Source organism: Neobacillus bataviensis LMG 21833 (genome assembly GCF_000307875.1).
GTDB lineage: Bacteria > Bacillota > Bacilli > Bacillales > Cytobacillaceae > Neobacillus > Neobacillus bataviensis.
Window position 1 is genome coordinate 1 of sequence record NZ_AJLS01000043.1, and the last position, 98,166, is coordinate 98,166.

A 98,166-nucleotide genomic window follows, 5' to 3' on the forward strand; every position below is an offset into this window, starting at 1 on the left:
TCTATTGGACATTTTCATCGGGAATCCTGGAATTTTGTCCTTTAGAGCCCTTCTATTGGACATTTCCATCGGGATTCCTGGAATTTTGTCCTTTAGAACGCTTGTTTTTACGTTTCCTTGATAATTTTTAAATAGCTGGCAGTGGTTAACCAGTAATAAACCGCATAAATAAGCAAGTAGATTGCTAAACAGATGATAAACGGGACTTGCATGTTCATGTTTAGAAAATCAGCGAGGACATATAAAATGACTGATGTGTTAATTACCGCTAGCAGTAAGGGAAGGACAAAGACAAAGCCCACTTGCTGTGCAGTCGATTTTGTTATCTCTCTGTCCGGAATACCAATCTTCTTAAGAATCTTATAGCGATCCTTATCAACGGTTGCGTCAATCAGCTGTTTAAAATAAATCATACTGCCTGTTGCAAGCAAAAATACAAGTCCGAGAAATCCCCCAATAAAGATGAGCAGCCCATAGGTTTCCAGTCCATAATGATAATTTTCATAGAAACTGGCATAAATTGGCTCTTTCTCTTGATATATTAATGGTTTAACCATCTCGTTCATCTTATGATCTAACCCTTTTGCTATTTTTTCATTTGCCGTTTTATAGATATAGAGAGTTTCCTCAGGTACCCCCTCTTGGTTTAGCTCATTATACAATTCATTACTAATCACAAGCGGAAATAACATTTCTCCTTGGTTTACTAAGGAAAAACGCTTATACTCTGTTATCGTTATTTTTTCCTTAGAAGAAAGTGCCAGCTGCTTCCCTGTAAACGGGTCAGATTTACTATCAAGGTTCCCATCGTAAAAGGCTGTTGCTTCATATTTTTCTAAGGTAACCGATTCATTCATCCCTCTTAATTTCATCAATTCCTGATAGGTTTTTTCAGAGATGAACAAGGTTTGGAAAAAATCAGCCACTCGATTCAATTTTGATACATCAGGTTTTACAGCTAGATAGTCTATCTTTTTCTGATAGAGAAGATCTCCCTTGGAATTTTCCTCTATTAATGTCTGAATTTCTTGATTTACCTTGTCATCCTTCATATTGAACATGTAGCTATAAGGATTATCCCGCTTGGAAAAATGATCGATTTGATAATAAAAACTATAGGTTGTGATACAAGCCACTAGAGTTACACTGCTTAACAGGGAAATCACAGTCAAAATGAGTACATTCCCTTTTAATCGATATAAAAGATTCGTAATAGTTAGTAGGTTTTTCCCTATTAAATAAACCGAGGTATATTTTTGAGAAATTCTTAAAAAATAAGTGACCAAGGAGTTCATAAAGAAATAGGAACCTGCCACAAGGAAGCAAGTGGCCACTAGAAATCGCATGCTATTTTTCCCAAAGAAGTCGTCTGGGTTCACTAAAAGAATGTAGGCGAATCCTAAGAAAACAACGGCCAAAGTGCTTAGTACAGGCGACCCCTTTGCCACTCTGTCCCCTTTTCGTTCCGATTTAAATAGTTCTGATAGTGAAAAGCGATAGATTAACCGATAACTATGAACCGATGTAATCAAAATAATGAGCATAAAGACTACTGCCGTTTGGATCAAAGCATGCTTCGAAACGGTGAAGGACACTTGTAATGAAAATCCCATAATTTTAAATATGATCATCATAAAAAGCTTTGAGAATAACAAGCCAACGGTTATGCCAATCAGTAAGGCGATCAGTCCAATAATGATATTTTCATAAAAGAGTAATTGGCCGACTTTTTTTCGGCTCATACCAAAAAGGGCATACAGGCCAACTTCCTTTTTCCGTTTTCTTGTGAAAAAGGAGTTGGAATACCAGATAAAAATCGCTGCAAAGATCATCAATATGATTGAAGCAGCTATAAATGCTGACTCCAGCTTGCCAAGCGTTACTGTAGATGAAAGTAATTGTTCATTATATTGTAATGAAACAAATGTAAAATAGATGGCAATGCTAAAAATCATTGAATTTAAATAAATCATGTATTGCCGGAGGTTTTTCCAGATGTTTTTTCTAGCAATGCTAGACAACGTCATATTGGCCACCTCCTATGGTCGATAGGATCTTTAATATTTGTTGGAAAAGCTGTTTCCTTGTTTGCTCCCCCCTATGAATTTCTGTATATAAAGAGCCATCCTTAATGAACACCACTCGCGAACAAAAACTTGCCGCATAAGGGTCGTGCGTCACCATTAAAATCGTAACCTGCATCTCTTCATTTAGCTTATTTAGCGTTTGCAGCAAATGGTGGGCTGATTTTGAATCAAGTGCACCGGTCGGTTCGTCTGCAAACAGTATACTGGGTCTGCCAATGATTGCGCGGCAAACTGCTGTCCGTTGTTGCTGTCCGCCTGAAATTTCATACGGATATTTTTCTAATATAGCTTGGATTCCGAACCTATCCGTCAGTTCTGCTACTTTCTCTTGAATCTCATCCTTTGGTGTTTTCGTAAAGGTCAGCGGCAGCATGATATTTTCTGCTACTGTTAATGTATCAAGTAAATTATAGTCTTGAAAAATAAACCCCATCTGATCTCTACGGAATTCTCGCAATTGATCTTCCTTCATTTTTGTCAGTTCTGTACCTCCGATTCGGATTGTTCCGGATGTTATAGGTTCAATTGATGATAAAACATTCAGTAAGGAGGACTTCCCTGCACCCGATGGCCCCATAACACCGACAAATTCGCCTTTTGAAATATGGAGATCAATATCATTCAGTGCTTTGAATGTATTCCTTTTCGAGCCAAACACCTTGTTTACTCCCTTTGCTTCTAGTATCCATTCCATTATCTTTTGCCTCCGTTTCTGTTATTTCCATAGTTATACTATAAGGAATGAACAGGAACCTTTCCATAATGAATCCTTACACTTTTCGCTTCTTACCTTACAATTTCGTAAGGATGACAGATAGAAATTGGCTGCATACTATTTCCATGCTAGGAAAAAATTGATTAGAACGTCAATTTACATTATCCTATAATAAGAATGAACTATTTATTCGAATCATCTAGGGAGGTGAGAATCGGTTGCAAACAAAGTCTGCTTTACCGATTTTATTTGTCGTTATGTTTTTGGTTATGGTTGGTTTCGGGATCATTATTCCAGTTTTACCATTTTACGCTGAGGAAATTGGGGCAAATCCTACAGAACTCGGATTATTAATGGCTGTTTATTCGCTTATGCAGCTTATTTTTGCGCCCATGTGGGGCCAGGTGTCCGACCGTATCGGTCGGAAGCCGGTGATGATGATTGGAATTGCCGGTCTTGGTCTTTCCTTCTTGATCCAGGCCATGTCAACAGAGCTTTGGATGCTGTTTGCTGCAAGAATAATTGGGGGCATTCTTTCATCCGCCAATATGCCGACAGCAATGGCCTATGTCGCTGATATCACAACAGAAGAAAATCGCGGCAAAGGGATGGGAATCATTGGAGCCGCCACAGGACTAGGCTTTGTGTTTGGCCCGGCGATCGGCGGTATTTTTTCAAAAATCAGCTTAAGTACGCCTTTTTATCTTGCAAGTGGATCATCCTTTATCACATTGATTCTGGTGTTTATTCTGTTAAAGGAATCAAAACAGAAAAAAAGCCATTCATCAAAGGAAAAAACATCTATCTGGAAGGCATTTAACGGTGCTGTGTCCGTGCTATTTTTCGTCCAATTACTAATTTCGTTATCTCTTTCCGGTTTAGAGGCGACGTTTGCGTATTTTGCCGCTAAAAAGGCTGGGCTGGACGCTATACAGCTTGGTTACATTTTTATGATCATGGGCTTTGGCAGTGCGATGGTGCAAGGTGGTTTGGTCGGCAGATTAACCAAAAAGTACGGGGAAAGCTCCGTCATTCAAGGCGGGATGATTGTATCTGCGATAGGCTTCGGTTTGATACTGCTCGTACATAATTTTACGACGGCAGCTATATATTTAACAATATTCGGGCTTGGGAACGGGGTTATCCGTCCAAGTGTCTCTTCCCTGCTGACCAAGAGGTCTACCGCCGGTCATGGAAGTTCAACCGGTCTTTTATCATCCTTTGATTCATTAGGCCGTATCATCGGGCCGCCATTAGGCGGCTGGCTGTTTTCAATGGCGATAGGTCTCCCTTATATTACAGGCGTTATCATAACCATTATTGCTTTTCTCCTATTTCTTGTGTTCCGTCCACAACTGAATGCGATAAAAGCACATAATAGCTAAAAATAATTGAGGCATATGGCAGTGCAGGACATGCATAAAATGGGTACAAGATAGAATTTACTAAAGGAGCCCATGTTGCATGAGAATAAAAACGGTCACAAGTATTTCTTGCCTTTTGGTTACCTTAGGGGTTGCAGCTTATCTGGAATCCCCTTACTCCTTTTGGAATAAAAACTATGCCTATTCTGCCGACCAGCCGGTCATGGCACAACCCGTAGAGGTTGAGCAATCAAGTGATGTTCCGGAATTGGAAGAAAAGTTAGAGAAAACGGAAAGAGTCGATGGCTATATCGTAGAAACGTACGAGGAGTACGAAGTTTACAAGGACAAAGATGGGAATGTTATAAAAAGTGAGCCGACAGGTAAGACAGACAGTATCAGGTATTGGGATTACAAGAAGAAAGACCGCTAGTGGGTAGCGGTCTTTCTTCCTTTGGGATATAGATAAATTACCCTTTATTTATTTGATTTGCTCTGCCAGCTCTAAAATAATTCCCTCTGGCCCACGAACGTAGCATAGCTTATAACTATCTTCATATTGTAGTATCTCACTGGAGATTTCCGGACTTTTCTTTTTTAATTTGGCAACCACAGCTTCAATATCTTCAACAGCAAATGCAATATGCCGTATCCCTGGGGTATTTGCAAAAGGTTGCTGAATTACTCTTTCATCTGTTGGCCTATAAAATTTGATTAGCTCTATCCATGCCTGACCGTCTGGCGTCCCCAATCCCACACACGCCACCCTAACGTCATTAAGCCCAAATACCTGATCCATCAACTCTCCTTCCATTTCCCATTCTCCTTGCACCTCAAGGCCAAAATTGAGGAAAAACTCCTTAGCAGCGGAGAGATCATTTACGTTTATACCTACATGATCTATTCTTTGGATCTTCAAATCCCAACCCCCCTATGTTCCTGTTAATGTTTTGATCCATTTAATATCCATATGATTGATGAAGTGCGCCCTTTAATGGAATATATCTAGGCTGCTATTAGCTTGTATAGACGACACATAGCATCACTCCACGTTCATCCGCAAGTCTTTTCGTTTTTTGAAGTCTAGACTCCGCGAAATACTTAATCGATACTATTAATCAGCTCGTTCATCATTTCTTTATCCATTGGACCCACTATTTTCTTATGAATGATCCCATTGGCATCAATAATATAACTGGTTGGAATTGTAAAGGCTTGGTAGGTATCCCCAATTTGTCCAGAACTATCAAGTAATACAGGAAAGGTTAACCCATAATCCTTCACAAACTTTTCAACACCACTTGGATCCTTCTCGGCGGTTGTTAAGTTTACAGCAACAATTTCAACATTTTTTCTTTCTTGCTCCTGATAAAATTCCTGCATATGAGGCATCTCAGCTTTACAAGGCGGACACCAGGTAGCCCAAAGATTAAGGATGACTTTCTTCCCTTTCAGATCTGACAGTTTCATTTCTTTCCCTGATACGGTCTGCAATTGGAAATTAGGCGCTTTTTTCCCTTCTTCCACACCAATTTTCACCGTTTTATGATCAACACCTTGATTTTCTTGAACTGTTTTTTTGGCTTCGGTTGGTGACGAGGTAAAATCAAATGATAGGAAAATACTTAAAAAAGAAAATAGAATGATGGTAGAGAAGATTTTCTTTTGTGAGCCAATGCGCTGTTTAGATAATGAAAGGAATACGATTATAACAGCAAACAAGGCTAAAATGATGTGCGTCATTTTGTTATCATCATTCAGAAAAAGGAGCGCTAAAATATGATAGCAGCTTATTACAGCAAAACTAAATAGAAATCCTGATTGTAAAATGAATAAATGGGGAATAGTTAATTTTCGCGCTCGATAAAAAATGAAAATGATAGAACCAAGAATTGCCCAAAATAGTCCTATCCTTCCTCCAGTAAAATACAACAATGAGAGTGGGCTTTTCACTACTAATGTGGGTTCAAGGATGAGTAAACTTCCCTTCCAAATGAAAAATCCAATAAATAGACCGTTCGTTAATAAATCAAATATCTTTTTATGTATCCCATTTTCTTGTGTTTTCCGAAGCCATAGCTTGATTAAGATTAGCCCAAACAATATGGATAGACCAAGTAACAACCACTTTAACAAAATGGCAAAAGAACCAATTTGGATCACTTGCATATGGACCCCCTTTAAAGTGTAATAAAGTATCTTTTCGTTTATTATACCAGAAGGGGTATAATAAACGAAGGTTAATACTCCTCAATGTTTTCCCTCAAGGCTTATAATATTTCCATCCATGTTTTCACTGCGGTAGCCAAGATTAAAAGGCCCATGATCATTTGTAATACCTTTGTATTCACTAGTTTTCCGGTATTTGCTCCGATAGGGGAAGCAATTAAACTAGCTCCAACCATGATAAGTGAAGGCAGCAAGGACACCTGTCCTGTTGAGAGTTTACCTGAAACAGCTCCAATGGATGAAATAAGTGTGATCGCTAAAGAAGAGGCGATTGTCATTCTTGTCGGTATTTTTAACACGGTAAGCATGATTGGTACTAACAGGAATGCTCCTCCTGCACCGACAATCCCCGCACCTATTCCAACCATAAAGGCAAAAAACGCTGCCAGGAACTTGTTTAATTTTACTTGTTCTAGAGGAATATCATCGATTCCTTTTCTTGGGACAAACATCATGATGACAGCAAGTAAGGCCAAAACTCCATATACTATATTGATTCCGGTTTCCGGCATGTGTGTGGAGCCGAGTCCTCCAATAAAACTTCCAATCAAAATACTAATTCCCATGTAGGCAATGAGTGTTTTATTTAAAAATCCACTTTTCCGGTAAACCCAAACACCACCAATTGTCGAAAAGAACACTTGGATAGCTGTGATTCCGGAAACTTCATTTGCTGTAAAATGGGCTACACCAAGTAACGCTGGAATGTACAATAACATTGGAAAGTTGATAATTGCACCGCCAATTCCTAACATACCTGAAATAAAGGAGCCTACAAAACCGATTAGGAAGATCGTGATGATAAAACTAATATCCATAGTAACCCTCCTCCTTATTCAGAAATATTTCATTACATTTAGAACCATGCGCTCATGCCGCCTCTGACATTCGTTACGTTTGTAAAACCTAAATTTTTCAGCATCTTACTTGCCTTTTGACTTCTCATTCCACTTTGACAAATAACGACTACTTCTTTACCCTTTGATAGTTCTTTTTCTGCTTTCTGCGAAAGTTGCTGGAGAGGAATATTTTTGAAACCCCTAATATGGTTACCTTTAAACTCTACAGGTGTTCGAACATCTATAAATTGCTTATTCTTGTCATTTAAAGCCGTTTTTAAATCTGTTGTAGAAATATTCGTAACACCTTTTGTTGGAACGAAGCGCTTGATGATCAAGAGAAAAAATAGTGTAATGATTAGATAGTTTAAATATTGCATGGGTATAAACCCTCCTAATTATATCCTTTTAGGTATTACCAAAAAGATGAAAATAACTATATAAGAATCAGCTAAAAGCTTTGTAAATGAGGTAAATGGCTCCTACCAGAAACCAAACTAACGTTCCCGGTCATATGGGAATCGGTTGTTTAACCCGATTCCCATTTTCGGAAACCTTAGACTGACTAATTCCTCAGGAATTAGATGTGTGACAATCATTGGTTTGTTTTGTTTTTTTAAACATATAAAGTCCCCCTTATCGAACGGCACAACGGTTTGGTCCAATTTCCATTTCACGTTGTTGGTCGATGTCTGGATTATTTTTCCCCATATTCGTTTCACGAATTTCTTGATAGGCGTTTGGCTGCGGTGGTAAGTTTTCAGTTACCAATTTTCTAAATTCTTTTTCATCCTCAATATTAAGCCCATGGTTTTGAACAAACAACGTACCTAATTTTTCTGACACACTGCCATCATCATTTAGTTCGTCAATGATCATAAAATGAGCAGGAAGCACTATTAGCTCTTCTGACAATTCTTTGTAACGGGTATACAGAGTTTCTCTTAAATCCCCTACCCAATCTTCAGCCATCCCTGCAAGGTCTGGTCTACCAATTGAATCAATAAATATGATATCGCCTGAAAGAAGGTACATTTTATCGACTACAAATGAAGTGGATCCAATCGTATGCCCAGGTGAATATAGGGCTTCGATATTGATCGTAGTATTGCCGATTGTTACCTCATTCCCATCTTCTAATGGCTGATAAGCAAAGGTTACTTCTGTTGCATCTTTAGGAGGCAGCCAGTAGATGGCACTCGTTATTTCTGCGATTGTGCGTCCCCCGGAAATATGATCCGCATGTAGGTGTGTATCAAAGACATGGGTAATTTTCACATCAAGGCTTTTGGCAAAATCAAGATAGACGTCCGTCATCCGTGTAGCATCAATTAACGCTGCTTCCCCATTGGAAACAACCATGTAAGATAAACAGCCTTTTCCAATTCGGACAAACTGATAAATCACGCCGTCATCTTGTAAATCCCCAATTTTAACCGGTTCTAAATGTTCGCTCCATGCTTTCATTCCACCCTTTAGGTAGGAAACAGATAAACCTTCTTCAGAAAGCATCTCTGCCACCATAATAGATGAACCTTCTTTTGCACAAACCACTAATACCTCTTTTTCAGCAGGGATTTTACCGATGATTTCTTCCACACCATCTAGTAAATCAAAATAAGGAACATTTAAATAATCAAAGTTTTCGCCTTCGATTTTCCAATCTTGAAAATCTTTTTTATTACGGACATCTAGAATAAATAACTCTTCTTTATTAAAAACCTTTTTCGTTACCTCTTTTGAAGTCATTTCCTGAATAGTCATTTTTTCAATTACCCCCAATGGTATTATTTTGTATAAAAAAATATAGTTAGATTCCTGTTTTTTTACCAGTCCATTGGCTCATACCAGGTACAACGTTAATAACATGTGTGAAACCATTTTCCACTAATTTTTGAGCCGCTAGATCACTGCGATTTCCTGTACGGCAAACGACAAAAATTTCATCTTCTTTCTTTAATTCAGATAAGCGTTCTTCCAATTCACCTAATGGAATGGAAATTGCGTTAGGAATATGGTGAAAGGCATATTCCGCCGCTTCTCTCACATCAAGAACCACGATGTTTTCCTTTGCTTTAAGTTTACTTTCAAGACCTTCGTTATTGGTGACATGTGGGTACTTTTTTTCATTGATTTCATCATTAGAGGATTTTCTAAGATAATGCTTTAATACGTCCCCTTCTTCAACTGTTCCTAAAAATTGATGCCCTGTACTTTCAGCCCATGCTTTCAAATCTGCCTTGGATCCTCTATCTGTCGCTACCACCTCTAACACTTGCCCAGCCTCAAGAGTATTCATCACTTTTTTTGTTTTCACAATCGGCATGGGACAAGCTAATCCTTTCGCATCTAAAACTTCATTTACTTTTAAGTTGTTCATCGTTGACCTCCTGAATTTATACCTAGATGGGTATTATTTGGCTTAAAAAAATTTATTCCACTTTTCCTTTCCAGTCAAGCATTCCACCATCCATGTTGATTACCTTAAATCCATAGCTTTCAAGAAATTGTGCTGCACGGCCGCTTCTTCCGCCAGAACGGCAAACCATAAGATACTCTTTTGATTTATCTAATTCATGCATCCGAAACTCAACTAATCCTAAAGGGATATTGATCGCACCTGGGATTTTTCCAGCCCTTACTTCATCCACTTCACGAACATCAATAATATTTAATTTCTTTCCGTCAACTACCAATTTCTGAACCTCTTTTGCAGTTATTCGTTTCATCGTCTTATCCTCCTTTTATTGAACTAAATAAATAGGTTAACATTCCCATCCTGGGCATCTGCTAAATAGGCTGCGACTCCAGCATATTCAATATCATCTAAAAGTTCTTCTTGTTGGAGTCCTAATAAATCCATTGTCATCGTACAGGCTACTAGCTTTATATTCTGTTCCTGAGCCATTTCAATCAATTGCGGTAATGGCATAGCATTATGTTTTTTCATAATGTCTTTGATCATTTTGGGGCCGAATCCAGCAAAATTCATTTTGGAAAGTCCCATTTTATCTGCGCCTCTAGGCATCATTTTTCCAAATATCTTTTCCATAAATCCTTTTTTGACTGAAATCATCTCTTCTTTACGAAGGGCATTTAATCCCCAAAAGGTGTGAAAAATAGTTACTTCATGATCATAAGCAGCAGCACCATTTGCTATGATATAAGCTGCCATCGCTTTATCGTAATCCCCGCTAAATAATACAATTGTTGTCTTTTTAGTTTCTGTCATGATGTTTCCTCCCTGAAAATAGTACATATACCAGTATTGGTATTGTTTCCTTGTGAAATTATCCCTTTTTAATCCAAAATTTTAAAACTTCATTTTCGTCTTCGTGTTTTACTAACTCATGGCCGCCTGATTTTGCCCATGCTGCCATATCATTTTTTGCACCTTTATCCGTTGTATGAATTTCTAAAATTTGACCGGATTCAAGTTCATTCATTACCTTTTTTGTTTTGACAATTGGCATTGGACAAGCTAAACCTTTTGCATCTAATACTTTTGTTATATTCATCATTTCATTCCTCCGTTTTTTTACTGTTACCCCTATGGGTATTATAGTATTTAAAATAAAAGAGGGTGTCAACCCTTTTTTACCGACTTTTAACTAGAAGATTAACTGCTTCCTTTACCAATTCTTCCATGCTTTTTTCACCTTGGTCATTCGCTTTTTGAACACATTCCACTAAATTGGAGCTCACGATAACCCCAATGGTTCGATCAATGGCCGTTCTTGCTGCAGACAACTGGGTAATCACTTCTTTGCAGTCCTTATCTTCTTCCATCATTTTCAAAATCCCTCTTAATTGTCCTTCAATCCGTTTTACTCTATTTTTCATTTGATCATTATAGTCCATGTTTTAACCCCCTCTAACTATTTGTTTCTATTAATTAGAAATGTCATTTAACAAATCTGATGATATAAGCAAGGAAATACATTGACAAGTTATATAATATACCCGCATAGGTATAATGTCAACGTTATAAATTTATGTTTATCTTCTTCACAATTAACAAACAAAAATTAAAGTTCGTGGCCAATAACTCCGCCAATCCAGGCTAATAAAACCCCAACTACAACCGACGAGGTTATATACAATAGTGCTTTTTTAGTTTCCTTTTGTTGCAACAATTGTATTGTTTCATATCCAAAGGTGGAAAAGGTAGTAAATGCCCCGAGAAACCCGGTACCCACTAATAACCAAACCCATTCCGGAATACTCTTTTCTATATGTAATATGGCTAGTAGACCAAGTGAAAATGAACCTATAACATTGATGAACCATGTTCCAATTGGGAATGAACTAGATGTATTTCTTGATATCATTGAGCCAAGGAAATATCGTGAAATGGCACCAAATATTCCGCCAACCCCTACAAACACCATCATTTTAATCCTCCATTCGTTTTCTTTCCTTGCCCATCTGTTTATGAAGCCAATTTTACACCTAATAGGGCTAGTACTATTCCTATTATTACGCTGACCAACACATAGAATAAAGCAACAAAATATTGATGAGTTTGAATCAAATTCACTGTTTCTACTGAAAAGGTTGAAAATGTGGTAAATGCTCCGGTAAACCCTGTTCCTATGGCTAATATCAGATTGGGGTTGATCCTCCATTTTTTAGCGGTTATTGTGAAGAACCAGGCAAGAAAAAAACAGCCAATAAGGTTAATGGTCAGGGTTCCTATAGGAAAACCATTGTGTGGGGGAATTACATTGCCAATCAGGAAACGTACTATTGCACCAAAAAAACCACCTATTCCTACTGCGTAAACATTCATTTTAAGGAATCTCCTTCAACTTTCAATAAAAACAGACTCCTACCACTGGTAGGAGTCATTAATCACTAGGACGGTTATGGCGAACTCCATCGTCAATTTTTTATTTCCCTTTAAGGGAAAAACTATTGTGTTAAAATGATTGGTCCGTTTTTAGTGACAATCAGGGTGTGTTCGTATTGTGCTACAAAGCTTTTTTCAGTGACAAAAGTCCATTCATCGCCTTCAGGCTGAAAAACTTCCTCTTCCATGGTTGAGATAAATGGTTCGAAGGCGATAACCATCCCTTCCTTTAACAATCCGTTGTCCGAGGTTTCGTTATAATTATAGATATACGAAGGTGCTTCATGAATCGTCCGTCCAATACCATGTCCTGTCAGATTCATAATAACCGTTAACCCATGCTTTTTCGCAGTTTGGTGGACAACTTTACCCATACCGCTGATTCTTGAACCTGGATTTGCTTTTTTAAGCCCTGTTTCAAAAGCTTCTTTCGCAACTTCACAAATTTTCGTTAAAATCTCGTCTCCCTTGCCCACTACAATTGATATACCTGTATCAGCGAAATAACCGTTTTTGGAGCCGGAAACATCAATATTAACGAGATCCCCTTCCTGAATAACACGGTCACTAGGAATACCGTGGGCTACTTCTTCATTCACACTAATGCAAGAATACCCTGGGAAATTGTATTCCCCTTTTGGGGCTGAAGCGGCACCTGCTTTTTCAAAAAGTTCTCCAGCTAGATCATCTAGTTCTTTCGTTGTGATCCCGGGTTTCGTTCTTCGAACCAATTCATCACGAATCGATGCGCAAATTTTTCCAATTTCCTTTAAACCGTTAAAATCCTCTTCTGTTTTTGCAATCATTGCACTTTCCCCAATCTAAATAATTTGGCAAAATAATTATATCCATGTCTTAGATTGTACCTAATTCTGTCGCAAAAATCCAAGTATAGGAGAGATTTTAAAGGATAGATCATTATTTCAGCATCAACATAACATTGTGTAAAAATTATTTCACGGTACAAAAACGAGTAATAGCCATAGGTATAAGCTGATTAAAGTAAAAATCAATGTTGGCGGAATGACAAGAATCGTAACTTTCATGTATTCCACCCAGGTTATTTTTATTTTATTTTTCTTTAGTATATGCATCCAGATCAGTGTTGCCAGCGTTCCGATTGGAAGGATAAGGGAACCAATATCACTGCCGATGATATTCGCTAAATAAACGGTTTTCATAATGAGCGGGTCTAGCCCCATATCCGTCAAGGCCAGGGTCGAAATCATTAAGGCAGGGTGGTTATTAAAGATGTTTGACAAAAATGCGGTAATGATTCCCATGGTTAAGCTGGCATGTAGTAAGCTGTCATGGACTAAAGGTTTTAGATTATCTATTAAAATAGACGTTAAACCGATATTGTGTAAACCGAAAATGATCACATACATGCTGAAGGCAAAAATCAAAATATGCCATGGAATTTTCCCTATTACGTCTTTAGGATTGACCTTTAAGTAGACCCATCTCCAAAACAATAAAATCACCGATCCGCACACGGCTACAAGTGAAACCGATATTCCAATAAATGATGCGACGAATAGGCTGATTCTTACTAGGAAAACAAAGATTAGCATGTTGATCATTAGTTTCTTTTGTTGATGAAATAGGTTTTCGGAGTTTTTCTGCAATGGATGGAATGGACGGTTTTTCTGCAGTGGGATTGAGTAGGAATGGAAGCCAACTTTTGTTGGGATGTCTTTTTTAAACACTAGGTATAATAAAAAGGAAAGGAATAGTAACCCGAGTACCCCTGGTACAAACATCATTTCTGTTTGCACATAGAGATCCATTCCAATAATTTTCAAGGCTATAAGATTAACGATGTTACTTACCCCAATCGGTGCACTTGAAGCAGTAGCGATTAAGGCACCACTTAAAAGAAAAGGTATTTTTTGACAGTCCTTAAGCTTAAGATTATTTAAAATTAAAATGAGAATAGGAGTTGTAATTAATATACTGCCATCGTTATTAAAAAATAACGTCATTAAGAAGCAAAGTAGCAACGTATACCAAAATAAGCTATAACCTGACCCTTTTGACAATTTTAGCATAAGAGCTGCGGTCCAGCTGAAAAAGCCGAAACTTTCAAGTACAATGGTCATTACAATTGTAGCAATAATGGTTATGGCAGCCCCTGTAACCTTTGAACTAATATCTAATAAATCCCCCGTTGAAACACTCCCGCTTAAGAAAACGAGGACGCTCCAGCCGTGGCTGGTATGGCTTCATTCATGTTTTTTGGCCGGATAAAGATCAATGCCATCGTTATGGCAAAAGCAAAAATGGTGATGATCATCGTCGATTGATGATACATAAAAATGAATTTTCTCCCTTCAATTAGTTTCCTTCTTTTTTTCCCATCTCTTGTCCTTTGCAATATAGTACGTCCAAATTTAATGCTTGTTCTAAACGAATATCTCGTACGGTAACAAATTCAGCATTAATCAAGAAATTTTCTTATTAGATTTTTTCCTATAAAATCCAATATAGGCAAATGTCAACCATTCTATTTAGTAGGTATATGTACTACCTTTCGTGCTTTACTGGGACGAAAATGAATGATATTTCTCTACAAGATAGTAAAGCCGATACTGGTTAGGTATCGGCATTCATATTTTATAGGCATTACTATTTTTTCTTTTGAGATCATGTTCAGTTCAGTTATTTGTCACCCTTTGACCCATGACTTCCTTTAGAGCCGTGACTACCCTTGCTGCCCTTCGAACCTTTAGAACCCTTAGAGCCTTTTGAACCGTGACTACCCTTGCTGCCCTTTGAACCTTTAGAACCTTCAGAACCCTTAGATCCTTTCGACCCTTTAGAACCTGTTGAACCCTTAGACCCTTTGCTACCCTTGCTGCCTTTACTGCCTTTTGAACCATGAGAGCCCTTAGGACCATGTTTTTTCTTTTTAGCGAGTGGCCCATGAAGAGGTCCTTTTGATCCTTTGCTGCCCTTGCTGCCCTTGGATCCTTCTGACCCTTTTGATCCATGGCTGCCTTTGCTGCCCTTAGACCCTTCTGACCCTTTTGATCCATGGCTGCCTTTGCTGCCCTTAGACCCTTTACTACCGCCTTTAGAGCCTTTGCTACCTTTCGAACCTTTACTTCCCTTTTTTCCCTTTTTGCCTAGTTTGAACTCGACGGGATTATTGACCAAAAATTCCATTACCCCGTTTTCCTGTGCTTGTAATAACAGTTCTTCCATAACCATACCCATTTTCCTATTCCACCACTTTCCAAAAGTTTTATGCTCATTGTTAATTTATGGAGGAGAAGTGGAATTGGTTATAGACAAACATTTATTTTTTTATAATTAACCTAATGCCCATATACTGCACCATTCCTACGTATAGAGCATAGTATTCTAAAAAATATTATGTTTAGGGGTATTTACCGTGCAAAAATATGAAATTTTTATTAATCCGAAGCTATTAAACAAGCTGGACAAGGATATTTGGACGAATGAGCATGTCCCTGCGGTACTTAAAATAGGCTCTAACCAATATTCAATCGGCCTGGTTTACAGAGGAAATGTGATAAGAAAAAAGAGAAAGAAATCGTATCATATCATTTTTGAAAAACCTTATACCGTAAATGGTGCGCATGAAATTCATTTGAATGCCGAATTCAATGATTGTTCCCTTAGCCGGAATAAGCTCTCCCTTGATTTCTTTGACAGAATTGGCGTCATCTCACCACACTCTAACCATGTCCTTCTATATATAAATGGCTTTTGTAAAGGAATTTACTTAGAGCTTGAATCCTTTGATCAATTTCTTTTACAAAAAAGAAACCTGCCCTTGGGTTCAATTATCTACGCCACGAATTATCACGCCAATTTTTCATTACTTAACCCGGAAAAACAATTAAAAACAAAGCTGGTCGAAGGATATACCATCAAATATGGTGATAAAAAAGACCTTTCCCATCTGGAAAACTTTATTATCATAACAAACACGCTAAGCAATGAGGAATTCGAACAGCAAATTCCACAAGTGCTTGATATTCAAAAATATTTGACGTGGCTGGCTGGGGTTGTGTGCACCCAAAATTTCGACGGATTTATCCATAATTACGCTCTATACCAAAATAGTGAAACGGGAACGTATGAAATCACACCATGGGATTATGATGGAACCTGGGGAAGAGACTTGCATGGAAAACCACTCGACTATGACTATATACCTATAACTGGCTATAATACGTTGACTGGAAGATTGCTTCATTCCCCAGATTTTAAAGAAAAATACCGTGACATTCTTTCGACCATATTGGATAAAGATTTTACGGTTGAAACACAATTAGGAGCCATTGATGATCTTTTTCAAGGAGTAAAGCCCTATCTTCACCTGGATCCCTATATAAAAATAAATGCGAAAAACTTAGGTCGCGAAAAGGAATTTATCTTGAATTTTATTCAAAAAAGGAACACCTTTCTAAAACAAGAATTAATAAAGCTTTCATGAAGGAAAATGTATATGGTTATATATCATATACTTTTTTTTGCCTATTTTTCACCTTATCTATGAAAAAAAGGCTACTTTATTAGTACAACATCACCCCATGATACATATAGATGCAGTGTAAATGTTTATTTAAATTAAAGGAGGAAAATTCTTTTATGGATAGAGAAATGATGAACCAACATGTGGGTAAAACAATTAGGGTTGACCGGGGAGGTCCAGAATCTAGAATCGGAAAGTTACTCGCTGTATTTGAGGATTATTTTGTCCTTTTAACAGAAACTGATGGGGTTGTTTACTACAAAACCAACCATATCAGAAGTGTAACAGAAAGTTCAAAGGACATATTGAATTTCGGTTTAAAGGTTCCGGAAAAATTAGACTATAAGACAGCTGAAAACTTTCATAAACTGCTTGAAAGCATCAGATTTCAATGGGTAAAGATAAACCGCGGCGGATCAGAGTCATTGGAAGGCGTACTCAGTGATTCGAATAAACACTACGCTTCACTGATTGTAAAAGATGAAGTGGTACGATTCTCTATGAAGCATATTCGAAATATTAGTTACGGCTTGATGGTCGAAAAGTCAAAGAAGGATGACTCCGGGAATTCCAATGAAGATGAGTCCAACGATAATAACCAAAATAATGATGATAACGAAGATAACGAATAACCATAACGTCGCTTCTCCAAACAGAGGAGCGACCCATTATCTCTTAAGGAGGATGAAACATGGGGTTAGATAAATTTTCAGCTGCATTAGATTTTTTAAAGGGATTTAACGTTAATCTCTATGTAGGTGAAGACATATTTAAAGGAAAACTGATTGGTGTCGAAGCAGACCATGTCGTCTTGGAAACTGAAAATAAATACATTTTTTATTATAACATTGATAAAATTCATGCAATCACAAAAAATACGAAGCAATTCCAGCCAGAGACTTCAACAGCTGATTTCCAAAAAACACAAAGCTTATCAGATCTTTTACACTCCTTCCACCATTCCTGGGTAACCATCTTAAGTATAAATAAACAGCAATTTTGTGGTGTATTAAGTGAAATCGATACTGATTTTGCCACTTTAATCAATGGTGAAGAGCGCATTTTAATTAAATTAATTCATATATCCAATATCTTAAAAGGATTTATTAAAGAAGAAACAAAAAAGGAATCCGCCAAAGAAAAAGCAGAAAACCAAACCGAGGCTAAAAATAATGAAAACGAAGCAAAAGAAGAAGTAAGCGTATCTTGCCAAGCAACAGAAAATAAAACGGAAAATAAAAAAGAAAACAAAGAAAGGCAAACTACCAAAGCGACAGGTGTCACAGCAGAGAAGAAAGAAAAAGCTCAAAAAAATCGTGAAGAGTCCGAAATGACTGAAAAGCCTCAAGAGGTGGTGGCAGTAGCTGAAGTCATTGAACCAAATAATACGATGGGTTGGTCACTTCCTATAAAAGTAGAAGCACCAGTAATCCAAGCGGTGGATGAAACCCCTATCACCACAAATAAAAAACAACAGACTACAAGTGAAACAACACACAAAGTCAAAACTGAGGCGAAAAAGACAACCAATGAAATGAAAAAACCAAATAATGAAATAAATCTAAAAGAGAAGCAGAACGAAGAACCAAGTATGAGTAAACCAAAACCAGTTGAACCAGTAAAGGAAATGAAACCTGTTAAAGAGGCAACCATTAAAATCGAAACGAAACCTGCAGCCAAATTACCAGCACCAGCACCTAAAAAAGAAGAAAAACCTGTAAAATCACAAGAGACGACAACTGCTTCCAAACCAGTAAAATCACAACAGAAAACAACTGCTTCCAAACCAGTAAAATCTCAGGAGACAACAACTACTTCCAAACCAGTTCTATCCCAAAATGCTGCTCCAAATAAAACGGAAAATACAATAAGCGAAAAATTTGTAAATGATACTAAGAATGTGTGGAAACAAAAAGACCAAGAGAAAAAGGCATTTCGATTTGCTGGTGAACCAGTTTCCCGCGATACCGAAAGAGCTTTCCCGTTTGCTGGATGGCCTAGCAAAAACAAAAGAACCTTTAGATTTTAACCATAGTTTTGCTACCTAGAATGAAGATAATATTCTTGGATCCATTTAATTCTAAGCTTTTTGGCATCACCATACAAATATGAGCTGGGCAAGCTTTATCATTTGATATCTTAATAGAAAATATTCACTTAAGCCCTCCTCTATTTGTAAATGGATAACCTCAATGGAAAGGATGTGAGTAAATGAAGGTAAAGGAAAATATCGGTAAATATATTAAACTTGAAATATCGGGTAAAAAGTTCATTAGCGGGTTGTTAGTTGATATTGGAAGTGATATATGGGTCGTCTTCAATGGAACCGACTATCTTTATATTCCAACGGTTCATTGCCAAAACTGGCAACTTTTGAAAAAGGATGAAATCGCCGAGATTATTTTTAACGATGAACCAACACCGATTTATAATCATAATGAAGAAACATCATTACGGAAAACCCTAACATCGGCAAAGGGCATTTTTACAGAAATTTATGTCACAAGTAACCAAGCATTGCACGGATATATTATCAGTATCATGAATAACTACTTTGTCTTTTACTCCCCTATTTACAAAACAATGTTTATCTCCCTTAATCATTTAAAATGGTTAATCCCGTACACAAATAATCAGCGCCCTTACGGTCTAAGTAACGCAAATCTTCCGGTGAACCCAAGCAATATTACATTTGCCCGTTCGTATGAAGTCCAAATTGAAAAGTTATTGGGAGAATTAATTGTCTTTAATATCGGCGAAAATGAGAATGTCATCGGTAAAATCCAAGGAATTAAGAATAATTTTGTAGAATTAATCGGCGCAAAAGAAGACCCCATTTATATTAACCTGCAACATATCAAAACTGTTCATATGACCTAATTTTATGACTGATTTTTAAACAAGCTTTTTTATTCAAAAGAGTGTCTCACGGGCGACACTCTTTTTAAGTTAGTTGATTCTTGAAATCTCTAAAGCTATTTGTCTTTCACATAAACCGTTTCTGATTTTTCCTTCATACGGAAGGTAAGTAGTTCAAATGCGATTCCATAAAGAAACGTAACGAGGAACATGGATCCAATCATGTCAAAGATCACATGCTGTTTGACAAAAAGTGTTGAGATAATGATGCAGGAACCCAAAAAGTGGATACAAAGTGTGTGTAAGAGATGTTTATTCTTGATGTGTAGTGACGCTAACATGATCGCAAAGGTGGTTAGCACGTGTATACTTGGAAAACAATTCAACGGTCGATCATTTGTGTATATCCACTGAACAAGATTGTTTAAAAAATGATCACCGACAAGCGCCGGCCTCGGGACTGTTGTCTGGAAAAAGAAGTAAATAACAAAGCAAATAAGCTCAGCGATCACAATTAACAGCAATGTTTTTAGATATACCTTTGTATCCTTAAAACAAAAGTAGATTAAATAACAAAACATATACGCATACCAAAGAATATACGGAATAATAAAAATCGGTAAAAAAGGAATAGCCTGATCGATTGACGTAGAAATATCAACCGCCTTATGTGAACGGGTATTTAAATATTGATAAACAACAGCTAAAAGAGGAATCACCAACAAAAATAACAAATAGGGAGTCTTTTTTAATACCTTTTCCACTTTAACCCTCCCTTTTATAGTACATTAACAAAATATAAATTTACGAAACGAAAAAATGGACAAATCCACTTTAAAATAACATAAATACAATGAAAATACATAATTTGGTGTCAGGCACCATTTGTGTCCGCTGTTTAAAGTTTTGAATGTAATGTTTCTGCTTCTAGAATAATCTTATTCATTAGTTGGCGAACGGTTAATTTTTTTGCTAATCTTGGGCTCTGCCCTGACCAAAGGGACATATACTCAGTGCTTCCCTTTGCTGCAGCGTTTTTTCTAATTGCTTTTGTCAGTTCGTTTTGCAGCGGATAGTCTGGAAGTTCTTCTTCCTTTTGACTCATTATTTCTATAAAGCCGTTATTCAGGCCCCGTGCCATTTTTCCAGAAAACGCCCTTGTTAATACTACCTGGTCTTCTGTTGCCTCCATGATGGCCTCTTTATGAAGGGCATTTGCTCCACTTTCCTTACAAACAAGGAAGGCAGTTCCCATTTGTACCCCTATAGCGCCGAGGCATTTGGCGGCCATGATTCCCCTGCCATCCATGATCCCTCCTGCTGCAATAAGCGGAATATCAAGCACATCAAAAACCTGAGGAATGAGTGACATTAATCCAATCAAGCCACGATCTTCATGACCGTAAAATGTCCCCCGATGACCTCCCGCTTCTGCCCCTTGAACAACAACGGCATCCATCCCTGCCTTTTCATTCAATATAGCTTCTTCTACCGTTGTCGCGGTCCCAATCACAACAATCGAATTTTCCTTAAGTTTTGTTACAACTTGTGGTGAAGGAATTCCGAAGGTAAAGGAACAAATTGAAATTTGTTCTTCTATTATGATCTTTAATTGTTCCTCGAAGGTTTTGACATCTTGTTCGAAGGTTGGCAGCACAAGGAGGTCTTCCCCGACCTGTAATTCTTCCCTAATTGGTTTTAATAAATCACCAGCCAACCGCAGTGTCTTACCATCTGCAGTATATGGTTTAGGAACAAATAAATTGATCCCGAATGGCTTATCCGTTAACTTATGTATTTCCTGTATTTGACTTCGTAATTGGTCAGGACTTAAATATCCAGCTCCTATCATCCCAAGCCCACCCTCAGTTGAAACGGCAGCCACTAACTCTGTTGTTGTTGGTCCTCCTGCCATTGGTGCCTGAATGATGGGGTAATTGATCTTTAACAACCTTGATAAACTATTTTCCCACATGCGATTTACCGCCTTTCACATTTTATTGAATTATTTCCACTATGGTATGCTTAATCCAAACATATCATAATAGTGTTTAAATAATAAGTAGGTGATACAGTGGAAAGGATTATTTTATTTGATGGTGAATGTAATCTTTGCGACAGTAGTGTGCAATTTATTATCAAAAGAGATCCGGTAGGAAAATTTAAATTTGCCTCCCTCCAAAGCGCAATTGGTCAAGAGCTATTAAAAAAACATGGTCATAAGACTACTATTAGTAGCTTTGTTTTGATTGAGAATGGAAAGGCATATGTAAAATCAGGCGCAGCTATACGTATATCTAAACAATTATACGGATTGTGGAAAGTGCCAACAGTTTTCTTGGTCATTCCCCCATTCATTCGCGACAACCTATATGATGTCATAGCTAAAAACCGCTATAAATGGTTTGGGAAAAAGGATAGCTGCCTGCTCCCAACTCCAGAATGGAAAGACAGATTCCTTGAATAAGAACAGCGCCTATATGAATCAGAACAAATATTTTATTCCATTTTGCATACATTTTAATAACACTATTTTATTCATCAGGAGGAGCAAAATGGATATATTCGTTAGGAAAGGGGATTCATTGTGGCATTACAGCCAGTTGTTTAAAATCAATTTACAGTTAATAAATGATTCAAATCGGGATATACAACCTAACAGTCTTTCAATTGGTCAGCGGATTAGGATCCCTGGTTTTGTTGCTCAAGAGCAACAAATTCGTCAGGGTGACACTATGTGGAAACTTGCTCAAAATCGCAACCTTTCGATAGAAGCACTCCTTTTAGTTAACCCAACTATAGATCCAAATCAACTAAAGATTGGCCAAACAATCAAAATCCCTTTGCGGATTACCTGGAGATTAGTGAATGGCGGTCAAAACTACGATTACAAGATGATGATGAATGATATCAAACGGTTGCAAGGTGTATACCCATTTTTACAAGTCCCTACAATTGGCAACACGGTTCTAGGAAAAACCATTCCTGAAATCCTCATCGGAAATGGTAGAAAAAAAGTTCATTACAACGGTTCATTTCATGCCAATGAATGGATTACCACACCCGTGATCATGACCTTTTTAAATGACTATTTACTATCTCTGACAAATCAAAACCCTATCCGCGGTCTTACCACCTCCCCCTTTTACCAACAAAGCACTTTATCCATCGTACCAATGGTAAATCCAGATGGAGTCGATCTCGTATTGCATGGATCACCTGCCAATGAGCCATGGAAGAAGAAAGTGGTGGAATACAATAAAGGTAGCATGGATTTTTCTGGATGGAAAGCAAATATAAGAGGCGTGGATCTCAATGACCAATTTCCCGCACGATGGGAATTAGAGAAAGCAAGGAACCCTGACAAGCCCGGTCCTAGGGATTACGGAGGAGAAAAACCTTTATCAGAGCCTGAAGCTGTCGCCATGGCTGAATTGACAAAAAAGCGAGACTTTTTGAGAGTCTTGGCTTTCCATACACAGGGTGAGGTGATTTACTGGGGTTTTGAAAATGCCGAACCTCCAGAGTCTGAGGTGATTGTAAAAGAATTTAGCAGAGTTAGCGGCTACGAACCAGTCAAAACGATCGAAAGCTATGCAGGCTATAAAGACTGGTTTATCCAGGATTGGCATCGACCCGGATTCACGGTTGAGATTGGCAGAGGAGTCAATCCCCTTCCAATATCACAATTTGATGAAATCTATCAAAAAACTCTAGGAATATTCCTGGCTGGTCTATACATGTAAATGATTTGAACAGAAGGCCACCAAAAACGGCCTCCTTTCCTTATGTATAAAAAAGAACCTTTGAATAATTTTCAAAGGTTCAACGAGAACTTAGAGGTCTAGGCTAAATTCTCAAAATTAGGAGGTCTAAACTCAGAAGAATTTAAACAAGTTTATTTTACCATTTTCTAAAAATTCATTCAACAGTTTAATGCTGTAAAGGATAAAAGTCGTTCAAAAGACATAGAACTTTTAGGATATTAAGCCTTGACTACTTTTTAGTGTAATTCAATTCTTTAATATCTGTTTGTTGTTGGATGGAACGTGCCGAAAGGGTTTCAATCACTAGCTGCTGTCTTTCTTGAATGCGTGTTAACCGTTTAATGTCTTCATCAATAGAATTTTTAAGTTGTTCAAATTGCGATGGAATGCTGCCAATTTTCCGTTCAATTCGCTCTTGGCCAAAGTGCAGTTCTGCAACATGGGTCTTAACCTCTGTTAACTCCTCCTTGAATATTTTCATGCTAGTGCATAGTCCAGTAACTTCTTTTTGTAAGTTTCCTACATTTGACCCCATTTCAGTTACTTCTTTTTTTAATCCACCAACCTCAAGTTGCACATTTACAACATCCGAACGAATCCCTGTCAATTCTTCTTTTAGTACTTCTCTTAGCATTTCTTTAAGATTTTCTGTCATTTCAAAGCCTCCAATTCCATTACTTTTGACCACTTTAGGAAATGATCTAGGCTGAAAGAACAACGATTACCGAACACTAGTTCTATGTTTATTGTATCTCTTTCTTTCCATCTATTTTGTCCAGAAAATTAGGGCTAAAATCAACAATATTCATACCATATCCCTCAATATCATTTAAACCGTTAATAAATAAATCCTATATGGACCAACCTAAATATGGAATGAAAAAAATAACTCTTTCCTAGTTGACATACATGTATATACAAGTTAAACTGAAACCGTAAACAAAACTTGTATATACAAGCAACAACGATGATGAAAACGCGCACATTGCCTGTATATAAAAATGTAGATAAAAAACGGGAGCAATCCCATTTTACAGGGGGAAAGAAAGATGACCAAATACACAGATCCTTCAAAGGAACTGCTAGATCACATTGGCGGAAAAGAAAATATAGCAGCTGTTACCCATTGTGTAACAAGGATGCGATTTGTTTTAAATGATCCATCCAAAGCTGATATTAAAGAAATAGAATCCATTAAACTTGTTAAAGGTACCTTTACACAAGCCGGACAATTTCAAGTTATTATCGGAAATGAAGTCTCTAGTTTTTACAATGAATTCGTTAAAATTGCTGGTGTAGATGGCACATCAAAAGAAGAAGCAAAGATAGCTGCCAAACAAAATCAGAACTGGCTACAGCGATTGATGGGCCACTTGGCTGAAATTTTCACCCCATTAATTCCGGCTCTAGTAGTCGGTGGTTTAATCCTAGGTTTCCGAAATGTAATCGGCGACATCAAATTATTAGATGACGGTACCAAGACCATCATTGAAGTATCTCAGTTCTGGGCTGGCGTTCACTCATTCCTTTGGCTGATTGGGGAAGCGATCTTCCACTTCCTTCCTGTCGGTATTACCTGGTCAGTCGCAAAGAAAATGGGCGCATCTCAAATTCTAGGTATTGTTCTTGGTATTACCCTAGTTTCACCGCAATTATTAAATGCTTACGGTGTTGCAAATGCAAAAGAAATTCCAATGTGGGATTTTGGATTTGCCCACATTAAAATGATTGGCTATCAAGCACAAGTAATCCCTGCCATATTAGCTGGAATCGTTTTAGGTTTCTTGGAAACAAGATTACGTAAAATCGTGCCAAATTCTATCTCGATGATAGTTGTACCGTTTTTTGCATTAGTTCCAACGGTATTAATTGCCCATACTATTTTAGGCCCAATCGGCTGGTCTATTGGTTCAGGAATTTCACATGTGGTTTATTCAAGCTTAACTTCTGCATTTGGCTGGTTATTCGCTGCCATCTTTGGATTCGCTTATGCTCCACTAGTTATTACCGGTTTACACCATATGACAAATGCCATTGACCTTCAATTGATGAATGAATTTAAGGGCACAAACCTATGGCCGATGATTGCTCTATCTAATATTGCACAAGGTTCTGCCGTTCTTGCGATGATTTTTATCAACCGTAAAAACGAAGAAGAAAAGCAAGTATCAATCCCAGCAGCCATCTCTTGTTACCTAGGCGTAACTGAGCCTGCGATGTTCGGTATCAACTTAAAATATGGCTTCCCTTTCCTAGCTGCGATGATTGGTTCCATGATTGCAGGCGTCGTATCAGTTGCAAGCGGCGTTATGGCTAACTCGATTGGTGTTGGCGGCATTCCGGGGATTCTTTCGATTCAGCCTAAACATATGGCAATGTTTGCACTCTGTATGGTGATTGCGATTGTAGTTCCGTTTATTTTAACGAATATTTTTGCAAAAACAGGTGTAAAAAAATTAAACCTTAAAAAATAAATGTACACTCCATGAAGGAGGGAGACCAACTCCCTCCTTTTCAACATGAAAAAAACTCATTAAATATAGGCAGGTGCTTGAAATGTCAACAACTTGGTGGAAAAAAGCAGTCGTTTATCAAATCTATCCAAAAAGCTTCAATGATACAACCGGAAACGGAACTGGCGACCTTCAAGGTATAATTGAAAAACTAGACTATTTAAAAAAGCTGGGAATCGATGTCCTCTGGCTCACCCCAATCTATCAATCTCCACAACGAGATAACGGCTATGATATAAGCGATTATTATACAATTTATGAAGACTATGGAACGATGGAAGACTTTGACCGTCTCTTAGCCGAAGCGCATAAACGTGGTATAAAAATTATTATGGATATCGTGATTAACCATACCTCTACAGAACATGAATGGTTCAAACAAGCGATTTCCTCCAAGGATAACCCCTACCGTGACTTCTATATATGGAAGGATGGCGTAAACGGCGAACCGCCGACTAACTGGGAATCAAAATTCGGCGGATCTGCATGGGAGTACGATAAAACAACTGAACAATATTATCTGCATTTGTTCGATGTGACGCAAGCTGATTTAAATTGGGAAAATGAACAGGTACGCGAAGCTTTATATGAAATGATGCATTTTTGGCTAAAAAAAGGTGTCGATGGTTTCCGGTTGGATGTCATTAATTTAATTTCAAAAGACCAACAGTTCCCTCAGGATGACAGCGATGGTCGCAAATTTTATACAGACGGGCCGCGAATTCATGAATTTTTACATGAAATGAACGAAAAGGTCTTCTCGCAATATGACATCATGACGGTTGGCGAAATGTCTTCTACTTCTATTGATAATTGCATTCGTTATACCAACCCTGAACAGGAAGAATTAAATATGACGTTCAGTTTTCACCACTTGAAGGTCGATTATCCAAATGGCGATAAATGGACGAAGGCCGATTTTGATTTTCAGGCATTGAAAGATATTTTATCAAAATGGCAAGTAGAAATGAATCAAGGTGGCGGCTGGAATGCCCTCTTCTGGTGTAACCATGACCAGCCCCGTGCTGTATCCCGTTTTGGCGATGATGGAAAGTACCATAAGGAATCGGCTAAAATGCTTGCTACAGCCCTCCACATGATGCAGGGTACCCCTTATATTTATCAAGGGGAAGAATTCGGTATGACAAATCCGAAATTCAATTCAATTGATGAATATCGCGATGTTGAGTCATTAAATATTTTTAAAATCAAACAACAGGAAGGTCTTGACGAACAAGCTATTATTGAAATTCTTAATCAAAAATCTCGGGACAATTCAAGAACGCCTGTCCAGTGGAATGCTGGTGAAAACGCGGGCTTCACGTCTGGAACCCCTTGGATTCAAACGGCAGCAAATTATAAAGAAGTGAATGCGGAAAAATCCATAGAGGATCCAGATTCTATTTTCTATCACTATCAAAAGTTAAATCAATTAAGAAAAAGTGTTGCTGTCATGACTGATGGTGATTTCGAGCTTATTCTAGATAATGATGAAAATATTTTTGCCTTTATAAGAACAACCGAATCGGAAAAATTACTAATCATCAATAATTTTTATGGCAAGGAGAAGTCATTTATCCTCCCTGCTCATTTAAACCTTGATGGCTATACTAGCGAAATGTTACTCTCTAACTATAAGGATTCTGCCCCCCTAGGTAGTGAAATTATTCTGCGGCCGTATGAGTCCATAGTGTACCACTTGAAAAAATGAACGGAGATGTCTGTATGACAAACAAGTACCTAACAATATATAACAGTATTGTCGAGCAAATTAAAAGCGGAGAAATCCCGCCCCAAACGCTACTCCCCTCTGAAAATGAGTTAAAGGATCAATATGACACATCGCGGGAAACCATTCGAAAAGCGTTAAATTTGCTCTCACAAAATGGCTATATTCAAAAAGTTAGAGGAAAAGGTTCGATTGTCATCGACATTAGTAAATTTGATTTTCCTGTTTCCGGATTAGTCAGTTTTAAAGAACTGGCGAGTAAAATGGGCATGAAGCCAAAAACGGTCGTCAACGAATTATCGTTAATCAAGCCTGATGGATTTATCCGGCAGCAGCTTCAGCTTGGGAGTAAGGATCTCGTCTGGAAGGTTGTCCGAACGCGGGAAATGGGCGGCGAAAAGATTATATTAGATAAAGATTTTGTGTGTCACAAATTCGTCCCTTCCCTAACAGAAGAAATTTGCGCAGATTCGATTTATCAATATCTTGAAAATGATTTAAACCTAACGATTAGTTTTGCTAAAAAAGAAATTGTCGTGGAAGAGCCTACAACCGAAGACCGCATCCTAATGGATCTCGAAGGCTTCCATAATGTGGTCGTCATTAAAAACTATGTATATTTAGATGACGCCACCCTTTTCCAATACACAGAATCACGGCACCGTCCGGATAAGTTTCGATTTGTCGACTTTGCACGGAGAGCACATTAAAAACTGAGGTGAAGTGTATGTGTGGGCGATTCACACTAACAGCAACAATCGAAGAAATTATTGATCGATTCGATATTCAAGCCTTTATGGAAGAAGAACTGTATGCTCCAAGCTTTAATATTGCCCCCTCACAGGCTGTTTTAGCAGTTATTAATGACGGTACGCGGAACCGGATGGGATTTTTGAAATGGGGTCTAATACCCCCGTGGGCAAAGGATATGTCAATGGGAAACAAAATGATAAATGCCAGGGCCGAAACCATTTCAGAAAAGCCGAGCTTTCGACATGCCTTTAAAAAGAAACGGTGCCTAGTGATTGCAGATAGCTTCTATGAATGGAAACGCCATGAGGATCAAAGGAAAACCCCGATGCGGATAAAACTCAAATCGGACGAATTATTTGCCATGGCTGGTATCTGGGAGGGCTGGAAATCCCCTGATGGAAAAACTCTTTATACCTGTTCTGTTATCACAACTGGTCCAAATGAATTAATGAAAACGATCCACGACCGCATGCCCGTAATATTGAAACCGGAAGATGAAAGCACTTGGCTTGATCCAGGCCTATCAGAAAACCATAAATTAGAATCTTTGCTTATCCCCTATGACGATAATTTAATGGAGACATACGAAGTGTCTCCACTTGTTAACTCACCAAAAAATAATACGATTGAGCTTATACAAAAAATTTGTTAGCGCCCTTTTATTAAAAATTTTTGCAAAATGGACATGTTCACTACATGCCCGTACAAGCTAAAACATATGCTGTACTAACCCATAAAAGTTTTCCTTCTTTCGAAAGTGGCTTCCACCACTTTCTTTTTTTTGTAGAAAAGCACACAATGCTCCACTACAACAATATGGTCTTATTATCATTTTTAAAGAATATAGTATAAAAATACACAGTGGTTATACGAAACGGGACGAAGAAAGGAGAAAAAGATGTTTTTTATTCCCACAGTCGTCAATATTGGCAATCTAAAAATTAACAGCTGTGAACATAAAAGTACTGTTTCCATTGGATCAAATTTACAAAGTAGAAAAAATGTCCACGCCAAAAAGAATCAAGGTTTTGGACAACAAATTGCTGATTTTTCTGCATTGGTTTCTCCAATTGGGATTACATTCGATGATGATCAAATCGATTCACTATCAATAAAAAATACCCTTTAAAAATACACCTATTTTTCCAAAAAAAAATTAAAAAGTGCATAGGAGTGATTTTGTTGAATATCGCACCGATGGCCATCAATTTCTTGGGATTTAAAGTTAATTCGGTGGATAACTCTGCCTTTATTAATTTAGGTCCTAATCAATTTATTGATCAGTTTGTATCCTATAAGAGGAACCAGGGAGTTGGGGAACAAAATGGTGATTTATCACCCGTTAATATCCCCATTTCATGGGTAGTTGACCCTGACATAACTGACAGCAATACTGCGAAAAACAGTATTGTTTAAAGAATAGGGATTCATTATAAGGGGGAATCCAATTGATTTTTTCACCGATGATTGTCAATCTTGGCGGGCTAAAAGTGAATGCCTTTGACCACGGTTCCATATTGAATATGGGGCCGAACCAGTTAATGGATCATTTTGTTTCTTATAAGCGAAATCAAGGATATGGGGAACAAAACGGTGATTTTGTTCCCATTATGATCCCTATTTCAGCCATTTATGATTCTGACGTCAGTGACAGCTGGATCACGAAAAATAGCATACTTTGATTCCCAGGGGACTTCATTCATTAGAGTCCCCTGCTTTGTTTTTTTAAAAATTCACTCTATAATGACAAAAAGAACCTTGAAAGGAGAATATACATATATGGATCCGCTTGTGAAGGAATTTAGTGTAGTACCTACAACATGTATTTCAGATGCAATGGATGGATTAAATAACCTGTCGCCATCTATTAAACCATTAAAAGAAGAATACACTCTTGCGGGGAGAGCATTTACGGTCAAAATACCAGTAGGCGACAATCTCGCCGTCTTAAAAGCCATTCGTGTGGCGAATCCAGGTGATATTTTAGTAGTCGATGCAAAAGGTGATCAATACCGGGCCATCGCCGGCGATTTTGTCGTCGGAATGGCGCAAACACTCGGAATCGGCGGTTTAGTTGTCGATGGGGTCATTCGAGATATTGTCGGTATCAAGGCATTGAACTTCCCGGTCTTCTGCAAAGGAACGGCGGTTGCAGCAAGTGGCAAAGCCGGAGTTGGAGAAATCAATATCCCGATTTCTTGCGGTGGAATGGCAGTTCAACCAGGTGATATCATTGTCGGTGACGCTGACGGCGTTGTGGTCATTCCACAAGCAATGGAACAGGTAGTATTGGCTAAATCTTTGGAAAAATTGACAAAGGATAAAATTAGAGAAGATCGAATCTCAGGGAATCGTAAAGAAATCATCGAACATTTGGATGAACTTTTATCAAAATAATGAAACTAAACCCCATTTCTAAACGGAAACGGGGTTTTCCTTTGTTTTGAAACAATTCATTCATTTTTTGGTACCATTTGGGAACTATAAGGTTATTCAAAACACTGAAAGGCAGGAACAATCATCCGTGGGAATGCTTTTGAAAAAATGGCTCTATTTCCTAGTGAAACTCCGGAATCAAATCTTTTTTCCTTTTTTCATTTTATACATCATTCTAGCTGCTTTTACGATTTATTGGATTGAGCCTGGAACGTTTGAGTCCTTTATAACTTCTTTATACTGGGTACTTACCGCCCTCGCAACCGTGGGTTTTGGAGACTATGCTCCTGTGACCGATACCGGAAAAGTATTTACCATCATACTTTACATCACAGGTATTGCTCTTGTAAGTGTCTTTATCGGAAAAATCATTGATTCTGTCTATTTTATGGATAAATTGAAAATCGGAGGAAAAATGAAATACACAGGAAAAAATCATATCATTTTAATAGGCTGGAATGCCAAATCAAGATTAGCGATTGATGAAATTTTAAAATCTGATAAAAAAGTAGATGTTGTCCTCATTGATGTAATGGAAAAAGCTCCGTTAATCAACGAGCGGCTCCAATTTGTTCATGGAGATGCAACAAATGAAGATATCCTCTTAAATGCCAATTTGCCTAAAGCAAAAGGCGTGATTATTTTTGCCGATCAAATAACACAGGACAATTATGCCACAAAGGATCCACTCCTTGTCGACGGTAAAACCTTATTAATCGCTACCGCCATCACGACTTTAGAAGAAAAATATAATAAAGATATTCATGTTACAGCAGAGGTGATTAATCAATGCCATATTCCTTTATTCAAACACGTAAAGGTGGATGAATTTATTCCAACTCAGAAAATGATCTCCCATGCAGCTGTCAGGTCTCTGTTCTCACCAGGTGTCACCCATATGTATTCCGAGCTAATGAGCACACAGTATGGGGAAACCATGTTTGAAATTCCAAAACAACCGGAATGGCAAACCTACCGCGATGCCTTTGTGGATCTGTTGAACAAAGGAGCAACACTTGTTGCTGATCGCGCCGACCTTCACATCAACCAAAAACTAGACGACAACATCCCTGATAATGCACAGCTATTCGTTATTTGTGACCAAGACACCCTTTCCCAGTTAAAATCGTAATAAAAGGATGCTATAGAAAGTTAACGGGTTCCGTTTTGGGGTGCTTTTAACATAAATGACATAAGATATGACCTATAAATTGGCGTAGGTCATTTTCTTGTAATATCAAGTTTTTTTATAAATTTACTATTTAAGTAGCAGACCAATTGACACAATAACTGTTTTGGACAACAGTTATTATCCACACTAAAAAGTTCGCCAAAGTTAGTGTCGATTTCACTGCCAATTTAAAAGTCAAAAATCCCAAACCTTTTAATTTGGTAGTCTGAATTATGGTAAAATAAGGATAGTTAATGGAACTGATCGTTCCGTTAAAGGGCAGGATTCTGGAATAAGGTAGTAATTATATACTGTGGAAATTTATTATATAAAAGGGGAATAGATAAGGGGGCTTTTTATGTCGAAATTTTCAGTGAGCGTGCACCAAATAAGAGATAACTCTTTTAATATTGGGGTTAAGATGGGACAATTTATCAAAAATAAACCAATTTTAAAAATGTTAGAATCAATAACAAAACCAGAAATAGATTATAAGGATATGGAATCTATTTATTCAGATTTTGCTCCTCATTTACTTTGTGAGCTAGATGGTTTAGCCCAAGGATTAGAGATTTCACCTAACAAGGCAGCATCTTTGTTTAGTGGGTATGATGTACCAAAGACAGAAGCTATGGGGTGTTCGGCAGTAATTACAAAAGATTACTACGTTAGAAATTACGATTTTTCCCCTGTTTTATATGATAAGGTTTTTAGTTTAATTCAACCTGAAACATCTTTTGCGTCAGCAGGATATAATCTTCAAATATTGGGAAGGCACGATGGTGTCAATGAAGAAGGGTTAGTATTAGGATTGCACTTTGTAAGTAATAGTGATTATGCAATAGGTATATCTCCGTGGACTGCGATACGGATGGTTTTGGATAAGTGTTCATCTATTGATGATGCAATTTATATGCTAAAAAAAATACCACATTCCGCTTGTTATAATTTCTCGCTTGGGGATAAAACAGGAAATATTGCTGAAGTAGAAGCTAGCCCCGAAAAAGTCATTGTAAGGAATGGCCAATCGTTTATGTCTTGTGTAAATCACTTTCAGGACGATATGATCAAAAACAAAAACAGAATATCTATCGAAGGTTCAATCCTCCGTAATGACTATCTATTAAGTCTCAAAGATAAAAATTATACTCATAGACAAATGTTTGATAATTTTAAAAGCATACATTCTCCAGTTTTTTTTACGGACTATAACAATTTGTTTGGAACTCTTCATACATTTTCGTACTCCTACAATGATTCGAGGATTCTAACTACTATTGCTCAGAGTAGTCAAGTCTTAGATATAAATTTCCAAAATTGGGTAGATGGGGAAAATATAAACGACTATATTTTACAAGGTGTAATAGAAGAAAGTTTATAATTTTGATGCAATGTACAATCGAAGGCAAGCTGGAAAGGTTAACCTTAGACAAGAATATTATAGAAAATATTTTTAACGTAACAAAGCAACGCTTCTAAGCGTTGCTTGTTAAATTTTCTCACCCTATAGTTGAACAAACACATTAAATCCACTTAGCAAACCAAGCTACATAATATGCCGCAGGAATCAGTAGAAGTTGAGCCACGATTGTACCCAAAAATTTTGAACTAATCATTGTCAAAGAGTAGCTTTTTAAGTAAATATAATCAGTTTGTTTTTTCATAACTCTATCCGCTAATACGGAAGCTTTAGGGTCAATAAACAAGGTCAATAAAATAGTCGCTATACCATTTATAATTCCTGATGACATTAAGGCAGCCTGAGCGAAATCTTTAGGAACTATCATAGATGCATAAATGGAAGATAGTACCCCGATGGTAAATACAGCAGAAATGATAACATTAATCACAAAGAGTCGCTTAGGAATGGTTTTTAACGTAATCCCCTTTAGATAAGAAAATCTAGGAAGCCTAAAACACATTACTATTTTTCTGATGCCATTTCGATTGAATTGATTAACAAACAGTGCAATTATTGATCCACGTTGATTAGAAAGTTGAATAATGGCTCTTGAAAAGATATTTATGAACGTCGGAAAAAGCAGTATCCCCAACAACACTCCTATTGAGGTTACTCCGATTAAAATCCTATATTGTTCCTCGATGTAATGAAGTTTGTTTAAATCAGGGGCTTCTGCGATAAGTTTTGCTGTAAGCGGTTGTTGTATCATTGTAGAAAACCTTGAAACAATTACCAGTGTACTAAACAATGATAAGGCAGTGGCAATTAATTTTACCCTTGCTCCTGAGATCCTAGTTGAATAAGCTAATGTTTCAATCATTGTGACGATCAATAAAAATAGAGATATTATTATTACCTTACCTGTAATTAGCCCCATAAAATTCCCCTTAATAAAGTTTATAATAGCTGTATTATAAACCATAATAATTTGATTTAGAATTATTTAGAAGAAGCCATTCTTAATTATTTTTATCAGTTCTTATTCAACTAAAGCCCGTTTAAGTAGAACGATTCACAATCTCATCTACCCTTTCCAATCACTTACCGAATATAGAAATTAATAAACTAATTGCAAAGAAGAGATATGCTATCTGAATGGTTGTATACATTGTAAATTCAAAGGCTGAAAGTTTCCTTTGTTTTTTGGTTTTTACCAAATGCCGGAGATAGAAGGAAGAACTAAAAATAAGTATCACTATGGAAATTGTACGTAGGGCTTCTGCATAAATTATCAAGGCTTATCAACCCCTTATTTTATTATTTTTTCATTAAACTGTCCCGTTACTTCAATAGTTCAACAGAAAGAAGCGCTAATCCTTCTTGGATTAATGCTACCTGTTACTTCAATAAGAAACTTTTGAATGATACAAATAAAATAAATATAAATACAACTATACTTAGCCAGCCATAATCTTTTTGTCCCTTTTGAAACTCTCTTAATCCCATTACCAACATCGTTAAACCTAAAAACAACATCATATATGGTTGAAACTCAAAATCCTCATTAACCAATGTATTAAAAATTTCAGGAAACGCAAGGATTAGCAATAATCCTATAATTGCAGTCACAAAAAAACAAATCCAGCCAATTACTTTTACTTTTTTATCAATTCCAGCTTTTTTCTAATTTACTAATGTAATTAATTACTAACACGAAACAAACAAAAGGGATAACTCCTAGATATCTGACTCCTAAAATAGATTTATCTACCAAAAATAAAACTACAACTAATAGAATCATTGCAATTGATACTTACAACGACTCCTCAACTAATCTACTCCGTTACTTGAATATCCCCCAAAACCAGCACCTGTTAAAGTAAAGCCTCCGATGGTAGAGCATGGCAATCTACGTACCTTCACAAAATATCTATTCCATATACTTCTTATAATTTCGTTTTAACAAACTTTTAAAATCTAGTTCAGCAATTAGAACACTTATTAATAAGAGTATTGCGCCTAAATAACCTCTAGATGTAAGAGTTTCGCCCGTGAAAATGAAAGCAAACATAGAGGAGAAAACAGGTTCTAATGTAAAAATGAGACCTGCATGAGTTGGACTGGTATGTTGCTGGGCAATGATTTGAACAATGAAAGCAATTCCCGTACAAAATATACTTAATGCCAAGATTGCAAACCATGACTCATAATTGTCGGGAAGTTTTGGTTTTTCCATAAAAATAGAGAAAATAATACTAAACAGTCCAACAAAACCAAGTTGTAAAACTCCAAGAGAAATGGCATTTACTTGCTTAGCCACTGCTCCTGTAATCATGATATGAACTGCATAGAATAAAGCACATAGAATACAAAAAAGATCACCAAAACCTATCTTAAATTGGTCATGTAAGGTTAATAGACCTACTCCTACTATTGATAAAACAATTCCGAAAACAACTTTTTTTTCAGGTGTTTGTTTTAAGAATACAGAAGATAATAATGGTATAAATATGACCGTGAGACTAAATAAAAAACCAGCATTCGAGACGGATGTATACTTCGTACCGAAAGTCGCAAACACATAAACAATAAACAAAATAAACGATAATATAAAAGCATATTTTACTGTTTTAAAATCAGTCTTAATTAAGTGCTTGTAAAATACAATCCCTGATAAAAGAAATGCAAGAGTGAATCGTAATGTGATTAAATTATATTCTTGCAGATAGTCGAGACCAATTTTAGTAAGTAAAATCGATCCACCCCAAAAAAATGTAATCATTAGCAGCATTAAATCAGCTCTAAGTTGTATTTTCATCTATTTTCCCTCGTTTTTTCTTGAACTAAATGTCTAGTTTGATTCAAATTTATATCTCAAAATTTCATATGCAAATTGGTACTCATTTTAACCTACATTTTTAATGTTTGCGATCGAACCCATTAATAAATTTTTATATAGAAAAATAATAAAAATAATGGGACTCCTTAATGAAGCCGATTTTTTCATAAAGCCTTTGTGCAGTCGTATTATCCGCGGCAGTTTCTAGGAAAAGTCCCTTTGCCCCTGTTTCTTTGGCTAATTCGATCGCCATTTTCATTAAGGATTCTCCCACACCTTTTCCCCGTGCTGTTTCCTTCACAAATAAATCATTTAATACCCATGAACGCTGCATACTTACACTGGAAAATGAAGGATAAAGCTGTACAAAACCAAGCGGATTCAATCCATCAAGAGCGATAAAAGCAACAGACTCTTCGTTCAGAATTCTTTCTTGTAAAAACTTTCTTGCCCCTTCCATATCTGATTTTTGTTCATAAAACTGCCTGTACAAATCAAATAGTTCCGTTAAAGAATCAAGTTCATTTAGTGTGGCTTTTTGAATATGCATTTTATTTTCCCCCTGTTTTAATTAGGTATAATAATTCCCATGAATCGCTGACTGAGCAAGATGCTCTTGTCCTTTTTTTACATAGATATCATACTGCGTATTGTCTTTAAAGCGAACATCGATTCTTGAATTAAATGGGGATTTTGTTTGATATTTAACCCCAGCATGTTTTAACCTTGCAGCAACAGCAAAATATTGGTCATGCCCAAAAGCCGTATAGATCAATGTCCATCTTCTATTAAACATGATTTGAACGATTGAAATTAGGAAGGTTAGTAGCAATAGAATAAATAATGCTTGATACATATTCATTCCCCCTCATATTTGTTGCTCATATCGTTGAATCCACCATGGCACTTTTGCATCATTATTTACTATTCTGTACGTTTCATTTTATTCCTTTATGATTGGTGTTATTTTTTTTAGGAAAGCGAAAAAGCCTTGAAAGACCAAGGCTTTTTCTGTAAACAGCAGGGCATACCAAACTAGGTTATTGTTTTTATTAGTAATTTCGTTTACAAAGTTGAATTTTGTTTTCGACTAAAGGTTGGTGGGTATTCAACCCATGTGGCCATATCCACCATGAACCGGGAATCCTCCCATTCCTCCATAGCCTGGGTATCCTCCCCAGCCGCCATATCCACCATGCCCTGGGTAACCTCCACCCCAGCCGCCATGCCATCCATGACCCGGGTAACCTCCACCCCAGCCGCCATGCCATCCATGACCAGGGTATCCTCCTCCCCAGCCGCCATGCCATCCATATCCTGGGTATCCACCCATGCCGCCAAAACCTCCCATGCCTGGGTATCCGCCCATGCCTGGAAATCCACCTGTACCCATGCTGCCAAATCCACTCATTCCCGGAAAACCACCCATACCCATGCCTGTGTTAAATTGTCTCATATCGTTCATGTGAGCATCTCCTTTATATAGGTTACAGTCTAGACTATGTTGAAACCGTGAAAAGGCATAGGCGGATGTCCTGTTTTTTGTTAACTATTTGAGTTGGCTTAACCAAAAACTTAAACAAAACCGTTTGAAATTAAATCTTTCCTTCGATACACACTTAACACAATCCCTATTAAGAAGGAATTTAACAAAACCGGCATTACCCCATAGCTTATAAAAGGCAATGCAATCGAAGTTTGCGGAAAGACTCCTAGGGTCATTCCAACGTTACAAGCCAGTTGCACCCCATAAAGGGCAATCGCACCAATCAGAAGCAGTTTAGCATAAGAATCATGTAGCTTATTGGATATGACAATAAATCTTACCATAATGAGGGAAAGAATGATGACCAGAGCAATCGCAAAAAGCCATCCGTAAATATAGGTTAAACTTACAAAAACAAAATCAGTATGAGCTTCCGGGATAAATTCCTTGTTCCCTGGGTGTCCAAACCAGCCCGCTTTTGACATTAATTCTTTTACTCGTAATGGTAGATATCCTGCCCCGTTTGCATATTTTTTGGGGTTTAAAAAGGCAAGAATTCTTACTAATTGATAAGTCTGAAGAAGTTGCCAAGAAATAAAACCAATAATCAGGACTAAACTAAAGGTTATTCCCGAAATAGACATCATTGTTTTCCTGCTAAATTTACTCCACCAAAGCATCACGAATACCATAACAGAGTACATAAAAATGATCACACTATGTGGAAAGTTTAAGAATAATAGGATTGGGACGAAAAACAAAATAGCAAATTGCCAGATTTTAAGCTTCTCTATGGTAAAAAATGAAGCCCAGGCAAGGAAAAAGAATGGCAGAGACATTGAGCTTTCTAATGTAATAATGGACGGGATCCTAATCATCGGTACCCCATTAATCATCGAATTAGAAAAAAACATGATGGCGAGCAAAAAGAGAACCCCTATGGAATAAAACAACCATCCCTTTGATTTCCATTTGCGATAATCAAGAAACATGATTCCTATTGCGGCACCACCGCCGAATATTACCATAATGGTCTTACTGACGGAAAAATGTCTCTCGTCTATGTATCCAAGCGCAATCATCGGTAAAAACCCGAGTCCTAAAGTCGATGCCAATAGGAGGATCATGAACCAATCCACCTTTGGCTTGTGAAGCTTATTCATCTGTTTTCCTAACTTGCTGGGGCTACCCATTTGTTCAATTGCCTTTTCTTCGGCTTCTGCTTCGGTCAAACCCTTATCCATCCAGAGATTCTTTGCTTCCTGTAAATGATAACCTAATTCATCAGAAACATATTTCTTTGCTTCCTTTGATTTAATTTGTTCTGTGACCTCATGTAAAAAAATATACTTTTTATTTGCCACTTTGATCTCACCCCTCAAGTAATTCATGAAAAGCAAAGCGGTTTTTCGTCTGCTTCTTGGCCGCTTTTTGCAAGATTTTCCTTCCTTTATCTGTTAATCGGTAATATTTAGCTTCCGATTCGTTCCAAGCTGCTTGGATGCATTGATTCTGTTCCAGCCGATGAAGGAGAATATAGAGAAATCCTTCGTTATCCTCAAATTTTCGGACTCCTCGTCCACGCAAAAGTTTTGCCAATTCGAAGCCGGTTTTTTCTTGGACAAGAAGCTGCATGACAGCGAATAAGATATCCTCTTCATTTTCGTCCTGTTTGTTAATTTTTTCACGAATGTCTTTTCGATGCTTTTCGGTAAAATTCAACTGCGCAAAAGTAGTTCGATCCATCGATTTTTTTAAATTTTTTAAACGATCCTCCATGCCTTATGCCTCCAATCGTTCTTTCAAAAGTTCTTTCGCCCGTTTCAATCTCGTTTTCACTGTGTTATCACCCGAATCTGTAAGAACAGCGATTTCCCTTATCGGCAATTCCTCATAATAAAAGAGATAAATTACTTCCCGATACTTAATTGGAAGATTCATAATCGCCGCAATCAATTGATCATCCTCTTCTTTTTGAATCACGACCTGCTCAACCATTTCCTTTTTCGTTTGACTGTTTGCCGGTTCTTCATCCGTCGTGACGACGTTCCTGTTATACCAGCTCTTCAAGTAGTCCTTGCAATGGTTAATGGCAATCCGCCATAGCCACGTCCGTAGCTTCGATTTACCGCTATATGTATGAAGAGATTTATAACATTTGATAAAAATATCCTGGGTCAGATCCTCAGCAAGCCCTTTATTTTTCACATAAGAATAAACAAGCTGCAAGATCTCCTGCCCATAGCTGGTCATAATTTCATCGATAAGTGCTTCCTTATCTTCAGTTTCTAACAATTCTGCTGTTAATTCTTCCACTTCTGTCCCTCCTTGCTATTTCTTAGACGATTGATCCCTCATGGAAGTTTTTAAAAATGGTACAAAAACTTGTTTTATTACATTTTCAACAAATAGGAATTATTACGATTTACTTTTAATAGTATAGTTATGTACCCAAATTATATACAGTTTGACGGATTTAGTTGTCATGAATCTACTAGATCATCATACTATTATTTTAGGAATTAATAGAGCTGAGGAGGGAATAATTATAGTGTATTACGTAACCAAGTTCATAAAAGATAGTTTCATCTTGCTATTATTTTGTCACTTTGTCTTCCTATTTCTTTTTGCAGAGTTAGTGAATAAGCTATCTTTATTCGGTAAAATCCCTGGCTCTTTTTTCAATGTGAATACCATTTTCCTCAGCATTATATTAGAAGCGATTCCGTTTATCTTGTTGGGTGTCTTTGTTTCAGCGATTATTCAGGCTTTTGTATCTGAAAATACGATTCAGAAGATCGTGCCTCGTAATGCATATTTGGCAGTTATTCCAGCTGCCTTAATCGGCATCCTATTTCCTATTTGTGAATGTGCGATTATTCCAGTTGTTCGCAGATTAATGAAGAAAGGAATGCCTGCACATGTAGGGATTGTTTTCATGCTAAGCGCTCCCATTATTAACCCTGTGGTATATGCGTCCACTTATTTTGCGTTTAAAAGTACGCCTTATATGGCAAATGCAAGAATGTTTGTTAGTTTTATCTGTACGATTGTCATTGGATTGATTGTTTATCATTTTTTCCGGAAAGCTGACATCTTACGGGTAGAGAAACACATTCATCAACACGATCACCATCATCCACAGAAAAATAAGCTGTTGACAACATTTTATCATGCTAGTGATGAACTTTTTGATATGGGAAAATTTTTATTAATTGGTGCGTTCTTGGCAAGTTTGTTTCAAGTCTTTTTCGATCGGAATGTGTTGTTGTCACTAGGGACAAGCACAACCGGCGCACCGGCAGTGATGATGGGCTTGTCGTATGTTTTGTCTGTCTGTTCCGCGGCTGATGCCTTTATTGCTTCATCCTTTAGTTCTACTTTTACAAAAGGTTCGCTGCTTGCTTTTCTCGTATTTGGCCCAATGCTAGATATAAAAAACACGTTAATGCTATTTGCTTATTTTAAAAAGAGATTTGTCTTATTCCTTATGTTTGTCATCCCGATTGTCGTTTATATTTCAATCTCTATTTTTCAAGGAATCGTTTGGTAGGAGGCGGTAGTAATGAACAGAAAAAATATCAAAAAAAATTCTTATCACCATTTCATTAGAGGAGTTATTCTTGTTGGGTTTATGCTGCTGCTTTTGAAACTACTCCTGACAAATCATATTACCCTGTTTATCGCACCGAAGATGAACGGCTTTATTTACTTTACTTTGTTTGTTTTTCTAATATTAGGGGTTCTTTTAATCTTTCGTAGTACCTCTGAAGACAATACCTACTACGAGTGTGGGTGTGAGGGCGGACATTCCTATCCTAAGTCGATAGGTAAGAGCCTGTTCCTGTATTCGATTTTTATTATTCCTATTATAACAGGGCTACTTTTTGCCGATCATGTCCTTGGCAGTTCTGTGGCAAAAAATCGAACCCTGAAACTTGGCGCCGATTCACAGAATATTTCTATCACTCAAACTGAAAAAAATAATAAAGATGTAGAAAAGAACCAATCCATTTCTGAACCAAGTCAACCTAATCCTATTTCCGATCCTTCATCCTCGGAAATGCCTGAACCATTAACACAAACGGAATATTCCTCATTAACAAACAAACTTATCCAGTCAACTAGTGTTAATGTAACAGATGCATCCTACGTCCCGATGATCAATATTATTCAAGATAATTTAGATAAAATGATAGGAAAAACGATTACTGTTAAAGGATTTATCTATCGCGAAAAAAATTTCTTTCAGGATCAAATCGTTGTTGCTCGATATGGAATCACTTGCTGTGTGGCAGATGCCTCCGTATACGGAATAATGGCAAAGGGGAATGTGTCGGGCTTACCAAAAGATAAATGGATCCAAGTAACAGGTACGATTGATCAAACTAAATACGATGGATCTAAAATTCCCATTATAAAAATACAGGATTATAAAATCATTTCTGTTCCCAAACAGCCATACGTTTATGATGCCGGGGTGAGAATAGATTAATTTGAATTAAAAGAGCTTAGATTCTAAGCTCTTTTAGATTACTTAATTGTCAAAAGATCTTTTTTGCGAAACCTGAATAATTTTTCTGCTCCTCCGTTTTACTAACCTAGCGTAATGCTGAACCAGCTTCTGCACCAGTAACCCCACTAGTAAGATTATGATTAAGATCAGCGTAATGGTAGCACCTGGAGGCGTTCCTAATTCGTAGGAAGAAACAAGGCCAGCATATATACTTACAATCGATGTACCTTCAGCCGTGAGAATGACCAATGTAAATCCTTTAGCAATGCGTATCGCGAAAGCCGCCGGTAGGACAAGGAGGGCAGAGACCAGTAATACGCCAATGGTTGGAATAATCACCGAAATCGCCAGACCGGTGATTATACTAAATGAGAGAGAAAGCAAATTGGTATTAACCCCACTCGTATAGGCGGTGTCTTCATCAAATGTCATTAAATACAAAGGTCTTTTAAGCATAATAAAATAAAGAAGAATACAAATGGTAACCACTGTTAATACCTTTACCTGTAATGGACTAATCGTCACGATGGAGCCAAACAGGTATTGATCGATAGAAGTCGTATTCCCGCCATTACTGATACTCATCAGAAATAAGGCAAACGACAGTCCCGCAGCCATCAAGATAGCAATCGAGACTTCTGAATAAGTTCTGTATGCCCGGCGCATATATTCAATCCCGATTGCACCGATGACGACTATTAAAATACTAGAAAAAGTGATATCGATATGAATAAAAAAACCAATGGCAACTCCTGAGAGTGAGATATGGGAAAGGGTGTCGGCCATTAATGCCTGCCGCCTTAGAATCAGGAAAACTCCTAATAAGGGAGCAATGATCGCAATTACTCCTCCAGCCCATAAAGCCCGTTGCATGAATTCAAGACTAAGCATTTCCATCCCCCATGTTCCCCCCTTTCTAATTGAAGTGTTTTTGTAAGATATGAATCTACCTCATCCTGATTATGCGTAACTATAATCACGGTTCTTCCATGCTCTTTTACTTGATGGGACAAAAATTCGTAGAACGCCTTTCTGCTGCTTGCATCCATTCCTGTCGTTGGTTCATCTAACACAAGTAAATCTGGTTCTGATGCTAAGGTCCGGGCAATACAAATTTTTTGTTTTTGCCCTCCGGATAATGAGCCAATCTTATGGTGGCGAAACTCCCACATGTCTACCATTTTTAAGGCATTCTCTACTAATTGTGCATCCTGAGGGTTTAAACGCTTGAACCACTTTCCTTTTTTAAATCTTCCTGAACGAACGAGTTCCAATACTGTACTGGGGAAGCCTGAATTAAAGGAGGCGATTTGCTGGGGGACATACCCAATTGTAAGATTTTCTCCATTTATGTTGGTTCTGCTTACTGATACTGTCCCTTCCCAAGGTTTAAGCAATCCAAGCAACAACTTAATTAATGTAGTTTTGGATGCACCGTTTTGTCCGGTTATGCCAACAAACTCCCCATTTTCGATATCAAATGAAACTCCGTTTAAGCTTGGCAAATGAGTATAGCCAAACACAATATTTCGAGCAGATGCAAGAATCATTTTTAACAACTCTCTTTCCTTTATTTTATAAGTCCTACCTAATACGAAAACGAAAAAGTATATCGACTCGTTTTCGTTCGCACACTTTTTCGTTAAAATGAATTCCCTTTATTGCGAGAGTGTTTCCACAAGGGACTTTAAGTTGTTTTTCATGACTTCAATATAATTCAATCCCTTTGCCTGATCTTCTTTGCTGAGACCCTCAAGTGTATTAAGAACTTTTGTTTTTGCTCCGATTTCGCTTGCCAGTGTTTCTGCCACTTTTGGAGAAGCCAATTCTTCAAAATAAATCGTGTGGAGATTATGTTCTTGGGCAAATGTTTTAAGTTCTGCTAATCTCGCCGCACTTGGTTCCTCTTCTGGAGATAACCCGGCAATTGGGACCTGGTTAAGGCCGTATTCCTTTGTCAAATAACCAAATGCTGCGTGTTGGGTAATAATTTCCTTTCCAACATAATCTATCAGGCTGTCACGATAGCTTTGATCGAGTTCTTTAAGCTGCTGGATGTATTCTTGACCATTTTTCTCATAAACTTCTTTGTTTTTTGGATCCTTTTTCACAAGGGCTACTGTGATCGTCTCGACTTCTTTTTGTGCTAGCGCTGGGCTGAGCCATACATGAGGGTCCATGACGTGGTCATGACCATTCTCATCCTTATGGTCATGTTCTGTTGCGTTCCCATGATCTTCTTCTGTAGTCCCTTCCATTAAAGCAATTCCCTCACTGGCCTCAATAAATAAAGGCTTTTTATTTTTTCCTAGAGAATCCACCACCGATGGTACCCAAGTCTCAAAAAATGGACTATTATAAACAAGAATATCTGCATTCTGAATGTTCGCCATATCCTTGGGTGTAGGTTCCCATCCATGGGGCTCTGAATTTGCAGGAATGAGTAGATCCACAGTTGCTTGATCTCCCGCAATGCTTTTTGTAAATTCATACATTGGATAAAAAGTGGTTACGATATGAAGCTTTTTATCACCAGCCGTGCTTTCTTTTTTATTTGCTGTCTCTTTTGAGCTGCATGCTGAAATTAACGATAAACATGCTATGGTTACAACGCCGGTCTTTATTATTTTCGTTATTTTATTTTTTTTCAAGTTCCTCTCTCCCCATCGTTCAATTTAAAACGAAATCTTTACGATTTAAATTTTATAAAAAAATTTAACTTCTAAGTAATCCCGTTACTTTGTTTCTCTATGTAACGTGTGTCTCTTTAACCGAGGGCAATACTTTTTCAACTCAAGTCGCTCAGGGTTCGTTCGCTTATTTTTGGTTGTGATATAATTTCGATCTCCTGTTTCTGTGCAAGATAAGGTAATGTTTACTCTCATTTTTTCATCCTCCAGAAATTAATTTATGGCCGCTTCTGTAAATACTGGCAGTGGATCATTGAACAAAGACCAATCCTGTAATAAATCCTCATCTGTTAGCAAACAGTGATCAAGTGAACGCTCAATATCTCCGTGATTCATATCAATCCCGATCAACACGAGTTCGGTTATCCGGTCTCCATATGTATCATCCCAACGCGTCAGCAGTTTTGGTTCCTCTTTCAATATTTGCTTCTGTTCTACCTTTGGATAGGATGCAATCCATTCACCGGCTCCCTGAAAGGTAATCGATGGCCCTGCTTGCGAAATAAGGCAAGCGATATTGTTCCGTGATGCCAGCCATATAAAACCCTTAGCACGAACCACTTCTACCGGCTAATTTTCTAACCAATTCAATAAACGCTCCGGGTGAAATGGCCTTTTCATTCTGTAGACAAACGAAGAAATGTATCCAAAACCTCATGAATCTTCTTTCTTCTCAACTTTACCTCTCTCCTTATTTGTTTTTTGCAAATAGGAATTACATTTATTCATATGGCAGTTAAATCAAAATCATTACGATTTAAATTTCAAAAAAAATTTAACTGTCTACCTACCTACTGTAATTCACTATATATAATAAATCGTAACGATTACTATTTGCAAGTACTTTTTTAAATTATGTCAAAAAAAAGAATCACTTTTTCATAAAAAAAAGGATAGATCAAGCAGAATTACTGCTTTCACCTATCCTTTTTTATTTATTCTTTTTCTCCATCTTTATGAAACCAAAGTGGCTCTTGGTCATCCTCGTCACCATTATAATTGATAAGGATTTCTTCCCCCGCTTTTATATCCTTGTAAGCATAGAAGTCAAACGTGTGATTTGGGAAATTTATTTCATAAGTGGCATTGGGTTCATACGAATGGTTAAACAACATACCATATCCTAATACAAATGCGGTGTGGTTTACCCCATACTCAAATGCATAATCGGCAAGCAGGGTTTTTTCAATATGAACATGCTCCTCATTAGGATATGGAATTACGGGTGCCGCATGAATCAGCTTCCCTTTTGCAATATCTTCGGTAGCAAATACGCCTCTATTTAATTCCCCATCGCTTAGCTTTGAAGTTTTTATTTCAATCATAGTAATCACCTATAAAGTTCTTTCCAATGAAGTTTTTAATCATACTTAAGCTTGCCATTATATTGGGAAGAATGCAATTGTTTTTTATTTCTGTCCAAGTGGTTATATTTTCCGCTATTCATCATAAAATGGAATATACGTTCGTAGGGAGGCGAGGATATTGTTTAGTAACAATGATTCCTTTATTACAGGTGAGATGTTAGTCAGGTATTACGAACTGAATAAACAGAAAAAGGAATTGGAACTGGAAATGAATCAATTAAAGGATATGTTTCAAACTTATTTTAATAATCTAGTTGGATCCAATCATAAAGGGGAAATTACCATCAGCGGTTACAAGCTGCAAAGGCAGATTCGCAAAACGGAAAAATACAATGAGGATGAAACGATAAGGAGATTAGAAGAATTACAGTTGAATGAACTCATACAGGTAGTTAAAAAGCCGGATGATGGAAAAATAAAAGCAGCTCTAAATTTAGGATTGCTTCAGCCTAATCATCTGGAAGGTTGTGTAGTCACAAATTATACACCGGCCATTTCTGTTAAGCCAATCACACCGAGATAGGGGAAAAAACCCACGCCTCCTGAAGGAACGTGGGTTCAATTATTTGATCATTTTTCTCAGCATATAACAAGCTCCATCTTCAGCAAAATATAAGTATTCTCCATTATTCACATTAAATTCCACATTTGTTTTATCGTACACCAGTTTGGCAACCAAATCATATTGCTCTAATATTTCTCTCGCTGGATTAAAAATGAAATGATTATGGCCAATGGTTGTAACAAATCCTTTGGGATTCGATCTCCTTTCAGGTTTTAATTCTGTATCCCACTTTCCATTAATTAGTAATGTATCAGCAGAGACTTTCGACTTTCTATTTTGGATCGACCAAACCTTCCGGCAATTACAGCGATATATTTTGAATTTCATCACCTTTTACCTTCTTTCAATGATGTTAATGAATGAAAAATTCAAAATAACGTTTATGCCATTGTATTCTCATGGTGCTCAATTTATTAATATGGTTTTAATTGGAATGTGGAAAGGAAAATGGTACAATCACCAATGGTTACATATTAATGCGAAGGAGCAATGTACATGTCTCTTGATGTTTACATGAATTTTAATGGAAATTGCCGCGAAGCAGTTGAATTCTACGCACAAGTTTTTGGAACAGAAAAGCCGAAAATCATGACATTTGGTGAATCACCGCAAGATCCTAATTACCCGCTTCCTGAAGAAGCAAAGAATATGGTGATGCACGCACGTATAAACATTGATGGAAGCAATGTCATGTTCTCTGATGTCTTTCCAGGCATGCCTTTTGATCAAGGAAACAATATCACCCTTGCCATCGTTAATCGGGATAAGGATAAAATTATCGCTTATTATGATAGGTTAAAAGAAGGCGGTACAGTTGTAATGGAGCTACAAGAAACCTTCTGGAGCAAATGTTATGGTCAAGTAACCGATAAGTTTGGAATTCAATGGCAATTAAATTATGACAACGGCGAAATGGCGATGTAATATAAAAAGGATGTAGAATCTTTTATGATTCACATCCTTTTTTCGTTACACTTTAAGTTGTTGGCTAACTTTTAATAGGGCTTCCTCTTCCCATCCTTTGCACACATCAACCCACTCAACCGCAGAAGAATATTGAAATAATTCAACCTTTGATAACTCAATGGCAGAGTTCGTGCTGCCACAGGCCGGAAATAGGGTCTCGAATCGTTGGATGGACACATCAAGGAAAACCTCAAGATCATTTTTCAAACCAAATGGGCAAACACCTCCGATTGCATGTCCAGTTTGTTCAAGAACTTCATCGGGTGAGAGCATTCGCGGTTTGAAACCAAATTTTTGTCGAAACTTTTTGTTATCGACCTTGGCATCACCAGCAGCTACAATCAGAATAGCATTGTCTTCTGAACCCCTGAAAGATAAAGTCTTAGCAATACGCGCAGGCATGACACCAATTGTTTCCGCAGCTTCGTCAACAGTAGCACTAGATGTTTCAAATTCCATTACATCCATTTCACGATTCCATTGTTTGAAATGGGCTTTAACACTTTCTAAACTCACCTTTTTCATCCTTTCCATATGTATTATCTTGAATAATAGCATACGTTAAAGAATTAAAGCGAAAATACGTCTCCCAAATTAATAAAATTACTAAATGCTTATTGCTATACCACGCTATCTAAGATAAGTCATTAAGCTATTAATAAGTTATATAAGTGCTAGCAAATGGATATCGGTTTCTATCTCTAGAAATTTACTACTTGAAAAAGCCGACGAGTAAAAATTTGAAATTTTTATCAATCCTTCTTTCTGAAAAGTGATATAATTTTTGTTATATTTGTAGATTTAAAGTTTGTATGGCTTTGTACTTGGAGGTAAAAACATGAATTCACAAAGTGCAGTATTGCCCTATCCAAGGGCAAAGGGAATTATTTTAGTTCTAATAGCAGCAACTTTTTGGGGAGTTTCCGGGACAGTTGCCCAATATTTGTTTCATCAACAAGGTTTTAGCACGAACTGGCTTGTGGTGACCAGGCTTATTTTTTCAGGTATTGGTTTATTACTGTTTTCACATTCTGTTGGAAAACAAAATATTTGGAGCGTATGGAAAAATAAAAAGGATGTTGTCCGCCTGATCATCTTTGGAATCATTGGTATGTTCGGCGTACAATACACCTATTTTGCCGCAATAGAGCATGGGAATGCGGCAACGGCAACCGTCCTCCAGTACCTAGCACCAATCATCATTGCCTGCTATTTATGCCTGCGAGCAAAGTCATTACCGGCAAAACAAGAAGTGCTGGCGATTGTCCTCGCTCTTTTTGGAACCTTTCTTCTTGTAACCAAAGGAAGTGTTCATTCGCTATCCATTTCAGGTACGGCATTTTTCTGGGGAATTCTTTCCGCTTTTGCGCTCGCATTTTATACACTCTATCCTGGCAGTTTGCTATCAAGATGGGGATCACTGATGACAGTTGGTTGGGGAATGGCAATTGGCGGCATCGGCTTTGGTTTCATCCATCCACCCTGGAAGTTTCAAGGTGATTGGAGCCTGACGTCCTTCTTGGCCGTGGTGTTTGTTGTTATTTTTGGCACGTTGATTGCCTTCTTTTGTTATATGGAAAGTTTGAAATACATCAGTGCATCTGAAGCAAGTCTGCTTGCCTGTGTCGAGCCATTATCAGCAGCCTTTTTGGCCGTTGCCTGGCTGCATGTATCCTTTGGTGCCGCTGAGTGGATCGGATCCTTTTCCATCATCGCCACGATATTTATTTTATCAGCTGTAAAAAAATAGGCAGACCAAAATGGCCTGCTTATTTTTATTGTCTAGCTCCAGGTGCCATCGGCTGGTGTACTTCGCTCTTCTCCCTACGATAAGTCAAGCGCGGATGCGCTTACGCTCTCCGTGTTTCCTTTATCTCAGTCGAAGCGCTCTAGTCCATACGCCGATAAACGGGCACCTTACGCTTTTCTTATTCACCTAAATCCACGTTGTGGTAAACCTGTTGCACATCTTCTAAATCTTCTAATACATCGATCATTTTTTCAAATTTAGCTAAACCATCTTCAGGAAGCGTAATTTCATTTTGCGCTAGCATAGTTAATTCAGCAACGGTAAAGTCAGTAATCCCAGCTTGTTTAAATGCTTCTTGAACGGCATGGAATTGATCTGGCTCTGCATAAACAATCACCGAATCCTCTTCTTCGATAATGTCACGGACATCGACATCTGCTTCCATTAATAGTTCAAGTACATCATCAGCTGTTTTTCCTTCGACACCAATAACAGCTGTAGCATCAAACATATAGGTGACAGAACCGCTAACGCCCATATTCCCGCCATTTTTGCCAAAAGCTGCGCGCACATCAGATGCGGTACGGTTTACGTTATTTGTCAGTGCATCGACGATAACCATGGAACCATTTGGTCCGAAGCCCTCATACCGAAGCTCGGTATAGCTTTCCTCGGAACCGCCCTTTGCTTTTTCAATCGCACGGTCAATTATGTGTCTTGGTACATTGTATGTTTTTGCACGCTCTAGAACAAATTTTAACGCTTGATTTGATTCAGGATTTGGTTCACCCTGTCTCGCTGCAACATAAATTTCAACTCCAAATTTCGCATAAACACGACTTGTATTAGCGTCTTTTGAAGCTTTCTTTTCTTTAATATTGTTCCACTTACGTCCCATTATGAACACTCTCTTTCCGAATTGAATCAACACAAAATTATTATAAGAAAAAAAGCATACTTTTTCACCATAACAAATTTGACGTTTATGAATAATATGATTAACTGGCAAACAACACCTTATAAAAAGGATGCTTTCAATACACAGATAATATTATACATCAAATGTTTCATTTGTTAAGTATCCAAAAAACAAAAAAATATAAGAAATGGCTCGATTTTCAAAAAAAATGGATCAATCCATGATTAAATGGATGATCCTTTCACCTTACACAAGCATCTGAAACAACGTACTATCATTATTTACTTCCCGATAAATAAAACCCTTTGCATTAATCCGAGCAATTAATGGAAGATAGTCATCTTTATCTTTTAATTCGATCCCAACCAATGCCGGTCCTGTCTCACGATTATTTTTTTTCGTATATTCAAAATGGCTGATATCATCATTGGGTCCAAGAACGTCAAAAAGGAATTCACGTAATGCTCCGGGACGCTGCGGGAACTGAACAAGAAAATAATGCTGCAGGCCTTCATAAAGCTTTGATCGTTCTTTAATTTCTTGCATCCGACCGATGTCATTGTTGCCGCCGCTCACGATACAAACAACTGTTTTTCCTTTAATTTCTTCAGCATATGTATCTAAAGCTGCAATAGAAAGTGCACCCGTTGGCTCGACGACAATGGCATTTTCATTATACAAGGATAAAAGAGTGGTACAAACCTTGCCTTCCGGCACGACAATGATATCATCGACAATTTCCTTGCAAATCGTAAATGTGTTTGAGCCGACCGTTTTTACAGCCGCACCGTCAACAAATGGATCAATTTTCTTTAGCGAGGTTACTTCGCCTTTTAAAATGGATTCCTTCATACCAGGTGCTCCTAGCGGCTCGACCCCGATTAATTTTGTGTTTGGTGAGTAATGTTTCAAGTAAGTCCCGACTCCGGAAAGCAATCCGCCGCCGCCGATTGCGGCAAAAAGGTAATCGATTTTTTCAGAACAATCATTGAGCAATTCAACTGCCACAGTTCCTTGACCGGCAATGACATCGTAATCATCAAATGGATGAATAAAGGTTCGATTTTCAGCCTGGCAGCACTCCATGGCTTTTTCATAAGCATCATCAAAGGTATCTCCAGTTAACACAATTTCGACGCTGTCTTTGCCCCAAAACTTCACTTGTTTCACTTTTTGCTTTGGCGTTGTAGTTGGCATAAAAATCTTGCCGTTAATATTCAATAGATGACAAGAGTAAGCGACTCCCTGTGCATGGTTACCTGCACTGGCACAAATAATCCCATTCTGTAGTTCTTCCTCATTTAGCTTTTTGATCCGGTTATAGGCCCCACGGATTTTAAAGGAGCGGACTGCTTGCAAATCCTCCCGTTTTAAGTATACGTGACAGTCATATCGTTCTGACAGTAAGTGATTGTACTGCAGCGGGGTTGGGGAAATTTCATCCTTAATATTATGGCTGGCAAGGATGATATCCTCGACATTAAACATTCTCTTTTCGACTTGTTGACTCATTTCAAATTCCTCCTCTGTATTTCTACAATGCAGCTAAATAGTTTTTGTCTGGTAAATGAATTAGTTTTTTAAACAACAAAAAACCCGCCCCTAATGGAATAGGGACGAGTTAGCTCGCGATACCACCCTACTTCCGCAATTGTGAAATTGAAACTGCGGCTCTCGATCGACGCACCATTTTTGAGTACGTGTTCCATAATAACGGCGGACATTCCGGTACAGCTTACTTTTACGGTTCAGCTATACATCTCAGAGATGATTTTCAGATAAACCCGTCATCGACTTCCACCAACCGTCGACTCTCTGCGGGACAAGGCACATATCCTACTCTTCTCGTCATTGATTCATATCTAATTTTAGATAAGGGTACCACCGAAAATAAACCGTGTCAATGTATTTTGACTATTTTAACTATTTTGTTAATTATAAAGCGCTTTCATTTGGTGCCTGACACCGTTGCTACTATTATTCATATTGTAAAATTGTTAATTGTTTCTCTTTTCTTTCAACAATAATGACGGATGAATGCTATAATTATTTGAAAATACAATTATTCTGATAATTAAAAGGAGTGGATTGGTAATGAAGATTCCTTATAATGGGAAGTCCCCAACGATTGATGATTCTGTTTTTTTTGCACCTGGTGCTTACTTAATTGGTGATGTCCAAATTGGCAAGGATTCAACCGTGTGGTTTAATGCAGTCCTCCGTGCTGACGATGGCCCGATTATTATTGGTGAACGATGCAGTATCCAAGATAATTCGACCATTCATTTATATGAAGGTTTTCCAGTGGTGATTGAGGATGATGTGACCATCGGACATAATGTTATATTGCACGGCTGCAAGGTCGGAAGGAATTCCATCATTGGCATGGGCTCCACACTATTAGATAATGTAGAGGTCGGAGAGGAATGCATTATTGGTGCGAATACGCTGCTTGCTGGTGGGATTAAGATACCGCCCCGCTCCCTTGTACTAGGCTCACCAGGGAAAGTAGTCCGTGAGCTATCCGATAAAGATTTACAAATGCTGCAAATGTCCAGCGAGCATTACGTGCAAAAAGGGAAAGAATTTAAGGAGATTCTTAAATAATTCACATTAAAATTCCGAAATGTTCAAGAAATCCACCCAAGAAACGGGTGGATTTCTCCTATTAAGCAATAGATCATTTTATCTTTTTTTCGTATTCTATTAGAGTTAATCGATCATTTACTTTAAATTCCTTCGTCTTTTTATAGCCGAATTTTTCATAAAAATGGCGGGTACGAGCATTATCCTTAGGAGTGTCTAAACTCCATTCCTTAACTTGTGGGAATTTCTTCTCTATGTGTGTCAGGACTTTGCTGCCTAATCCTCGATTTTGAAGATTCGGGCTAAGAAAAATGCGAAACAAACGATAATGGGTATCCGTTATTTTCACTAAACAGATACCGCCTGAAATTTTCCCATTTAGAAAAATAGTGTAATGAAGAGAATGTTCGAGTTTATATTTAAAAAAATCTAATGGTTCAGCAGCAGGACTTGAATCATAATCCTTATACTTCTTCAAATCGGATTGAAAGGCCTCTTTTTGAATATTTAATAGGGTTTCAGCTTCGTTCATTTTTGTCCTAGTGATTTTTAAATCCATCATCTCACCTCGAATATACATTTCAATCATTATATGAATCGACAGCGGAAATGAAATATAAAAAAATCACCAAATTAAGGGAAAAGGTGTCAGGCACCTAAATTTCGTATTCTATATCCTAATCTAACTCATAATAACCACAAACCACATATGCTACTGCTTTTGCTGCTACGAGAAGTGAATCTTCATCGATATCAAATTTAGGATTATGATTAAAATATGGTTTTTCCACGCCCTTAGGTGTACAACCGATATAGAAGAAGCATGAAGGGAATTTTTCAGCATAATAAGCAAAGTCTTCGGATGGCGGCATAGCTGGCCACTCTTCTACTTTGGTAATATCTTGATCATTTGCACTCTTTAAGAATTGAGCAACTTTCTCTGTTAATTCTGGGTTGTTATAAAGTGGTGGATAATCATTTTCGTAAGTTAGATCACATGTTACACCAAATTCTTCTTCCAGTCCTTTTACTATACGTTTCATTTCTTTTTCAATGGTTGCCTTTGTTTCAACCGTCATATAACGAATATCGCCTTCAAGCTCTACGCTGTCCTTAATGACATTAAATGTACCTTTCCCATCAAATGAACCAATCGTAATGACACCAATATCAAAAGGGCTTAGGCGACGGCTGATAATTGTTTGAACGGCTGTAACAAAATGAGCACCAGCTACAATGGCATCATTCGCTAAATGTGGTGAAGAACCATGGCCGCCTCTCCCTTGAATTTTTAATTTCATATAAGCCCTGCCGTTAAAGGAAAATCCAGCATGATAACCAACCACTCCAGCTTTGTCCATTGGCAGCAGATGGATGCCAAATATATTGTCTAAGTCGTCAAGAATGCCAGATTCGACAATACTTTTTGCCCCGCCTGGCGGAACTTCTTCTGCATGTTGGTGAATAATTTTGATAGTACCAGGAATTTCATCCTTTAATTTAATGAGGCAATCCGCTAAGATTAACAAATAGGCTGTATGTCCATCATGCCCACACCCATGAAAAACGCCTTCATTTTTTGATTTAAATGGTAAATCGGTTTCTTCGACAATTGGGAGTGCATCAAAATCAGCGCGCAAACCAATATTTTTCCCAGGTTTGCCGCCTTTTATGGTTACGATAACTCCGTGTCCATTACCTACATTCGTTTGAACTTCTACGTCCTTACCTTTATAAAAATCAATAATATATTGAGCTGTTTTTTCTTCTTTAAAAGAAAGCTCAGGATTTTCGTGGAGATGTCTGCGAATTTTGATCATTTCATCCTTTCGAGATTCTAACATCTCCATTAATTTACTTTTCATGATCTAACCACCTTTTTATTATTTTCGAAAGCGCCACTAAATGTGGCGCGTTTTACATTTCCAATTGCTAATTATTCCGTAATAGGACGTTGGCTGGTAGCCTTTGATTTTGTAGGAGCAGTAGATGTTTTACCGGCATCTCCTGGTACCATAAAGATAATAGATAATATTGAAAGTATACCGAATATTACGTTTACGATAATACCTATTGAAGCAGCTGTTTCAAGATTTCCATTGGCTGCGATTGCACCGTAAACAGTTGCAGAAATCGCGACCCCGAATGCACTGCCAAGTGAGCTTGCCATTTTATAAACTCCAGCTGCCTCACCGACTTTATCAGCAGGAGCATTAGATACAGATGTATCTGTCGATGGAGTTGCATATAATCCAAGTCCAAGTCCAAATAGGGCAAATCCAATAAAGACGACGATCGTATAAGTAAGGTCCGGTAAGAAGGTTAAGCCCATTATTGCCACACCGACTGTCGTAATCAAGGCACCCCAAATCATTGGTAATTTGGCGCCTACCTTTTGTAATATTTTCTCACCGACACGAATCATCGCAAGCACTGCTACTAAATAACCAAGTGATAGCATACCTGATTGGAATGAATTAAATCCACGACCTACTTGTACATACGTATTCGCTACAACTAGTGTACCAGCAATCGCATTCAGCAAGAAATTGGAAATAGTTGCACCAGTATAAGGCTTATTTTTAAATACAGCAAAGTCAATCAGTACGATATCTTTCCTTTTTTCAACTTTGATGAAAACAATCAAACCTATGATTGTGACAATGAGTAGGCCAATTGTAAGCGGGCTTGCCCATCCTAAATCTGCTCCGTAATTAATAAATACGTTCAAAGCAAGCATTGTAATGATAAAAATAACTAAGCCAGTGTAATCGAATTTAAAAGCGCCTGTAGATTCTTGTTTACTTTCTGGCGTGGCTTTCAGTAGAAACATACCAATAAGAGCAAAGATGATAGAAAAAATGAAAATCCATCTCCAACCCATATAGGTTGCAATTGCACCACCGGCAAAAGAGGCAACCCCTGATCCGCCCCAAGAACCGATAGACCAGAAACTAAGAGCACGCTGGCGATCTTTCCCTTCGAAATAAGCTTTCATTAATGCAATGGTTGAGGGCATAATACATGCAGCTGAAAGACCTTGAATGATACGTCCAATAATTAGCAATGCGGACCCGTGAGCTAAAACGAGGCAAAGTGAACCCACTATACTCAAAATAAAACCAGTATAGGCAATCTTTTTACGCCCAATTTTATCGGCAAGTCCACCAGCAGCAACGATAAACATTCCTGAGAACAAAGCCGTTAAACTAATGGCAATGTTCACCGTTCCAAGTGAAATACCCAAATCTTTTTGAACAGCAGGAACCACATTGACCATTGCTTGTGCAAATAGCCAAAATGTAATCACACCAAACACAATTCCTGTTATCATTTTATTTGTACCTTTGTAACCTGTTTCCAAGGTTGAACCCCCCAATATGTTTTATTTGTTAACCGTTAACTAAAATAATTATTAATAAAACCTACATTAAGTATTTGAATAAAATACCTCTACAATTCATCTGAAATATATATATTCTTTTGAAGATAACGGTTAACTCATATCTTGTTCATACACTTATTATAGAAAAATCATCACATGAAACTGAGTCAATTCTTGTTTAGTTTTGTTGTATTTCTGGTCAATTTTTTAACAGCACGTCTTTTATCGCTAAAAAATGACGTTGATTTTTGACATTAACTCATATTTGGACAAAAAATAGCCATTGATACGGAAACATATCAATGACTAATCTGAAAACTCAATTGCTTTGCGGATATCGAAAAAATGGATAGCGTTTGTCGTCATATAGGAATAAAACACCCATTCATCATCAATGGACTCATCAAATAGTTCTAATGAAGGATGACTGGAACGGGTAATATAATCAATAATTTCAGCATCCATTCCATATTTACTACTCAATTTCCACCAATTTGTGTACAATGCCCCATTGTCTTTGTCAAAAATATACTTACGCACCTGATATTCTCCTCGTTGTATTCCAGAAATTTTTACGCGAATATCTTTATTTAGCTTTTGAAGAAAAGCTTCCTCAATTGAATAGTACGGATTTACATAATTACAATTCATGAGAACCAGCTGGTAGCCCCGATTCGTTTGCGTCATGAGATAGTCGTGGCCCTTTGCCACTACCTCTCCTTTCAGTTTGTTCGCAAATAACATCGCATAATAGGCGGGACGCTTTCCTTTAAAATAATGAAATAATTCCAACCCTTCAAGACGGATCCTTAGATTCTGTTTATCCTCTTCATGTAATTCAGTATTTATCCAAAAAGCTAGCGATTCGATTTTATTGGCTAAATCCAAGGCATTTTTTAACACTAACGCACCGCGGAAAAACGTGCCATTTGTATAGCGTGTATTTCCGGAAAGCGTATTCCACGATACGAGAAACAGCGGTTTATCAATCTGATGCTGCTTTAAAAATCCTTTTACCTTATTAGTTGTATCCGCTATGTATTCCTTAGCCAAAGAAAAGCGATCATCACCCATTTCGGTAAAATCAATCACTTCATTTTGGTTTGCATGATAGCCGATAAAGTCAATGTGATCCCCTTCTTTTACTTGCCAAATGTGCTCTTTCGGAATTTTTTCATCATAAAAAGAAAATGGCAGAAATACACCGACTTGAATTCCCGGTACATGCTGTTTAAGGAGGCGGTATAATTTCAAGTAGACCTGCTGTAAGCTATTGGACTCCACCGCGGTAAAATACGGTTCATAAAACATGAAATGCCATTTAGACAGATACCGTTCTCCATAAACCTGCAAACAATGGTGTAATAACTTGGCTAGCTTACTGAAATACTGTTTTTGGTCTTTGGAGATTTCTTGATAATCTACCCGCACAAACAATGATAGATTATGTTTTTCCATAAAATTTAATGCTCCATTAATGTTGAAGTAAGACGAGGTTGTGGCAACCCGTTCATCCGTTTCCACAGAGGGAAGAATGGTTGTCCCACTCACCAAATGGCGAATCCCAATAAAGCCTAATCCTAATTCATCTTTCACCATTAACACCTGCGAACGCACATCTTCTTTTAATAATTCCTTTAATTCACTAATCATCAGGATGTTTTCCGGAAGATCGATCAATCCCTGTTTTTCTCGGGTAAGTTCAATTGACAATTCTTCATAGCGTGTTTCCGTATTAACATACATTTTATCGTCAGCTGTAAGGATCATCCCTAACTTAGTTAAAACATCTAGAGACTTCATTAGTGTTTCCGAATCATTCAAATTATAGCGGTTGACGGAGTCCATTTGTTGTTCTGCGGAATGTGTTTCTCGATATTCGTGAGGTGTGACACCATAGACCTCTTTAAAAAGATTCGTAAATGATTTTATATTTGGAAATCCATTCTTCATCGCAATCTGAGAAATAGAATCCGCTGAATAAAGTAAGTCCTTTACACCGTGCTTCAGTCTAATATTCATTAAAAATCGGCTGAAACCCATCCCCATCTTTTGTTTAAAATAGCGGGATAAATAAGCGGTTGATAGAAACGTCTTCTGCGCCATTTCCTCTAACGTAATCAGCTGCTCATAATTTCTTTCCATATAATCAATGATTTGTGTTAACCGTTGATCATCTGTATCGATTTTTTCAAAAGCTGTTCCTTCAAAGCTGAAATTACGAATAAGAATGATTAGTATTTGACAGATATTCCCTTGAATTTCAAGCTTATAGCTTTCCTCTCTTCTTAAATAGGTAATCATCATTTCCGCCAGTAATTTCCTAATATTATCAACCTTTAATTCCCGACCCATTTCAACTTCCTGAGAAAAGCATTTGAACCTGCGAATGTGATACTCTGGATAAAAGCGGTCGATAAAGGAATCCGTAATGGTTAACAATAGTACGCAATTGTCTTTCGTACCGTGAAATTGATACAGTTGATTGCGATTAAGCAGCAGCAAATCATTCTCACCTAATGAATAAAAGCGGCGATTCGTTTCCACTGTTAATACATCATTAATAACAAAGACAATTTGGATCCCCCTATTTACCTTTGGCGCAACATATTCAATCCTATTAAGCTCAAGAAAAAAATCCAATCCTTGGTCTTTCAACCCATTCACCTCTATATCGAGCCCCATAACCCTACAGGTCTAAGAGATCGTTTTCGTTTCTGTTTTATTGATATGTTTCTCCCCTAAAGCGTTTTGCAAATCGACGATTTCCTTTTGGATTTTTGAGAATCCCTGTATTTCAGGTACCTTCTTCCGAACTACTGTTTGTTTATTCTCAACTGCACTTGCCATTGATTCAAAGACGAATAATATTTGGGCGAGGCTTTCATCCGGAAGAATTGGCCGGTTACGCATTTTCAAACATGCATCAAGATGAAATCGCAACTGTTCCATTGAAAAAATGGCTGGCCATAATTCCCCTAAAGCTGATTTATTGTTCGGGAATTCCCCTAAAGCTGTTTTATAGATAATTTTTAAATTATCAAAATTCGTGTGCATTTTGGTACGTGCAGGGATCTTTTCTAAAGAAAAGCCCTTGCTTTGTTCTGAAAATAACACCTGAAAATACTGCATCTGACTGCGAATGGTTTTAGCCATGGCATGTGGCAGCCTGCTTGAAGCGGACCTTCTTCCTGTTAAATAAGTACCAAGCAGCCCTATAAAGCAACCAATTAACACGTCTGTTATTCGTGCTGTTGCAAAAATGGACAACTTATGTAAGTGTGTCGAACTTTCAGCGATTAATAAGGCGTTTGGTGTGATGAACATGGCAGCAAGCGCATAATTCCTTACAATATAAAGCTCAGTCAAGGTTGTCAGTACAAAGATGATGAACACAATTAAAATTCCTTGGGGTTTTGCCGAAAGAATGATGCTCGCTGCCAGAATTCCTATGATTGTCCCTAAAGTTCTCTGGATTGCGCGATGAAGGGTAGACATAATGGTAGAACCCAGCATAACTGCAGCACAGGATAACGGGATCCAATAGGATCGGTAAAAATCAAATGAATACGCAACAATCGCCGCAATCGTAAGGATTGCTCCATAGCGAACGGCAGAAAGAAAGACTATCGAGTTTTTGTCAAAAGCACCACCGAATAGAGTAGTTAATGGACGCTTGAAAATGGTAATTTCTTGATTGATTTTCGAAACAGGCTCATTCATTATGGCGTCAGCATCAAAGATTTTGCGAAATAATTGGTAGATGTCATCATCCATTTCTTCAGGGAGGCGAAAATTTAATCGCGTGTTCATTTTATGATCGATTGAATGGACAATCCCCCTGACAGCTGCTGCTATTTCGGGGGGTAGCTTTCCGCTTTGTTCAGAAAAGCGCTCCATGACATGCATAAATATAGTATTGGCGTGATTATTTAACAAGATTAACCGCTTGAACAATTCCTTACTTCGCCATGAAATGTATCCAGCCAAAAGAATATCATCCGTATCCTTCATCTGCATCACGGTTCGATGCCTTGCTTGATTATAGTTTTTCGTACCGATGGATTCTAAAAAGCATGCTAGTTCTGAATATACTTTTTTTACAGCCCTCATTTCAGGTGCATGTGGATGATAAAGCCAACCAACCATTCCAATTAACCATGAAAGCAGCCCGCCCAATAAAACCAGACCCGCTCTCAACGGGGCAAGGGCAGGATTAATCGGCATCCCTGAAGTCATGGAAAAACATAAAACAAAAAACACTGCTGCTGGCCCCGGAATTTTCAACGCTCCAAAAATAAATGTCCCTACTGCTCCAATAACTCCGACCATTAATGCAAATACCAATGGGTACGGAGCAAGCATCGTTCCCATACCAACCGATAGGCTCAGCCCAACCATCACCCAAAATAATTTATTCGCCCTCTGTGCATATGGCTCATTAAAAACATAGAGATAGGTAAAACCCCCAATCCCTGCCTGCATTCCATACGCTAAATTTCCGTTAAGCAACCCAATGAGGGCCGGGATTGCCGCACAAAAGCCGGCGCAAATCGCTTTTGTCCATGGAAAAGGATTCTTTTTAATTTCTAGTGCCTGCTTTACAAACTTGAATATTGACGGTGACGTGTGCATCTTTTTACCCAAATCGCAAACCTCTTTCGACGAAAATCTTTGTTTAAAAATAGTATTCTCAATATGCCCCTCTCATATTGCATAAACCTTCCCAAAGAAAAAAGACCGAACACACGTCCAGTCTTTTCGTCAGTAAATATGAATGTCTATGATTGGCTTTTACGTAACTCATCTGTTTTTGCAGGGATGAGAAAACTCAATACAATTGTTATTAAACTCAAACAAAGGGCATAAAGGAAAACGTTTTTCATGCCAATGGAAATGTTTACTGCATGATTGATGAGCAGACCCATGATGGTCACTCCAATTGATGTCCCAATGTTTCTTAAAAAGATTTGCAGCGACGTCGACATCCCCTTGATATGAGATTCTGCAAATTCCTGAGAGGCAATTGTGCCCACCGCAAACAACAAACCGAAAGCAACCCCTTGTATCGTCAAAATCAAAAACAATCCTATATAGGAAATATCTTGAATAAATAAATAGAGTGCTACCCCTGAAATAGTCGTGATAAAACTGCCGATTATAAACAAGATTTTGTAACCAAAGCGGATGATCCAACCTCCTGCCGGGGTACTGCCAAACAACCATCCGAGAGCAATACTTAATAGAATGAGTCCGCTTTTATAAATACTCATGTCTTTACCTTCTTGTAAAAACAACGGAATAAAATTTGATGTCCCGAAAAATGATAGGCAGTAAAACAACATGAACAGGTTAGTCATGAGAATGCCTCTGTTTTTAAATAATGACACAGGGAGAAACGGCTCTGTTTCTTTCCTTTCGACTAATAGGAAGGCGATCATGCCAATAATTCCAATAAGGATGTACCAAAATCCATGACTCACATTGGTAGACAACAGTAAAAGTGTAATCGAAAACCCAAAAAGGAAGAATCCTTTATAATCGATATGGGTCTTTTTAAATTCAGCTTTTTCCTGATAAGGAATCAAACAAAACACTGTGGCAATACCGATTGGGATATTGATAAAGAAAATCCATCTCCAGGTCAATGCCTCAACGAAAAAGGAACCCAAAACGGGGCCCACAATGGAGGATATTGCCCAAATCGTACTAAATACCGCCTGAATCTTCCCACGCTTCTCAATCGTAAACAAATCCCCAACTATGATCATGGAAAGCGGAACCATCCCGCCGGCTCCAAGCCCTTGAATGCCTCTAAACACAATCAGCATCTCCATAGAATTCGCGATTCCACAAAGAATCGAGCCAAGTGTAAACAGGCCAACCGAAATCATTAACAGCTTTTTCCGGCCATACATATCTGATAATTTTCCGTATAGTGGAACAGTAACAGTACTCGCTAACATATAAACAACAAAAATCCAGGCAAACAATTCCATGCCGCCGAGTTGTTTCACAATCGTTGGACTTGCTGTCTGCATAATATTGGCATCTAGCGCCGAAATAAGGGTTGTAATAACAAGCCCCCAGAATACATACCTATTTTTCCCCATATAAACCTCCTGTGTCCGATCCTTGATGAATGAATTCCTTTTTTTTACAAATTAATTTTTACACTTCTATCATTATAGCAAAATTTATTTTCCTATATCCAACTTTTTTTAAAGAACGCATTAAAAATGGCTGATATTTTTCAGCCCGGGCTAAACAAGTATGACTTCTTTTTTCAATAACGGCTGTGTGATTGTAGGTAAAATAATTTCAATTGTTGTACCTTTGTTCACTGTACTATGAATCGTTAACACACCATTATGACCTTCAATTATTTTATAGCAAGTCATGAGACCAAGACCCGTTCCTTTTTCCTTTGTTGTATAAAATGGTTCGCCTAGTGTAGAAATTCGTTCTTCTGGAATACCGATTCCCTGATCAATGATTTTAATAGATATTGTTCCTTCTTCTTTTTTAAGAACAATAATATGAATATTTCCACCGTGAGGCATGGACTCCATAGCATTTTTTAATAGGTTCAAAAAAACCTGCTTTAATTGATTTTCTTCACAACTAATCATCGGCAAGTCATGGTCATAATCAACAAAAATTTCGACACTGTTTAATATGGACTGTGTGCTCATTAAGGTAATAACATCTTTTATTAATACTTTTACATCTTGTTCGACATAAACAGCGGCAGTCGGTTTGGCAAGTACAAGGAATTCACCAACAATGGCGTTAATCCGTTCAAGCTCCGCCAATACAATATCAAAGTATTCCTCTTTTTGTTGGCTCACTTTAAATAACTGAATGAATCCTTTTATGGAAGTAAGCGGGTTTCGAATTTCATGGGCAATACCCGCCGCCATTTGTCCTAACAATGCCAGTTTTTCAGACTTTTGCAGCAGACGAGCCGTTTCTTCCTTCCGATTCGTGATATCCTTACCAATTGATAGGATCGCTTCTGACCCGCCAAACATAATAAACAACGAAGTAACTTCAAAGAAAAACGTGGATCCATCTAAACGTTTTGCATTATATTCGATTGTACTTACCGGTTTTTTCTCTTTCTTTATTTGCTTAAATCGCTCCAGCATTCGTTCATTATATTCCGGCACAATAAAATCGAAAAGGTTCAGACCGATGATATCCTCTTTATTAGCAGCTCCTATCATACTTGAAGCGGCATTATTAGCATAAAGAAACTGATGATTTCGTGTAATATAAACTGGCTCCGGCAAAGAATCGATTAATTGCTTATAGCTTTCTTCGCTGGAGCGTGCCTTTTTTTCAAAATATCGTGCTTTATCATATTGCCAGCCAACAACCCAGGCAATGCTAGTAAAAATAAAAAAGTCTAACGTAAAAAAAGCATGCTGGTCCCATATCTTTTGGAAGGTGGTAAAGGCTATTGAAATAAATACTAGAATGATCTGGCCCGACCTGTTCATAAAAAACCCCACTTAATAGGAAATTAGTTTTATTTATAATTCGACAAAAACCCTGATAATCCTTTATTTCCTGATCAAATTGGAAATCCTGCCAAATAAAAAGGAGCGCAGCCGCATCATGCGAAGTGCTCCTTTTCAAGGTTACCTTATTTTCCTTGGATATCAATGGATTGAAGAAATTCCCCCATGATCGTTACATACTCTTCTGGCTCCTCAATATACGGCATATGCGCACTTTTTTCAAACACATGGAATTTCGAATGAGGAGTCAGACTGCTGTAAAGTTGTGTTGTTTCGGGTGTTGCTTCGTCAAACCGCCCGCACGTATATAAAGCTGGGCAAGCGAGATCCTTTAATTGTGTTGTACAATCAAACTCCTTCAAATTGCCAAGTACGGTAAATTCCGATGGCCCCCACATGATATTATAAATTTCAGCATTACGATATCCTGAAGGTTTTTGTTCCAGCCATTCCGGTTGCTTCTCCATTCTGTTAACAAAATGCTTACTAAATACCTCAATCGCTGCTTCGAATTCTTCTGAATCTGTCGTCCCATTATCCTCACAGCGTTTAATCGTTTCCTGTACATCAAGAGGAAGTTTTTTGAGATTTCGCTTTTGATCCTGCTCCCATAACGGGGCACTTAGACAGGGACTTGAAAAAATAATACTTTTCACACCGCTTGGCTTTGTTAAACAATATGCAGCTGCAAGCGTTGTCCCCCAGGAATGACCTAAAATATGTACTTCGTCAAGCTTTAGTGCTTGTCTTATTTGGGCTAATTCCTCCACAAAACGGCCGACATGCCAAAGAGAGGTATCCGTTGGTCTGTCAGATTTTCCACAACCTAATTGATCGTATAAAATCACAGGACGATCCTTCGCGAGGGCTTTTAAACCTTGAAGCGAAAAAGAGGATGAGCCCGGCCCACCATGCAGGATGATAACCGGCGTGCCCCCGCCATTTTCATCGAATAATTGATACCATACCTTGCCTCCAGTTACTTCTATATATCCTTCATTTTGCATTCTTATCTCCCCTTACAAGTACTATTTCTCTAGAGCTAATTTCAATCCTTTTTGATAATATTGTGTCTTCATTTCATCAGGAACCATGCTTCCACCAGTACCCCAAATAATATGTGTACCCTTACTCATCTTTTCCGTTAAATTATGCTTTTGTAAATAATCGATGCCCTCTTTACATAATTTACTTGGTCCTATCATGCCTGCAAGTGCAGAAGGTTCTAAATGAATCCCCTCTGTATCAACTAGTTCTTTTAGCAACTTATACAACTGGTTATCGCTGACCGTATAATTACCACTTAAAAAGGGTTCAATCGTTTTCCCTACAAACCCAGATGGCTTTCCTACAGCAAGTCCATCCGCATCTGTTACATTATCGATACCAACATCTTGTACAGAAACCTTATCATGAAGTCCGGTCATTAAACCGAGTAACATACATGGTGAGTGGGTAGGTTCTGCAAAGAAACAGTGAACATGGTCTTGATATAATAATTTCAAACCAAAAGCTACACCTCCAGGACCACCGCCTACTCCACATGGAAGGTAAACAAACAAAGGATGATTTTCATCTATTGTTATTTCTAGCTCTTCTAATTGTTTCTTCAATCGAGATGCTGCCACTGCATATCCTAAAAATAGGTCGTGAGAATTTTCATCATCTACAAAATAACATGTTGGGTCACGATCTGCTTGGATTCGACCTTCCTCTACTGCTTTACTATAATCAGCCTCATATTCAATAACTTTGACATTTTTGCTTCTAAGTAAGTCTTTTTTCCACTGCTTTGCATCGGCTGACATATGGACAGTCACCTTAAAACCTAACTTTGCACTGATAATGCCAATACTAAGTCCTAAATTTCCAGTTGAGCCTACTGCGATGGAATAGTGTGAAAAGAAGGATCGAAACCTATCACTATCTATAATCGAATAGTCATCTTGAATCGTTAACATTTGATGTTGAAAAGCTAATTCTTCTGCATGTTTGAGAATTTCATAAATCCCGCCTCTTGCTTTAATCGATCCTGAGATCGGAAGGTGACTATCACATTTGAGTAACAATTCCCCTAGTATTGGTTGATGATAATTCTGTTCTAACGATTGCTTCATGGAAGGAATCCTCACCAAAGGAGATTCTATGATTCCATTCATTCCTTTTGTTTCAGGGAAAACCTTGGCGATATATGGAGCAAAACGTTTCAATCTTTCTTCTGCATCCCTTGCATCCTCTTGAGTAAGGGGAGATTTGTTCATTCCCGTTTGAAATTTTTCAATAGTAGGATTAATCCAAAATACTTCCTCCATCGAAATGAGCCTGTTTAGTAAAGGATATTTGCCTCTCCATGTTTGTATATCTTTGCTTTCAATTTCCCTCATTTTTATAATCCTCCCAATAAACCTATGACAAGCAATTAAATAAAATTTTAAATACAATTTAACACAAAATAAGTCTCTAATATCCTCTTCTATTTACCACGGATACTCCCCTTCCTTATTTTTATCCGTTTTGGAAAAATAGGCAGGTTGATAGTTTCGGACAAATTTATGGGTATTGGCGTTAATGTATCCCGAGCCGTAGGTTGGATCTTCGGACTGCCACGCACCGTCTAGCATAATTTCATTCCAGGCATGGTTTTCACCGTAGGAAACCTTCGCTTCAATGCCAACTGCCCGGTGAAGCGCCGCACTTAAATGAGCGTAGCCAGTACAGAGGACATTACGAGATTGAAAGGTTTGGACGGCAGAATAAATGGGCGGCTTTGTTGCGTTTACAAGCGGTGCATTATAGGCAACATTTTTTGCGACCCACTCAAAAATAGCCCTCGATTTATCTTTATCTGATTGTTTCCCATTCGTAATGTTTTGGGCAAGAGCGAGAATCGCCGGATCATTACTTTGCACCATATAACTTGGGGTTAAATAAGGGTTGCTATCTGTTAAGGTATACTGGGCATAGCCCAAAACTTTATTCGGATCGTTTTCCTTCCCAGCGTAATATTCGTCCAAATTAAGAATGACATCCCCTGCAGTATAGGTCAGTGGATAGGCATAATTAATTTTTCCGTTGGTAAATGGAACTTTAATTGTTGTGTCCTTATGTGCCCGCACTTCTTGAATATATAAAATGACTCCATTTGCTTTATTGAACTTTCCATATTCAGTGGGTTTTCCTGTAATTACCAGCGTGCCATTTTCTACCGTGACCCGATAGGTCTGGATCTCCGTAGGCTGATAGTTTGCATTTGATGATACCGGGGTGGATTCCTCCGGTGGTTGCTCCGTCACTTTGGCTTCTTTCGTTTCATTTTCTTGATTTTCTTGATCAGATAATTGGAGACTATTTAAGTTTAAAAAGTTTTTTACTTGATCAATAGAAGGAATCAACTCTTTTTCCGATAGAAACATAAAGGCACAAACACATATGAATAGAAAAAATAGTTTTTTCAAAATCGAATACCACCTCATTCAATGCTTACAAGAAATAGACATCCATTTAAATTTACTAATCAAAAGACATGACTATCAATGATTTATTCTTAATTATAACAGTTAGTTGAAGGATCAGCATTTAAAGACGTTATTAAAATTCAGCCAGTTCAAATAAAAAATGGCGTGCCAAAACCAGGATCGGTTTACACGCCAATTTCGAACCCTCCGTTATAAGGAACTACCTCTTTTTTTAATAAGATTTTTTATATAATCATTTCATAAACCCCAATCATGATTAACAAGAATCCTGCAACACTATTAGAGTACTTGCCAATGTTCATACCACAAATCTTACTTCCAAGTTTTATTCCACTCCAAATGGATAGGAAGGAAAATAATCCAATTGACAATGTGGTTAAAGCAGGAGAAACTCCCGTAATTCCTGCCCCTAATCCCATTGCTAAACAATTGATCGCTAACGCAAATCCTAAAAAAATTGACTCTTTTACAGAAATAACTTTATCATCGTTTACATCTGCTGAATCCGGATGAGTAATAACATGCGAAAAATTAGAATCAACTTTAACTTCACTTGGAGATTCTTGAGCAGAGAATGAATCTATAATACATTTGATTCCAATACAAATAATGATCAAACCACCAGCTACATTAGCCGTTCTTATAGAAATAAATTGAGAGATAAATTCCCCTGCAATAATGGAAAGATACGCACATATCATGGAAACGGTCGCGATCATTAAATTGGAAACAAATGTGATTCTTATTGACCTGAATCCATATGACACGCTTATTCCTAAATTATCAAGATTAGCCGCAATTCCGATTAATAATACAGACAAATAATGCATATTTTCCTCCTGTAGGTGTGCAGTTCATCTAGTTGTTCCCTGAGAAAAATTCTTTTGTGTATTTATATATTCAAATCGTTTGAATTATGTTAATTAGAATTGAACGCTTCAATATTTGAAAAATTAAAAGGAACTCACTCAGAGTTCCCTTTACAAGGTTCTTTCATTTCCAGAATTTTTCCTGAAAAAGTGAACGATGAATGTGCCTAAGAAAACGGCGATTAAAATACTAAATAATACAATTTCATCCATATGGAAGCCGAAAGCAGCGATGATCATTTTTACACCAATCACGCCAATTAGTAAAAATGCAGTTGTTTCAAATTCGGGAATTTTTTCAATCAATGTCAAGAATAATTGGGCGACCCCGCGCATCATTAAGATACCCAGCACACCTCCGAGGAATAATACCCATACTTGATTAGAAACGCCAAATGCCGCAATTACGCTATCAAAGCTAAAGGCAATGTCCATGAGCTCCACGGTTAACACCGTCCGCCAGAATCCCATTTTCTTATTTTGAACATCATCTTCCTCCTCCTTTTTCTGAAAAAAGTTTTGAAAGACAATCCACAAAAGATAATGACCGCAGACAATTTTAATCCAAGGAATGTTAATGAGTGAAACCCCTAAACCAATGGCCACAATGCGGAAAAAATAGGCGCCAAAAATTCCATAGAATAGGGCTTTCTTCCGTTGCTCATTTGGCAAATGCTTTACCATAACTGCCAGGACAAGGGCATTATCAGCAGATAATAATCCTTCTAGAATAATAAGGGTTCCAATAATTCCCCAGCTAGCTGGATCCGAAACGACATTCTCTAATGTCTCAAGTGAAAAAAAAGCACTATAACTATTTATGATTTGTTGTAGGAGTTCCATCTGCTTTTTCCCCTTTCAATTCAAACCCTTACTTTTTGATTGGCACCTATACAATCATATAGCTTGTACGGTTATAGTCTAAATGTATGTAAGACTCTTAAATATATGAACCTAAAAAACTAATAGTTACTAAAGAGTGGTCTAATCTAATAAAAAAAAAACACACAATTTTTCGATTGAAAGATCGTGTGTCATAGCTAATGGTAATTTATACCTCTTACGTAAAGTATTCCAATTTGGCATTAGGGAAAAACTTTTCCATGTAGGAATAAAGATGACTCTTAATATCCTCTTCTTCCTCTTTCTGATAAATATACTTCCCTATTCCGTACTTACCCCATTTATATCTTCTTGCTGTTTCATCCAATTCCAATTTTGTCATTGGATAATTTTTTTCAATCACACGCTTCGCCGGCTTGGTAAATCGATGTTGAATAAATTCAAAGGTAATATCGTCCCGAGCGTCCAGTGGTAATTCTTCATTGAGTCGTTCAAATAAATGATAATAGCCTTCTTCCCAGCCTTCATGAAGGTAAATGGGGGCAACAATGAATCCCAATGGATAACCAGCTCTAGCTACTTTTCCTGCTGCTTCGATTCGTTTAGCTAATGGTGAGGTTCCCGGCTCGAAATTTTTTATCACATAATCTGCGTTGACACTAAAGCGAAATCTTGTCTTTCCATTATGCTTGGCATCAAGTAGGTGATCTACATAATGAAATTTGGTGACAAAACGCAGCTTCCCTAACTCTGATTTTCCGAAATGCTCAATGGCCCGTTTTAACGTATGGGTTAGGTGATCAAGGCCGACAATATCGGATGTACAGGATGCTTCAAATCGTGTAATTTCAGGTGCTCTTTCCTCCATATACTTATCGGCAGCCTCTAAAATATCCTCAACATTGACGTATGTACGAATATAGGGCTTCGATCCCATCGTCGTTTGTAAATAACAATAATGACAATGTCCCATACAGCCTGTCGCAAACGGAATGGCATATTCCGCTGAAGGCTTGGATGTATCAAACTTAAGGGTTTTTCTTATCCCCACTACTAGGGTAGACTTAGCAATTCGATATCTTTGGAAATCCGTTTCTCCAGGAAGGTTTCTAACTTGATTATGTGAGGTAGTATAACGAATTTCCACATCCATTTTTTCAAATTTCTCCTTCAGTTCCTTTCCAAGCGGATACTCTAATGCGGCTGGTTCAAAGTAAACAAGCTGTGGTGTAAATGGTTTATTCATGTGGTACTCCCCATTCTATTCAAAGCTAAAATACTGTTCATAGACCTCCATAGCTTCAGCCTCACTCTGGTAGACTGCCATATCATTCGTTAATGGGTAATAGGTTTCATATAGAAATATCGCCAATTCACCAGGATTTTCAGGGTTATTTACAACGGCTGCCGACTGCACATTTGCTACGTCCTGTGTATGGGGATTACGATAAAAAACGTAGACAATGTCTCCCGGATTGTAGGAGTGATCATTCTGATTTACTTCCACTACCAGCACCGTCCTCTCATTATTGTCTAACCGAAAAAAACGCCGCTAAAAGAGCGTAAAAGTGTTGATTATGAAGAAGGCTTGTCAGTCATATTCGTAAGCCCCTCTGCATTGGGATCAGGTTGACCATAGCCTGTCACTTTTCCTGCATGCTCCTCATGGTACTTCGATCCTGTACCAGATTGCCCTTTTTGTTTCTCACGGTTACTACGCTGCTGATTAGACAATTTAAGCACCTCCTTTGTTCATTAGCATTTGTAAGATTTCCGTTGTTATTCGACCATAATAAATATTTACATTTCCAATTTTTCATTGAAATCTAGGTATTTTATTCATTTCCTGGTTAAGAATAGGTAATGATCTTTAAGTACAGGAGTGAAGTAAAAATGATTCAATTACAAACAGAAATCGAAGGAAAAAGAGCATATTTTGGGGCAGTGCGTGATATCTTTCATTCTTTAGGATGTAGTTTTTGCAGTAATTTTGATTATGACCAGGGTAAATTCGACGCATTATTATGGCGTGACGGTGGAGAGTCTATTTATCTAAGAGTTCCTATTTATGTAGTAGACGGTGCTTTAGATCATTCTAATACCTTGGTTGAGTTTGGAGCACCTTTTGTCATTAAGCATGTCGTCAATATTGGACTAGATCATGATGAAAATTCATTTGTTACTGGTACAACTGGACTTGATCAATTTCAAACTCCATTGGATAAAGACGGGTATATTTATGATAAAAGCAGATGGGAAAAGGCGGGTAAAGAGGCAGTTCAAGAAGTTTTTAGTTCAATCAATGGCTTATTAGTTTCCTAAAGATACCAAATGATTTAAATCAATGGACAAAGCACCAAAGGAGGAAATTCTATGAGTGATCAAGTACTAAAAGATAAGATTATTAACATCATCTCTAATCACAAAATCGGTATTCTGTCATCAGTTGAAAATAATAAACCTCATTCTAGATATATGTCCTTTTATAATCAGGATTTAACGTTATTCACACCAACCAAAAAAGACACGGAAAAAATCAATGAAATTGAAAAAACCCCCTTCGTCTCTGTATTACTGGGTTACGAAGAGAAAGGGCTTAACGATGCCTATGTCGAAATTCTAGGCACTACTTTTTTGCAGGAAACACAGGCTTTAAAGGATCAATTCTGGGAGGAATCTTTTACTAAATGGTTTGAGGGCCCAAATGATCCCAACTATGTACTATTGGAAATTAAGCCGGAAACGATCCGTATCTTAAATCTTAACGGTGAACCACCACAAGAAATTTCATTTGAAAACTAAGCAACATAAATCTTGGCTCTTCGGTCTCATCTTAAGTAAAACGAAGAGCCATCAATGATTTCCACGTCATTTCTCTTTTTTATTTCTTCCATTAATTGAAACAGGGCTTCATCTTTTCTCTTGGCCTCAATCATACAATCAATTTGTGGAACGCTGCCCTTAATTCCTGTTAGGAACTGAAAGAACATCTCCACGTCCACAAAATCTGCATGATGGCGAAAAGCTTTTTGGCTTTTTGGACTGGAAATATGCATTTTTATTGGTAATGATGAATTCCTCCAAGTTTGGATGACGCGACCCCACTGATCTTCCCAATTGGCATTTCGATGATAGGCCAGGTGATGGTGATAATCGAACACAAGTGGAATATCCAGTTTCTCACACAAGTAAAGCGTATCCTCTAGGGTAAATGATGTATCGTCATTTTCAAGCATAATCATTTTTTGAATTGATCTTGGAACTACCATCCAATTATCGACAAACCGTTCTAGTGATGTTTCTGTCTCTTTATAATTTCCTCCTACATGCATCACACACCGGTGGGTTTGATCAATCCCCATCCCCTTAAATAATAAATAATGCATCTTCAACGTTTGAATTGAGTTTTTTAAAACATCTTTCTTCATCGAGTTGATAAGAACAAAGTGATCAGGATGGAAATCAATTCTTATTTCGTGTTCTTTGGCAAAATCACCAACTTCCCTCAGCTGGTTTTTCAAAGGCTTTAAATAATTCCAATCAAGTAGTTCTTCATGGTTGGCCAGTGGGATAAGTCGAGAAGTTAATCGATAAAAATGAATGTCCGATGCAGCATTATGCTTTAAAATTCTGAGTGTATGTTGTAAATTCGACAGCGAAATCCGTTCCAATTTCCGAATCGCTGCCACGCGATCATCAATTTTCTGGAATTGGGCAAAGGTCATGGTTTGGGAAGGTGAAGCGTTTTTTAACTCCTTACTCATGGCTACATATCCTAATCGTACGATGGTCATTTATTTACCTCATTCCCCGGTCTTTTTAATTACCATTCCACCTCACCGCCAGATAGCCGTTTGACTCCTCGAATAGAGGCGATTTCTTCGATAAGCTGCAACATCGACAGGTTTTTCTGCTTCGCTTCAATCATAATGTCAAAGTCTTGATTTAGATCCTTTGCTATTTTCAAAAATGGAAGAATGAAATCCAAAGAGACATAATCGGCATGTGAACGATAGGCTTGATCTGACTTTGGTGAAGAAATATGGACCTTTGGAATCGTATTCCATGTGTTAAAGATCCGTTGTAAAAAAAGGGAAAGGTTAACTTCCCCTTGATTCGCCATATAGTGATGATAATCAAGAATCATTGGAATCTTTTCTTTTTCACATGTAACCAAGGTTTCTTCAACATTATAGGTCTTATCATCATTTTCCAGTGTCATATGCGTTTTTATTTCACTTGGTAAGTTTTTTATATTCTGATGGAATCGTTTTAAAGACGTCTCTTTATCTCCATAAGCACCGCCAATATGAATATTGATGATTCCTCTTTCCAGTGCATTCATTGCTTCGAGCATCTTAAAATGGAATTCCATATCCTTGACTGCATTCAAAGTCACTTCCGCACGGGGGCTTGTGAAAAGTGTAAATTGATTAGGATGAAAGCTCGGCCGAATTCGAAATTGGCGGATCAATTGTCCAAGCTCTTCCCATTCATTTTTGAAAGGAGTTACGAAATCCCACTTCACTTCTGGATGGGTGGCCAAGGGGACAAGTGAGCTTGAAAACCGATATAATTTGATTTCGTGCGCAATATTATAATGCAAAATTCTTTTAGTATGGTGTAAATTTAGCGCTGTTACCGCTTTGAGCTTTTCCATTCGCTCGTCTTTAGGAAGGGCTGAATACCGGGCAAAGGTTAAAGCTTTTGAAGGGCTGGCATCCCATAAACCTAGGGCATTCGCCACATAACCAAAACGGATTCTCATCTTTGTTCCCCTTAAATGATATTTACTATAAAATGTTGATTTGTATAAAGATAATCAAACCCTGTCAAAAGCTTTTGGCGGTGATTCCATCCACCCTTTTTCAATTAAGATATTTGCCCCATCATCGACAAATAAGCCAATGTTTATGAGCGTTCTTCCATATAACATTGCTATGTCTCTTCTACCATTTACCGCTAATGAGTTTCCAAACGACCTAATCTTCATGGAGAACATGTCCACTTTATGAAATAACATGATTTTATCGGAAAACGGTGGGTATGTAGACGTTGTTACTAAATGGTCTATGTAGGACGGAGTGGGTAAGTTTTCTATTTGAAGTTTTTCCATATATTGCTTTACTGATTTCTCGGTCATATCCAAACCCCGTTTAAACAAATCCTTTATCTTTTCGTCCTTAACTGTCTGGTGAAATCCCAATAATAATGCCTTACTCGTTGCGTTGTTCTCAATGTTATCGTAAAGGTGTGTAATTTCTAATGCATGTAATGGCCTAATACCGCCTACAAAACCTTTTAAATAACTTTGATTTTTAATAAAATCATTTCCGTTTGGTGTAGGGATAATAGGGGGTTTTGCAATTAACTTTTTTTCAAATAAAACATTATTAATCTGCCCTAAAAGGATGGTAGCGCATTGATTGCAATAAACAAAAAATTCCCTAATATCCTCCCTCATTACTAATGGAACTGCTACTGCATAAAGGCTAAGACCTGCTTTTGCCGCATATTTTAAATAATGCACGTAGAAATCATCCTCAAATAAACGAGGGGCACCAAGATTTACATCCTCTTCAGTCAAACCTAAAGGTATTGGGAAATTACCTTTCTTAAAAAATCCTTCGATCCTCTGCATAAAGTCTTTAGATAAGGCTAAACCATTTTCTAATAGCGTCTGAATATATTGATCCTCACAATGTTGGAGAAAATAACTTAAAATCTGGCTGGACATACTGTTTCCAACATATGTAACCCATAGTTTCCCCATTTCTATGGATGTCAAAGGTTGAGTTTCATCTAATTCTTTGGTGCTTAAATTAATTGGTTTTATTATCTCCATTGGGTTGATAATATCCATCAGTAATCTCCTCAATTCGTATTTGAGTTTAGGATTTCCACTTAGATATTCTTGTATTCCTAACCTAGTTGACTTTCCTTTTTCCATACCTTAATTTGCATGATAAATGCAATTAATCCAATAATCGCGGCTACTAATAAACTGACAAATAGACCCATACGAATACTCTTTTCCATTAATGTACCACTTACTGCAGCTAGTATAAGAGCTAATCCTAAGAAAGCTAGCATTTTCCCTCCTAGCTTGATTTCCAAAATATGCAGAGCAGAAATGATAATAAAGGACCAGTTGAAGAGAATTAAAATGCCTGCTGCTGTGGTAATGTACTCATAAATCTTACCTGGCAGCAGCAATGCAGTGACAATTGATGCAATTAATCCAAGTGTGGCCAGTCCTAAGGATGGAAGTGGTAGTTCTTTAAACTTCTTTAGCTTTTTGGAAAACAAGGATGGTGCATCACCGCCTTCCGCTAGAGTCACAAGAAGTGTAGTTACCCCAAATAAAGAAGCAGTCATAGTTGAAAATCCGGCTAAAATAATAGCCGCATTAAATACATGCGGAAAAAAGGCAAAATGATATTTATCCAATGCCGTGACAAAGGGGCTTTCCTTTTCAGTAAATGCTCCATGTGCAGCCATATAGACTGCAAGCCCTATTGAAATCACATAAATGATGACTAAAATAATCAACATGATAATTCCGGCTTTAGGCGCATCCTCTTTCTTTTTTAGCCTCATCGCCATGAGACCAATAACTTCAATTCCTCCGTATGCATAAAATGCATAGATTAAAGAGGACCAAAACCCTTTGTACCCTTCCGGAAAAAGTTCTTTTGTTGAATGAGGAAAACCAGGGTGTTTCACACCCCCATGGATCCAGCCAAACACGGCAGCACCAGCTATAATAATAAACATGACGATAGCGGCTGTTTTAATGATGGCTAATACATTTTCTACTTTATCAAAACCTTTATTACCTGTTAGAACAACAATAATAGATAGAATCGCATACCCCGTCGCAAATAGCCAAAGAGGAACATTCGGAAACCAAAATCTTGATAGAATTGAAAGTGCAGTCAGTTGGCTCCCCATTATCAAGATATTGGAGCACCAATAATTCCAGCCGCAGCTAAATCCAGCCCATCGACCAAATGCTTTATTTGCATAGTAGCAAAACGAACCATCTTGAGGATCCTCAGCCGTCATCTTAGCTAATAAATTATAAACAACGTACGTCCCTAAGGCAGCTAAAATAAAGGAAAAGACAATAGAGGGGCCTGTTACTTTTATACCAATCGTTGACCCAAGAAAAAAACCAGTTCCAATCGTACAGCCAATCCCAATTAATGACAACTGCCACCAGCTTAAATTTCCTTTCTCACCACCCTTACTCTTCCCGCCAGCCTTTGGAATAAAAAAATCCATGTAATAAACTCCCCTTATGTAGTAATCCTGTAAAAAATACTCTTCAGCTTGCTCGTATACTTAAGTTATTATTTACACCCATAGTTAGTTAGATGCCATGAAAAAAAAACCAAAGTGTCTCCCAGTCCCACTGATCAACAAATATGGAGTGCTGATTGTCTAAATCTTCATCTCTTCTAATAGCATTCATATCTATATAAAGTCCTTCATTAACAGGAAATCCATACCGTGCAAGCGCCATCCGTTTCCACTTTGCCAAAGATTGAACTACTTCCATTTGGAATGTTGGACATCTCGTGCATGAAAAGATACAATCCGTTCCACCCCATTTAAGTTGTCGTTAATTCCACTGCCAGATTTTAAAAGGATAGGTGCTGATACTCTAATTAAATTTAGGGCATCGGCTAAACTCTTTTCAAAAAAATCCTTAATTTGCTTAATGGCCTTCTCTGTTTGGATAATATTTAAACCTGATTGATATACCTGTGGAATAATAAAGGACTTGGTCATGAAATAATATACCTCCAATTACTACGCACGTTTCTTTTTACCTGGATAACCTATGACTGGATATTTGAATTTGCCCTAAACAAATGCCTATATATAGGAGTGGGAAGGATTTCCCACAATTTGATAACTTAAATCCACTCCCAGAATTTTTTTTTGGACATGAGTCTAAACTTTCTTCATAAAATGTATAAGTTAGGTAATCAATTGGAGTGGAGTGATCTTTTTTGAGTATAAGCATTTTAATTAGCTACATTATTTTGGGTTTTACATTAGCAGCTCCGATTGGGCCCGTTAATTCTGCCCGCTTAGATAAAGGGATTAAAAATGGTTTTTGGCACGCCTGGATTGTTGGTGTTGGTTCTATGATTGCAGATGGATGCTTTATGTTGCTGGTTTATCTAGGAATGGTTCAATTTCTAGATATTCCTATTTTTCAAATCTTTCTCTGGCTATTTGGGGGATTTGTTCTCATTTATTCCGGAGTAGAGAGTATAAAAAACTCCAATACTATTACCTTAAATTACAGCAGAAAAAAGGAGTCCATATTTAAGTGCTTTCTAACAGGATTTATCCTCTCTATTTCAAGTCCATTGTCCATTTTATTCTGGTTAGGGATCTATGGCTCTGTTTTAGCCAAGACCATCCAAACGAATGGTACCGAAATGCTCTTGTTATATAGCAGTATGATTTTTCTTGGTCTGACTTTTTGGGATATATTTGTTGCCGCGCTTACCTCAGGGTTTCGAAAACTTCTAAACGTTAAAAGTCTAATCGCAATATCCATTGTTTCCGGGGTTTCATTAATCGTGTTTGGATTATATTTTGGATATCAGGGGATTTATGCTCTTTGGAGTTAAACCATTTAGGAGGAAAATATGTTTATTTTTATTGAACTTACCATTTTGGGAATGGCCTTATTAAGAGTACTATCAGGAAGTATTGAAATAGTTGCAGCAATTCTCATGATTAAATTTAATTCAGTTGAAAAGGCTCTGTAGCATTAGCGCGCGGTGAGGAGCGTAGATGCTTTGCCTCAGGCATGGCCGCCATTAGTGCTAGTTTAATCAATAGTGTGAAGAGTGGTGAACATGTACTTTGTGTAAGTAATTTTTATTATTCCACAATGGAACTATTAAAATATTTAGGGAAATTCAATATCAGTCATACAGTTACAGGATATAGTGGATTAATGAGTTTTGAATTGAAATAGGCACATTTCAAAAATGTAAAATTAATCATTAACAAAATGAATGTTTTTAAAGTAGGTGTATCCTGGGGTTCCTTTAAAAGCCTTATCATATCGCCGGACCTTGGAGATAATGAAGATAAATTAACGATTGAACACATAAGTCCAGGACTAATCCGCATCGCGGTTGGATTAGAAAATGCCAAGGACTCAACACTTTTCCAAAGGTATTGGAAGTTTCAATTAGACCTCCCATCCCTGCAATAATTAAACTCGGAATAATCACCTTTTTTCTCCCTATGTGATCAGAAAGGTATCCTGCAACAGGAATCAAAAAGATGGCAACGATAGAATAGACGGTGAGAATCATGCTTGTCTGAAATGAGGAAATCGATAATTTTTTCTCCATTGAGGGTAAAACAGGGATTAATATCGAATTCCCTAAAGTCATTACTAACGGTATAGATGAAAGGGAAACAATTGCCCACTTTTGTTTTGATATTTCACTCTTCTCTCCTTCTTTAGCAGAACCCTTCTTTACTTCCTGTGGCCCCGGGCATATCTGTTCAATATAATCCATAAAAATTCTATCCCGCCTTTAAGTCAGCTAATTATACTATTTGTTTTTTAAAAAATAATATTTAGATTTTCGAAATCCTTTAAATGGTATTACAAAAACAGGGGGAATTTGGCAGTTACGAAAAAGTATTTTTATTTGAGCCAGAAAGAAAATAATGTTATTGATTATTAAGGAGATGATTACATGACCTACAAAAGTAAAATACGAAGAATTTTAGGTGTTGATGTAAGAGCTCGTTATTCGGATAAAGAAGGTACAAATTATGACCCCTTCGAAAATCCTTTAATACATAAACGATTAAACGGAAGTGAAATTGTTCCACTAAATATATCTAGATTATGGGGGAGATAAATTGAATTGGAAAAATTATTATTTGTAATAGATACTTAAGTACTTAATGTAATACATTATTAGGCAGAGCTGACTGAAGTGCCAAATGAACATAGCCCCGGCCTATAAGATTTAAATTCTTAATGATTAAAGACCAGAAAGGATGAACACTAGTGTTCATCCTTTTTGTTGATTATTCTCCATCCGATTTCTAACAATCACCATTTTTGTTAAGATGCAACGGTGGAGGAATCAGCCAGCCTTTTTCCTTATTTAATCGAAGGACCTTTAATCCAAGAGCTGCTTTTTGAATATGAAATTGGCCATACATCATGGCTACATCTTCCCTGATTGATTTACCCATCACTGTACTAAAAGCTACTAATCCAGCTGCGATATCAGCCGAAAGTGTTGCAGCGATAGCTGGGTCAGGGATTCTAGCACCAACTGGGATATCCTCCAAACATGCTTGTGGCGGCTCCGGTGCTGCAGGCGGTAAACCTACCCCATTCTCCTTTAAAAGTTCTTCCACTTGTTTCTTTTCCTGCTGGCATAATTCAACTGCTTCTGCCAATAGCTTTTTTAAATCATCGTCTCCTGCATGGTTGATCATGGTTTGATAACCTGCAACCATCCCATTGCCCGCTAATAATGAGGCCCAAAGATCAAAAACCTCACCATAATGCAAAGGCTCTTCCTTTGGATTTCCGCTTAAAATTCCCATCGTTGCCCTCCTTAGTGTATAGGTGAATTTATTCATCAACAGTGCCACCTTTCCTGAAGCACAATTGTATTTTGTCCTATACACCGTTAATCATTACTGACTTTTTCTGCTATTATTTTGAACTTAAGGAATAAAGCATTTTTAGAGTTACACTGAATGGCAGGAAGGGAGAGAACTTTATTTTCAAAAATTTTAACAGCATCAAAAAAACACTCAGATGACTATGTCATCCAAGGTGTTTTTTTAATCCTTTTTTAATTTTGATAAATCGGTTTCCTCACCAAACTCGGTAGCATAATTTAAGTTTCCAGTGCCTTGGCGATTTACATTATGCTCTTCCTTTCGCATTGGCGCAAATAGCAGGCTTATACAAATCAGGCCACTTAATCCAACAAGAGAATAGATTACTCTTGACAAAAAGGCACTTTGACCGCCAAAAATAGCTGCAACTAAATCGAATCTAAATAAACCAATTAAACCCCAATTGATTGCTCCTATTATCACTAGTACTAAAGCAATTTTGTGTATTAATCTCATAGTTGTACACCTCCTTTTTTTTACTTTTTCCTATAAATCCTGTTTTAATGCTAAACACAGAAGACGAGTACAGACTGTACTCGTCTTGTTCTCTAACGGCGGTGTTCTACAAGGTCAATTACGCCCAATACCACGTGTGCTAGACCAAAACCGAAAACAGTATTAGCTACCATTTTATTCGACCTGCGTTTTTGCTTTAATACATAACCTGTCGCAGTTACTGCAGTGCCTAAAGCAGTTGGAATTAAGCCTTCACGAATATTCATCGTAATTCCCCCACATCGTCGTTAAATTGGTGTCTAAACACCATGTTTATTTTTTCCTGGATAAGATGAAATATCCTACCCAATATTTTGGCAGAAAAATTAATCATTACTGGTATGCCCAATACTAATTTTTGATTTGATGAATTGTAGTACAGGAACGTGTTTTTCGGATTTTTTCATATGTGTGATATATATCACAACATGCTTTAATGAAAATAATTATCAATTAAATAGGAAATAATTAATAATACTTTTTATTTTGGAGTGATAATAATAAACCAAGCGATGGCAACAATTGAAGGCTGGTACTGTTTGCACGATTTCCGGACGATGGATTGGGCTAAGTGGAAGTTAGCCACTGAGGCTGAACGAGAACATGCCCTTCATGAATATAAAGGGCTATTACATAAATGGGAAACAATTGAGAATGAACATAACGGCAGTCACACTGTTTATACCATTGCTGGGAATAAAGCCGACCTTATGTTCATGATTCTAAGACCAACGATGAAAGACCTCATTGAAGTGAAAACTGCATTTAACAAAACGGTACTGGCTGATTTTACGAAACCGACATTCTCCTACGTGTCCGTTATTGAAAAAAGCAGCTATTCGGGCATGTCAGCCAATCCATTCGGGGATCCAGCCATGAGAGCCAAGCTTTACCCAACTATACCAAAGACGGACTATATTTGTTTTTATCCAATGAGCAAGCTGCGCGGTGAAAAAACGAATTGGTTTATGCTTCCGATGGAAGATCGGAAAAGATTAATGTTTGAACATATTGATAACGGAAAGCCCTATTCTGAGCAGGTTAAACGAATTGTCACCGGTTCTGTCGGCTTTGATGACTTTGAATGGGGGGTTTCCCTATTTTGCGATGATGCCCTTCAATTCAAAAAATTGATCTATGAAACCAGATTTGATGAAGTGAGTGCTGTATATGGTATTTTTGGATCCTTCTTTATTGGAAATTTATTAGAGACTGAAGGTATCAATCAGTTCTTTTATATTTAATCTATAAAAAACAAGCAAGAGCATGGAGAAATGCTCTTGCTTGTTGACTAAATTAATTCAAAACCCGAACGACAATTTTACCAATATTCTTACTTGCCTCCATATGCCGATGTGCTTCTTGAATCTCCTCAAACGGGAATACGGTATCAACAATTGGTCGGATTTTTTGCTGGTCAAACAATGGCATTACTTTGCTCATAAACTCCTCGGTTAATTCTTTCTTATATTGATCACTTCTTGGTGTTAATAGAGTTCCTTTTATTTGGGCCCTTTTTTCCATAAGTTCCCTTATATTAATATTTTCAACCATTGCACCGCCCAAAACACCAATCAATACCCAGCGTCCATCCATCTTTAAACTCTTTAAGTTTTGCTTCCAATAAGAGGCACCGATGAAATCTAGAATCACATCAGCGCCCTGAGAATTTGTCGCTATTAAGACTTCTTCATCGAAAGACTGCTCTTTGTAGTTGATTCCAATATCCGCACCAAGCGTTTTACAAAAATCCAGCTTTTCCTGTGACCCTGCGGTTGTGATAATTTTTGCATCAGTCATTTGTTTGACTAATTGGATGGCTGCTGTCCCAACACCGCTTCCTCCAGCGTGAATGAGGACTGTTTCTTGTGGGGATAGGTTCCCTAACCAAAACAGGGTTTGATACGCAGTTAAGAAAACCTCCGGAATCGCAGCAGCCTCTTCGAATGATAAATGTGCAGGAACCTTCATCGCCCGGTCCGCCGGCATGACCGCATATTCAGCATAACCCCCGCCATTCACAAGACCCATGACCCGTGTTCCAATCTCAATCGTAGTTCCTTCCGCAGCTTCCACAACCTCACCGGCCACTTCAATCCCTAAAATAGGATTAGACATATATCCAGATTTTCCTTCTCGGGAAACAATATCTGTCCGATTGATGGCAAAAGCTTTTACTTTTATCAATAATTCACCGGGTTTTATACTTGGAATAGTTGCATCCTTAACGTGTAATTGTTCTGCTCCTCCAGGTTGATTCACAACAATTGCTTTCATTTTCAACTCCCCCTTAAAAAGTAAAAAGACACAAAAGCGACTAAAATTGCGTATTCTAGCCGTTCTTGTGTGTTTAATTGTTATTACTTTTTTTCCATAATAGCAAAATAATTGTTCTCGTTATCTGCAAAGTTAAAAACTTTACCTCCAGGCATATTGACCATTTCGCCGACTGTCATATTTTTATCTGTAAAATCTTTATATAATTGCTCAAGGTTATCAGAGTAAAACATGAGCGATGGGGTGCCAAGATGTAATTCAGGCTGCATTTTTGCGATTAATTCCTTATTATGAAGAACGATACTCGTTTCTGCATCCTTTGATGGCGCAATCTCTATCCATCTCATACCTTGACCATTATTTTGGTCAGAAATGACTGTAAATCCTACTTTCTCTGTCCAAAATTTCACTGTTTCATCTTGATTATTAACGTATACCATAATTTGTCCAACTTTATTAATCATTTACATCTCTCCATTCAAATAGTTCAACTACTATTATTATCCTAAATTATATAGGGTTAAACAATGAATTGTCCATTTTTGGTAATCCTATTAACGAAAGAAAAATGACGGAAAACTTTTCTTCCGCCATTTTTTTTATACAATTAATTATGCTCCTGGTGGGCGATTCTCGAAATCATAATCAACCGGTTTTGGGGCTACACGTGAATGCTGTAAGGCTGGCGTGTCCGGTCGAGCGATTTGATAAACGGATGCACCAACGATTTCAGCTGTTTCTTGTAACTTGTTTTTATCAATTTTATCAATCGTATCAGCCGGTGTATGATACCATGGCTCCAGTGGTGAGTGAATAAATAATGCAGCCGGAATCCCTAATTCATGGAATGGCTGATGATCACTTCGTCCTAACTGGCCGTACGGAACAACTTCTCCTAATGCAGTTCTTGCACCTGCAGCAGAAGCAAGATCAGTGACTAAATTTTTCTTTCCATCAATCGTATACATGATCAATCCGTTTGCAGCATGATCACCGCCTGCATCCTTACTACCGATCATATCCATTTGGAAGTGTGCGACCATTCTGTCAGCTTCCTCCGAACTTAACGTACTAGCATAATAGGTAGATCCTAACAGACCCTTTTCCTCGGAGCCAAATGTTGCGAACCGAAGCTCTGTATCAATCGGCATATTCGCCATGACTCGGGCAAGCTCTAGTACGGCAGATACTCCAGAGGCATCATCGTTTGCCCCTGGACCTCCTGGAACAGAATCGTGGTGCGCTCCAATCATGACGATCTGACCGGTATCTTTGTTTTTATGCGGTTTCATCTTAGCAATGACATTGTAGGAGGTTTTTTCCACATAACCCGACCCTGTAACTTTAATATGAGCGGTTACCGATCCTGCGTTTAGTTTTTCTATTATTGCTTCACCTTGAGATTTTGTAATGGTAACTGCAGGAATATTTTGTCCTGGATCCGCAACCCCAACACCTGTTGATTCAGCCGTGTTATATAAAATAACTCCGCCTGCACCCTTATCTATTACATTTTGCAACTTTTCAACGAATGTAATATCCCCGCGTTTAATTAGGGCAATCTTTCCTTTTACGGAATCTGGTACAGTGCCAGCTTTTGCAAGATCAACATATACTACTTCAGCCGTTACCTCTCCGCTATAGGATCCTGAAAATACATATGGCTTTAAATCCTGCCCACCAATTTCTAGAACCCCACTCACAGTGCCTCTAACGGCCTCATAGATTGGAAAAGACTGCAGCTCTGTCTCGTACCCATACTGTTCAAACTGGCTTTTTATGTAATTTGCTCCCTTGAGCTCCCCTGGAGTGCCAGCAGCTCGAGGCTGTTCGGATAAAAGTGCAATTGTGTTATACATATTATCGGCACTAATCTTCTTGATAATCTTGTTGTCGAACGCAGATGCTGCATTCGAGTTTGGTGCCCCGCTTGGCCCCTGTGCATATACTCCATTGACACTTAACACTAAACCTGCTGTTAATAAAACCGATGCTACATTTTTCTTCTTCATTTAAACCCTCCTATTTTTATAAAGGTGTAAGCGTTTCCACTAGATTATCTGTGAAATTGATAGGTTAGTAAACTTTAATAGTTTTACAAAATCCAACGAAAATCTTTGTTTGCCATAACTATTTAACTATAAAGATAGTGGGTATAGGAAGAGTTGTGTCGTGTTATAACGAACTACCAAGATATGATAGGTATAAATACCCTAAGCCTTGAACTGGGTCTTGGTAGGCAGAATGTAGTCTGCATATGAAAGTAGACCCTATGGTAGATCATATTGCATTCATTGATGTACTCATGTGACATTCCTGTTATGATGGATAGGTTTTATTCAAAAAGGTAATCGATTGCTTTATTAATGCTTTTAATACTTCAATATCAATATCTGCAACTTTATTAATGTACACGCATGCTTTTCCTGAAGTATGTTTTCCAAATTTCTGCAACAATTTTTCTCTCTCGGTGTCACCTGTGGCAAAATATAAACTGATTTTTGCTTTTCGTGGGGAAAACCCGACAAGCGGTGCATCGCCTTCATGACCTGAATCATATTTATAATGGTAGGAACCAAAACCAATGATACTCGGTCCCCACATCTTTGCCTTGTAACCAGTGGTTTCGGTAAAAATATCTAATAACTGATACGCGTCCTCACGTTTTTTGGGATGATCTACATTTTCAATAAACTCAATAACGCTATTATCCGTTTCTTTTGTTTTTAGTTTGTACATTTGAAAAACCCCTTTCTAATTCCATATTAAATTTCCCCCCACAATCTCTCAAACAACACGTTATTATTATCATTTTTCAATAAAAATACATCAGGATTACTAAGGTTTTGCCATTCATCAAATCCAAAATCTTTATGGTAATGGTTTATTAGTTGAGACATTAAATTCCCATGTGTGACGATGATCGTATTTTCTGTTTCTCCGGAAAAGACTTCCTCTACCACTTCAACAATACGTTGTATTGCCTCAAGACTCGACTCCCCCCCAACATATTTTAGGTCGAGATGGTCAAATGTTAATTTTAGTTTTTCGAGCCAATCATCTAGATCGATATTACTAAGTACACGTTCAGTTAAACGCGAATCAGTCTCAATCTCAATGTCTATTTTCTCAGCAAGGGGCTGAATAGATTGAATAGCACGTGTAAAGGGACTAGAAATAATCCTGTCAATATTAAAAGTAGAAAAAAACTCCGCTAACTCAACTGCCTGATTGTAACCTTTTGCGGTTAACTGTGCCTTAGATGGCTGTCCTTCAGCCTCACAGTGCCTGATTAAATAAATTTTCTTCAACAAAATCACTCCAAATAAAATCTATCGATTAATATTTTTTGACATGCCAGTGGTAAATTTCTTAAATCCAAGTGTTTCATAATATGACTCTAGGCCTTCAGCGCACATGAGTTGAGGAATAACTCTATGTTGCTCACAATGAGTAATGGTGCGATTCAACATTTCTTTGCCAATTCCTTTTGACTGATAGCTTGGTAATACGCACACACCACAAATTATCCCAGTAATTACGCCATCTGAAATAACACGTGTCATCCCCACTAACTCCTGTTCATCGAATGCGTAGATAGTGTACCAACTATTCCTGCACATTTGTTCCAATTCAGTAACGGTTAAATTTAACGAATTCCACCCTAATGATTCATATAAAGTTAATAATTGCTGGAAATTTTCCGGGGGTTCCAATGTATAATTGATTCCTGACTCCAAATTAACACCTCTAAATTCTATATATTATATACTTACTATAATAGAAATTAAGTGAAAATTACAACAGTAAGGGAGTTTGATCAATTTGTCTATTTCATTGAAAAATATTACAGAGAAAAACTGGCAGGAATGCATTCAATTACAAGTTACCTCCCATCAGAAATCTTATATTGCCACAATGTGTATTCACTGGCGGAATCAAAGTTTGAGCCATCCTTTGTACCAATGGGCATTTACTTTGATACTAGAATGATAGGATTTCTGATGTATGGAAAGGACCCAGAGGATGGGACGTATTGGATTATCCGTTTCATGATTGATCAAGCAGAACAAGGAAAAGGATATGGCAAATTCGCGCTGGCACAAACGATTAACTTCATAAAAGCTCTGCCCGATTGCAGTCCCACCATCATTCTTGGTGTGAAGGAATCTAATACGGCTGCTATGGGGCTATATCAATCTTTTGGATTCAAAGATACTGGCCGACGGGAGCATGGTGAACTTTTGTTGGAGTATGTAATTCAATAGTTACCGAAAAAAAACTGGAAAATAGAAAACGGTCCGTAGCATGGTTCTACGTGACCATTTAGATCCTTTACCATCGAAATCGGTATCATAGAATGGTGCATATACGGGTCAATTCAATTTTTTAATCATATTATACCAAACGATGCCGCCATGTACTGAATTTGAAACCCCTTGATTAATATATCCATGTCTTTCATAGAAGTGGATTAAGTTCTCTTTACATGTAAGGGTAATCGTCTCACGATTGTTCGCACTTGCTTCGTTTTCAAGATGGGCAAGTAACGCTGCTGCAACCCCGCGTTTTTGATAACGTGGGGACACAGCCAATCCTAGAATACTTTGATGACCGCCTGCGCCGGGATTTGCTTTTATATTGCTGAAAAGATCATCTGTAATATAGGCTGCTTCAATGACGGGACCATTGATTAAACCGACAACCTCGCCAGCCTCTTCAGCAACAAAAAAACTATCCGGAATGAATTGGATACGCTTCTCAAATGCTTCAATTGTTGCTGCCTCTTCTTTTGAAAAACAAGAGTGTTCAATAGCTACCAGCACAGGTAAATCTCCCATTTCTACGTTTCTTATTTTTAACATGATTCTTTCCCCCCACTTTGTAGATTACCTATTAGAACCCTTTTCTTCGGGTTCTTATTTCTTTTTATCCTGCATGCTCCTTCCCATTTACTATACCAAGAAAAAATCACTGAGTCTTCAATTTTAGTACTCTAGAAAGACCGTAATTGGTATAATAAAGGAAAATTGCGGATAATTAATTTTCTTTGAATAATACCATTAATGGAAGGACTGGTTTTCAGTGAATTTCGAATTCGGGAATACATCGATCCATTTATCACCAATCATAACGTTTGTCATTTTTGCAGTAATCCTTTATTTATTGTGGAGATGGAGTAAAGAGTTAGAGAATCGTAGTTTCACTATTTTTCTATACTTCATGATTAGTACGTACACGGCCCCCATTTTTTCACGATCCACCTCAAATGGCGATCACTTTGAATTATGGGTTCCGCTAGGATTTATAATCATCTTGGTTTATCTAGTTGCAAATAAGAAAAACCATCCCGCGAAAATGAAGGCAAGCTTACTAGGTTTGGCTGTAGGAATATATAAGCTAATTGAAATATATCGAGATTTGCTATTTTAAAATTGCCTTCCCCAATGAAAAAAAAGGCTCATCCTATTGGAACAAGCTACAATGAATTCCAATAAAATGGAAGTATCTGATACGGCCGATTTTTTATTTGATAGGGGTGAGGTACAATTGGGAACCATAGACGGAAAAAAGTTTATTGATCGGATCGATCAAATGAAGACAGAAATTTGGGTTGATGGTGAAAAAATCGCAGGTAAGCTATCGGAACACCCAGCCTTCAAAGGCATACTTCAGACAAAAGCTGCTCTTTATGATTTGCAAAATGATCCTAAAATCAAAGATCAGATGACGTTCCAAGCCACTGAAACAGGAGATCCCATCGGACTTTCCTACCTGCAGCCAAAAACAAAAGAGGACTTAATAAAAAGACGGAAGATGATGGAAATATGGGCACAACACACCCATGGCTTGATGGGAAGAAGCCCGGACTATATGAACACAGTAATCATGAGCTTTGCCTCTTCTTCCGCCGCCCTTTTAAAAGGAAAAGAAAATTGTTTTCCTGAAAATATTCTACGATTATATGAAAAAGCTCGTGAACAAGACCTTTCCTTTACCCATACGTTTATTACTCCACAAATAAATCGTTCACAGTACAATTTTAATTTTTCCAAAGAGCCGATTTCCGCTAAGGTGATAGATAAAAATGAGCAAGGAATTGTGGTTAAAGGCGCCCGCCTTCTTGCTACCCAAGGCGGCATAACCGATGAAGTATTGGTCTATACGGCACCAAGAAAGTTCATGGAAACAGAAGAAGCGTTTGCCTTTTCCATTCCTTCCAATACAAAAGGATTAAAGTTTATTTGCAGGGAATCCTTTGTTGGCGGGGAATCTCATTTTAATCATCCCTTAAGCTCTCGGTATGAGGAAATGGATTCAATCGTGGTCTTTGACAATGTGTTAGTTCCATGGAATCGTGTCTTTTTCTACGACAATGTTGAGGCGGCTGTTGACTTCATGTTTCTCAGCTCGTTTCACCACTTTGCTACCCATCAAGTCCTAACAAGGCAAATTGTAAAAACAGAATTTATTCTTGGGCTGGCTGAACTGTTAGTTGAGACGATAAATGTCCAAGAATATCAACATATTCAAGAAAAACTTTCCGAAATCATCATCGGGCTTGAAACCATGAAAGCACTAGTTGAGAAGGCTGAAAATGATGCAAAACCAGATGAATGGGGCTTTATGCGTCCAAGTTTACTCCCCCTTCAAGTCGCCACTAATATTTTTCCGAAAATTTATCCTCGTTTCTGCGAAATTATTCAATTGATTGGCGCCAGCGGTATGGTCACATTGCCAACTGAAGCAGCATTCGAATCTGAAATTAGGGAAGATCTTGATCAATATCTTCAAGGAGTAAACAAACCGGCTGATGAACGGGTGAAACTATTTCGATTAGCTTGGGATCTTACCATGAGTTCATTCGGAACAAGACAAACCCAGTATGAAAGATACTTTTTTGGCGATCCGATTCAGTTAGCGAGCAATCTTTATAAAAACTACTCTTTAGATGAATATGTAAAGAATATTAACGATTTTCTAAGCTCTTCATAAAAGGCCCAGTTACAAAGGAAACCCCGGTTCCAATGAGCCGGGGTTCCTTTGTTTGATTCACCGACCGTACGTCAGTTACATCATTAAGCTGCTTTTTTTATGGTAATTTTTTTACCTTCTTTACGCCATTTTTTAAATTCAGCTGTTGCTGTGAAAAGAACGTCTGTAGATGAATTAAGGGCAGTTTCAAAGGAGTCTTGTAATACACCAATGATAAAGCCTACTCCGACAACCTGCATGGCAACATCATTTGGAATTCCGAATAAGCTACAAGCTAGTGGAATCAGTAATAGGGAACCACCCGCCACCCCAGAAGCACCGCAAGCGCAGACGGCTGACAGAACGCTTAGGATGATGGCAGTAGGTATATCTACGTGAATGCCTAATGTATGAACCGCTGCAAGTGTTAAAACAGAAATCGTAACAGCCGCACCAGCCATATTGATGGTTGCGCCTAATGGAATGGAGACAGAATACGTATCTTTATTCAAGCCTAGGTTTTCACATAATTTCATATTTACAGGAATATTCGCAGCCGAGCTACGAGTAAAGAATGCGGTAATGCCGCTTTCCCTGATACACTTAAATACAAGTGGGTATGGGTTTTGACGAATGGCAACATACACCATGATTGGATTTACTACAAGTGCAACAAACAGCATACAACCAACTAATACAGCAAGTAATTTTCCATAGCTTAGTAATGACTCAATTCCATTTGTTGTAATAGAGTCAATAACTAGACCCATGATTCCAAGTGGTGCAAACTTGATGACCCATGTAACCATTTTGGATACGGCATCTGAAAAATTCGAAATCATTGTTTTAGTTGAGTCTGGCGCATTTCTTAAAGCCATACCAAGGACTACCGCCCATGCTAAAATACCGATATAATTGGCATTATAAATAGCTTTTACTGGATTATCAACAACGTTCAACAATAATGTTTTTAGAACGTCGACTACACCTCCAGGAGCCGCCAAATCCTCAGCACCCTTTGCAAGTGTTAAATTTACAGGTACAATGAAGCTTACGATTACTGCAATTAATCCTGCTAAAAAAGTCCCTAACAGATAAAGGCTAATAATCGATTTCATGTTTGTCTGATGACCACTCTTATGCTGCGCAATGGCCGACATGACCAAGAATAGAACAAGGACAGGTGCAATCGCTTTCAGTGCCCCAACAAATAACGAACCTAAAATGACAACAGGTTTTGCCGCTTCCGGGATCGCTACCGCCAGGACAATACCAACAATTAAACCTATAATTATTTGTTTAACTAAGCTTAATTGATTCCATTTTTTCATCAGATTTTTCATAGATGTTTCCCCCCTATAGTCTAAAAATAATAGCAAGATTTCAAAGAGACTAGCTTTCTCAGCTAAGTTATTTATCTAACTAATAGTATTATAATGAATATTTAGATATATTACAATATTATTTTTTAAGCCTCTCTCGCCCTACTGTCTTTTTCGAAAGCTAAGGACAGGGATTAATTAGTTGTAGCACTTTATCAACTGAATAGTATCTATTACTATATCAAGCAAACTCCTCATTTACTTTAATTTGCCTTCAGAAAATAAAAAGCGAAAAAGCCCCAAAAAAGGGCTTTTTTTACTTCCATGATATGAAGCTAATTGTTTTTGATTAATAAAAACATGTTGCACCAATGATGATTAACAAGATGAACAATACAACGATTAAGGCAAAACCGCCGCCGTATCCAAAACCGCCGCCGTAACCATATCCGCCGCCGCAGCCGCAGCCGCCGCCGAATCCTCCGTATCCGTACATAAATTTCCCCCCTTTCAATCAGCTTTTAAATGGTTAATAGTATCCTCCAAATCCTCCGCCCATAAAGGACGCACCAATAATTATGAGAAGGATAAACAATACAACCACTAATGCAAAACCGCCACCAGCTCCTACACCATCCATATAACAAACCCCCTTTTCACTGACTTACTACAAAGTATGATTAAAGTGAAAATGTGTAAGGGCTCTTCCAAGCAGAAAGGTTGGTTTTATGCGTGGTAGGTGGGTTTTTCCTAAAAAAAAAATTTTTAACAAAAAATAAAGCTGCCGAGGCAGCTCTATTTACGAAAATTTGAATTGACTTTATTTATACGAATACTTCACTGTTTTTCATTAATTTTTTTCTTGCCGCTAAATACTCCTGCTGGAGCTTGTCAACATATTCGGCCGTACTTGAGACCTTATTTATGACGCCAATTCCCTGACCGCTTCCCCAAATATCTTTCCAGGCCTTCGCCTTTCCATCTCCGCCAAAATTCATTTTAGTTGGATCACTTTCAGGGAGTGCATCGGGATCCAAACCGGCAGCACGGATAGAAGGCGCAAGATAGTTACCATGGATACCGGTGAATAGATTGCTATAGACAATATCATCAGAAGTAGAATCCACAATGGCCTGCTTATATTCTTCAGCTGCCCTTGCTTCTTCTGTTGCAATAAATGGTGAGCCGATATAAGCAAAATCAGCCCCCATTGCCTGTGCAGCAAGAATCGCGTTTCCGTTAGCAATGGATCCTGACAAAGCAAGCGGGCCATCAAACCATTGACGGATTTCCTGAATTAAGGCAAACGGGCTCTTGACCCCAGCATGTCCCCCAGCACCGGTAGCAACTGCAATCAATCCATCTGCTCCCTTATCAATCGCCTTATGTGCGAACTTGTTATTGATCACATCGTGAAAAACAACGCCTCCATAGCTGTGTGCGGCCACATTAATTTCTTCTCTTGCCCCTAAAGACGAAATGATGATGGGAACTTTATATTTCACACATAATTCCATGTCATGTTCAAGTCGATCATTGCTCTTGTGGACAATCTGATTAATCGCATATGGTGCGGCCGGACGCTCTGGGTTACGGGCATTGTAGTCTGCCAGCTCCTCTGTAATTTCTGCCAGCCATTCATCAAGCTGAGAAGCGGGTCTTGCATTCAGTGCGGGCATCGAACCAACAATCCCTGCCTTACATTGCTCAATCACTAGTTTTGGAGTGCTAATGATGAACATCGGTGATCCAATGACAGGAATCCTCAAGCCAGTAAGGATTGACGGAATATTTGACATATGTATACAACTCCTCCATTCAAACTAGAATAATAATTTCATAGTGTAGATCAAAACATATACACTTGAAACCGTTTACTTAAGTAAAAACTTACCATATGTTAGTATAACAGTCAATTTAAATTCAGAAGTTTCAAAAAATAGTGCCTGACCCCCACCATGGTAACGTTTACTGTACTGGAGACCAGGCATCCACTTTTAGTCCACAATATTTGCAAAGTCCTCCATGTTAGTGGAGTTTTTCACATAAATCCGTGGTAAATAATAGAGTTCATCTTTACTGCCTTTTTCGGAAAATAGTTCAGGCGTCGTGGTAATTCCAAATAAGTAGTATTTCTTCGTTTCCTGCACCACCTTTTTATTAAAGCTTCCATATGGATAGCTCAGTGCAATCACCGGTTTACCGGTAATACTCTCTATCTTTTCTTTGGAATCTTTCAATTCATGAGCATAATCGGTTATTTTGGTTAAATCGGGATGTGTTGCCGTATGAGACTGAATGGAAAAATACCCGGACGCTACAAACATTTTTAAATCATCACTAGACAACCGATTTGAGCGTCCAATAAAGTCAGAAATCACAAAAATGGTTGCCGTAGGTTTAAAACGGGACGATTCTAGTTTTCGGAAAACGGTTAAGACATTTTTATTGTTTTTGTAACCATCATCAAGAGTTATAAAAATCGGCTTGTTTACATTTTTCATATCTCTCCAACGTTCAAATGTTAATAGTGTAAACCCATGATCCTGTAGGTACTTAATTTGTTTTTCAAAATTTTCCGGAGTGACATATAACTCCTTCGATCCCGTCCCATTATATTCCGCTATCGAATGATACACTAAAATTGGCACATTCTGCTTTGCAAAAGCCTGTGTCGGTAATCCAATATAAACGGAAAATAACAGAAGTAAAAAGGACTTTTTCATCTATATCCCCACCTTTTAAGTCTCCTTGTTATTATTCCGTTAAAACCAATATCTAATTAAAAAAGTGCCTGACTCGTCTCAGGCACTTAAAATTTTTTTTTAACTTAGGCTAATTTGCTTCTCAATTAATCACGAGACCGCTGATTATAGTCCATTTCCATTCCTTTCTTCCAGATTCGATCAATCATTTTGCTACTTCGCAGGTTTAGGACAGTTATTTAGGGGTAACTCGATCTCCAGGGAGAAATTCTTTTCTTTGTAATATCCCCATCGGCCAATACGTGATGGAAAATACAATCAGTGCGGCAATTTCTAGATTTATATAATACCAAAAACCATTGCCGAAAAATGTGAGGATTGTTTTGGCTTCGGTGGGACCTGCTAAGTAGAAAAAGTTCGTGCCGAGCAGCTGATTCAAGATAAAAATTGGGACGGCAATTATATTGACGGTTACATACGTAAAAAGGATCGCCTTTCGAGGAACTCTGTACCCTTCATATAGGATAAAATACAATGCGGACAATGGAAGTACGGAATGGTGAAGGAAATATTCGATAAACCGAAAATGAGGAAATGTGTAGACCATTTCTGGTGTAACCATTGCTAAAAAGGGTGGAAGCGTAGCAAAAAAATACAATAAATAAAACAATTTTTCGTTCTTTTTCCAAAATAAATACATGGCTAAAACCGTACTGATCGAACACAATTGCAGTGGAAGATTACTCACATCCCATTGATTGGTTAAAATTAACCATAAATGCGAAGAAATTTCACATACTGGCAACAATATAAACAGTGTCCATTTAATCATTTGGTGGTACTTCTTCGGTTTTTTTCTTAAATACACTAAAGCACAACAGGCGGCAAAGAATATAAGCAACACGGCAATATGTTCCAGCGAAAACAGCTTAAAGCCATGCATCCCCGAGACAGAAAACATGATGTCATCACCACCTCTCAATTTACATTGATTAAGTAGCAGTTATTCTAAATTGTATTCAATAACCATTAAAGCTGACACGCTGAAGAAAATTCGGTGCCTGACCCCCACTGTGGTAAATCTTTAACTTACTGGGGGTCAGACACCGAAATGTTTAGTAAAAGGGTTCACTACTTTTGAAACTTCCTAAACTTCTAAACCGGCAATTCCGATGCCGCCGGGTCCAGCATGGGTAGAGATCATAGCTCCGGCTTGAATCCATTTAACATTTTTGAAACCAGCTTCTTTTGCCATTTCATCCATCCTCTGCTTGATCTCTTTATCAAGACCAATAGAGTAGAGTAGATAAAGTTGTCCTCTATCAATATCGTATTGATCTAAATAATCTCGCATAAGTTTTTCTGAAACTACATCCATTTTCCCGCGATATTTTTTTGTTGATACAAGATTTCCATCCATTAATTCAATGCGCGGCTTTATTTTTAACAATGCCCCTCCGAGATAAGCTAGATTACTAACTCGCCCACCTGCTCTTAAAAATTCTAAGCTTCCGGGAACGAAAGCCAGTCTGGATTTAGGTACCTTTGATTCAATCTTCTCTACTAAATGGGCAGGGTCAATTGATGGTTCATTTTCTAATAAGGTAACCGCATACATCACAATCGCCATTAATCCACCTGTTACGTTCAATGCATCAATTAGAAAAATATCATGCAAATCTTCCGTTGCAATGATCGCATTCTGGAAGGAAGATGAGGCCTTTGAGGTATAACCAATATGGATGATGATACAATCAGGAAAATCTTTTTTAATTTTTGTAAAAAATTCAAAGTATTCATGGGAATTTGTGGACGTTGTAGAGGGAATTTTCTTTGTCCGATCGTAATAATCATAAATATCCGTTACAGGTAACGAACCATCCAAATAATCCTGTCCATCCATAATCACGTGCATCGGAACCACATGTACATTATGTTTATCAGCTAATTCTGCTGGTAAATCTGCACCACTCTCAGTTGTCAGTATAATTCTTCTCATTCATATCCCCCACTTCTAAATAAAAAGCCATCTCAAGTCATTCTGTATTTTTAAGTTCTACTCTACTATACATGAAAAAGTGATGCAGGGGACTGTTCTCGTGTTTTTAGTGAGGTTAGTACAGACCAAAAAACCGTCCACGTAGATAAAAAATCCTCAAACCACAAATGGCTCGAGGATTTTTTCTTTCTGATCAATTTTATCCATTCAGAACTTTCTCTAAGTGTTTCACTGTTGGTGTCAAGTTCGCAAAGAAATAGGCTTCGCGCAGTCTTCGAGATGGCGCACTATCCTTTAGATATCCTGCACTGCCGTTGTGCAGCATACTTGCTTGTACGGCTTCTAACGTTAAATAGGCAGTTTCAAGTCGCACTCGAGCAATCTCTTTAAAATGTAGATTTTCACCTTTATAAATGGCTTGTAATTTTTGCTGAATCCGTTCCTCTGCTCCACGTAATTCTTCGGGTTGTTTATTCAAAAACTGGTTACAGCCATTTTGTTTTTGGCATACTTTTTCAATGGAAGAAATCGAAGCCTGGGTCACACCAAGTCCAAGCGGGATTTGGTAAGAAATAAACGCCGGCCGAATCTCTTCAACGTATTCCTTTGCATTTTCTGATAAAACCCACTCATCGGGAACAAATACATCATGAAAAGAACACGCATAGGTGGCACTTCCATTGATTCCAAGATAATCCACCTTTTCTTTCATTTTTAACCCTTCAGCACTACATGGAACTAAACACATGATTTGTTCGCCCTCATTCACACCCGCAATGAATCCAAACCAGTGCTCACTGCCAAGGTTGGAGACAGAAGGCAATACCCCTGAAATCAAATAGCCGCCTTCCACAGGTTTAGCACTAAGGTAAAGTTTTTCCAGTCCCGCAAAATATTTCATTGGGTTAGATAAACCAGTACCAGCTAAGATCTCCCCTTTTTCAAGAGATGGCAACATTTTACTTTTCAATTTATTATTCTTTGTATGACGAACATACGTTAACGCAGCGAGATGGCACCAGAGACAAAAAGCGGTGGTCATACAAACCTTAGCTGTTTCTTGGACTACGTACATCTCATCTAAAAGATAGTCCTTTTGAGACTTATTAGCGGAAGAAAAAATTCCGGCATCCCCAAGTTTTCTTAAAAATCGTTCTGCATAATAGGCCTCTGTATCAATTTGTTTCACGTATGGCTTCAATTCATCCTTAATTAACCTTTCAAGCGTCGATGATTGACTTAAAACCCCAATTTCCATGCTGTCACTTCCTGCCTTCGGAATTTTGTTAAATCGGTCAATTCCAATTAGTTTAGTTGGTTATAGGGTTATATTATTATACTTTGTTTAAAAAATCAACCATCTTTTTAAAATTTTCAGATTATGAGATCTCGACTCTAGTTTTTAATGAAAAAAGACTAAAAACCACTTATGGTTTTTAGCCTTTTATCTACTACTCTATTATTTTCCTGCAAGTTCCGTAATGGAATCGATTGGTGTTTGAACTGCCTCACGTGCACGCTTTACAGCTGCTTCGTCGGGAGCGTCGTAGAAGCAAAGGCATTTTGTCATATCTTCACAAACATACGTTCTTGAAAATGCCACTTCAGGAACTTCTTGATAATGGACTGAATTTTTCTTTTTGCGAGCTAAGTATTGATCCATGGTTATTTCAGCTGGAATATTCCATTCAACTAAATAATTGACCACATCGTTATTTTTCTTAACATCATCTAACTCTTTTCCAACAAGACGAACTTCTTTCACAAGTTCAACTGGAATTCCGTCAGCTTTAAGTGTTTCAGTCGCAGCCGTTTGAGTCTCACCCTCAACGATAAAGAAAGAGCGGGAAAAGTCTTTTGATACTTGTACTTCAACTAATGCTGCATTTTTTTCATTCAATTTTGCTTGAAGAGCAGAAACCTTTTGATTCAATTCTTCCGTTGTCGAAACAACCTCTTTTAAAGATGATTCAATTAAATAAAGTGCCATTCTATTTCCCTCGCTTTTTGAAAAATTTTAATTGTCGTTCAATAAGGTTATTTTATTATACTTAGTACAAAAAATCAACCTTATTGATTTTTAATATTTATGATAAAATGGATAAAAACACGGAAGGGATTTTTTCAAATGAAAACGAGATATGATATACCCTGTAATATCGCCCAATCACTCAATATCATCGGGGATCGCTGGTCTTTATTAATTGTCCATGAAATTCTAAATGGCCAAACATTGTTTAATGAAATGAAAAAGGCGTTACCTGGAATTTCATCCAATCTTTTATCAGACCGGCTGAAATATTTAGAAGAAGAAGGACTTATTTCGGCAGAGCTTTATTCTGTGCACCCCCCGCGCTATCGGTACCAATTAACGAAGAGCGGTGAGGAATTAGAACATGTCTTCAATGCATTGATTCTCTGGGGAACCAGTCATTTGCAAAAATGTTACAAAAAACTGATTGATTCCGAAACAGGTGATGAAGTTGAAATTGCTTATCAAAATAAAAAAAACGGTGACATTGTGAAACATGTTGAAGTTGTCGCCGTCCAAGAACAGTTGCAAAAGGCTGGAGACCAATGATCTCCAGCCCTTTTTTTATAATATAATTTATAAGTTTTAATTTCGAGAATTGTCCAGCTCCAGCGCCCTAGCGGCTAGTGTCCTTCGCGCTCCGCCCTACGATAAGTC

The 98,166-nt window shown here is 37.7% G+C and carries 108 protein-coding genes, 6 pseudogenes, 1 riboswitch and 1 other annotated feature; of the genes and pseudogenes, 35 read left to right on the forward strand and 79 right to left on the reverse strand.

Annotated features, from left to right (window positions below; all coding sequences use genetic code 11):
• Positions 1 to 107 precede the first annotated feature (107 nt).
• Positions 108 to 2,027, reverse strand: a complete 1,920-nt coding sequence (locus tag BABA_RS06520) for an ABC transporter permease (protein WP_007084351.1) — start codon at positions 2,025 to 2,027, stop codon at positions 108 to 110.
• The gene (locus tag BABA_RS06525) at positions 2,014 to 2,781 is read right to left on the reverse strand and encodes an ABC transporter ATP-binding protein (RefSeq protein WP_007084352.1); all 768 of its coding nucleotides are present in this window, start codon (positions 2,779 to 2,781) and stop codon (positions 2,014 to 2,016) included. Before BABA_RS06525 ends, BABA_RS06520 begins: the two co-directional genes overlap by 14 nt.
• Before the next feature lie 239 nt (positions 2,782 to 3,020).
• On the opposite strand from BABA_RS06525, the gene BABA_RS06530 reads away from it, so the two are divergent.
• Together BABA_RS06530 and BABA_RS06535 are read left to right on the forward strand one after the other, a co-directional pair.
• A complete protein-coding gene (locus BABA_RS06530; protein ID WP_007084353.1) occupies positions 3,021 to 4,187 on the forward strand; it encodes an MFS transporter in 1,167 nt (388 codons plus the stop codon).
• A 79-nt stretch (positions 4,188 to 4,266) separates the two neighbouring features.
• A complete protein-coding gene (locus BABA_RS06535; protein ID WP_007084354.1) occupies positions 4,267 to 4,599 on the forward strand; it encodes a hypothetical protein in 333 nt (110 codons plus the stop codon).
• A 48-nt stretch (positions 4,600 to 4,647) separates the two neighbouring features.
• On the opposite strand, the gene BABA_RS06540 is transcribed toward BABA_RS06535, so the two are convergent.
• The 15 genes and pseudogenes from BABA_RS06540 to BABA_RS06610 form a co-directional block, all read right to left on the reverse strand.
• Positions 4,648 to 5,085 carry a VOC family protein gene (locus tag BABA_RS06540; protein WP_007084355.1) on the reverse strand — a complete coding sequence of 146 codons (438 nt, stop codon included), beginning with the start codon at positions 5,083 to 5,085 and terminating at the stop codon, positions 4,648 to 4,650.
• A 182-nt stretch (positions 5,086 to 5,267) separates the two neighbouring features.
• Entirely contained in the window at positions 5,268 to 6,335 is a 1,068-nt protein-coding gene (locus BABA_RS27995) for a redoxin domain-containing protein (protein ID WP_007084356.1), read from the reverse strand.
• Between the two features lie 101 nt (positions 6,336 to 6,436).
• Positions 6,437 to 7,213, reverse strand: coding sequence for a sulfite exporter TauE/SafE family protein (locus BABA_RS06550; protein ID WP_007084357.1), 777 nt, complete (start codon positions 7,211 to 7,213; stop codon positions 6,437 to 6,439).
• Between the two features lie 38 nt (positions 7,214 to 7,251).
• Complete coding sequence (locus BABA_RS06555) at positions 7,252 to 7,614, reverse strand: rhodanese-like domain-containing protein (protein ID WP_007084358.1); 363 nt, start codon at positions 7,612 to 7,614, stop codon at positions 7,252 to 7,254.
• Positions 7,615 to 7,870: 256 nt separating this feature from the next.
• Positions 7,871 to 8,998, reverse strand: coding sequence for an MBL fold metallo-hydrolase (locus BABA_RS06560; RefSeq protein WP_007084359.1), 1,128 nt, complete (start codon positions 8,996 to 8,998; stop codon positions 7,871 to 7,873).
• 46 nt (positions 8,999 to 9,044) lie between these two features.
• Positions 9,045 to 9,614, reverse strand: coding sequence for a sulfurtransferase TusA family protein (locus tag BABA_RS06565; RefSeq protein ID WP_007084360.1), 570 nt, complete (start codon positions 9,612 to 9,614; stop codon positions 9,045 to 9,047).
• 52 nt (positions 9,615 to 9,666) lie between these two features.
• Positions 9,667 to 9,963: a rhodanese-like domain-containing protein gene (locus BABA_RS06570; protein ID WP_007084361.1), complete on the reverse strand. Its 297-nt coding sequence runs from the start codon at positions 9,961 to 9,963 to the stop codon at positions 9,667 to 9,669.
• A 23-nt stretch (positions 9,964 to 9,986) separates the two neighbouring features.
• Positions 9,987 to 10,466: a DsrE/DsrF/DrsH-like family protein gene (locus BABA_RS06575; RefSeq protein ID WP_007084362.1), complete on the reverse strand. Its 480-nt coding sequence runs from the start codon at positions 10,464 to 10,466 to the stop codon at positions 9,987 to 9,989.
• 58 nt (positions 10,467 to 10,524) lie between these two features.
• Positions 10,525 to 10,752, reverse strand: a complete 228-nt coding sequence (locus BABA_RS06580; RefSeq protein WP_007084363.1) for a sulfurtransferase TusA family protein — start codon at positions 10,750 to 10,752, stop codon at positions 10,525 to 10,527.
• Positions 10,753 to 10,831: 79 nt separating this feature from the next.
• On the reverse strand, positions 10,832 to 11,095 hold the full coding sequence (locus BABA_RS06585; protein ID WP_007084364.1) for a metal-sensitive transcriptional regulator: 264 nt from the start codon (positions 11,093 to 11,095) through the stop codon (positions 10,832 to 10,834).
• 167 nt (positions 11,096 to 11,262) lie between these two features.
• On the reverse strand, positions 11,263 to 11,628 hold the full coding sequence (gene crcB, locus BABA_RS06590; protein ID WP_040345512.1) for a fluoride efflux transporter CrcB: 366 nt from the start codon (positions 11,626 to 11,628) through the stop codon (positions 11,263 to 11,265).
• A gap of 38 nt (positions 11,629 to 11,666) precedes the next feature.
• Positions 11,667 to 12,026, reverse strand: a complete 360-nt coding sequence (gene crcB / locus BABA_RS06595; protein ID WP_007084366.1) for a fluoride efflux transporter CrcB — start codon at positions 12,024 to 12,026, stop codon at positions 11,667 to 11,669.
• A gap of 42 nt (positions 12,027 to 12,068) precedes the next feature.
• A riboswitch (Fluoride riboswitch) is annotated at positions 12,069 to 12,129 on the reverse strand.
• A gap of 19 nt (positions 12,130 to 12,148) precedes the next feature.
• Positions 12,149 to 12,892, reverse strand: a complete 744-nt coding sequence (gene map, locus BABA_RS06600; protein ID WP_007084367.1) for a type I methionyl aminopeptidase — start codon at positions 12,890 to 12,892, stop codon at positions 12,149 to 12,151.
• A gap of 150 nt (positions 12,893 to 13,042) precedes the next feature.
• Positions 13,043 to 14,400 (reverse strand): annotated as a pseudogene (locus tag BABA_RS06605) (arsenic transporter).
• Between the two features lie 347 nt (positions 14,401 to 14,747).
• Positions 14,748 to 15,305 carry a collagen-like surface-anchored protein SclI gene (locus BABA_RS06610; RefSeq protein ID WP_007084370.1) on the reverse strand — a complete coding sequence of 186 codons (558 nt, stop codon included), beginning with the start codon at positions 15,303 to 15,305 and terminating at the stop codon, positions 14,748 to 14,750.
• A 178-nt stretch (positions 15,306 to 15,483) separates the two neighbouring features.
• Between BABA_RS06610 and BABA_RS06615 the strand changes: the two genes are divergently transcribed.
• The 4 genes from BABA_RS06615 (at position 15,484) to BABA_RS06630 (ending at position 19,473) form a co-directional block, all read left to right on the forward strand.
• A complete protein-coding gene (locus BABA_RS06615) occupies positions 15,484 to 16,554 on the forward strand; it encodes a CotH kinase family protein (RefSeq protein WP_007084371.1) in 1,071 nt (356 codons plus the stop codon).
• A gap of 155 nt (positions 16,555 to 16,709) precedes the next feature.
• The gene (locus tag BABA_RS06620; RefSeq protein WP_007084372.1) at positions 16,710 to 17,225 is read left to right on the forward strand and encodes a hypothetical protein; all 516 of its coding nucleotides are present in this window, start codon (positions 16,710 to 16,712) and stop codon (positions 17,223 to 17,225) included.
• Between the two features lie 59 nt (positions 17,226 to 17,284).
• On the forward strand, positions 17,285 to 18,622 hold the full coding sequence (locus BABA_RS06625; protein ID WP_007084373.1) for a hypothetical protein: 1,338 nt from the start codon (positions 17,285 to 17,287) through the stop codon (positions 18,620 to 18,622).
• 182 nt (positions 18,623 to 18,804) lie between these two features.
• Positions 18,805 to 19,473 (forward strand): hypothetical protein, encoded by a 669-nt coding sequence (locus tag BABA_RS06630; RefSeq protein WP_007084374.1) that lies wholly within the window; start codon positions 18,805 to 18,807, stop codon positions 19,471 to 19,473.
• A 95-nt stretch (positions 19,474 to 19,568) separates the two neighbouring features.
• Here the strand turns inward: BABA_RS06630 and BABA_RS06635 are convergent, their stop codons facing one another.
• Together BABA_RS06635 and BABA_RS06640 are read right to left on the reverse strand one after the other, a co-directional pair.
• Positions 19,569 to 20,216: a phosphatase PAP2 family protein gene (locus BABA_RS06635; protein ID WP_007084375.1), complete on the reverse strand. Its 648-nt coding sequence runs from the start codon at positions 20,214 to 20,216 to the stop codon at positions 19,569 to 19,571.
• A gap of 134 nt (positions 20,217 to 20,350) precedes the next feature.
• Positions 20,351 to 21,427 carry an NAD(P)H-dependent flavin oxidoreductase gene (locus BABA_RS06640; RefSeq protein ID WP_007084376.1) on the reverse strand — a complete coding sequence of 359 codons (1,077 nt, stop codon included), beginning with the start codon at positions 21,425 to 21,427 and terminating at the stop codon, positions 20,351 to 20,353.
• A gap of 99 nt (positions 21,428 to 21,526) precedes the next feature.
• Here BABA_RS06640 and BABA_RS06645 point away from each other — a divergent pair, with 99 nt between their 5' ends.
• Together BABA_RS06645 and BABA_RS06650 are read left to right on the forward strand one after the other, a co-directional pair.
• On the forward strand, positions 21,527 to 21,919 hold the full coding sequence (locus BABA_RS06645; protein WP_007084377.1) for a thiol-disulfide oxidoreductase DCC family protein: 393 nt from the start codon (positions 21,527 to 21,529) through the stop codon (positions 21,917 to 21,919).
• An 88-nt stretch (positions 21,920 to 22,007) separates the two neighbouring features.
• Positions 22,008 to 23,198 (forward strand): M14 family metallopeptidase, encoded by a 1,191-nt coding sequence (locus BABA_RS06650; RefSeq protein WP_007084378.1) that lies wholly within the window; start codon positions 22,008 to 22,010, stop codon positions 23,196 to 23,198.
• A gap of 250 nt (positions 23,199 to 23,448) precedes the next feature.
• On the opposite strand, the gene BABA_RS06655 is transcribed toward BABA_RS06650, so the two are convergent.
• On the reverse strand, positions 23,449 to 23,874 hold the full coding sequence (locus tag BABA_RS06655) for a hypothetical protein (protein WP_007084379.1): 426 nt from the start codon (positions 23,872 to 23,874) through the stop codon (positions 23,449 to 23,451).
• Between the two features lie 394 nt (positions 23,875 to 24,268).
• Here BABA_RS06655 and treP point away from each other — a divergent pair, with 394 nt between their 5' ends.
• From treP to BABA_RS06705, 10 genes are all read left to right on the forward strand, one after another.
• On the forward strand, positions 24,269 to 25,693 hold the full coding sequence (gene treP / locus BABA_RS06660; RefSeq protein WP_007084380.1) for a PTS system trehalose-specific EIIBC component: 1,425 nt from the start codon (positions 24,269 to 24,271) through the stop codon (positions 25,691 to 25,693).
• Between the two features lie 82 nt (positions 25,694 to 25,775).
• Positions 25,776 to 27,443 carry an alpha,alpha-phosphotrehalase gene (gene treC / locus BABA_RS06665; RefSeq protein WP_007084381.1) on the forward strand — a complete coding sequence of 556 codons (1,668 nt, stop codon included), beginning with the start codon at positions 25,776 to 25,778 and terminating at the stop codon, positions 27,441 to 27,443.
• A gap of 14 nt (positions 27,444 to 27,457) precedes the next feature.
• Positions 27,458 to 28,171, forward strand: a complete 714-nt coding sequence (gene treR / locus BABA_RS06670) for a trehalose operon repressor (protein WP_007084382.1) — start codon at positions 27,458 to 27,460, stop codon at positions 28,169 to 28,171.
• A 17-nt stretch (positions 28,172 to 28,188) separates the two neighbouring features.
• Complete coding sequence (locus BABA_RS06675) at positions 28,189 to 28,866, forward strand: SOS response-associated peptidase (RefSeq protein ID WP_007084383.1); 678 nt, start codon at positions 28,189 to 28,191, stop codon at positions 28,864 to 28,866.
• 246 nt (positions 28,867 to 29,112) lie between these two features.
• On the forward strand, positions 29,113 to 29,343 hold the full coding sequence (locus tag BABA_RS06680) for a hypothetical protein (protein WP_007084384.1): 231 nt from the start codon (positions 29,113 to 29,115) through the stop codon (positions 29,341 to 29,343).
• 44 nt (positions 29,344 to 29,387) lie between these two features.
• Positions 29,388 to 29,630, forward strand: coding sequence for a hypothetical protein (locus BABA_RS06685; RefSeq protein WP_420805983.1), 243 nt, complete (start codon positions 29,388 to 29,390; stop codon positions 29,628 to 29,630).
• 32 nt (positions 29,631 to 29,662) lie between these two features.
• Positions 29,663 to 29,896, forward strand: a complete 234-nt coding sequence (locus BABA_RS06690) for a hypothetical protein (RefSeq protein ID WP_007084386.1) — start codon at positions 29,663 to 29,665, stop codon at positions 29,894 to 29,896.
• A gap of 97 nt (positions 29,897 to 29,993) precedes the next feature.
• Positions 29,994 to 30,611: an RraA family protein gene (locus BABA_RS06695; RefSeq protein ID WP_007084387.1), complete on the forward strand. Its 618-nt coding sequence runs from the start codon at positions 29,994 to 29,996 to the stop codon at positions 30,609 to 30,611.
• A 46-nt stretch (positions 30,612 to 30,657) separates the two neighbouring features.
• Positions 30,658 to 31,782: a potassium channel family protein gene (locus tag BABA_RS06700; protein ID WP_007084388.1), complete on the forward strand. Its 1,125-nt coding sequence runs from the start codon at positions 30,658 to 30,660 to the stop codon at positions 31,780 to 31,782.
• A 397-nt stretch (positions 31,783 to 32,179) separates the two neighbouring features.
• On the forward strand, positions 32,180 to 33,202 hold the full coding sequence (locus BABA_RS06705) for a C45 family autoproteolytic acyltransferase/hydrolase (RefSeq protein WP_007084389.1): 1,023 nt from the start codon (positions 32,180 to 32,182) through the stop codon (positions 33,200 to 33,202).
• A 142-nt stretch (positions 33,203 to 33,344) separates the two neighbouring features.
• On the opposite strand, the gene BABA_RS06710 is transcribed toward BABA_RS06705, so the two are convergent.
• From BABA_RS06710 to BABA_RS06755, 9 genes are all read right to left on the reverse strand, one after another.
• Positions 33,345 to 34,160, reverse strand: coding sequence for a lipid II flippase Amj family protein (locus tag BABA_RS06710; RefSeq protein WP_007084390.1), 816 nt, complete (start codon positions 34,158 to 34,160; stop codon positions 33,345 to 33,347).
• A gap of 461 nt (positions 34,161 to 34,621) precedes the next feature.
• The gene (locus BABA_RS28000; RefSeq protein WP_007084392.1) at positions 34,622 to 34,852 is read right to left on the reverse strand and encodes a YczI family protein; all 231 of its coding nucleotides are present in this window, start codon (positions 34,850 to 34,852) and stop codon (positions 34,622 to 34,624) included.
• 301 nt (positions 34,853 to 35,153) lie between these two features.
• A complete protein-coding gene (locus tag BABA_RS06725) occupies positions 35,154 to 36,041 on the reverse strand; it encodes a DMT family transporter (protein ID WP_007084393.1) in 888 nt (295 codons plus the stop codon).
• A 133-nt stretch (positions 36,042 to 36,174) separates the two neighbouring features.
• Positions 36,175 to 36,612 carry a GNAT family N-acetyltransferase gene (locus BABA_RS06730; protein WP_007084394.1) on the reverse strand — a complete coding sequence of 146 codons (438 nt, stop codon included), beginning with the start codon at positions 36,610 to 36,612 and terminating at the stop codon, positions 36,175 to 36,177.
• Between the two features lie 21 nt (positions 36,613 to 36,633).
• Positions 36,634 to 36,918 carry a hypothetical protein gene (locus tag BABA_RS06735; protein WP_007084395.1) on the reverse strand — a complete coding sequence of 95 codons (285 nt, stop codon included), beginning with the start codon at positions 36,916 to 36,918 and terminating at the stop codon, positions 36,634 to 36,636.
• Between the two features lie 252 nt (positions 36,919 to 37,170).
• Positions 37,171 to 37,527, reverse strand: a complete 357-nt coding sequence (locus tag BABA_RS06740; RefSeq protein WP_211214164.1) for a hypothetical protein — start codon at positions 37,525 to 37,527, stop codon at positions 37,171 to 37,173.
• 110 nt (positions 37,528 to 37,637) lie between these two features.
• Positions 37,638 to 38,912, reverse strand: coding sequence for an FtsW/RodA/SpoVE family cell cycle protein (locus BABA_RS06745; RefSeq protein WP_007084397.1), 1,275 nt, complete (start codon positions 38,910 to 38,912; stop codon positions 37,638 to 37,640).
• 7 nt (positions 38,913 to 38,919) lie between these two features.
• Positions 38,920 to 39,327, reverse strand: coding sequence for a PadR family transcriptional regulator (locus tag BABA_RS06750; RefSeq protein ID WP_007084398.1), 408 nt, complete (start codon positions 39,325 to 39,327; stop codon positions 38,920 to 38,922).
• 3 nt (positions 39,328 to 39,330) lie between these two features.
• Positions 39,331 to 39,864, reverse strand: coding sequence for a sigma-70 family RNA polymerase sigma factor (locus BABA_RS06755; protein WP_007084399.1), 534 nt, complete (start codon positions 39,862 to 39,864; stop codon positions 39,331 to 39,333).
• A 235-nt stretch (positions 39,865 to 40,099) separates the two neighbouring features.
• Between BABA_RS06755 and BABA_RS06760 the strand changes: the two genes are divergently transcribed.
• A complete protein-coding gene (locus BABA_RS06760) occupies positions 40,100 to 41,101 on the forward strand; it encodes a permease (RefSeq protein WP_007084400.1) in 1,002 nt (333 codons plus the stop codon).
• A 12-nt stretch (positions 41,102 to 41,113) separates the two neighbouring features.
• Entirely contained in the window at positions 41,114 to 42,043 is a 930-nt protein-coding gene (locus tag BABA_RS06765; RefSeq protein ID WP_007084401.1) for a TIGR03943 family putative permease subunit, read from the forward strand.
• A 42-nt stretch (positions 42,044 to 42,085) separates the two neighbouring features.
• On the opposite strand, the gene BABA_RS06770 is transcribed toward BABA_RS06765, so the two are convergent.
• From BABA_RS06770 to BABA_RS06790, 6 genes and pseudogenes are all read right to left on the reverse strand, one after another.
• Complete coding sequence (locus BABA_RS06770) at positions 42,086 to 42,961, reverse strand: metal ABC transporter permease (RefSeq protein ID WP_007084402.1); 876 nt, start codon at positions 42,959 to 42,961, stop codon at positions 42,086 to 42,088.
• Positions 42,907 to 43,614, reverse strand: coding sequence for a metal ABC transporter ATP-binding protein (locus tag BABA_RS06775; RefSeq protein ID WP_007084403.1), 708 nt, complete (start codon positions 43,612 to 43,614; stop codon positions 42,907 to 42,909). The genes BABA_RS06770 and BABA_RS06775 overlap by 55 nt, the downstream gene beginning before the upstream one ends.
• Before the next feature lie 108 nt (positions 43,615 to 43,722).
• Entirely contained in the window at positions 43,723 to 44,715 is a 993-nt protein-coding gene (locus BABA_RS06780) for a metal ABC transporter substrate-binding protein (protein ID WP_007084404.1), read from the reverse strand.
• 84 nt (positions 44,716 to 44,799) lie between these two features.
• Entirely contained in the window at positions 44,800 to 44,949 is a 150-nt protein-coding gene (rpmG, locus tag BABA_RS26385) for a 50S ribosomal protein L33 (protein ID WP_007084405.1), read from the reverse strand.
• A gap of 18 nt (positions 44,950 to 44,967) precedes the next feature.
• A pseudogene (locus tag BABA_RS06785) lies at positions 44,968 to 45,396 on the reverse strand (CobW C-terminal domain-containing protein); the annotation flags it as partial.
• 293 nt (positions 45,397 to 45,689) lie between these two features.
• Complete coding sequence (locus BABA_RS06790; protein ID WP_007084407.1) at positions 45,690 to 46,079, reverse strand: SET domain-containing protein; 390 nt, start codon at positions 46,077 to 46,079, stop codon at positions 45,690 to 45,692.
• A 160-nt stretch (positions 46,080 to 46,239) separates the two neighbouring features.
• Here BABA_RS06790 and BABA_RS06795 point away from each other — a divergent pair, with 160 nt between their 5' ends.
• Positions 46,240 to 46,644 (forward strand): hypothetical protein, encoded by a 405-nt coding sequence (locus tag BABA_RS06795; RefSeq protein ID WP_007084408.1) that lies wholly within the window; start codon positions 46,240 to 46,242, stop codon positions 46,642 to 46,644.
• Between the two features lie 39 nt (positions 46,645 to 46,683).
• Here BABA_RS06795 and BABA_RS06800 read toward each other — a convergent pair whose 3' ends face one another.
• Positions 46,684 to 47,013, reverse strand: a complete 330-nt coding sequence (locus tag BABA_RS06800; protein ID WP_007084409.1) for a hypothetical protein — start codon at positions 47,011 to 47,013, stop codon at positions 46,684 to 46,686.
• 168 nt (positions 47,014 to 47,181) lie between these two features.
• Here BABA_RS06800 and BABA_RS06805 point away from each other — a divergent pair, with 168 nt between their 5' ends.
• A complete protein-coding gene (locus tag BABA_RS06805) occupies positions 47,182 to 47,610 on the forward strand; it encodes a VOC family protein (RefSeq protein WP_007084410.1) in 429 nt (142 codons plus the stop codon).
• A gap of 45 nt (positions 47,611 to 47,655) precedes the next feature.
• Here the strand turns inward: BABA_RS06805 and BABA_RS06810 are convergent, their stop codons facing one another.
• Positions 47,656 to 48,168, reverse strand: a complete 513-nt coding sequence (locus BABA_RS06810; protein ID WP_040345523.1) for a YbaK/EbsC family protein — start codon at positions 48,166 to 48,168, stop codon at positions 47,656 to 47,658.
• Positions 48,169 to 48,490: 322 nt separating this feature from the next.
• Here BABA_RS06810 and BABA_RS06815 point away from each other — a divergent pair, with 322 nt between their 5' ends.
• Complete coding sequence (locus BABA_RS06815; RefSeq protein WP_007084412.1) at positions 48,491 to 49,402, forward strand: EamA family transporter; 912 nt, start codon at positions 48,491 to 48,493, stop codon at positions 49,400 to 49,402.
• 178 nt (positions 49,403 to 49,580) lie between these two features.
• Here the strand turns inward: BABA_RS06815 and BABA_RS06820 are convergent, their stop codons facing one another.
• Positions 49,581 to 50,300 (reverse strand): YebC/PmpR family DNA-binding transcriptional regulator, encoded by a 720-nt coding sequence (locus BABA_RS06820; protein ID WP_007084413.1) that lies wholly within the window; start codon positions 50,298 to 50,300, stop codon positions 49,581 to 49,583.
• Positions 50,301 to 50,567: 267 nt separating this feature from the next.
• Positions 50,568 to 51,833, reverse strand: coding sequence for a threonine ammonia-lyase IlvA (gene ilvA / locus BABA_RS06825; protein ID WP_007084414.1), 1,266 nt, complete (start codon positions 51,831 to 51,833; stop codon positions 50,568 to 50,570).
• 97 nt (positions 51,834 to 51,930) lie between these two features.
• Positions 51,931 to 52,182, reverse strand: a binding site (T-box leader).
• Positions 52,183 to 52,415: 233 nt separating this feature from the next.
• Between ilvA and BABA_RS06830 the strand changes: the two genes are divergently transcribed.
• Positions 52,416 to 52,928 carry a gamma carbonic anhydrase family protein gene (locus BABA_RS06830; RefSeq protein WP_007084415.1) on the forward strand — a complete coding sequence of 171 codons (513 nt, stop codon included), beginning with the start codon at positions 52,416 to 52,418 and terminating at the stop codon, positions 52,926 to 52,928.
• Between the two features lie 73 nt (positions 52,929 to 53,001).
• On the opposite strand, the gene BABA_RS06835 is transcribed toward BABA_RS06830, so the two are convergent.
• From BABA_RS06835 to BABA_RS27225, 15 genes are all read right to left on the reverse strand, one after another.
• Positions 53,002 to 53,466, reverse strand: coding sequence for a GNAT family N-acetyltransferase (locus BABA_RS06835; RefSeq protein ID WP_007084416.1), 465 nt, complete (start codon positions 53,464 to 53,466; stop codon positions 53,002 to 53,004).
• A gap of 118 nt (positions 53,467 to 53,584) precedes the next feature.
• Positions 53,585 to 54,772: an amidohydrolase gene (locus BABA_RS06840; protein WP_007084417.1), complete on the reverse strand. Its 1,188-nt coding sequence runs from the start codon at positions 54,770 to 54,772 to the stop codon at positions 53,585 to 53,587.
• Between the two features lie 71 nt (positions 54,773 to 54,843).
• Positions 54,844 to 56,241: an MFS transporter gene (locus BABA_RS06845; protein ID WP_051186019.1), complete on the reverse strand. Its 1,398-nt coding sequence runs from the start codon at positions 56,239 to 56,241 to the stop codon at positions 54,844 to 54,846.
• A 357-nt stretch (positions 56,242 to 56,598) separates the two neighbouring features.
• Entirely contained in the window at positions 56,599 to 58,959 is a 2,361-nt protein-coding gene (locus tag BABA_RS06850) for a helix-turn-helix domain-containing protein (RefSeq protein ID WP_235749601.1), read from the reverse strand.
• Between the two features lie 30 nt (positions 58,960 to 58,989).
• A complete protein-coding gene (locus BABA_RS06855) occupies positions 58,990 to 60,939 on the reverse strand; it encodes an FUSC family protein (protein ID WP_007084420.1) in 1,950 nt (649 codons plus the stop codon).
• Between the two features lie 134 nt (positions 60,940 to 61,073).
• Positions 61,074 to 62,405: an MDR family MFS transporter gene (locus BABA_RS06860; protein WP_007084421.1), complete on the reverse strand. Its 1,332-nt coding sequence runs from the start codon at positions 62,403 to 62,405 to the stop codon at positions 61,074 to 61,076.
• Between the two features lie 150 nt (positions 62,406 to 62,555).
• Positions 62,556 to 63,797, reverse strand: coding sequence for an ATP-binding protein (locus BABA_RS06865; RefSeq protein ID WP_007084422.1), 1,242 nt, complete (start codon positions 63,795 to 63,797; stop codon positions 62,556 to 62,558).
• A 146-nt stretch (positions 63,798 to 63,943) separates the two neighbouring features.
• The gene (locus BABA_RS06870; RefSeq protein WP_007084423.1) at positions 63,944 to 64,825 is read right to left on the reverse strand and encodes a proline-specific peptidase family protein; all 882 of its coding nucleotides are present in this window, start codon (positions 64,823 to 64,825) and stop codon (positions 63,944 to 63,946) included.
• 21 nt (positions 64,826 to 64,846) lie between these two features.
• Positions 64,847 to 66,202, reverse strand: coding sequence for a D-serine ammonia-lyase (locus BABA_RS06875; protein WP_007084424.1), 1,356 nt, complete (start codon positions 66,200 to 66,202; stop codon positions 64,847 to 64,849).
• Positions 66,203 to 66,295: 93 nt separating this feature from the next.
• Entirely contained in the window at positions 66,296 to 67,273 is a 978-nt protein-coding gene (locus BABA_RS06880; RefSeq protein WP_007084425.1) for a transglutaminase domain-containing protein, read from the reverse strand.
• A gap of 245 nt (positions 67,274 to 67,518) precedes the next feature.
• Positions 67,519 to 68,124, reverse strand: a complete 606-nt coding sequence (gene ytaF, locus BABA_RS06885; protein WP_007084426.1) for a sporulation membrane protein YtaF — start codon at positions 68,122 to 68,124, stop codon at positions 67,519 to 67,521.
• 150 nt (positions 68,125 to 68,274) lie between these two features.
• The gene (locus BABA_RS06890) at positions 68,275 to 69,006 is read right to left on the reverse strand and encodes a TerC family protein (RefSeq protein ID WP_007084427.1); all 732 of its coding nucleotides are present in this window, start codon (positions 69,004 to 69,006) and stop codon (positions 68,275 to 68,277) included.
• Positions 69,007 to 69,223: 217 nt separating this feature from the next.
• The gene (splB, locus tag BABA_RS06895; RefSeq protein WP_007084428.1) at positions 69,224 to 70,252 is read right to left on the reverse strand and encodes a spore photoproduct lyase; all 1,029 of its coding nucleotides are present in this window, start codon (positions 70,250 to 70,252) and stop codon (positions 69,224 to 69,226) included.
• A 15-nt stretch (positions 70,253 to 70,267) separates the two neighbouring features.
• A complete protein-coding gene (locus tag BABA_RS06900; RefSeq protein ID WP_007084429.1) occupies positions 70,268 to 70,513 on the reverse strand; it encodes a transcriptional regulator SplA domain-containing protein in 246 nt (81 codons plus the stop codon).
• Positions 70,514 to 70,581: 68 nt separating this feature from the next.
• Positions 70,582 to 70,740, reverse strand: a complete 159-nt coding sequence (locus BABA_RS27225) for a hypothetical protein (protein WP_157273130.1) — start codon at positions 70,738 to 70,740, stop codon at positions 70,582 to 70,584.
• A gap of 159 nt (positions 70,741 to 70,899) precedes the next feature.
• Here BABA_RS27225 and BABA_RS06905 point away from each other — a divergent pair, with 159 nt between their 5' ends.
• Together BABA_RS06905 and BABA_RS06910 are read left to right on the forward strand one after the other, a co-directional pair.
• Entirely contained in the window at positions 70,900 to 71,328 is a 429-nt protein-coding gene (locus BABA_RS06905; RefSeq protein ID WP_007084430.1) for a YugN family protein, read from the forward strand.
• A 51-nt stretch (positions 71,329 to 71,379) separates the two neighbouring features.
• Positions 71,380 to 71,808 (forward strand): pyridoxamine 5'-phosphate oxidase family protein, encoded by a 429-nt coding sequence (locus BABA_RS06910; RefSeq protein WP_007084431.1) that lies wholly within the window; start codon positions 71,380 to 71,382, stop codon positions 71,806 to 71,808.
• 26 nt (positions 71,809 to 71,834) lie between these two features.
• Here BABA_RS06910 and uvsE (BABA_RS06915) read toward each other — a convergent pair whose 3' ends face one another.
• The 5 genes and pseudogenes from uvsE (BABA_RS06915) to BABA_RS28485 all read right to left on the reverse strand — a co-directional run bounded on the left by uvsE (BABA_RS06915) (position 71,835) and on the right by BABA_RS28485 (position 76,803).
• Positions 71,835 to 72,800 carry a UV DNA damage repair endonuclease UvsE gene (gene uvsE / locus BABA_RS06915; RefSeq protein WP_007084432.1) on the reverse strand — a complete coding sequence of 322 codons (966 nt, stop codon included), beginning with the start codon at positions 72,798 to 72,800 and terminating at the stop codon, positions 71,835 to 71,837.
• A 29-nt stretch (positions 72,801 to 72,829) separates the two neighbouring features.
• Positions 72,830 to 73,774 (reverse strand): UV DNA damage repair endonuclease UvsE, encoded by a 945-nt coding sequence (gene uvsE / locus BABA_RS06920; protein ID WP_007084433.1) that lies wholly within the window; start codon positions 73,772 to 73,774, stop codon positions 72,830 to 72,832.
• A gap of 54 nt (positions 73,775 to 73,828) precedes the next feature.
• The gene (locus BABA_RS06925; RefSeq protein ID WP_007084434.1) at positions 73,829 to 74,869 is read right to left on the reverse strand and encodes a DUF3231 family protein; all 1,041 of its coding nucleotides are present in this window, start codon (positions 74,867 to 74,869) and stop codon (positions 73,829 to 73,831) included.
• Positions 74,870 to 74,928: 59 nt separating this feature from the next.
• Positions 74,929 to 76,293, reverse strand: coding sequence for an amino acid permease (locus BABA_RS06930; protein WP_007084435.1), 1,365 nt, complete (start codon positions 76,291 to 76,293; stop codon positions 74,929 to 74,931).
• 88 nt (positions 76,294 to 76,381) lie between these two features.
• Positions 76,382 to 76,803 (reverse strand): annotated as a pseudogene (locus BABA_RS28485) (aspartate--ammonia ligase).
• Positions 76,804 to 77,027: 224 nt separating this feature from the next.
• Here BABA_RS28485 and BABA_RS06940 point away from each other — a divergent pair.
• From BABA_RS06940 to BABA_RS27235, 3 genes and pseudogenes are all read left to right on the forward strand, one after another.
• Positions 77,028 to 77,660 (forward strand): LysE family transporter, encoded by a 633-nt coding sequence (locus BABA_RS06940; RefSeq protein WP_007084438.1) that lies wholly within the window; start codon positions 77,028 to 77,030, stop codon positions 77,658 to 77,660.
• A gap of 18 nt (positions 77,661 to 77,678) precedes the next feature.
• Positions 77,679 to 77,798: pseudogene (locus BABA_RS27230) on the forward strand (DUF2619 domain-containing protein); the annotation flags it as partial.
• A 14-nt stretch (positions 77,799 to 77,812) separates the two neighbouring features.
• A pseudogene (locus BABA_RS27235) lies at positions 77,813 to 78,013 on the forward strand (PLP-dependent transferase); the annotation flags it as partial.
• 217 nt (positions 78,014 to 78,230) lie between these two features.
• On the opposite strand, the pseudogene BABA_RS28350 reads toward BABA_RS27235, so the two are convergent.
• A pseudogene (locus BABA_RS28350) lies at positions 78,231 to 78,569 on the reverse strand (MFS transporter); the annotation flags it as partial.
• A 183-nt stretch (positions 78,570 to 78,752) separates the two neighbouring features.
• Here BABA_RS28350 and BABA_RS27670 point away from each other — a divergent pair.
• Positions 78,753 to 78,920 carry a hypothetical protein gene (locus tag BABA_RS27670; RefSeq protein WP_162829836.1) on the forward strand — a complete coding sequence of 56 codons (168 nt, stop codon included), beginning with the start codon at positions 78,753 to 78,755 and terminating at the stop codon, positions 78,918 to 78,920.
• Between the two features lie 190 nt (positions 78,921 to 79,110).
• Here BABA_RS27670 and BABA_RS06955 read toward each other — a convergent pair whose 3' ends face one another.
• The 3 genes from BABA_RS06955 to BABA_RS06965 all read right to left on the reverse strand — a co-directional run bounded on the left by BABA_RS06955 (position 79,111) and on the right by BABA_RS06965 (position 80,426).
• The gene (locus BABA_RS06955) at positions 79,111 to 79,623 is read right to left on the reverse strand and encodes a DUF3231 family protein (RefSeq protein WP_007084442.1); all 513 of its coding nucleotides are present in this window, start codon (positions 79,621 to 79,623) and stop codon (positions 79,111 to 79,113) included.
• Between the two features lie 243 nt (positions 79,624 to 79,866).
• Positions 79,867 to 80,160 (reverse strand): DUF378 domain-containing protein, encoded by a 294-nt coding sequence (locus BABA_RS06960; RefSeq protein ID WP_007084443.1) that lies wholly within the window; start codon positions 80,158 to 80,160, stop codon positions 79,867 to 79,869.
• 92 nt (positions 80,161 to 80,252) lie between these two features.
• On the reverse strand, positions 80,253 to 80,426 hold the full coding sequence (locus tag BABA_RS06965; protein ID WP_007084444.1) for a hypothetical protein: 174 nt from the start codon (positions 80,424 to 80,426) through the stop codon (positions 80,253 to 80,255).
• A gap of 285 nt (positions 80,427 to 80,711) precedes the next feature.
• Here BABA_RS06965 and hemQ point away from each other — a divergent pair, with 285 nt between their 5' ends.
• A complete protein-coding gene (hemQ, locus tag BABA_RS06970) occupies positions 80,712 to 81,443 on the forward strand; it encodes a hydrogen peroxide-dependent heme synthase (RefSeq protein WP_007084445.1) in 732 nt (243 codons plus the stop codon).
• A 52-nt stretch (positions 81,444 to 81,495) separates the two neighbouring features.
• Here the strand turns inward: hemQ and BABA_RS06975 are convergent, their stop codons facing one another.
• From BABA_RS06975 to BABA_RS07000, 6 genes are all read right to left on the reverse strand, one after another.
• Complete coding sequence (locus tag BABA_RS06975; RefSeq protein ID WP_007084446.1) at positions 81,496 to 82,476, reverse strand: NAD(P)H-quinone oxidoreductase; 981 nt, start codon at positions 82,474 to 82,476, stop codon at positions 81,496 to 81,498.
• Positions 82,477 to 82,559: 83 nt separating this feature from the next.
• Positions 82,560 to 82,940 (reverse strand): VOC family protein, encoded by a 381-nt coding sequence (locus tag BABA_RS06980; protein WP_007084447.1) that lies wholly within the window; start codon positions 82,938 to 82,940, stop codon positions 82,560 to 82,562.
• Positions 82,941 to 83,087: 147 nt separating this feature from the next.
• Positions 83,088 to 84,488, reverse strand: coding sequence for a M28 family peptidase (locus BABA_RS06985; protein WP_007084448.1), 1,401 nt, complete (start codon positions 84,486 to 84,488; stop codon positions 83,088 to 83,090).
• A 307-nt stretch (positions 84,489 to 84,795) separates the two neighbouring features.
• Complete coding sequence (locus BABA_RS06990) at positions 84,796 to 85,215, reverse strand: DUF1801 domain-containing protein (protein WP_007084449.1); 420 nt, start codon at positions 85,213 to 85,215, stop codon at positions 84,796 to 84,798.
• A gap of 26 nt (positions 85,216 to 85,241) precedes the next feature.
• Positions 85,242 to 85,787 carry a histidine phosphatase family protein gene (locus tag BABA_RS06995; protein WP_007084450.1) on the reverse strand — a complete coding sequence of 182 codons (546 nt, stop codon included), beginning with the start codon at positions 85,785 to 85,787 and terminating at the stop codon, positions 85,242 to 85,244.
• 21 nt (positions 85,788 to 85,808) lie between these two features.
• Complete coding sequence (locus BABA_RS07000) at positions 85,809 to 86,216, reverse strand: GNAT family N-acetyltransferase (protein WP_007084451.1); 408 nt, start codon at positions 86,214 to 86,216, stop codon at positions 85,809 to 85,811.
• 51 nt (positions 86,217 to 86,267) lie between these two features.
• Here BABA_RS07000 and BABA_RS07005 point away from each other — a divergent pair, with 51 nt between their 5' ends.
• Positions 86,268 to 86,744 carry a GNAT family N-acetyltransferase gene (locus BABA_RS07005; RefSeq protein WP_007084452.1) on the forward strand — a complete coding sequence of 159 codons (477 nt, stop codon included), beginning with the start codon at positions 86,268 to 86,270 and terminating at the stop codon, positions 86,742 to 86,744.
• Positions 86,745 to 86,852: 108 nt separating this feature from the next.
• Here the strand turns inward: BABA_RS07005 and BABA_RS07010 are convergent, their stop codons facing one another.
• Complete coding sequence (locus tag BABA_RS07010; protein WP_007084453.1) at positions 86,853 to 87,341, reverse strand: GNAT family N-acetyltransferase; 489 nt, start codon at positions 87,339 to 87,341, stop codon at positions 86,853 to 86,855.
• A 220-nt stretch (positions 87,342 to 87,561) separates the two neighbouring features.
• Between BABA_RS07010 and BABA_RS07015 the strand changes: the two genes are divergently transcribed.
• Both BABA_RS07015 and hpaB read left to right on the forward strand, forming a co-directional pair.
• Positions 87,562 to 87,909 (forward strand): hypothetical protein, encoded by a 348-nt coding sequence (locus BABA_RS07015; RefSeq protein ID WP_007084454.1) that lies wholly within the window; start codon positions 87,562 to 87,564, stop codon positions 87,907 to 87,909.
• A gap of 117 nt (positions 87,910 to 88,026) precedes the next feature.
• A complete protein-coding gene (gene hpaB, locus BABA_RS07020; RefSeq protein WP_007084455.1) occupies positions 88,027 to 89,472 on the forward strand; it encodes a 4-hydroxyphenylacetate 3-monooxygenase, oxygenase component in 1,446 nt (481 codons plus the stop codon).
• Between the two features lie 83 nt (positions 89,473 to 89,555).
• Here hpaB and sstT read toward each other — a convergent pair whose 3' ends face one another.
• The 9 genes from sstT to BABA_RS07060 all read right to left on the reverse strand — a co-directional run bounded on the left by sstT (position 89,556) and on the right by BABA_RS07060 (position 97,467).
• Positions 89,556 to 90,794: a serine/threonine transporter SstT gene (gene sstT / locus BABA_RS07025; protein ID WP_007084456.1), complete on the reverse strand. Its 1,239-nt coding sequence runs from the start codon at positions 90,792 to 90,794 to the stop codon at positions 89,556 to 89,558.
• Between the two features lie 328 nt (positions 90,795 to 91,122).
• On the reverse strand, positions 91,123 to 91,269 hold the full coding sequence (locus BABA_RS26970; protein ID WP_007084457.1) for a YjcZ family sporulation protein: 147 nt from the start codon (positions 91,267 to 91,269) through the stop codon (positions 91,123 to 91,125).
• A gap of 33 nt (positions 91,270 to 91,302) precedes the next feature.
• A complete protein-coding gene (locus BABA_RS26975; protein WP_087946592.1) occupies positions 91,303 to 91,413 on the reverse strand; it encodes a YjcZ family sporulation protein in 111 nt (36 codons plus the stop codon).
• Positions 91,414 to 91,597: 184 nt separating this feature from the next.
• Entirely contained in the window at positions 91,598 to 92,572 is a 975-nt protein-coding gene (locus tag BABA_RS07035; protein ID WP_007084458.1) for an NAD(P)H-dependent flavin oxidoreductase, read from the reverse strand.
• A 198-nt stretch (positions 92,573 to 92,770) separates the two neighbouring features.
• Positions 92,771 to 93,499 (reverse strand): polysaccharide deacetylase family protein, encoded by a 729-nt coding sequence (locus tag BABA_RS07040; protein ID WP_007084459.1) that lies wholly within the window; start codon positions 93,497 to 93,499, stop codon positions 92,771 to 92,773.
• 214 nt (positions 93,500 to 93,713) lie between these two features.
• Complete coding sequence (locus BABA_RS07045) at positions 93,714 to 94,439, reverse strand: YwaF family protein (protein ID WP_007084460.1); 726 nt, start codon at positions 94,437 to 94,439, stop codon at positions 93,714 to 93,716.
• Between the two features lie 186 nt (positions 94,440 to 94,625).
• Positions 94,626 to 95,477, reverse strand: coding sequence for a DegV family protein (locus BABA_RS07050; protein WP_007084461.1), 852 nt, complete (start codon positions 95,475 to 95,477; stop codon positions 94,626 to 94,628).
• 199 nt (positions 95,478 to 95,676) lie between these two features.
• A complete protein-coding gene (locus BABA_RS07055; protein ID WP_007084462.1) occupies positions 95,677 to 96,735 on the reverse strand; it encodes an acyl-CoA dehydrogenase family protein in 1,059 nt (352 codons plus the stop codon).
• A 201-nt stretch (positions 96,736 to 96,936) separates the two neighbouring features.
• Positions 96,937 to 97,467: a DUF4242 domain-containing protein gene (locus tag BABA_RS07060; RefSeq protein WP_007084463.1), complete on the reverse strand. Its 531-nt coding sequence runs from the start codon at positions 97,465 to 97,467 to the stop codon at positions 96,937 to 96,939.
• A 138-nt stretch (positions 97,468 to 97,605) separates the two neighbouring features.
• On the opposite strand from BABA_RS07060, the gene BABA_RS07065 reads away from it, so the two are divergent.
• On the forward strand, positions 97,606 to 98,058 hold the full coding sequence (locus BABA_RS07065; RefSeq protein WP_007084464.1) for a winged helix-turn-helix transcriptional regulator: 453 nt from the start codon (positions 97,606 to 97,608) through the stop codon (positions 98,056 to 98,058).
• The last annotated feature ends 108 nt before the right edge of the window (positions 98,059 to 98,166 follow it).

Bases quoted from the DNA above. Each gene is read 5' to 3' on its own strand.
- BABA_RS06520 (WP_007084351.1), bottom strand. From the start codon at position 2,027: ATGACGTTGTCTAGCATTGCTAGAAAAAACATCTGGAAAAACCTCCGG.
- BABA_RS06525 (WP_007084352.1), bottom strand. From the start codon at position 2,781: ATGGAATGGATACTAGAAGCAAAGGGAGTAAACAAGGTGTTTGGCTCG.
- BABA_RS06535 (WP_007084354.1), top strand. From the start codon at position 4,267: ATGAGAATAAAAACGGTCACAAGTATTTCTTGCCTTTTGGTTACCTTA.
- BABA_RS27995 (WP_007084356.1), bottom strand. From the start codon at position 6,335: ATGCAAGTGATCCAAATTGGTTCTTTTGCCATTTTGTTAAAGTGGTTG.
- BABA_RS06550 (WP_007084357.1), bottom strand. From the start codon at position 7,213: ATGGATATTAGTTTTATCATCACGATCTTCCTAATCGGTTTTGTAGGC.
- BABA_RS06555 (WP_007084358.1), bottom strand. From the start codon at position 7,614: ATGCAATATTTAAACTATCTAATCATTACACTATTTTTTCTCTTGATC.
- BABA_RS06560 (WP_007084359.1), bottom strand. From the start codon at position 8,998: ATGACTATTCAGGAAATGACTTCAAAAGAGGTAACGAAAAAGGTTTTT.
- BABA_RS06565 (WP_007084360.1), bottom strand. From the start codon at position 9,614: ATGAACAACTTAAAAGTAAATGAAGTTTTAGATGCGAAAGGATTAGCT.
- BABA_RS06570 (WP_007084361.1), bottom strand. From the start codon at position 9,963: ATGAAACGAATAACTGCAAAAGAGGTTCAGAAATTGGTAGTTGACGGA.
- BABA_RS06575 (WP_007084362.1), bottom strand. From the start codon at position 10,466: ATGACAGAAACTAAAAAGACAACAATTGTATTATTTAGCGGGGATTAC.
- BABA_RS06580 (WP_007084363.1), bottom strand. From the start codon at position 10,752: ATGAATATAACAAAAGTATTAGATGCAAAAGGTTTAGCTTGTCCAATG.
- BABA_RS06585 (WP_007084364.1), bottom strand. From the start codon at position 11,095: ATGGACTATAATGATCAAATGAAAAATAGAGTAAAACGGATTGAAGGA.
- crcB (WP_040345512.1), bottom strand. From the start codon at position 11,628: ATGATGGTGTTTGTAGGGGTTGGCGGAATATTTGGTGCCATTTCACGA.
- crcB (WP_007084366.1), bottom strand. From the start codon at position 12,026: ATGAATGTTTACGCAGTAGGAATAGGTGGTTTTTTTGGTGCAATAGTA.
- map (WP_007084367.1), bottom strand. From the start codon at position 12,892: ATGATTGCAAAAACAGAAGAGGATTTTAACGGTTTAAAGGAAATTGGA.
- BABA_RS06610 (WP_007084370.1), bottom strand. From the start codon at position 15,305: ATGGGTATGGTTATGGAAGAACTGTTATTACAAGCACAGGAAAACGGG.
- BABA_RS06620 (WP_007084372.1), top strand. From the start codon at position 16,710: ATGGATAGAGAAATGATGAACCAACATGTGGGTAAAACAATTAGGGTT.
- BABA_RS06625 (WP_007084373.1), top strand. From the start codon at position 17,285: ATGGGGTTAGATAAATTTTCAGCTGCATTAGATTTTTTAAAGGGATTT.
- BABA_RS06630 (WP_007084374.1), top strand. From the start codon at position 18,805: ATGAAGGTAAAGGAAAATATCGGTAAATATATTAAACTTGAAATATCG.
- BABA_RS06640 (WP_007084376.1), bottom strand. From the start codon at position 21,427: ATGTGGGAAAATAGTTTATCAAGGTTGTTAAAGATCAATTACCCCATC.
- BABA_RS06650 (WP_007084378.1), top strand. From the start codon at position 22,008: ATGGATATATTCGTTAGGAAAGGGGATTCATTGTGGCATTACAGCCAG.
- BABA_RS06655 (WP_007084379.1), bottom strand. From the start codon at position 23,874: ATGACAGAAAATCTTAAAGAAATGCTAAGAGAAGTACTAAAAGAAGAA.
- treP (WP_007084380.1), top strand. From the start codon at position 24,269: ATGACCAAATACACAGATCCTTCAAAGGAACTGCTAGATCACATTGGC.
- treC (WP_007084381.1), top strand. From the start codon at position 25,776: ATGTCAACAACTTGGTGGAAAAAAGCAGTCGTTTATCAAATCTATCCA.
- treR (WP_007084382.1), top strand. From the start codon at position 27,458: ATGACAAACAAGTACCTAACAATATATAACAGTATTGTCGAGCAAATT.
- BABA_RS06675 (WP_007084383.1), top strand. From the start codon at position 28,189: ATGTGTGGGCGATTCACACTAACAGCAACAATCGAAGAAATTATTGAT.
- BABA_RS06680 (WP_007084384.1), top strand. From the start codon at position 29,113: ATGTTTTTTATTCCCACAGTCGTCAATATTGGCAATCTAAAAATTAAC.
- BABA_RS06695 (WP_007084387.1), top strand. From the start codon at position 29,994: ATGGATCCGCTTGTGAAGGAATTTAGTGTAGTACCTACAACATGTATT.
- BABA_RS06705 (WP_007084389.1), top strand. From the start codon at position 32,180: ATGTCGAAATTTTCAGTGAGCGTGCACCAAATAAGAGATAACTCTTTT.
- BABA_RS06710 (WP_007084390.1), bottom strand. From the start codon at position 34,160: ATGGGGCTAATTACAGGTAAGGTAATAATAATATCTCTATTTTTATTG.
- BABA_RS06725 (WP_007084393.1), bottom strand. From the start codon at position 36,041: ATGAAAATACAACTTAGAGCTGATTTAATGCTGCTAATGATTACATTT.
- BABA_RS06730 (WP_007084394.1), bottom strand. From the start codon at position 36,612: ATGCATATTCAAAAAGCCACACTAAATGAACTTGATTCTTTAACGGAA.
- BABA_RS06735 (WP_007084395.1), bottom strand. From the start codon at position 36,918: ATGTATCAAGCATTATTTATTCTATTGCTACTAACCTTCCTAATTTCA.
- BABA_RS06740 (WP_211214164.1), bottom strand. From the start codon at position 37,527: ATGAACGATATGAGACAATTTAACACAGGCATGGGTATGGGTGGTTTT.
- BABA_RS06750 (WP_007084398.1), bottom strand. From the start codon at position 39,327: ATGGAGGATCGTTTAAAAAATTTAAAAAAATCGATGGATCGAACTACT.
- BABA_RS06765 (WP_007084401.1), top strand. From the start codon at position 41,114: ATGAACAGAAAAAATATCAAAAAAAATTCTTATCACCATTTCATTAGA.
- BABA_RS06770 (WP_007084402.1), bottom strand. From the start codon at position 42,961: ATGGAAATGCTTAGTCTTGAATTCATGCAACGGGCTTTATGGGCTGGA.
- BABA_RS06775 (WP_007084403.1), bottom strand. From the start codon at position 43,614: ATGATTCTTGCATCTGCTCGAAATATTGTGTTTGGCTATACTCATTTG.
- rpmG (WP_007084405.1), bottom strand. From the start codon at position 44,949: ATGAGAGTAAACATTACCTTATCTTGCACAGAAACAGGAGATCGAAAT.
- BABA_RS06790 (WP_007084407.1), bottom strand. From the start codon at position 46,079: ATGATTGAAATAAAAACTTCAAAGCTAAGCGATGGGGAATTAAATAGA.
- BABA_RS06800 (WP_007084409.1), bottom strand. From the start codon at position 47,013: ATGAAATTCAAAATATATCGCTGTAATTGCCGGAAGGTTTGGTCGATC.
- BABA_RS06805 (WP_007084410.1), top strand. From the start codon at position 47,182: ATGTCTCTTGATGTTTACATGAATTTTAATGGAAATTGCCGCGAAGCA.
- BABA_RS06815 (WP_007084412.1), top strand. From the start codon at position 48,491: ATGAATTCACAAAGTGCAGTATTGCCCTATCCAAGGGCAAAGGGAATT.
- BABA_RS06820 (WP_007084413.1), bottom strand. From the start codon at position 50,300: ATGGGACGTAAGTGGAACAATATTAAAGAAAAGAAAGCTTCAAAAGAC.
- ilvA (WP_007084414.1), bottom strand. From the start codon at position 51,833: ATGAGTCAACAAGTCGAAAAGAGAATGTTTAATGTCGAGGATATCATC.
- BABA_RS06830 (WP_007084415.1), top strand. From the start codon at position 52,416: ATGAAGATTCCTTATAATGGGAAGTCCCCAACGATTGATGATTCTGTT.
- BABA_RS06835 (WP_007084416.1), bottom strand. From the start codon at position 53,466: ATGGATTTAAAAATCACTAGGACAAAAATGAACGAAGCTGAAACCCTA.
- BABA_RS06840 (WP_007084417.1), bottom strand. From the start codon at position 54,772: ATGAAAAGTAAATTAATGGAGATGTTAGAATCTCGAAAGGATGAAATG.
- BABA_RS06845 (WP_051186019.1), bottom strand. From the start codon at position 56,241: ATGATAACAGGAATTGTGTTTGGTGTGATTACATTTTGGCTATTTGCA.
- BABA_RS06860 (WP_007084421.1), bottom strand. From the start codon at position 62,405: ATGGGGAAAAATAGGTATGTATTCTGGGGGCTTGTTATTACAACCCTT.
- BABA_RS06865 (WP_007084422.1), bottom strand. From the start codon at position 63,797: ATGAACAGGTCGGGCCAGATCATTCTAGTATTTATTTCAATAGCCTTT.
- BABA_RS06870 (WP_007084423.1), bottom strand. From the start codon at position 64,825: ATGCAAAATGAAGGATATATAGAAGTAACTGGAGGCAAGGTATGGTAT.
- BABA_RS06875 (WP_007084424.1), bottom strand. From the start codon at position 66,202: ATGAGGGAAATTGAAAGCAAAGATATACAAACATGGAGAGGCAAATAT.
- ytaF (WP_007084426.1), bottom strand. From the start codon at position 68,124: ATGCATTATTTGTCTGTATTATTAATCGGAATTGCGGCTAATCTTGAT.
- BABA_RS06890 (WP_007084427.1), bottom strand. From the start codon at position 69,006: ATGGAACTCCTACAACAAATCATAAATAGTTATAGTGCTTTTTTTTCA.
- splB (WP_007084428.1), bottom strand. From the start codon at position 70,252: ATGAATAAACCATTTACACCACAGCTTGTTTACTTTGAACCAGCCGCA.
- BABA_RS06905 (WP_007084430.1), top strand. From the start codon at position 70,900: ATGATTCAATTACAAACAGAAATCGAAGGAAAAAGAGCATATTTTGGG.
- BABA_RS06910 (WP_007084431.1), top strand. From the start codon at position 71,380: ATGAGTGATCAAGTACTAAAAGATAAGATTATTAACATCATCTCTAAT.
- uvsE (WP_007084432.1), bottom strand. From the start codon at position 72,800: ATGACCATCGTACGATTAGGATATGTAGCCATGAGTAAGGAGTTAAAA.
- uvsE (WP_007084433.1), bottom strand. From the start codon at position 73,774: ATGAGAATCCGTTTTGGTTATGTGGCGAATGCCCTAGGTTTATGGGAT.
- BABA_RS06925 (WP_007084434.1), bottom strand. From the start codon at position 74,869: ATGGATATTATCAACCCAATGGAGATAATAAAACCAATTAATTTAAGC.
- BABA_RS06930 (WP_007084435.1), bottom strand. From the start codon at position 76,293: ATGGATTTTTTTATTCCAAAGGCTGGCGGGAAGAGTAAGGGTGGTGAG.
- BABA_RS27670 (WP_162829836.1), top strand. From the start codon at position 78,753: ATGACCTACAAAAGTAAAATACGAAGAATTTTAGGTGTTGATGTAAGA.
- BABA_RS06955 (WP_007084442.1), bottom strand. From the start codon at position 79,623: ATGGGAATTTTAAGCGGAAATCCAAAGGAAGAGCCTTTGCATTATGGT.
- BABA_RS06960 (WP_007084443.1), bottom strand. From the start codon at position 80,160: ATGAGATTAATACACAAAATTGCTTTAGTACTAGTGATAATAGGAGCA.
- BABA_RS06965 (WP_007084444.1), bottom strand. From the start codon at position 80,426: ATGAATATTCGTGAAGGCTTAATTCCAACTGCTTTAGGCACTGCAGTA.
- hemQ (WP_007084445.1), top strand. From the start codon at position 80,712: ATGGCAACAATTGAAGGCTGGTACTGTTTGCACGATTTCCGGACGATG.
- BABA_RS06975 (WP_007084446.1), bottom strand. From the start codon at position 82,476: ATGAAAGCAATTGTTGTGAATCAACCTGGAGGAGCAGAACAATTACAC.
- BABA_RS06980 (WP_007084447.1), bottom strand. From the start codon at position 82,940: ATGATTAATAAAGTTGGACAAATTATGGTATACGTTAATAATCAAGAT.
- BABA_RS06985 (WP_007084448.1), bottom strand. From the start codon at position 84,488: ATGAAGAAGAAAAATGTAGCATCGGTTTTATTAACAGCAGGTTTAGTG.
- BABA_RS06990 (WP_007084449.1), bottom strand. From the start codon at position 85,215: ATGTACAAACTAAAAACAAAAGAAACGGATAATAGCGTTATTGAGTTT.
- BABA_RS07010 (WP_007084453.1), bottom strand. From the start codon at position 87,341: ATGTTAAAAATAAGAAACGTAGAAATGGGAGATTTACCTGTGCTGGTA.
- sstT (WP_007084456.1), bottom strand. From the start codon at position 90,794: ATGAAAAATCTGATGAAAAAATGGAATCAATTAAGCTTAGTTAAACAA.
- BABA_RS26970 (WP_007084457.1), bottom strand. From the start codon at position 91,269: ATGTACGGATACGGAGGATTCGGCGGCGGCTGCGGCTGCGGCGGCGGA.
- BABA_RS26975 (WP_087946592.1), bottom strand. From the start codon at position 91,413: ATGGATGGTGTAGGAGCTGGTGGCGGTTTTGCATTAGTGGTTGTATTG.
- BABA_RS07035 (WP_007084458.1), bottom strand. From the start codon at position 92,572: ATGTCAAATATTCCGTCAATCCTTACTGGCTTGAGGATTCCTGTCATT.
- BABA_RS07040 (WP_007084459.1), bottom strand. From the start codon at position 93,499: ATGAAAAAGTCCTTTTTACTTCTGTTATTTTCCGTTTATATTGGATTA.
- BABA_RS07045 (WP_007084460.1), bottom strand. From the start codon at position 94,439: ATGTTTTCTGTCTCGGGGATGCATGGCTTTAAGCTGTTTTCGCTGGAA.
- BABA_RS07050 (WP_007084461.1), bottom strand. From the start codon at position 95,477: ATGAGAAGAATTATACTGACAACTGAGAGTGGTGCAGATTTACCAGCA.
- BABA_RS07055 (WP_007084462.1), bottom strand. From the start codon at position 96,735: ATGGAAATTGGGGTTTTAAGTCAATCATCGACGCTTGAAAGGTTAATT.
- BABA_RS07060 (WP_007084463.1), bottom strand. From the start codon at position 97,467: ATGGCACTTTATTTAATTGAATCATCTTTAAAAGAGGTTGTTTCGACA.
- BABA_RS07065 (WP_007084464.1), top strand. From the start codon at position 97,606: ATGAAAACGAGATATGATATACCCTGTAATATCGCCCAATCACTCAAT.